A 115,343-nucleotide genomic window follows, 5' to 3' on the forward strand; every position below is an offset into this window, starting at 1 on the left:
ATGACTCCTAGGGGAATCGAACCCCTGTTACCGCCGTGAAAGGGCGGTGTCTTAACCGCTTGACCAAGGAGCCAAGAAATCAAAAGCTCCAAGGGTGGGGCTCGAACCCACAGCCTACCGGTTAACAGCCGGTTGCTCCACCATTGAGCTACCTTGGAATAACGTGGCTATGTCTTATTCTCCCAGGCAGCTTCCCACCAAGTACCTTCAGCGCTAAGCAGCTTAACTTCTGTGTTCGGAATGGGAACAGGTGTATCCTACTTGCTATAATAACCACATTATTTGCTTTCATTTTTGTTTTCTTTTGTCCCTCATCAAGGACAAGTATTATATTATCATAGTTAAATTTATTCGTCAACACTTTTTCCAATTTTTTTTGTTATTTTTTTTATTTTTTTGTTTTCTCGAACTAGAACTTACCATTTTACAATAATAATATGACTTATTAAGCGAACAATAGCATTATTATTTATCAAAAATAGTCATATAATTTATTTTATTATTTTTTCATAGCACTAAAAACTATTCAAAAAATACATATATTATTACTTATTAATATAATCCCATACCACTAATTTTACATTTCTATTTTATTTTCATAATATATCTTTCTTTTCTAAATTATATAATAGAATTGATGATATTTATATAGGGTGCGACAAAAGCTAATATTATTGATACTAAAGGTATCACTAAAGTGCATATCCTCTGTGATACCTTTATCTATAAACTAGTCTCTTAAAATATTTAAGTCCTCTCCAGACATTATTTTTTTCATAGTTCTCATTGAACACATTTTTCCACACATAGTACAAGTATCTTCATGCTCTGGTATGGATTCTTTTCTGTATCTTCTAGCTTTTTCCTCATCAATAGCTAGTGAAAACATAGTTTCCCAATCTATATCAGCCCTTGCCTTTGACATCTTGTCATCCCATTCTCTGGCACGAGGAACTTTCTTTGCAATATCAGCTGCATGAGCGGCAATTTTCGTAGCAATTATTCCTTCTTTCATATCTTCTAAATCAGGTAGCCTTAAATGTTCTGCCGGTGTCACATAACATAGAAAATCAACTCCTGCACTCGCAGCAATTGCGCCACCAATCGCAGAAGTTATATGGTCATAGCCAGGCGCAATATCAGTTACCAAAGGTCCTAACACATAAAATGGAGCCCCATGGCAAAGTCTTTTCTGTAGCTTTACATTTGCCTCAATCTCATCAATAGCCATATGACCAGGACCTTCAATCATCACTTGTACATTTCTTTCCCAAGCTCTTAGAGTCAATTCACCCAAAGTTATCAATTCTTTTATCTGTGCTGCATCAGTCGCATCCTTTGTACATCCTGGTCTCAAAGCATCACCCAAGCTTAAAGTTAAATCATATTCTTCACATATATCCAAGAGCTCATCAAATCTTTCATAGAATGGATTTTCTGCATTATTTAATTCCATCCATGCATACATTAGAGAGCCCCCTCTTGAAACAATATTTGTCAGTCTTTTATTCCTTTTGAAAACCGCCATCGCCTCCCTATTCATTCCAGCATGAATAGTTACGAAATCTACTCCATCTTTGGCGTGTTTTCTGACAACCTCTAAAAATTCATCTGAGGTGATATCTTTAAGCTCTTTATCATAAAAACCTATGGCATCATAAACAGGAACAGTTCCTATCATAGCAGTAGACATTGCTATCAGTTTCTTTCTGAATTCTTCAGTTTTGCCAAAGGAACTCAAATCCATAATCGCCTCTACCTTCATATCAACAGCTTTTTTAACTTTTTCGAGCTCTTTATCCACATCTGGACAATCTCTGGAAATCCCCAAATTTACATTAACTTTTGTTCTTAATCCATTTCCTACACCCTCTGCTATCAAGCTCTTGTGATTGATGTTTGCAGGAATTGCTATTTCACCTTTTGCAACCCTCTCCATCAATGTATCAGGATTCATAAACTCTTTTTCTGCCACCATCTTCATTTCAGGTGTCAATATTCCTTTTTTTGCCGCTTCCATCTGTGTTTTATACATTTTCTATTAGTGCAAAGAAAATTGCACGTCCTCCTTTTTATTATTTATTTTAAGCTAGCACTTAATAATTATCCTTTATAATTTTTACAACCTCTTCCGTTCTCAGCTTGCAATCGTCGTTATTCAAAATATCCGAAATTATGCAAACTCCATCAACACCTTTTTTCAAAATTTTGTCCACATTTTCAATATTTATTCCACCTATAGCCAAAATGGGAATATATATTTTTTCAATTATTTTTTCAACCTCTTCATCAGAAATAATTGAAGTGTCCGATTTTGTGCTAGTACTATAAACCGCACCCATACCAATATAATCAGCACCTTTAGCTTGAGCTGCTTTGGCTTCTTCATATGACTTCGCCGAAATACCTATTATTTTATTATGCCCAATCAGCTTTCTTGCAATTTCTATTGGCATATCACTCTGTCCAATATGTATACCATCAGCATCAACTGCCAAAGCAATATCTATTCTGTCATTAACTATAAACAACGCATCGTATCTTTCACAAAGCTTTTTTATTCTCAATGCTCTCTGATAAAATCTACCGGTATCCATTTCTTTTTCTCTTAGCTGAATGACCTTTGCACCTCCCTTAAGAGCTTCTTCCACACAGCAATAAAAAGCTTTACCTAAACACGCTTTTTCATCTGTTACGAGATACATACTATATTTTGACTCAATATGCTCAAAATTAATACGTCCATATTTCTCAACCTTTTGTGCATTCAGCTCGAAAATATTATCCATAAGCCTCTGTCTATATGTACCTATGGGAATGCCATCCTCTAATGCCATCTCACCGCATAAACTCATAGAAGCAACTCCACAAACAGCACTTACCAGAGGATTTTTTGTAGCACCCAAAAAGCTTCCACATAGAGACGCAATCATACATCCAGTACCTGTAATATACGCCAATTTATCTGATTGATTTTCTATTGTGACCACTATCCTTCCGTCAGTAATAATATCAACCTTTCCAGTAACAGCACATACACATCTATATTTATCTGCTACTTTTATGGCTGCACCTTTTGCCAACAAACTATCCAGCTCCGAGTCTACACCCTTTGTTTTAACATTTTCACCCGATAAATAGAGTATTTCTGAAGCATTGCCCTTGATTACACTCGGATGAACTTCTTTTAAAAAATCAAACACAGAATCATTTCTGTATTTTGTAGCACCAGATCCAACCGGATCAAAGACAATTCCAATATTTTTTTCATTGGCTAGCTTTCCTGCCTTTATCATAGTCGCCAAGCTTTCTTTTCCAATCCCACCAAAATTTATCACTAAAGAATCAGAGATAGATGTCATCTGAGCTGCTTCCTCAAACGAATCGCCCATCACAGGTGAAGCACCAATGGCAAGAGTAGCATTTGCACAATCGTTGATGGTCACATAGTTTGTAATCTGCTCAACTAACGGCTTTTTCGTCCTGACTGACGAAAACGCTTCTAAAATATCCTTTTCCAATCTATCAATTTTCATTTCACACCTCTAAATATCAAATATTTGATTCTGAAATCAACTCCAATTTCAGCAAATCATAAATTTCACCCATCGGATTGGTAGGTCCATTTCCGTAACCTATATTCAAAGAGTGTTTTATCGAATTTGTAACAAAAACTTTGGACACAGCAACTGCTTCTTCAAGAGAAAAGCCTTTTGCCAAATATGACGCAATTGCCGAAGACAGTGTGCAACCAGTTCCATGAGTATTCTTTGTTTCTATCCTTTGATTATCAAGCTTGATAGCACTCATGTCTTTTTTTATGAGAACATCACACGGCTCATTGTCCAAATGCCCTCCTTTTACTAAAACACTACATCCAAATCGTTTGACGATTTCTCTACCAATGTATTCCATTTCATCAACTGAATTGATATCAGATATTTTGTTTTCAGTCATCATTTCGTAAATACACTTGGCTTCAGATAAATTTGGTGTTATCAGCTCTGCCAAATCAAACAGCTTCTCTTGTAATGATTTTTTGGCTTTATCATCTATCAAATCGTGTCCAGAGGTCGAAACCATTACAGGATCCACGACAATATGCTCAACTCCCCATTTTTTTATATTTTTAAATACAGATTCGATAATTTCTGAGCTCGGCAGCATACCAATTTTAATAGCATCCACTCTAATGTCATCATAGATTGAATTCAATTGTTCGACGAGCATTCTCTGTGAAACGTTTTCTATGTAGTTCACACCCATCGTATTTTGAGCTGTCAGCGCTGTGATAACACTCATTCCGTACACCCCGCAAGAAGCAAATGTCTTTAAGTCAGCTTGAATACCGGCACCTCCACTACAATCAGAGCCGGCTATTGTAAGAACATTTTTCATCAGTTTTCTCCTCTTTTTTAATTGCATAAAAAAATGTACCCTAAATCGGATACATAATATGCGTTATATAATTCCTACGCTGGCATTATCCAGATCAGGTCAAAAGGTCAAGGCTCAACATCCTTTTCTCAGCCGATTTATCAGCTCCCTTAAAATATTCAATTTCTATCTAGGTATATATTATCACAAATACGAATCTATATCTACATAAATTTGCGAAATTCATAAATATATCCAATTTTCTTAGAAAAAAAAGAAAGTCACCTCACACTTAAAGTGAATGTAGCGACTTTCTATTTTAATGAAAAGTATCTATACTCAAATTAAAACAATTTGCTTACTGAATCACAAGTATAAATTCTATTGATTGCATCAGCAAAAATGTCTGCAACAGACATAACCTTTATTTTGTCTATTCTCTTTTCTTCAGGTAATTCAATAGTATCTAATACTATAAGCTCCTTAATATCAGAGCTTTCAATTCTCTCAATTGCAGGACCTGACAGAACGCCATGAGTACAGCATGCATATACGTCCTTTGCACCGAATTTCTTTAGTGCAGAAGCGGCATTTACTATCGTTCCCGCAGTGTCTATCATATCGTCAAGCAAGATTACATTCTTTCCTTCTACTTCACCAATGATATTCATGACTTCACTTACATTTGGCTTCGGTCTTCTCTTGTCAATTATTGCAATTGGAACCTCCTTGCTAATATTGTTTGCAAATTTTCTAGATCTAGTAACACTACCCAAATCAGGAGAAACTACCACTAAATCATTGATATCCAAATGCTTGAAATAATCAGCCAATATTTTTCCACCCAATAAGTGATCAACTGGAATATCAAAATATCCCTGAATTTGACCAGCATGTAAATCCATTGTCAAAACTCTATCTGCTCCAGCAGCCGTAATCAAGTTTGCAACCAATTTCGCAGTGATTGGATCTCTTGCCTTTGCCTTTCTATCTTGTCTTGCATAACCATAGTACGGAATAACCGCTGCTACAGAACCAACAGAAGCTCTCTTCAAAGCATCAATCAATATCAGCAATTCCATCAAATTATTGTTAACAGGGCTATTCGTAGACTGTATAACAAATACATCGCAGCCTCTTATTGTTTCATTGATAGTAACAGCTATCTCACCATCACTAAAAGTATCAACCTGACAGTCAACCAATTCTGTTCCTAAACGCTCTGCTATCTTGGTAGCCAACTCTTTTGAAGCATTTCCAGCAATAAGCTTCATCTTATGGCTATTGTAACGAGTCATAAACACAAACCTCCTAAAATATATTAAAAATACAACTGTAATAATTCGTTTTTTGCATTTTAATTATACCACAAAATTTAGAATTAATCATTATTTTTCACTATCTATTTCCCTTTTTTTCTGTACCCAGCCTTCCTTAATAACCTGTCTTTGCCTTGCAATTCCAAGAGATCCAGCTGGTATATCATCAGTTATTGTAGAGCCAGTTGCTATAAAAGCATCCTTTTTTACAACTACAGGAGCTACTAAATTTGAATTCGATCCGATAAATGCGTCATCCTCAACAACAGATTTCAATTTATTCTTTCCGTCATAATTTACGAACACTACACCACAGCCGACATTTACCCTTTCACCTACTTGTGCATCCCCTATATATGATAAATGAGACGCTTTTGATCCATCTCCAAAGCTTGCATTTTTAACCTCGACAAAATCACCAATTTTACATTCGTTACCAATCTTTGAGTTTGGTCTCAAATATGCATAAGGTCCGACATTTGTATCTTCGCCTACAATTGATTTAATCATCTCAGATTTTTTTACGGAAGTCCTATCGCCAATTATCGAATCAGATATACTAGCTTGAGGCCCGATCACACAGCTTGACCCAATCACTGTTTTCCCAGAAATCATGCATCCTGGAAGAATTACAGTATCAGCACCTATAGCTACTTCCGAGTCAATATATGTAGAATCTGTATCTATAATCGTTACACCGTTTATCATATGTTGTTCGTTTATCCTTCTTCTCATTATTTTTTCTGCATCAGAAAGCTGTACCCTCGAATTCACTCCCATCAATTCTTCAATAGGTGCTCCCAAATATGCATCTGCTTTCCCTCCCATATTCCTAATGATTTCTATAGTATCTGGTAGGTAGTATTCGCCCTGTGCATTATTATTTCCGACATATTGTAGAGAAGCCTTTAAAAATGCTCCATTAAAGCAATATATACCCGAATTTATTTCTCTAACAGATTTTTCTTGCTCTGAGGCATCCTTTTGCTCAACTATTTTTATAAATTCATTGCTTGAGCCTCTGATTACTCTTCCGTATCCAGTTGGATCATCTACCTCAGTAGTAAGAACTGTGACAGCATTGTCATTTTGATCATGGTGCTTAAAAAACTCGACCAATGTTTCTTCACTTATCAATGGTGTATCGCCACAGAGAACTACCACTGTGTCTATATCATCAATATAATCATTTGCCATCATCACTGCATGAGCCGTTCCGAGCTGCTCCTTTTGGATTGCAATCCTGACATCATCGCTTAAAACCTCTTTCACAGCATCAATTCCATGTCCCAAAACAACTATAGTTTCATCAACACCAGCAGATTTTGATGTATCTATTACGTGATTTACCATTTCTTTACCACAAACTTTGTGTACAACCTTTGGATAAGCTGATTTCATTCTAGTCCCTTTTCCAGCCGCAAGTATTATAGACTTTTTCATATTTCCTCCAAAAAAGTATTATTATTTTATATATCAATATTAAACCTTTTAATTAAAGCATTTGTATTAATCAATATAAGTTCTATATTATATTATATCATATTACGACCGCTCTTTGCCCCATTTGATAATATAATTTTGTAAATTGAAGTACATTAATCTCTCTTTTACCTTTAATCGGATCTACAACCTTAACCCTTCCCATATTGGTACCCTCTACAACGACGCAATGAAGATTTGAATACAGTTTATTTTCCTTACCGTTTTGATCGGTGTATTTACCGCTTCCATATTCTGGCTCCTTATCGTCCAGAGTATACCAAACTACTACCGGCTTTTTCCATATTACTACATTTGACAGCACTCCAAAGATTGACATTCCAGTTTTGTCTTTTGCATTTGTGGATACTCCCAGCTTTTTGAAATACTCATTTGCAGCATTTGTAATCGGTGAAGCATAGCAATAATATCCATTTTTGTATGGACTTCCGATATATGCTTTATTCGGATCTGCATTTGTGAATCCAGTTTTTTTCAAAAAACTGTCCATATTTTCTTTTGACACATTGTAGCCATTGTAATTCATCAGCATAGTAAGTGATGTTATCTCACAGCCATTTGGCATATTTGGATATTGCCCGATGTAATTTACATTTAACTGTCTATTCGGAGCTATAAAATATATCGATATTGCTATCAACAAGACCAGTCCAATTTTTATAATATTTCCTATAGCTTTCATATTTCTTATCCTCTCTAGTATTTTCCATTATAATATTTGGATTTAATTCGAGTATTTCAACAGTATAGATTATTATCATTAATTAAAGCATAACAAAATAAGGACAGATAATACCTTAATTAAGTAAAATCTGTCCAAAACAATTTACGATTATCTGTACAAAAACAATCTATATTAAAATGTAATCACAATTTAAACGAAACCACGAAATCCTGCAATATCACTATGCTCTGTATACACATGGAATCCGTATATACAGCTTCATTTGACTACATCATTCCAGGCATTCCACCAGGCATTGGCATATCATCATTTCCAGGCAAATCTGCTATAGCTGCTTCTGTAGTCAAAAATACACTTGCAATAGATGCCGCATTTTGTAAAGCACTTCTGCTTACCTTTGTAGGATCGACAATTCCAGCCTCTATCATATCCACATATTTCTCATTCAGAGCATCGAAGCCAACATTTGCTTCGGAATTGATCACATTTTGTATTATTACAGATCCCTCCAAACCAGCATTATGAGCAATCTGTCTCAAAGGCTCCTCCAATGCTCTTCTGATAATCTTGGCTCCCAATTTTTCTTCACCATCTAGTGAATCAACCAAATCATCGACAGCTGGGATAATACTTACAAACGCAGTACCTCCTCCAGAAACGATACCTTCCTGAACAGCTGCCTTTGTCGCATTTAAAGCATCTTCAATTCTCAGCTTTCTTTCCTTCATTTCCACCTCTGTAGCTGCACCAACTTTTACTACTGCAACGCCTCCAGAAAGCTTTGCCAGTCTTTCAGAAAGCTTTTCCCTATCAAAATCTGAAGTTGTATCTTCAATTTGACGTCTAATTTGACTAATTCTATTTTTAATATCTAGCTTATTTCCGAATCCACCAACTATTGTAGTAGTTTCCTTATTTACCTTTACTGTCTGTGCTCTACCCAGCATTGTTAAATCAACATCCTTTAAATCAAAGCCTAGCTCAGTTGATATAAACCTACCTCCTGTCAGAATAGAAATATCCTCTAGCATAGCCTTTCTCCTATCACCAAAGGCAGGAGCCTTAACAGCCACTACATCAAAGGTACCTCTTAGCTTATTAACTACCAAAGTAGACAATGCTTCACCTTCAAGATCTTCAGATATTATCAATAGCTTTCCACCAGACTGAACAAGCTCTTCAAGCAATGGCAAAATTTCCTGTATATTACTTATCTTTTTATCAGTTATCAAAATATATGGATTTTCAAGAACTGCTTCCATCTTTTCCACGTCAGAAACCATATACGCAGATACAAAGCCTCTATCAAACTGCATACCTTCAACTGCTTCCAATTCAGTTACCATTGATTTTGACTCTTCAATTGTAATGACACCGTCTTTTCCAACGATTTCCATAGCTTCAGCTATCAGCCTACCTACTTCTTCATCGCCAGCAGAGATAGATCCGACTTGAGAAATTTCCTCTCTTGTATTAATTTCCTTTGAATTTTTCTTCAATTCATTTACTGCAATCTCTACAGCCTTATTTATCCCTTTTCTCAGCAATATAGGATTTGATCCCGCAGTTACATTTTTTAAGCCTTCTCTAATAATAGCCTGAGCAAGAACTGTGGCAGTAGTAGTACCATCACCTGCAACATCGTTTGTCTTTGTTGCAACCTCCTTTACAAGCTGAGCACCCATATTTTCAAATTTATCCTCAAGCTCTATTTCTCTTGCAATAGTAACACCATCGTTTGTAATCAACGGAGCTCCAAATTTCTTATCTAAAATTACATTTCTTCCCTTTGGTCCAAGAGTAACTTTAACAGTATCTGCTAATTTATTCACACCATTCTCAAGTGCAAGTCTAGCATCCTTTGAAAACTTTATTTCCTTTGCCATTTATACCACTTCCTTTTTATCAAATTTATTCTTAAATATAAATTATTTTCATTATATGCTCTTAGTACATTTTTCTTAATATATTTTTCTTAATATATTTTTTAGCAGACTATTCCTACTATATCTTCTTGTTTCAAAACAATGAACTCCTCATTATCCAGCTTTACTTCTGTGCCTGCATACTTATTGTATATTACCTTGTCGCCAACAGACAATTCCATTTGAACTTCTTTTCCATCAATTATTCCTGATCCAACAGCTACTACCTCTGCAAACTGTGGCACTTCCTTTGCTGCACCAGTCAGTATTATTCCACTTGCAGTCTTTTCCTCTGCTTCGACCTTTTTCAAAACTACTCTGTCACCCAATGGCTTAATCTTCATAGCAATTTACCTCCAATTTCTAGATCGCAATACTTAAATCTCAACGACCATTTTAATGTGATGTTTATATTTTTATTATTTTCTTATTATTAGCACTCTATAATCCTAACTGCTAATAGTATATTCTTATAACCTTAACTTTTTCTTAAAATTTCAAGATACATAAACTTACTTTCTCAGGTCCAACTCTCTCATATAATAAAACAGATATTGCTGTGCAAATCCCGCATTTTCACCAAACAGATTCATACCATAGCTTCTCATTTTTGGCAAACTCATATCATCAGCACCATAAAATTCCTGCATAACCCTTTTTACCCATACATCTACTGGAAAAGAATTATATTTTTTATATCCGAACAAGGCTATACAATCGGCAACCTTTGCTCCAACGCCTTTGAATTTCATCAATTCCTTGTGACATCTATCTGATTCAAAATCATAAAATTCGTTGATATCCACACCGTTCACTACGTCATTTGTAGTAGAAAAAATATACTTATCTCTAAATCCAGTCTTACAAGCTCTCAAATCATCAATAGTAGCCTTTGACAATTCTTCCGGAGTTGGAAACGCATAATGTTTTCTTCCTCTAAATTCGCCTATTTCCTTACCATATCTCTCTGAAATATTGGCTATAGCCCTCTGAATCATCGGAATTCTATTATTTGAAGAAATAATAAATGAAATCAACATTTCCCAACAATCCTGCTGTAAAATTCTTATACCCCAGCCAAAATCAACTGCCTTATTTAAATTCTCATCAAAGCTTGATAATTCATATTTTAGCTTTGAGTAATCCCTTCCTAGATCAAAATAGTCAAACCAAATATTTTTAAAATCTTCTATATTGGTATTATCAAAGATAATATCATTATCAATATTACTCACATTGATTACCCTACTCCTTGCGACACCTGTATATGATCCATCTTCTTCTTTTATCCATCTAAAGCACTGACCACAATCGAAAATATGCTGAGGAAAAAAATCCTTTACGTCCTTTAAAATAATTTTATTTTCTTCAACCATCAGCCTATAATCGTCAAGCTTCAAATCATTTTCTCTTAAATCAGTATTAGTCTTAACCTCTGACTTATCCTTCAATTTTGACACAAAACCACCCCTATTCTCAATATATGTTTAAACAAAGCTCTACATTTAAGTATATACCAATTTTAGCATAAACAAAACAAAGCAACTATACAAATTTGCACAGCTGCTTTATTTTTTCAAAACTATTTATCAGACAATTCTTTGAACGCTTCAGAATTTACGACATCTTCAATTTTTGCATTTACCTCAATGACCTTCAAGCCTGTCATAGTGAAAACCTGATCCGTAATAAGTGCCTTTACCTCTGCATATTTTTCTCTGGCATTTTTACCAAATTCCAAAACCAATCTCAAATCTACAGCAACCTCAGTTTCACCGACTTCAACGTTAATGCCCAAACTCCCACTTGATTTTCCTACAAGGGAAAAGCCGCCACCACTTTTGACTATCGCAACACCTTCGACGTTTTTCACTGCCATATCAACTATTTTTGAAATAACTTGACCATCAAAGGTCAATTTTCCATTGTCTATTACCTCAACTACAGTGTTCTCATTATTTTCCATAAAAATCCTCCTACCTAAGCTTTCTCACCATAATTTCTATTAATCTCATCAATCTCGAATTTCCATCAAAATATTGACCGACAATATTCGAAGCTAGAATAACTACAAAAATCAACAAAGATTTCTTAAAGCCAATCAACAATATCAATATTGAAAAAATAATTCCTATAAATGTCCACTTAAAGGTGTTTGGCTTTCCCCTATATGACTTCATTACAAACTCGTCTATTACCCAATCTGAAATATCATTCTTACCATATTTCTTTCCTTTAGAATTGCATCTAAAGCTTTCTTCTTCAAAATCAGAGCTAAAGCTAGAGTCAAAATCAACATCGTCTCTGTCAATTTTCCTGTATATCTCATCAAAATATTCATCCTCTAAATCGCTTGAATTATCTTTGGAATCCTTATAATCAAAGGAAGTGTCACTGTTTTCAAAAATCACCTTACTCTTGAAGGTTGGCTTAGACGATTCATCAAAATCAACAATATGATAGCTTCCATCAAACAATATTTTCACCTCCTAATTTATATTCCTACTCCTATTTTTATTATCAATACCATTTTCAGCTTTGCTTTCAGCTTCAAAAACCCTTATACTTACCTTATCGACAGCTATTCCCAAAAAGCTTTCCAGCTCATTATTTACGTCGACCTGTAATATACTACAAAGCTCTCCAAGGTTAATATCGACAAGCAAATCTTTATCTATACCACAATTTACAGTAGCATATATATTTTGCTTTCCGTCCTTCGTTTTCACTTCTATGGTAGAATCAGCTTGAAAAACCACCTATTCTTATTCAAATACACTAATTACAGTATAACACGATATCATTTGTATCGTAAAGAATTATATATAAAAAAGCCATAGGAATTATCCTATAGCATTTTTCTTCGGTTAAATTAATATTATTTTATCTTTGTACATTTTTACATTTATTTATCATTCTTCTTGAATAGCATAAGGACTGCACCAGCTAAACCACTCAATCCCATTAATGAAGTAGCAATTGAAGATTGAACACCCATCTGAGGAAGCAGCTTCTTTTTAATATTCTTTGGAGCTTCATTCATTTTGTTTGACATCTTATTTTTATTATTTTCTTTCTTTGGAGATTCATTCATCTTGTTTGAATCGCCCTTTTTCTTCAGCTCTTTATTTTGAGGAGATTTTATTTCAGGCTTCTTTATTTCAGGCTTCTTGTTTTCAGGTGTTATTTTCTTACCTTTGTCTGCTTCATTATCAGCCTTTGGAGCATCCTTTTTATCATTTTTAGGAACTATGTTCTTTTTTTCTTCGACATTCGTTTTTTTCATTTCTGGCTTCTTGTTTTCTGTCTTTTCCTTGTTGTCAGATTTTGGTGCTGCAATTCTAGGCTTTAGACTATCTTTATTGTCCTTTGGAGATAATGCCTTTGGGATTTCATTCTTTTTTTCCTCAGGCTTTGGTTTATTTTCCTCAGACCTTTTGGACTCAGGCTTCTTTTTAAGCTCTGGTACCACTACCTTAGGATTACTCTCTTTCTTATCAGTGTTAGGACCTGTTTTTGGGTTTTCTGTCGACTCATCATTTTTCTTTTTTCTCATATCATTTATTTTTTCTACTTTATTAACTATATCTTCAACATTTTTCCTAGTATCTTCTTTAGAGCCATTCCCAACTTCACCAGTTTCACTTTCTTTAAGCAAGCGCTTAGCCTCGTCTCTTTCCCAACCTAATAAGTGCTCTAATTTATCAATCTTTTCTTTTGCCTTATTTATTAATTCTTCCTTATTAAAAGAAGAGCTCTCTTTTTTCTTTTTTTCCTTATCATTTATTTCTTTTGCTTTCTTAACTAAAGCTTCAACATTTTTCTTGAGATCTTCTTTAGAGCCATTTCCAACTTCACCCGCTCCATCCGCTTCAAACCATCGTTTAGCTTCTTTTTTCTGCTCATCCGATAAGTGCTCTAATTTGTCTATTTCTTCTTTCGCCTTATTTACTAATTCTTCCTTATTAGATACACCTCTGTCTGTTACCAAAGCATTATTTTGTCGCTTAATTAAAACTGGACCATCATTGTCACTAGTAAGTGTCTCTGCTTTAGGACTTGTGCCGGCAGAGCTACTTCCACCTCCATTTGTGGATCTATTATTCATGTTTAATGTATCTGTACTATCGCCATTTGTAATTCTAACTCTTGATGTATTTAGATTATCACTACTTGTAATTCTAACCTCTGGTTCCTGTGCTTTCACTGAGTTTGTTATCCCGATACTACCTACTACCGCTGCCGTTATAATTACAGTCGTTGCCGTTCTCTTAATATTGCTACTTAATCTACCTTCGTTGCTTTTTATTTTCTTTTTAGTCATAATCATTACCTCACTTCAAATCATACTTACATTTCAATTTAAAAAGCGTTAAATTGTTTCGTCATCATTATTATTCTACATTATAGTAATAGTAAACCAAATAAAAATCAAGCGATTTAAGATAATCTTACGCTTTATTAATAAATTCTTAAAAATTTATTAATAATTTCTTTTAATACTATAAATTTTCTTAAAAATTCACTCACATTTTACATGCTATTAAATTTTTAAATATTTGCAATATAAAAGTCCTCTAATTTCATTTTCGACAAAATTACAGAGCATAAAAGCATAAAAAAAGAACTCACAATATCCGTATTATTAGTACTCGGAATATGTGAATCCTTTTCAACAAAATCAACACAAATGTGTTCTCACTTTAACTTTTATTATTTGTCTTCAGATTTCTTTTCAGTTGCTTTGCTGTCAGTTGATTTACTGTCAGTTGATTTACTGTCAGTTGATTTAGAATCAGTTGTAGACTTGTCATCGGTAGTAGTTGATTTCTTCACTTCTACAAATTTAATATCCTTTATCTTATCTTCATATTTTTCAACTGTAGAGCTTTCCTGAATCTTCTTTATCAATTCTTGTGTCCTCGTCTGTGTCAATTCTGATTTAAGCTCATTCTTGACATCATTATATTTTGAAGTCACTTTTTTGTTCACCTTGATTATATGATATCCATACTGAGATGCTACTGGCTTTGAAATTTCTCCTTCCTTTAAAGAAAAAGCCACTTCCTCAAATTCTTTTACCATTTTGCCTTTGCCAAATTCTCCAAGACTTCCACCATTTTGAGCTGAGCCTGGATCTGCTGAATTCTCCTTTGCTAGCTTTGCAAAATCAGCACCATTTTTCAACTGGCTGTATAATTCATCTGCTTTCTTCTTAACCTCTGCCTTTTTCTCTTCCGTCATTGGTTTCCCACTAGCATCAGTAGTCGAAAGAAGTATATGAGATGCATCTACCTTTTCTTTATTCTTTTCATAGTATTCATTTAACTCAGTTTCTGTTGGCTCTGCCTTCTTGGCAACATACTTGCTAAATGCTGTCATTATTGCAGCCTGTTCTCCATATTTCTTTAGTGCCTCCTCAGTCAAGCCATCCTTGTCAAATGACGCTTTTTTTGTCTTGTCTGCCAAGGTTTTTTTTAAGTTGTCATTAAATTGCTTCAGCTGAGCTTCATCTGCCTTTATGTTATTTTTTTCAGCATAATTTAAAACAATTCTACTTTGAACCATCTGGTTAAGTACATTGGCTTTAATTGAATTTTGGAAATCTGGATTTTGCTTTTCAACCTGCTCCCATACCTTATCTCCATATTGCTGCTCCATTGCCCATTTGTTGAATTTTAGATTTTCTTCAAACTCCTGCTTAGCTATAGGCTTCCCATCTACTAATGCAACAGCATCCTTTGTGCTTGAACAAGCAACTGATACAAATCCAATTGCAACGGCTGTTACCACTGATAATAATTTTTTCACTTATTTTCCTCCTGTAATTTGTTTATTTTTTTGTTTATTATATAATCCCTCTAATATTACTTCTAACTCTGATACAATTTCATTACCCATTATTTCCTTTGTTTCGTATTTTGTTAGCGGATTTAGAAAGATAATATTCTTAACCTGTTTTACTTTTTCTATTTTCAAGCTCTTACATAAAGATTTGATATATGCGATGTTTAATAAAGCCTGTGTTTCCTTTGGAATATCGGAGAACCTATCCTCCAGCTCCTCCTGAACATCATACATATCTTCCTTTGAATCTATTGCTGCAATTTTTTTATACATTTCCAATTTTATGATTTCATCTTCAATGTACGCTGAAGGAATATAGGCGCTGACATTAAGTTCAATTTCAACATCAATGCTTTCCTCGATGTCCTCACCCTTAATTTTTGAAATCGCGTCATTTAACATTTTAACATACAATTCGTAACCAATAACAGCCATATGTCCATGCTGTTGTGAGCCCAAAACATCTCCAGCCCCTCTGATTTCCAAATCTCTCATTGCAATCTTAAATCCTGATCCAAATTCAGTAAACTCTTTGATAGCCTTTAATCTTTTTTCTGAGACCTCACTTAAAGCCTTATTCCTTTCATACATCAAATATGCATAGCCCTGTCTTGTACTTCTACCAACTCTACCTCTCAGCTGATATAATTGCGAAAGACCCATTTTATCGGCATCATAAATAATCATTGTATTGGCATTTGCTATATCCATACCAGTTTCAATTATCGTTGTACATACCAGTACATCAAACTCCTTTGACAAGAATGACAATATTGTATTTTCTAGCTGATTTGATGACATTCTTCCGTGCGCAACCCCCACCCTTGCATCAGGAACAAGTCTTCTTATTCTTGATGCCAATTCCTCAATTCCTTCAACTCTGTTATATACAAAAAATACCTGTCCGCCTCTTGCCAGCTCTCTATAAATTTCATCTTGTATAATACTGTCCTTTGCTTCCGTAACATACGTCATTACGGGATATCTTTCGAGTGGAGGCTCTTCCAAAATACTCATATCACGAATACCACTCAATGACATATGCAACGTCCTCGGTATTGGAGTTGCAGATAAGGTCAGTACATCGACATTTTCTTTTATCTTCTTCAGGGTTTCCTTGTGTCTAACCCCGAATCGCTGTTCTTCATCAATAACAACCAATCCCAGCTTTGGCATATCTAAATCCTTCGAAACTAATCTGTGTGTACCTATTAAAACATCTACAAGCCCCTTGTTGGCATCCTCGATTATATCTTTTTGTTGCTTCGGAGTTCTAAATCTGCTCAAAACCTCAACCCTTATCGGATATTCCTCAAATCTTTCTGAAAATGTGTTGAAATGTTGCTGTGCCAATATGGTAGTAGGAACCAAAATTGCAACCTGCTTTCCATCCATGACAGCTTTAAATGCAGCACGTATGGCTATTTCAGTCTTTCCATAGCCAACATCTCCACAAATCAATCTATCCATCACTCTCGATGATTCCATATCCTTCTTAGTTTCCTTGATTGCTTTTAGCTGGTCATCTGTTTCCTGAAATGGAAATTTATCTTCAAATTCCTTTTGCCAAACTGTATCCTTAGAAAATTTATATCCTTTACGATTTTCTCTTTTGGCATATAGCTCGACCAACTCCTTAGTCATATCGTCGATTTGCCTTTTGACCTTTGCCTTTGCCTTTGTCCATTCATGGCTTCCAAGCTTGTTAAGCTTAACCTTTTCGATATCACTACCAATATATTTCTGAATCTTGTCCATTTGATCGATAGGCACGTACAAATTGTCGCCTCCCTGGTAAACAACCTTCAAATAATCTTTTTTGATGTTATTTACGCTCAGCTGTTCAATTCCAGTGTACTTACCAATACCACTGCTTTCGTGAACAACATAGTCACCAATCTTTAGCTCAAGGAAAGACTCAATCTTTTTCGCATTTTCCTTTTTCTTTTTCTTCTTCGTTCCAGATTTATTCACACCGATTATTTCCTTATCAGTGATAATCTGAAATTTTATATTCGTATATTGGAAGCCTTTACGAATATTAGAGCTGATAACTATAATTTGAGATGTCTTGATTTCCATCTTCTTCATATTGGAAAAAATGGCTTCAATTCCGTTTTCATTGAGTATAGACGTGAGCTTTTTAGCTCTATCAGTACTTCCAGTGGCAATAATCATCTTGTACCCAGAATGTCTCAGCCTTTTCAATTCCTCTACAAAGTAGTCAATTCTTCCACCATAGCTGGGCAATTCTCTACTGTCTGTGTCGAATGAATACTTGATGTTTAATCCACTATTTTGCTTCGATAAAAGTGAATTAAATATCACTTTTCTTTCTCTTGCGTAATAGAAAATATCATCAAGTGAATACATCAGCTTCCCTTGAGATTTCACAGCCAAGCCTCTTTCCAGATTCATAGTATAGCTCTCTCTGAACTCAGACAATATATTTTTAGTCCTTTCTCTAAATCTATTGATATCATCTATAAAAATGATAGAATCATCAGTTAGATACTCAAAAATACTTTCATCCTGACCCTCATAAAGATAGTCGATATAATTTTCCACGCCATCAAAGTATTCTTTATTCTCAATTTTCTCAGCATTTCTATACACGTCTGAATCAGTCAAAGCAGTGAATTCCTTTCGCAGCTTAGCTACTGCTTCAGCCACGTCCTCTGGATAAATAAAATCTCTTGAAGGTGTTATTTTTAGGGATTTCATCTTTTCTATAGATTTTTGAGAAAAAACATCAAACTGTCTAATAGAATCAATTTCATCATCAAAAAACTCTATTCTAATAGGAAAATCATAATTTAATGTGAAAACATCGAAAATTCCACCCCTCATACTAAATTGTCCAAATCCCTCAACCTTTGAAACACGCTTATACCCCAAATACACCAATTTTTTCATCAATTCTTCTATATTTACAGACTGACCCTCTCTCAAATTAAATATATTGTCAGTCAGCATTTTTTTCGGTATATATTTTCTACAAACTGCTTCAGTATGGGTTACAACAATGATTTTGTCACCCTTTAGCATACTCATATATGTTTTTAATTTCCTGGCATCCGCCTTTCTATCCCTAGCATCAAGACTATAAAAAAGAATATCATTCGACGATAAAAAATCAATCTTTCCTTTTAAATAAACGCTTAGCTCATCGAAAATATTTTTTGCTTCATACTCTGTATTTGCAACGTACAAAATCGGTTTGTTTGTGTTTTTAAATATGGAATACACAAAATGAGATTTGGAGGCTGGAACTAGTCCATTAATTTGAACATTTCCCTCACCATCCAATGATTCGATAAATTCCATGTATTTTTTGCTATTTTTTAAAGGATCAACCAAAACATCTTCCACTCTCATCACACCCTAACCATTGTAAATATTCATAGCCTTGTCTATATCAGAATTAATTATTTCATCAATCGTATCCGCAGCCCTTTCAATTGCAGAATCCATATCCAGCTGTTTGTCCTTTGGTACTCTAGACAAAACAAAATCTGCTAAATCTCTTCCTTCCTCCGGCTTTGAAACACCAATTCTTATCCTAGGAAAATCCTGTCTTCCCAAGCACTTAATTATTGATTTCATACCATTATGAGATCCTGCACTACCCTTTTTTCTTATTCTTAGCTTTCCAATATCCAAATCTATATCATCATACAACACAATCACATTTCCGATATCGACCTTATAGAATTGAAATGCACTCAAAACAGCTTCACCACTCAAATTCATATATGTTTGAGGCTTTACAAGAACAACCCTTTCAGCTCCGATTCTACCTTCGCCGATCAATGATTTGTGTTTTATCTTTGTAACACTGATATTATGTCTTTTTGACAAAAAATCTATAGCATCAAATCCGGCATTATGCCTTGTATGCTCATACCTTTTACCCGGATTTCCAAGCCCTATAATTATATACATATTTTCTTAATCCTTCCTAAATCGAAATTATTACGATAGCTGCAATAGAAATAAACGGAGTAAATGAAATCATTCCATCTCCGCAATCATTTTTAACAAGCTTCGGAATACAATAAACAGCTGCAATTACAAACGACAGGAAAAACACAAGCACTGCTTCTTTTATATTCAGAAAGCTCCCGACAAGTAAAAAATACAGCACATCACCCATACCAATCGATTTTGAAGCCAAATATAGTATTGACGTAATCACAAAAAGAGTGGACATTCCACTAAAAATCGAAATAAAATACTCCACATCCGAAAATCCATTAAATATAATTATTGCTATCTCTATTATTATAGCATTAATAATGTCTTCATCGTACACATTTTTTTCGAATGCGTCAATTAATGTTATCAAGATTACAAAAGGAATAAAAAATATCAGCCTATATAATGATAATATATCATCAATGTAGACGACAGACGCAAAAACAGACATATTTAATAGAATAAACAAGCTTACCCTTTGATTCAATGTAAAGGTGTAGCCTCTAAGGTACATTTTTTTGTCGATATAAATCATAAAAAGTACTGAGGTTATAAAAAAATATTCTAGTTTTAATATAGTAGAAGCTGTAATTTCCATAGCCGTTAACACCTCTTCTACAATTGATGAATATTATATCTATTTTTAATCAGCTTATCATCAATACAATTCGACAAAACTGATTCCATTGATATTTTCTTTTCTTCATAGAGCTTGATTAAATAATTATCCATTGTTGTCATACCCTTTGAACTATTGGTCAAAATATAATTTGTCAATTGACTAAGTCTTCCCTCTCTTATCATATTAGAGGATGATTTATAGTTTAGCATTATCTCGAAAGCTCCTATTCTACCAAGCTTTAAACCTGATCTCAAATTTTTCTTTCCATCTCCTATTTTTATCAGCTGCTGCGAAACTATCCCCTTTAAAACCAAAGAAAGCTGCGTTCTCGCAATTTCTTTTTCCCTTGAATCATACAAATCCATAATTCTCTCTATGGTGGCGATAGCTCCCAATGTATGAAGTGTGCAAATACATAGATGACCTGTTTCAGCCGCTCGCATTGCGATATTTAGACTTTCCCTGTCTCTAATTTCTCCGATCACGATAACATCAGGATCCTGCCTTAAGGAAGATATAAGAGCCTGACTAAAGCATGATGAATCTTCTCCTATCTCTCTTTGACTTATGATTGATTTTTTATTAGAAAAAACAAATTCAATAGGATCCTCAATCATAATGACATGCTTTTTTAACGTAAGATTTATTTGTTCAACCATGGCTGCCAGAGTCGTGCTTTTTCCGGATCCTGTAGGTCCAGTTATCAAAACCAGCCCACTTTTAAATTTACACATTTTTTTTAATATAGGAGGAAGCTTTAGCTCGTCAATCGATTTTATCCTACCTTGAATTTTTCTTAATACTACACAGAATCGTCCACATGACAAAAACAAATTTCCCCTATACCTATATTTCCCCAGTTCAAATGCAAAATCCGTCTCATTTACCTTATCGATGCTATCAAAAACAGATTTCCTGCCAATTGTATCAAAGAAATTCTTTATATCCTCTTTATCAACAAAATACTCTGTTTTTTCAATTTCTCCATGAATTCTACAATAAATGAACTCATTTTCTTTTATGTGTATATCGGAAAAATCATAAACACTTGAGCTCGTCGATTCTCTTACCCCATATCGATTCACAGAATAATTATCAATAAATATTTCTCCCTCTGACACAGATAGTTCAAATTTTAATAAAAAATCTGCAATTTTATTCACAACATCACCGCTTTCAACAAAAATATTCGCCTGTATATTCTGATGAATCAGGCTCAAAATATTATAGACAAATTTGACGAGGTAATATCTTAATCTGAGTAATTTTGTTGAAATAGTTTCCAATAATTTCCTTATTATTTCACACGAACGAACTTACATTCTAGCTTCTACATATATCCCAAGGCTTCCTCAAAGGTCATCCAAAAATGTATTCCATAAGAAGAATCCAACCACCTATCTTCGTGATAAGAATTTGCATATACCATCTCACCGAGCCTATATATAAAGCTTTCATCTACAAAAGATACGGCTTCATCAAAGCATACTTTTCGTTCAATATCAGTGATTTCAACCACCTTCGCCTTATCACATCTACATGCTGTGGTGGTCGATGAGCATCGCTTCGCATCCTTTGGAATCAACAGCTTTACCATTCTGTCATTGAAGCATTTTTTATATCCGAAAAAATAGCCTTCCTTCGGGCAATGTATATCAAAATGTATTGTATTTTCGGTGTATTTCAATCCATTCAGCTTTGCTCCTACTAGTAATGCCTCAGTAAAATCAACACCATCGCAATATGTATTTTCCATATTGCAGCCTCTTAAATCCACACCAAAAAGGCTAGCAAAATCTAGCCTAGCCTCTTTTAAATTTGAAGCTGTGAATTTAGAATGGTTGAATACAGCTTTGGACATATTACATCTCTCAAAATTTACGTTTTTGAAATTTGACCAGGAAAAATCAATTCCGCTCAAATCCATGTCGGATAAATCTTCATCTTCAATCATAATTTTATTAAAAGAATAAATACCCTCCGCACAATTTTTCCTGTTTGCCAACATTTCAATCAGTTCGTTTTTAGATATCCTTTTCATATAATCACCTCTATAGATTCTCAAGTCACCATTCATACTTATCAATTACTCTCAATACTATTAATATTCCTTTTTGCATTATTACTCACTATTAATCACTGAGTAATAATATAGCTTTTCGTTTTTTACATTAACCTATATACCTGTAATTAAAAGTCCTTAAATATATTAATCTCTATATTCATGATTAAAAGTCTTTAAATTTGGATGAACAATAATCTTATCACCAACTGTATCCAATTCAAGAAGTGAAATATAGTTTGAAACTAATTTATTTTCTGGCTTCATTGTAGAAATAAATACTCCTGTTCCCACAACCTCTGCCTCAAATTCCTTCATCAGCTCTGTCATACCCTTTATAGTTCCGCCTCCACGCATAAAATCATCAATTATTATAACCTTACTGCCTGCTTTTAAAGCCTTACTTGGCAAGCTCATAGTCTCAATCTTAGATGATGATCCCGTTACATAGGTCATGCTTATTGTTGGACCCTCAGAAACCTTTGTATTTTTTCTTATTATAACCAATGGTAGGTTCATTGCCTTTGCAGTCATCAGTGCCATCGGTATACCTTTTGTCTCCATAGTAACCACACAATCCACCTCTGAATAATCTATATTTGATGCAAATATTTCACCAATTTTATATACTACATTTGGATCGTAAATTAAATCAATCAAATATAAGAATCCACCAGATAATATTCTTCCTTCTTCCTTTATTCTATCACACAATTGACATAGAAATTCCTCATTTTCCTCTTTTGATGTCTTAGGAATATACTTAACTCCTCCTGCTGCACCCGAAATAGTTACAACCTTTCCCAATTGCAGCTTTTCAAAAACATTTTTCACCACTATTAAGTCCTCACTGATGGTTGATTTTGCAGCATTAAACTGCGAGGTAAAAAAGCTAAGTGTGAAAATCTTATTTGGATTATCCGATAGTATTTTTACAATAGCTCCTATTCTTTCATTACGCTTAAATTTATTCATTTTTCCTCCCAATATTTCCAAATAAATACATAAATTATTAATTCTTTTTTTGATATTATTTAAATTAATTATTTTTCTTTCTATAAAAACAAACAAAGCTCTGTTCTTTATGTTATAATATATTCTGTAAACGATTTAATATTATTCTTTGTCTGATGTTTCAGAAATCTTGTTTTTATAGATGAAAATCTATTTGATATTATACACATATCTCAATTAAAACATTTCTGAACATTTATTAATTATAACATATTAAACGTTCATGTTGTATACTTTTTAGCGAATTTTTCAAATTTTATTTTACTTTTTAATTCGCATAAAATAATATGAGAGGTGGATAGTATATGAATATACATTTTATTGGAATTGGTGGAATTAATATGAGTGCATTGGCTGAAATTTGTATCAACAAAGGCTACAATGTATCTGGATCTGATATGCAGGAGTCACACCTAGTTGACAATTTAATAAGCTTGGGAGCTAAAATAACAATCGGTCAGAAAAAAGAAAATATCACAGACGATATAAATCTTGTTGTTTATACTGCCGCAATATCTAATGAAAATGAAGAATTTTTGGCTGCAAAGGAAAAAAATATTCTAATGATAAATAGGGCAGCTTTTTTGGGTCAAATAATGAGAGAGTATAAAAATTCTATTGCAGTTTCAGGTACTCACGGAAAAACCACAACTACTAGTATGCTTTCGACAATTTTTAATTATGCTGAAAAGGACCCTACTATCCTTGTTGGTGGTAATCTTAGCACAATAGGTGGAAATGTTAGAATCGGATCCTCTGAAAACTTTATAACCGAAGCCTGCGAATATGTGGATAGCTTTTTAAGCTTCAATCCATTCATTTCCATCGTATTAAACATTGAAGAGGATCATCTAGATTATTTTTCGGGAATAGAGGAGATAAAGGCTTCTTTTAATAAATTTGGAAAATTGCTTCCAGAGGATGGATATTTCATAGTCAATGGAGATAACGAAAATACAAAGGATATTATGTATGATGTAGATGCTACTATTATAAAATTTGGACAAAAAGACGATAATGACGCAATAATCTCTGAGATAAGATATGATGAGGATGGCTTTGCGATGTTCAAGCTTAACTACAAAGGAGTGAATTTAGGTACATTCGAGCTGTCAGTGTATGGTCTTCACAATGTTTACAATGCAGCTGCAGCCATTATTGCCTCTATCGTATCAAATATTGAGGCTGATGTAATAAAGAAAGCAATCAAAGAATACAAGGGCGTTGGTAGAAGATTTGAAAAAAAGGGATACTTCAAAAACACTTTGGTAGTTGACGATTATGCCCACCATCCAACAGAAGTAAAGGCTACTTTATCTGCAGCTAAGACTTTGAAGAAAAATAAGCTGTGGGTCGTGTTCCAGCCTCATACGTATTCAAGAACAAAAGCATTGCTAAAGGAATTTGCAGAGGCATTTTATTCAGCTGATAAGGTAATTATTACAGATATCTACGCAGCCAGAGAAAAAAATCCCGGAGATATTAGCTCTAAGGATTTGGTTGAAAAGCTATACCACAACAATGTGGATGTGACATATATCCCTACCTTTGAAGAGATTGAAAGCTATCTTAGGAAAAACCTAGAAGCTGATGATTTGATAATAACCTGTGGTGCAGGTCCAATTTATAAAGTTGGAGAGGCCCTTTTAAAGTAATTCAATTCAGATATAACAGGATATATTATATATACTGAGATATACGATATATACTGAGATATATTTTAAAGCTTATTAAATAGGATAAGATATAAAAAAGCCCGTAAGAAGGTCGCAAGCTTAGTCTTACGGGCTTCTATTTTTATAAATTTAATTCAGGTGAAGCATCGGCTCTTTCATATTGAAGCTATATACTATATCAGCTTTAGCTGCAAACATAAAACAAATTGCTCTTGAATTATTATCAAAACTATCGTAATATCAGAGTATATAATTATTTTTTTCTAGGAGAAAAAAGACATGGAGTATAACTTGTTCGACTATATTACAGATGAAAACGACAATTCAATAGATAATTACATAAGAAAAACAGTCATAGAAAAAGATATTTCCATAACTGTTCTTTCTTGTGCATTAAATATATCAGATAAAGAAATGCTTGATATCCTTATATCTCAAGATATTTTAGAGAAGCTAGATTGTATGCAATATGGTGAATTTCTAAGAGTTCTTGAAATATATGAGCTTTAACAAACAATCTTCAGTATGCAGCAGACAGAAAAATTCACCACATAGGTTTTAAAAAAAATTACTTTTGTGGTCTATATCTTTCAGGAAGAGCAGAAATATACTCATCTTCGGAACATCTAATTCTATCAGGGTCTTTAAAGAAATCTTGCACCATTGCTATGACAACCTTGGAAAGAAGTACCAATCCTACTAGGTTCGGAATTGCCATTAATCCATTTAGAGTATCTGATATACTCCAAATTGCCTGCAATCCACCGATTGAACCAACAAAAACCAATGGTATGTATAGTATCCTATAGAATTTTACTGCACCTTTTCCAAAGATATATTGTGTACATTTTTCACCATAATATGACCATCCTAGTATTGTTGAGAATGCAAATAATGCTAAGCCGATAGTCACAATGTATTGTCCGCCGCTAAATCCTGCTTTGAAGGCAGATGATGTAAGAGCAGCACCTTGAAGACCTGAATCCCAAACACCTGTCACTAATACTACAAGAGCTGTCATCGTACATATTACAATCGTATCCATAAAAACCTCAAATACCCCCCACATACCTTGTCTAACAGGATGGTCAGTAGTTGCAGCAGCATGAGCTATAGGAGCGCTACCAAGACCTGCTTCATTGGTAAACACACCTCTGGCAATGCCATTTCTCATCGCTATCATCAATGTTGAACCTGCAAAGCCTCCAGCTGCTGCATGACCTGTAAATGCAGAACTGAATATCAACCCAAAAGCATTTGGAATTTGTCCTATATTCATTATTATTATAGCCAATGCACCTATTATATAAAATAGTGCCATAAATGGAACCAATTTCTCAGTAACTGAACCAATTCTTTTTATTCCACCTAAAATAACTATTCCTGTTAACACCGCCAACACGATTCCAACTAATATAGGATTAACGCCAAAGCTCGCATTCGTAACCTGTGCAATAGAGTTTGACTGAGTCATATTTCCTATACCAAATGAAGCTAGTGCTCCGAACAAAGCAAATAGCTTTGCCAAAGTCCTATTTCCTATCCCCCTCTCAATGTAGTACATAGGACCACCAGAAAATGACCCCTTATCATCTTTAACTCTATAAGTAACTGACAAAATAACTTCAGAAAATTTTGTGGACATTCCCAATAATGCCGATAACCACATCCAAAATACTGCACCTGGACCTCCAACGGATATTGCCAGGGCAACACCGGCAATATTTCCAGTACCAACTGTGGCTGCCAAAGCCGTAGAAACAGCTTGAAAAGCAGTTACTTCTCCATCTCCCTCTGATCCTTTTTTAAATATGTTAAGAAAAGTGCTTTTCATAACATACCCAAATCTTGACAATACAATAAATTTTGTCTTAATACCAAGAAGTAGACCTGTGCCTAGCAATAGAATAAGCATCGGCCAACCCCAAACGATATTACCAATAAACGAATTTACCTCTAAAATTGTCTTCATACCTAAAGCCTCCTTAAAAATATTAACCATTTTTGATTTTTCTTAGCAATTTTCTGTTGAAAATTAAAAAAATACCGAAAATATGATTAAATAATAATCTACACTGATATATTATTACTTTAGTATGAATTTAATATGAAATCAAAAAAACAAATAAAGTCTTACTAATCTAAAAATTATTAAACATTTGTTATAGAGATTTTTTTCACTATTTTTATCATATAATTTTAATTAAATCATGATTAATGCTTAATTATCAAATAAAACCATATTTATTTTTTTTATATTAAATAATGTTAATAATAATTCAAAAGACGATTGTTTGAACAAATAATAAAAATAAATTATTATTTTAAATCAAAAATCGTCTTTTTTAAGCATATATTAGCTTATTTTAATATGAAGCATATTCGAAATTTTGAATCTAAGTGTTTAAATTACATTTAATATGTATTTCTTATGTATATTATATGCTGTATTTATTTCATATTATTATTTAAAGGGCTACTTTTTCAGATACATTTAGAAGCCTCTACTTCATAGGTTATCTCATTGGAGTTCCACATTCTGGACAAAATTTCGGAGCAAGCTCTGAATTTTCCGCCTTCCATCCACAGCTTTTACATTCAAAATTGCTAGCTTCTGGTTTTTTCTCTCCACATTCTGAACAGAATTTTCCTTTATTTGAAGCTCCACATTTCACACAAATCCATCCGTCTTCCTGTCTCCTTGCTCCACATTCTGTACAGAATTTACCTGTAGCATTGTTTCCACATGAACATACCCAAGAATCTGATCCCACACTATTCACATGAGCTTGGGCATTTTGTTCCATTCGTTTTTGTTGCTGAGCTTGACCCATTCCATACAAATCTTGTGCGTTGATTCCACCAGCATTTTGAGCCATACCAAGCCCCATAAAGCCTGTAATAGCACCACCCTGGTTTGATGCCGCAGCCCTCATTGCATCAGCCTGAGCAGTAGTCAATGTAGCAGCTGCCATCGTAGGGTCCTTCATTACTGCAGTTCTCTGAAGAGTCTTTATCATATCTTCATCTTCTTTACTTGCAACGACAGAGTTAACTCCAAAAGAAACTATTTTTATACCACGAAGCTCTGTCCACTTTTTGCTTAAAACTTCATTTAAAGCATCAGCCAGCTCTACTGTATGCCCTGGTAGAGAGCTATATCTAATTCCCATATCTGAAATCTTTGAAAATGCTGGCTGTAAAGCAGTCAGTAATTCACTCTTTAATTGAGCATCTATCTGCTCTCTTTCAAATACTTCACCAACATTTCCAGCTACGTTCGTATAGAAAAGTAACGGATCTACTATTTTATATGAATAAACACCATTACATCTAATTGATATATCGACGTCCAAGCCTATATTTTTATCAACGACTCTGAACGGAACAGGATTTGGAGTTCCATATTTATTATCTACTATTTCCTTCGTATTAATATAGTAAACTCTCTGATCTTTACCGGTATCTCCTCCAAAACCAAACCTTGAAATCATAGCTGAGAATGTATTTCTTACACTGTCTTCTAAATTTCCAGAAAAAATACTAGGCTCAGTCGAGCTATCAAATGTAAAATTACCTGGCTCTGCAGACATTTCTACTATTTTCCCCTGTTCAACTATAATCATACATTGACCATCTGCTACTGCTATTCCACTTCCATTGGAAATAATATTATCATTGCCACGTTTATTTGATGATCTTGAAGTTATTTGCTTTACACCCTTTACAATCAGTGTTTCTGAATCCAATGAATCACAGTAAAAAAACTCTTTCCATTGATCTGCCAAAGTTCCTGATACTGCTCCAATTCCAGCTTTAATTAATCCCATATTTTACCTCCTGCGTTTATATCTAAGCTAATCATATTTTCTAATACCTTTAAAAGCTACCCGAGCTACCTCCACTTATTCCTCCTGATGAATTTCTATGGGTACTACTGCCTCCATCCTCATCATCCATTCTTCTATTTCTAACCAAGCCTGATCTAATATAGTTTTCACTTACCACTCTGGCATCGCTTTGATCTCTTTTCAAATAGCTTGATGCTGTTGTCTGCTTTCTTACAGATTTCATCTGTTGTATTAAACAAAATGCTATGAGTGCAGTTGGAGCTATAGCTACACCAAGGGTGTATGCAATGCTCAATAGAATACTTCTCTTTTTTTTCGGCAAGGTTGACTTATCATAAGGCTTGCCTTGAGTATATTTTTCATAAAAATCAATTACATAATCACCAAATTTTGAAAATGCACCAGAAAAATTATCATCCTTTAAATAAGGTAATACATTATTCATAATATAAGCTTGACCAGCATCCGTAAATGCATTGATTGTTTTTCCATTTGTAGATATAGCCCATTTTCTATCTTTAATAGCTATCAAAAATACCAGTCCATTTCTATTATTATCCTCGCCATATCCGTTCTTGTAGAAGAAATCATCCGCATATTCTGTTGCACTTCTATCATTTAGCGTATTTACTGCAGCAAATATAACATCAGCTCCGTATTTTTTCTTCACATCATTTGATATTTTCTCCAGCTTGCTTTTGACTTCACTTCCCATAACATCGGCTTTATCAAACACTCGTGGCTTGGATGCCAGCTCTGAGCTGCCTTGTGAATAATCCTCCTCTGCAAAAACAGCCATAGGTAATAGCATTACTATCAGCATTGCCAGTGCTGCAATTTTTTTGACTAATTTTATATAAGCATTGTCATTAATAAATTCTCTCATATACATCCCCCCCTATCTCAAAAATATCAATGCACCAATTATAAAAAATATGATAAATGAAATTATTGAAATGATAGAAAGCTTCTTTTTATCTATTGGAAGATCTCCAACAAATTTTCCAGTTTGACCATTCATCGCAAAAATATATTTATTTTTATTCCAAGTGGTATTTAGTATCCACACTGGCATCATAGCATACTTTAAATTTTTATCAGTAACCTCTATATTATGATATTTTGGAGAAACTGAATCGTATCCTACAACTGAATTTCTCAATTCATTCAAAAGCGAGCTTTCAGCTCTAAGCTTGACAGTCGATTCCACTTCATCACTGCTTACATCATATTTATCTGACAAAAATCCAGAAAGATAAATCGATTGGAAATCAACCTTAGCATCGTAATTAAAGGGCTCTATTGACTCCATCAATGTATCATCTAATTTGGATGAACCATCTGCCGGTATTGAATCAAAGACGCACCTTCCCTCTGTTAAGATATCATAAAAATCTGTTTTTATATAATCATATTCAGAATCTGAATAATAGCTAACTATTTCAGCATTAAATACTGCACTCCCTTGAACACAATAATCGTAAACCCAATAAGGTACATATATTCCCTTGATTTCATCAATATGGTTTTCGTCCTTAAATACCTTTGGCAAAAGTATTTTGTTTTTGTAATGTTCAACCAAAGCCTTTTTAGCGGCCTTTTTATCTATTTTAAACGGAATGATAAAATCTGGCTTTAACTGGTTTGACACTCTTCCGGTAAATACAATTTCACTGTCACAGTATGGACATTTCGTTGCAACAGTATTTTCATCACAAAGTAACTCAGCTGCACAGGAATTACACGTATACAAATCAAATTCCTCGTCTATATATTTATCGCCATCTGCTTCAGCCGTATACTCTCCAAATGCACCCTCATCACGACTGCCATTGTCAAACATACCTTCCGCACTACCTTGAGAAATATCAGCATTCAATGATTTTCTGTTATCTTTACCATAAGCTACTGCATCATTTTTAAATTCCTCGGACTTATCAGCAAATGCCTCAACTTCAAATTCAGTACCACAATACGGACAAGAAACCTTCTGTTTTTTGGCATCAAATACAACCGATGCCCCACAAGCCGGACACTTGTGTTCCAAAACTCCACTCATAATTACACCTCCCAAATAAAATAAATAGAATAATTATTGTTTCTCAAATTCCAACGAGTGACTTATCAAAACATCGTTTTTGTAATTTAGTACAAGATTAAAGACTGGTGTTTCCTTCATTATCAGCTTCAAAAATATTTTATCACCCTCCCATAGGTTTAAATCAAATATTCTCTTCTTATCAATCCACTTCAGGTCGCCTTCATCACAAACAGTCATTTCTCCATTAAAATTGTCACAGGTGTATAAATGCATATACTCTGAAGGATTATCGTTATAATTAAATACCACTATACCCCTGAACCTACAGTAGTTTGGTGTATAACCTGTTTCTTCCTTTATCTCTCTCATTATCCCTTCAATCGGTGTTTCTCCGTCTTCCAATTTCCCACCAACACCAATCCATTTACCTTTGTTTATGTCATTTTCCTTTTTAGTTCTATGCAGCATCAAAAACCTATCATCCTTTTCCATGTAACACAAAGTCATTTCCAATATCATCACCTCACTTTATTTTACCATTAATTTAGCTACAAACACCACAAAAATTTTTATCAATACGGCTCAAAAATAGTGTATAATACACTTATTAAAGTATTTTAATACATTTTATGGAGAATAATCTATGAATTCAAAAATATCCTTACCCAAAGCTTCAGCTAAAAACAAAATGGAGGTTATGCCAATTCTTCCATTGATATTAAATATGTCAATACCTCCTCTGTGTTCGATGTTCCTTCAGTACACATACAACTTTGTAGATTGCATATTCGTATCGTGGATTAGTGAAGATGCCTTGACCGCAGTATCTCTCTCATTTCCTATAACGACACTTATGCTGGCTATGTCGATAGGCATTGGAGTTGGAATCAACGTACTGATTTCAAAGAACCTGGGAGGTAAAAATTTTGACGAGGCAAATTCAGTCGTTACACATGGATTATTAATCTCTACAGTATTGGGCATCGTATTAAATTTAATAATACTCCTAATAATAAAGCCGTATTTTAGAGCTATTATTCAAGATTATTCTATATACTCTTTGGCGATAAAATATATGACAATCTGTGCTTTTTTTCAGGTTCCAAATATGATACACATAGCAATTCAGAAAATAATTCAAGGAACTGGAAATATGATTGCACCCATGCTATTTCAAATGGCTGGAGTATTGCTGAATTTCGTCCTGGATCCAATACTAATATTTGGATTTGGTCCTTTTCCAAAAATGGGAGCTGAAGGTGCCGCAATATCAACTGTGCTTGGATACACTCTTTCGATGATGTTGGCATTTTATGTCCTTATCTTTACAAAGCAAAAGGTAAAGATTAAGATAAGGGATTTCAAAATAAATCTGGAAATATTTAAAAGCATAGTTATTCTAGGATTACCATCCTTCATTATGAACGCACTTGGTGCATTTATGGTCTCATTTGCGAATATGTTCCTGATAGTGTATTCAACGACTGCTGTTGCATTTTTTGGTGCATATTTTAAGGCTCAGCAGGTTGTAGTTATGACTGTAAACGGCCTAATTCAGGGATGCATACCAATCATGAGCTTCAACTATGGAGCAAAAAATAAAGATCGGTTACTGGACACCTTTAAAAAAGGAACAATAATTGCAGTACTTTTGATGACATTAGGTGCATTATTATTGGCAGTTTTTCCTAGACAAGTCCTTAAAATCTTTATGGCATCTGATTCCATGATGGAATTGGGCGTTCCAGCTCTTAGAATAATGGTTTGTAGCTATATTTTCAACGGAATATCCACTATGCTTGCATCTCTAATGCAATCAATAGGTCAGGTAAAATATAGTGTATATATTAACCTGTCACGACAGCTAGCTCTACTTATTCCATTTATGTGGATATTTACTAGATTTTGTGGAATTACTGGTGTGTGGATTGCGTTTCCAATTACTGAAATTCTTACATTATTATTTTGCTGGCATATATACAAAAAACAAGAGCGGTGGATGTAATATCCACCAATCTTGCTTTTAATTAAATAAATCAAAGGTAATATGAAATTTATAAAAAGTTATTGTGTGCATTATTTAAAATATTTTACTCCGGACTCAAATAGCTTCTGATCCTTTTTACCAATAATATTTTTCATCACGTATTTTCCTATTCTCTCTGAATGACCCATTTTACCAAAAATTCTTCCATCAACTGATGTAATACCCTCCACAGCAAAATAAGATCCATTTGGATTATGGTCTATATCATAAGTAGCATTGCCTTCATAGTCGACATACTGAGTAGCTATCTGTCCGTTTTCAATTAAAGACTTCATTATATCCTCACTGGCAACAAATTTTCCCTCTCCATGAGAAATGACTATTGAATGAACATCTCCGACTTCATTTGCAGCCAACCAAGGAGACTTATTTGAGGCTATTCTAGTCCTCACTACTTTTGCCTGATGTCTGCCGATATTATTATATGTCAATGTAGGCATATCGGCTGAAGGTGCTTTTATTTCACCATATGGTACTAGTCCGAGCTTTATTAATGCCTGGAATCCATTACAAATACCTATCATCAGACCATCTCTATTATTAAGTAAATTCATTATAGCTTCTTCTATTTTTGGATTTCTAAACACTGTCGCTATAAATTTTGCAGATCCATCTGGTTCATCACCGGCTGAGAATCCTCCTGGAATCATGACTATTTGACTCTTATTTATCTCATCAACCATCATATCTATAGAAGCTTCAATATCGGCATAACTCATATTTCTAAATACTCCAATATGAGCATCTCCTCCAGCTCTTCTGAATGCTCTCGCTGAATCGTATTCACAGTTAGTTCCAGGAAATGCAGGTATGAATATTCTAGGCTTTACTATACTCAAAGAAGCTTTTGATACTTCGCCAATTCTATGATAGCTTATATTTTCAATATCAGAGCTTATAGCTTTTTTTGCTTTTGTTGGGAATATTGGTTCAAGTACTTCCTCTGATATCTGATTAAGTCTTTCGATATCGACTTCTTCGCCAAATATTTCAATGATCGGTAGCTCAATTGTCTTTCCAAGAATCACATAATTTGATCCATCAAGCTGATCTAAATCGGCATCTTCTATTTCAACTATGATGCTTCCATATGATTGCTTGAATAGCTCATCCCTGTCATCAAACAAGTCTGCCACTCCATCATCAAAGCTAAAGCCTATTCTGTTACCAAAAGCCATTTTTACCAATGCCTCGCCGATTCCACCATAGCCCAAGGCATAAGCAGTCAATATTTTTTTATTTTCTATTGCCCTATGTATCACCTCAAAATTTTTCTTCAATAAATCAAAATCTGGGAAAGCATAATCTTTCTGTCCAGCTTCTATTAATACTACTGTACTTCCAGCTTTCTTGAATTCCTGAGTAACAATATTTCCTGCAGCTTGTGTAGTAACAGCAAATGAAACCAATGTAGGCGGAACATCGATGTCCTTGTATGTACCGCTCATACTATCTTTACCACCAATAGCCGGAATTTCAAAATTCGTCTGGGCATAGTATGCTCCCAGTAATGCAGAGAACGGTTTACCCCAACGAACCTTGTCCCTTCCTAGCTTTTCAAAATACTCTTGGAAGGTTAATCTGGCTTTTGAATAATCTCCACCAAGAGCAACAAGCTTTGCCACTGATTCTACAACTGCATTCATCGCACCGTGGAATGTGGACCATTTACCAAGCTTTGGATTATATCCAAATGTCATTATTGAGGATGTATTTGTTTCAGCATCCAAAACTGGAATTTTCGCAACCATACCGTTTGTAGGCGTAGATTGATATTTACCACCAAAAGGCATAACGACAGTATTACCACCTATTGAGTTGTCAAATTTTTCAACCATACCTCTTTGAGAGCATACATTTAGATCTCTCATTGCCGCTTCAAATTTACCCTGAACATCCTCGTAAGAGCTTGTGACTGATGTCAAATCAACATAAGCTGATTCTTCAGGTATTTCAGCCACTTCAATATCGGCTTCTTGCTTTGCCCCATTTGTATCCAAGAAGGATCTCTTAATATTTACAATGTCTTTTCCATTCCATGTCATCCTCAGATAGCCTGTATCAGTTACAGTTGCGACATGAGTTGCCTGCAGGTTTTCCAATCCTGCCAGCTCAATAAATCTGTCCATATTCTCTACGTCTATAGCAACTGCCATTCTTTCTTGAGATTCTGAAATAGCCATCTCTGTACCGTCCAAGCCATCATACTTCTTAGGCACCAAATCAAGATTTATATCCAAGCTTTCTGCAATTTCTCCAATAGCAACAGATACACCACCAGCACCAAAATCATTACATCTCTTAATCATTTTTACTGCCTCAGCATTTCTGAAAAATCTCTGAAGCTTTCTTTCATTTGGAGCATCTCCCTTTTGAACCTCTGCAGATGAAGTCGTAATACTTTCCTCAGAATGCTCCTTTGACGATCCAGTTGCACCACCGCAGCCATCTCTACCAGTCTTTCCGCCAAGTAATATAATAACGTCACCAGCCTCTGGTCTTTTTCTGATTACATTTTCCTTTGGAGCTGCTGCTATAACTGCACCAACCTCCATTCTCTTCGCAACAAAATTTTCATCGTAAACCTCTACAACTTGTCCAGCAGGCAATCCTATTTGATTTCCATAAGAGCTATATCCATTTGCAGCCTCTGTAGTTATTTTCTTTTGCATTAATTTTCCAGGAAGCGTATCTTCAAGCGAAGCTCTTGGATCTGCAGAGCCAGTTACTCTCATTGCTTGATATACATAGCTTCTGCCTGACAATGGATCTCTAATAGCTCCACCAAGACAAGTTGCAGCACCACCAAAAGGTTCTATTTCTGTCGGATGATTGTGTGTTTCATTCTTAAACATCAAAAGATATTCTTCATTTTTGCCATCAATTTCAACATCAATATTTATACTACAAGCATTAATTTCTTCGCTTTCGTCTAAATCTTGAAGCTTACCCTCCTTCTTTAGCTTTTTCATTGCAACAGTTGCCAAATCCATTAGGCAAATATCCTTTTCTCTGTCGCCGTACACATATTTTCTATCTTCAAGATATTTATCATATGTTTCTTTTATCACATCGGTGAATCTGCCTTCTGGTATTTCAACAGATGACAATTTAGTCATAAATGTAGTATGTCTACAGTGATCTGACCAATACGTATCCAGTACCTTTATTTCTGTTATTGTTGGATCTCTCTTTTCATCGTTTCCAAAATACGATTGAACACACTTTAAATCTTCAAGAGTCATCGCCAATCCATACTTTTCAAGAAATTTCAATAACCCATTTTCATCCAGCTTAGAGAACTCATCGATAGTTTCAACCTCTTCGGGCTTTTCGTAAGTAATTTCCAAGGTTTCAGGCTTTTCCAATAAAGCCTCTCTGCTATCTACAGCATTGATTAAATATTTTTTTATTTTAGCGAATTCATCATCAGAAATTCCCTTTTCGATAACTATCACTTTTGAAGAGTTAATATTCGGTCTCTTTCCATCATTTACGATTTCAGCACACATCGAAGCCCAGTCAGCTCTTTGATCATACTGTCCAGGAAGGTACTCAATTGCAAACATTCTTTCATCTCTAATATCCGGAATTTCTTCATAGTACACATTATCCAAATTTGGCTCTGATAGAATAGCTTCTGCAACCCTTCTATAGGCGTTTTCACCGATATTTTCTATATCATATCTATTAATAACTCTTACCTTACCAACCTTTATATGGAGATTATCAGAAATATCATTCCTCATCGCTTGAGATTCCAGATCAAATCCATCCTTCTTTTCTACAAAAACTCTCTTAACATTACTCATAATCTATTCCGATGTCCTTTCTAAAATGCATTCCTTCAAAGCTGATTTTTCCAATGTTTGCGTACACGTTTTTAGCCGCCAATTCTACACTTGCTCCCTTTGAGCAAACTCCGAGAACTCTACCACCATTCGTAACTATGCTTTCGTCAAACCTTTTAGTTCCACTGTGGAATATCACAATACTGTCATCCACATCATTTAATCCCGTTATGACCTTTCCCTTTTCGTAATCCTCAGGATAACCACCAGATGCAAGAACAACACAAGCTGCAGCCTCTTGAGAATACTTTATTTCAATTTCTGAAAGTCTATCTTCAGCTATAGCCATCATTATTTCACTTAGGTCTGTTTCCAATCTCAACAAAACTGATTGAGTCTCTGGATCTCCAAATCTACAATTGTATTCCAATACCTTTTCGCCATTTTCTGTTATCATCAAGCCTACAAAAAGTATTCCTCTAAATTCAAGACCATCTTTTTGGAAGCCTTCTAGTGACTTTATCAAAACCTCATTATACACTTTTTCAGCTAGCTCTCTGCTGTATATAGTGCTTGGAGAAAAAGTACCCATTCCACCGGTGTTCGGTCCTGTTTCCTTCTCAAATACTTTTTTGTGATCCTTTGCACTCTCCATTGGAACAATTGTATTTTTATCAACAAAGGCAAGTATAGATGTTTCAATTCCAGTCAAATACTCTTCAACCACAACAAGATTTCCTGAATCACCAAATTTCTTATCTCTCATAATCATATTTAGAGCATCTATTGCATCTTCTCTGTTTGTTGGAATCACTACACCCTTACCCGCTGCCAAGCCGTCTGCTTTTATCACCACTGGATATCCAAAGCTGTCGATTTCCTCAATTGCTTTATCAATATCTGTATATTCCTTATATTTCGCAGTAGGTATACCATGTCTAACCATAAATTCCTTTGAGAACAGCTTGCTTCCTTCCAATCTGGAGCAGCTTTTATCTGGACCAAAAACTCTCAGCCCTCTTTTTGAAAACTCATCAGATATTCCCATCACCAAAGGAACTTCCGGACCAACAACAGTCAAATCAATATTATGCTCATAGGCAAAATCTGCCAATTTTTCTATTTCCGTATCTTTAATATCAACACATTCTGCAACCGATTCAATCCCTGCATTACCAGGTGCACAGTAAATTTTTTCCACCTGTTTTTCCTGTGATAATTTCCAACAAATTGCGTGCTCTCTTCCACCGCCACCTACGACCAATATCTTCATAAGAAACCTCCGATCCATTAAATATACGATTAGTGTTATTTTCTAAAAAACCAAACCAAATTTTTGTGATTTTAGTGTTTAAAATGTCTTGTTCCTGTAAATACCATAGTGATTCCCAATTCATCACAAGCCTTGATTGAATCCTCATCTCTTATTGAACCACCAGGCTGTACAATAGCACTGATACCATATTCTGCTGCCAATTTCACACAATCATCAAATGGGAAAAATGCATCTGATGCTAGTACCGCCCCCTCAAAGCTCTTTTCGTCCTTGTTGTTGACAATCGCATTGCTCAATGCCCATATTCTTGATGTCTGTCCACACCCCATTGCAAGAGTTTGTCCATCCTTCACGATAGCGATCGCATTTGATTTTAAATTTTTCACCACTTTCATTCCAAAATCCATATCATTTATTTCGGCTTCTGTAGGTTGCTTTACAGTCACTACATCAAATTTTTCTGTTAAAACAGTATCTTTATCCTGAAGAAGTAACTTTCCATCAAGATATTTCATATCAAATGGTTGTTTACTTTCTTCAATTTTTTGAAGCCTAAGAACTCTAAGATTCTTCTTTGTTTTCAATATTTCCAATGCTTCCGGCTCAAAATCATATGCAACAATTATCTCCAGAAAGATTGACTTTAACATTTCTGCAGTTTCTTTGTCGACAGTTGAAGTTATTCCTACAATCCCTCCGAAAATTGAAACCTTATCGGATTCAAAGCACTTTGTATACGCCTCCAAAGAGTCTTTTCCTAGCCCAACACCACAGGCATTTGCGTGCTTAATAGCTACGGCACAAACCTTATCTGAATCCTTAAATTCTCTCATAAATTCAAGGCAGCCGGCTAAATCATTGATATTGTTAAATGATAGCTCTTTTCCATTCAATTGCTCATAATTTAATATTGGATTTTTAGCATTCGGTTGCTTGTACAAAAATCCTCTCTGATGCCCGTTTTCTCCGTATCTTAGTTCTGTTTCTTTCTCGAAAGTCATATTTAGTATTTCAGGATATTTATCTCCTACAACACCGGCAAAGTATGAAGATATCAATGCATCATATCTTGCCGTTGTAGAAAATGCCTTATATGCAAGTTTTCTTCTATCTTCCAGAGATAATCCACCATTTTCTAATTTTTCTACTACCATTGAATAGTCATCTATGTCCACGATTACCGTAACATCCTTGTAGTTTTTTGATGCCGATCTTATCATCGAAGGACCGCCGATATCAATATTTTCGACTATTTCTTCATGAGATTTGCCACTGTTAACTGCTCCTTCAAAGTCATAAAGGCTCACTACAACTATATCAATTGGATTGATATTCAATTCCTCAACAGTATCGACATGAGTCTGAATATCCCTTCTATAAAGGATTCCTCCATGAACATATGGGTTTAGAGTCTTTACTCTTCCATCTAAGATTTCAGGAAAATTTGTAACATCTTCTACTTGAATAACATTAACACCATTTTCATACAATTTTTTATAAGTATTTCCTGTAGATATTATTTCATATCCAAGCTCATTTAATTTTTGACCAAATTCTACTACACCTGTCTTATCTGTAACACTGATTAAAGCTCTTTTCATTGTATACAACCTTTCTTTATCTTAAAATATATCATTTTTCAAGCCTATCATATTGCCATACTAATCTTGAACAAATACCAATCTACCTACAACTTTTATTTTATCATCACATATTTTTTTAACTGATTCTTTAAGTATTTCATGTTCAACCTTCAATACTCTCTTTTGTAAATCCTCTGCTGTATCAGTAGGTAAAACCTCAACTGTTTTTTGAGTTATTATCGGTCCAGTGTCAGCATTTTCATCGACAAAATGAACTGTTGCCCCACTTACCTTTACCCCATATTTAATTGCAGCCTCATGAACTCTCAATCCATAATACCCCACTCCACAAAACGAAGGTATCAATGATGGGTGTATATTGATAATCTTGTTTTCAAATGAATTTGTAAATCTACTGCTCAATATCTTCAAAAATCCTGCCAATACAACCAAGTCTATCTCTCTTTCTCTTAATGCATTGATTATTTCTTCTTCATTATTCGAATAAATGGATTCTATATTATGTTTTTTCGCCCTTTCTAATCCAAAGGCGTCCTTTTTATTTGAAATAACTACTGCTATCTCTCCGTTTATTTCTCCTTGCTCAACTGCATCAATCAGCGATTGTAAATTAGTTCCACCACCAGAAACGAGTACTCCAATTTTCTTCATTGTAAAATCCTTTCCGACTATTTCTCTAAAAATTCCACTCCATCATGCAAATCAGTTACTTTACCGATTATATAAGCTCTATCTTGCATCAAATCCTTATATTTGTCGTCTACGTATTTTACATTTTCACTTTCTCTACTATTGATAAAGTCTACCAGTCTATCCGCATCCTTTTCGTCAACTATCATTACCAGTCCTATCCCCATGTTAAAACTCTTATGAAGCTCTCTTGTCTCAACTGCATTGAAGCTTTCAATCAACTTGAAAATTTCAGGCTTGTCCCAAGAATTAATATTGATATCAAGACCAAGCCCCTTTGGAATTACTCTGACAATATTTTCAACCAGACCTCCACCTGTAATATGAGCAATAGCTTTTACTTCACTATTTCTTATAGAGTCTAATGCTAAATTTACATAAATCTTTGTAGGAGTCAACAATGCTTCGCCAAGACTCATTCCAAGAGAATCTACATGCTCACTCAAGTCCATCTTATACTCATCTAAAAAAATCTTTCTAACAAATGAAAATCCATTACTGTGAACGCCACTTGAAGAAATGCCGACTAATACATCACCTTTTTTTACATTTTGTCCGCTTAATATTTTGTTCTTGTCTGCAATTCCTATGGAAAATCCTGCCAAATCGTAATCTTCTTCACCATACATGCCTGGCATTTCTGCAGTCTCGCCACCGATTAATGCACATCCGCTGATTTTACATCCATCAGCGATTCCACCGACTACCTTTTCTATATGCTCTGGTACTAATTTACCAAGTGCGATATAATCCAAGAAAAACAATGGCTTTGCTCCCTGACAGATCAAATCATTTACACACATAGCAACCAAATCGATACCTACAGTTTCATGTTTGTCCATCATCTGAGCTATCTTCAGCTTTGTTCCAACTCCATCAGTAGATGCCAATAACACAGGTTCTTCATATCCCATAAATTCCTTTATAGAATACAAACCACTGAAATTTCCAAGATCTCCAATTACATTTGAATCATATGTAGACTTAATCTTGCCTTTAATTAAATCTACAGCTCTATTTCCCTCATCAATATCTACACCTGAACTCTTGTAAGTCAACATAATATTCTCCTTAAAACATTAAATAAACAATTTTTATTTACATATACTAGCTATTATTCTTATACTAAATAAATGTTTATTATTCACGTATACTAAATAAATTTTTATTATTCACGCAAAATTAGTCATTGTTTATACAAAATTAACTATTCAAAGACCTATCATCATCTAATACCTTTTGTGCCATTTCAAGCCTATACCTCTTTAATTGTTCTTTTATTTCCGGATATTTTATAGAACCGATCTGAAGAGCCATCAAAGCTGCATTTAAGCCTGAATCTATAGTGACAGTTGCAACCGGAATACCTCCTGGCATCTGAACCATAGATAAAAGAGAATCCAAACCGTCCATAGTGGATGATTTGATTGGGAGTCCAACTACTGGAATTAATGTTTGTGCCGCTACAACACCCGGCAAATGAGCAGCCTTTCCTGCCGCCGCTACAATCACATCTACATTTCCCTCAATTTCTTCAAGGAATTTTGATAATTCAACTGGAGTTCTATGTGCTGAAAGAACTCTGACAGCTATATCAACTCCCATTGCTTTAATCAATTCAATACCACTTTCCAATTTGGGAAGATCTGATTTTGATCCCATAATTACCGCAATTTTCATATTATCTCTCCTTTAAAAAATACAAATAATGGTAAATAATTCATATTATATACACCATTTATATACTAAATATTCTATTATATACGAACTTTATAATAAAATAATAACTTAATATACAGTTTTTTTCAATAGTTTTTTACCAAAAATCAAAAAAGTAGACAAAATTTTTGCCTACTTTTTGAATTATACATTTTTATTTTTTAATAAATAGTTTTATATAGCAATATACTGATAAAACAAATATACTATTTTGACGGATAAAGCATTTTTTGAACAGTTTTGTCAGATACTGAATTATGACCACCTACAACTAACGCAGCACCACATTTTTCTATATACCAGGAATCTAATACTATATTCACTAGTTAAGATCCAAGCTTCTTTAATAGCCTAAGCAATTCTTCCTTTTCATAGTCTTTCAATCTCGCCAACTCTTCTACTATCAATTTTTCGTTCATTGGATACACTTTTTTAATGATATCCCTTCCTTTTTCAGTCAAACTCAAAATATTACTTCTCTTGTCGTTTGAAGCCTTTCTTTTTGTAATAAATCCATTTTTTACCAAATTTCCAACAACAACAGGAATGGTACCATCTGTACTCAATATTGAGTCCTTTACGCTACCAACAGACATATCCCCCTTGTGATACAGTGCCTCCAAAACTGCGAATTGACTTAATGTTAGTCCATTTTGCTTGCATAAAAAAGCTGTCTTTCTATTAATTTTATTTACAGTCCTATTTAGACCTATTATTAATTTCAATTCAATCATACGTAACCTCTCACTTTTTTAGACCTTTACAACATCTCTATTTATGATATCATATTAATGTAAAAAATTAAAATAAATAATCGATAAAATGTGTGATTTTATAAAAAATTAATAAAGGCTTTATAATTAATTAATAGCTATAGGTATTATATGAAAGAGAGGGACAATATGATTACAATAATTTCGCCTGCAAAGGGATTCAATAGCTTTGACTATCACGACTACAATATAATAAAAAAAGAAGACGTATCGCTTCCTCATTTTCTGGAAAACGCAAAAGAAATAGTAGGCAATTTAAAAAGCTTAGCTATTGATGATATATGCAAGCTGATGAAGACAAATGCGGAAATAGGGTCACTAAATCACGAAAGATACAAAGGCTTCAAATTTGACAAGAATGGAATACCAGCGATACTGGCATATGAGGGTATGCAGTACACAGCAATTAAGGCTTCAGATTTAAATCGAAGCGAGCTATTTTATGCTAATGACCATATCAAAATATTATCTGGTCTATACGGAATATTAAGCCCACTAGATTCAATATATCCGTATCGCTTGGAAATGTCTACAGGGCTAGCAATAAATAAAACAAAAAATCTTTATGAATATTGGAATAACCTTATTTTCGAGCGAATTAAAAATGATTTAAAATCGCATAATGACAAGATAATCCTAAATCTAGCCTCTGATGAATATTCAAAAGTAGTAAAAAAATATTTGGATAATGAAGCTACATTCGTTACTTGCTCGTTTAAAGCAATTAAAAACAATAAATTGACCACCCATTCAACAATTTCCAAACCGGCGAGAGGAAAAATGGTTAATTATACCATTAAAAACAGAGCAGATAGTATTGAAATGATTAAAAAATTTAACTATGATGGATTTTCATTCCATAGTGAAATTGTATCAAAAAATGGAAAAATCATAGAGCTAATATTTGTGAAAATGTAACTATTAAGCCATTTTCTTTAATATAACACAATAGGGATGCATGAAAATATGCTACAGTTCAAATGAACCTGAACTGTAGCATAAAGAGAGATACTATATATCCTTTAAAAAAATACTTATCACATTAATATGTTTTTTTACAGACTCTATACTAGGACCACCTATCACGTTTCTCTTACTTACACAGGTAAATACGCTTATCTCCTCATACACATCTTCTTCTATTAGATTGCAGTAAGCCTTATATTCTTCAAGTGATATGTCATCCAAGGTTTTGTCTTTGTATATGCAGTCCAAAACAATTTCTCCTGTTATCCTGTGAGCGTCTCTAAATGCAACACCCTTCTTGACTAGATAATCAGCCAAATCCGTCGCATTTGTATATCCTCCACAAGCCGCTTTATGCATATTTTCTTTTCTTATTTTCAAGGTGCTGACCATTGGAATCATAATTGATAAGCATTTTATCCATGTCTCTACACCATCAAATAAGCATTCCTTGTCCTCCTGCATATCTTTATTATACGCAAGTGGTAAGCTCTTCATTGTAGTCAATAGAGATAATAAATCACCGTAAACTCTGCCTGTTTTTCCTCTAATCAGCTCTGCTGCATCAGGATTTTTTTTCTGAGGCATCATTGAGCTACCTGTGCTATATGCGTCATCTATTTCTACAAATCCAAATTCCTGACTTGACCACAATATTAGCTCCTCGCACAATCTACTCAAATGCATCATACCTACACTTGCATTGCTCAATAAGTCAATTGCGTAATCCCTATCGCTTACTCCGTCAAGTGAATTAAATGTCGGACTAGAAAACCCTAATAGTTCTGTTGTATATTGCCTATCTATTTCAAATGTGGTCCCAGCCAAAGCACCACTTCCAAGCGGATTTGTATTATGAATTTCAAGCCATGATGACAATCTCAAATAATCCCTTTTTGCCATTTCTACATATGCCATTAAATGATGTGCCAGAGTTATGGGTTGTGCTCTTTGAAGATGAGTGTATCCCGGCATCACGGTATCGATATTATCTTCTGCCACTTTAATCAAGGTTTTAATCCATTGCTTTAACAGCTCTTGAATATTTATTACAGCATCTCTTGAGTATAGCTTTAAATCTAAGGCAACCTGATCATTTCTACTTCTAGCAGTATGAAGCTTTTTTCCAGCTTCGCCTATCTTATTAGTCAAAAGCACTTCTATATTCATGTGAATATCTTCATTTTTTGTGGAAAACTCCGCTTTTCCACTCTCAATTTCACATTCTATTTCCGTAAGTGCATCTACTATTTCCTCACATTCCTTGTCTGATATTATTCCAGATTTTGCCAGCATTGTCGCATGAGCCTTACTACCGATAATATCAAAATGATACAGCTTTTTATCAAAACCTATCGATGAGTTAAAATCCTCCATCAATGAGTCCGTATTTTTTTCAAATCTTCCTCCCCACAGCTTTTTCATAATAATCTCCTTTTATTTAGAATAAATCTATTCCATTTTTTATCTTCATCCTTGCATTCATTTTTAGTGGCAAGCCGAATAAATTGATGAACCCTTCTGCATCCATTTGGTTATATACGTTGTCCTCACCAAAGGTAACTAGCTCCTCACTATATAGAGAATACGGTGATTCAGCTCCAACAGAATAGCAGCTCCCCTTGTACAGCTTCATCCTTACATCTCCTGTGCAAGTCTGCTGAGTACTTTCTATAAATGCGTTTAATGCCTCTCTCAATGGTGTATACCACATTCCATCGTAAACTAATTCAGAATACTTGATGGCAACTTGATTTTTGTACGACATTGTCGCTCTGTCTAAAACCAAGCTTTCTAAAACAGTATGTGCCTCCATCAATAAAGCTCCACCAGGAGCTTCGTACACACCTCTCGATTTCATTCCAACCAATCTATTTTCAACTATATCAAGAATACCCACTCCGTTTTTTGCTGCAATTTCATTGGCTTTTTCTAGTAACGCCAGCGGCTCCATCTTTTCTCCATTTATGGCAACTGGATTTCCTTTTTCAAAGCTTATTGTTACGTATTCAGCTTTATCTGGTGCATTTTCTGGATTTGTACAAATCAAGCAAAGATCATCAATTGGCTGGTTTGCAGGATTTTCCAAATCTCCTCCCTCATGACTTAGATGAAACACATTTCTGTCCATGCTATATGGTCTTTTTTTAGTTACCGGAACCTCTATTCCATGAGCATTTGCATAATCTATTGCATCCTCCCTAGACTTAATATCCCAAACCCTCCAAGGAGCAATTATTTTTGTATCCGGACTAAGTGCCTTTATAGATAATTCAAATCTAACCTGATCATTTCCTTTTCCTGTTGCTCCATGACAAATATAGTCAGCATTTTCTTTCATTGCAACCTTTACCAATTCCTTTGAGATTAGAGGACGAGCTGCCGATGTTCCCAGTAGATATTTACCCTCGTATTTTGCTCCAGATTTAATCATATTCCAAACGTAGTCCTTCGCAAATTCTTCCTTTGCATCAACTATGTAACACTTACCTGCTCCACTTTTTATCGCCTTATCATAAACTATATCTAATTCATCACCCTGCCCAACATCTACACAGACTGCAATCACCTCGCAGCCCTCATAATTTTCCTTTAGCCATGGTATTATTACTGATGTATCCAAGCCACCTGAGTATGCTAAAACTATTTTTGTCATTTTATTTTTCTCCTATCTCCTTTTAATATCCTATAAAGCTTAATTATTGCTTTTGAAGCTTTATTTTATAACTCTATTTACAATTTACTTCAATTCTATTTGCTATTTATTTCAACTTTATTTACAATTTATTTCAACTTTATTTGCCTTTTGCTTCAGCTCTATTTGTTATTTTATTTTTCAATTCTATTTTTCAGCGCTCTGCTGACCTGCTATATCAATATTTTTATTCAATATCTTGTCATATTCACCACTATCATGCAGCTCTTTTATCAATGAATTTACTTCTTTCAGTAATTCCTCATTATTTCCCTTTTTTAATGCTATTGCAGCTGTTTCTCCCGCATCAGAGGATGACAAGCCTTTGATATCCAAAACCTTTATACCTTCAAATTGCTTTTCATTGATTTTTGCAACTGTAGAGCTTGCAATTACCGCCTCAATATTTCCATTTTTCAAATCTGATACTAAATCAGGAATATTTAATAACGATTTTGTACTAGGAACCTTTAGCTTTTCCACTGCTAGTATTTCTTGAGTGCTCCCTTTTTGAACACCTATCTTTAATTGCTTTAAATCATCGACAGCTTCAGCTTTCTTATTAAAATCAGCCTTTACAATAAGTGAATTTGTACCAGTAAAATACACCTCAGAAAAATCTATTGTTTTCTTTCTTTCGTCAGTTGGCGTCATACCTGTTATCGCCATATCGATTTTGTCAGATACCAAAGCAGGAATCAGTGAATCAAAATCCATTGTTTTTATTTCTAGCTTTATACCGAGCTTTTCTGCTACTTTGTTTGCCAGATCAATATCTGCACCTACAACCTCACTTTTTCCATCAGTTGATTTAATAAACTCAAAGGGTGGATATCCAGGAGCAGTACCTACTACCAAGGTACCCTTAGCCTTTATGCTTTCAAGAGTGCTTTTAGAAGTCGCCTGTGTATCTGAATTACTAGCAGCTTTTTTGCTACACCCTATTGCAGTTATTGAAACGGTAGCGACTAACAAAGCTGCTAGCATTTTTTTTGTAATTTTTTTATTAAATAATTTCATATCCTTATCCTCCATATAATTATTTTCATTTTTATCATTGTGTTCATTTTCATATCCTACTCGCATCTAATGACAAGTATAAAAAAAATCTCTTGGAAAATATCCAAGAGACGATTAATCGCGGTACCACTCCTGTTGATAGTATAACTCAAATTATAACTTGGAAAATCAATAATTTCCGGAATATTATTGACAAAAATCTTATCATTCACATCACAGCTATTGCGATTTCGATAAAAAAAGTCCCTTGGCCATATGACCAAGAGACGAAAATTCCGCGTTACCACTCTATTTGATAGAACTACTATCCACTCAAACCCTTAAGGCGGGAAACCTGCCAGAATACTAAAATTTCCTCTAGCAACCTCCAAAGCTCTCTTCACTTCAGACTTCAGTATTGGACTCACACCATACTCCAACTCGCTTAAAATCCATCTGAGCTACTCTCTTTTTCATCGGCTTCTATATCTTGTTTGATTGATGTTTTTTATTATACTTAGATAAAAAAAGAATGTCAATAGCTTTTTAGTATTTTTTTTTTGAAAAATTCAAAAAACATTAAACTAAATAATGTTATTTTTCTAATTATTTGGCTTTCCAGTCAATACCTCTTGCAAAGCACTTTCCATAATTTCTTTAGTCATCATCCCGGCAATATGACCGTAAATATTTCCAGCTTTATCCACGAAAATTGTCGTTGGTAACGAATAAATGCCATATTTACCAAATACCTTTCCATCATTATCCATTAGAACATTATATGTTATCCCGTTGTCCTTAATAAACTGCTTCACTCCGTTTACATCCATCTCTCTACCTTGACCTGGTGCTACTACTCCTAATATCACAATATCTTTTTTATTATATCCCTTTTCCTCGTAAATTTTTTGAATATCGGGAATTTCTTTTTTACAAGGTGGGCACCAAGTAGCAAAAAAGTTTATAAATACAACCCTTCCCTTAAAATCATTCTTTATGTTAATTGTATTTCCATTTTGATCCTTTAGTTCAATATCGATCGACTCCACATTTGCTTGACTGCTGTCGGATCCTTTATCACTATTGGAATTACCACTATTTGATTCTCTATTGTCTCCAGCATCAGTATTTTTATTTGAAGAGCTTGCGTTATCATCGACTGAGCTTTCCTGCTGAGCCTGATTGTTAAATAGTGCTCCAAGCTTCTCGAATTTACCTAGAATCAGCAGGGCTCCTATTATCACCAAAATAATACCGCCGACTTTGACGATTTTGTTTAAAGCTGACTGTTTTCCCTTAATAAAGCTCAATGCTTCATTTGTAAAAATTCCCAAAATCAAAAATGGTATCAAAAATCCTAGTGAATATAATAAAATATATAGGTTACCGACATTGGAGCTAGATGCATTACTTGCCATTAATAATACAGCTGCTAGAGCCGGACCGACACATGGCGTCCACGCAAAGCTAAATCCAAAGCCCATAATAAAAGCCATTATTGGATTCATTTTTTTGTCGCCTATGCCCTTACTTACACCAAAATTTCTGTCAAGCAGACTAAGCTTCAATGCACCAAGCTGTTTTAAGCCAAGGAGTATTATAATAATACCACTTACAATTGAGAAGGCTCTACCTTGCTCTCTTATAACATTACCCAAGCTTGAGAAACCAAGTCCCAGGATAAAAAATGTTGTGGATATTCCAAGAACAAAGAAAAAAGTATGAAGCATTATTTTATTTCTGCCTTTTAGTTTACTGCTACCATCCTCAGCCTCTCCGGCCAAATAGCTCATATACAGTGGAATCAATGGTATCACACAAGGAGAGAAAAAAGAAATCACTCCTTCTAAAAATACCATCAAAAAATTAATGCTATTACCCAAATTAAATGTTCCTATAAAATCACATCCTTTTTCTCTATTTTTTACAATTGCTTCATGCAAGCAATTGTAACCTCGTCTAACGGATCTATTTCATATGCCCTTTCAATATAGTATTTCGCATCGTCATAATCTCCTATCTGAAGGTATGCCATTCCAAGATTACAAAGAATTTCAGGATTATCTTTTTTGAGCTTTGAAGCCTTAGTCAAATACTCAATCGTTCCATTTAAATTTCCTTCCTCTGCCAAGCACAAAGCCATCTCAACCAAAGTATCAACCTGAGTAGGTCTGATTATCAATATTTTTTCCAGATATCGCTTTGCATTTCTCATTTCTCCAATAGATTTATAAGCCAAGCTGATTATAAACAATAAATTCCACCAGTCCGGATTTTCTTCTTCAAGTGGCAATAGCAATTCCAAGCCTTCCTCTGCCCTCCCCTGAAAAACTAAATTATACCCTCTTTCGTAATTTACTTTATAATCTATTTTTTCTAGATTGTCCCTAATTTCAAGCACTAGACCTTCTTCCAAGCCAAGCTCCAATGCCTTCTCCCAAACCAATTTCGACTTAATAAATTGCTTTTGATTTAGATAATGAAAGCCTAGCTGATAATAGGCTAGAGCAAATGAATCGTCGATATCAATTATTTTTTCAAGACTGTTCAATGCTTCCATCAAAAAGTCATTCATTGCTATCAAATCTTCAGCTTTTTGATACCTGGCTGACATTTCCTGACATATTATCGAATATTGATACAATGCCATAACGTCATCTTGAGATCTTCTCAAATACGATTTTATATATGCCAGTGCATCTGTAATTTCTCCATTGTTAAACGATATATTAGAAATATACCCCAAATATGAAAGAATATCAAAATTTGTTTTTATAGAAAACGCATTAATAAATTTATCATATTCTTCATTATACACAAATTCACTGTCAATACCTTCCAAAAACAGCATGGCATCGACGATTGACATCATATTCAGCTCCTCTTGAGCCTTGTTTTCTTGTATTGATTTTACCAATACACTACTTTTCATGGGAACCTTCAAGCCATCTAATGGTACATCATAGCCATCCAGCCCCAATTCACTATTATTATTTATCGTTATAAAGACCAATTCCTCAGATTTGTCCAATATATATTTTTCAATTCTATCTCTCATATTCTTCCTCTCATACTTTATGCCAAGTCTAAATCTTTACTCTATATGTTTCCGATTTTTCAAATATTTTATCTATATCGTAAAAGAACAGCACAGATGTTTGAATTTCGCAAATTTCATCAAAGTAGACTTTTTCAAGCTTCCTATTGAGCTTTAATTTGTTTAATTTTTCCTTTATGCCTATAACATCATATTTAAATTCCTCGAAATGGACATGCTTGACAATGTTTTTAGCTGGTGTTCCAAAATACTTCGGCACGTATTTTCTTTGATTTTCCTCGTTTTGCAAAAATTTATGTCCCTTGTCTTTGTAATCCGGAACATCAATCCTATCAAAAAATGATGGTATTGTCGATTGTTTTCCCAGAGAAAGGTAATCAAATTTTACTAACTCCTTAAAAACAATAAATTCCTCACGATTTGAAATTATTTTTTTTGTAAAGTCTAATAATACCTCATAAAGCTTATTTTTGCCCAAAGAAATATCAAAATATCCATTTTCGTCAAAAAATCCTGAGAACTGTTCATAAAAAACGAACGGTCTATCATAATATCTAGCTATGATATAATCAATAGATACATTGAAATTTCCCGAGTTATAATATATTTCCAGAATCTCTTCTATATCTTTTAGCTTCAATATCTCATCATACGTTATAAATTTATTGGATAATATTTCATATGGTGGATAATCCTTATATTCATAATCAAATGTATCGGATCTATTTCTCAAACCAGTACCTTTTATCATCTTTAAAAATCCAAGCTGAAGGCATTCTGGATACAAGCCATACACATCATCAAATGACAATCCGAATCTATCGTAATCTTCAAATGGAAGCCCTGCAATCAAATCCAAGTGCTGATGAATATTTTTATATGATGATATTCTTCTTACGACCTTTGTCAATTTATCGAAATCATCAGTTCTTCCCACCGCCACAAGGGATTGCTCATTCGTAGACTGAACGCCGATTTCAAATTGAAAAAGTCCTGGCTTACAATCCTTCAAAAACATTAGCATTTCGTCATCCAGCAGATGAGCTGTTACTTCAAAATGATACGAGGTTTTTCCGTTATCGTTCTCCATCAAAAATTTCATTATATCTATCGCTATCTTCTTATTTGCATTAAAAGTTCTATCTATAAACTTGATCTGTGACACTCTAGCATCAATCAAGCTTTTCAGATCTGACTTTATTCTTTCGATACTGAAATATCTCAATCCCTTCAGGGTCGATGACAGGCAAAACTGACAGTTGAAGGGACAACCTCTCGATGACTCAAAATACACGATTTTATTTTCATATTCACTAACATCAATATTTCTATATGGACTAGGAATATCATCCAAATTTTCAATTAGTGGCATGGGGTCATTTGCAATCACATCACCATTTTTTTTGTAACAAATTCCTCTTACACTTTTTATATCCTTATTTTCGATGAAGTGTAGAATCAAATCTCTATAGATAACCTCACCCTCGCCAAACAAAATAAAATCTGCAAAGTTGTACTCTTCAATCAAATTTAGGTAATCATAACTCACTTCTGGACCACCAAGACATATAACTATTTCAGGTTTCACTTTTTTTATGTTGTTGCAAATTTTCTTTATATCGTCAATATTCCAAATATACGTTGAGAAAACTATCATATCAACATTCATCTTCACTATGTCTTTCATAATATAGTCTATTGAATTGTTTATAGTGTACTCTCTCAGCACCACCGAATAATCATCGCCCTCAAGATATCTGGAATATTCCCTAATATATCTAATCGCCAAATTTGTATGAATAAATTTGGAATTTAATGCTGTCAACAATACCTTCATTTTACCTCACCTCAAACGAGAATGTATATTTACCGGATTTTGAATCAACGATAATACTACACATATTTCCTTCAATTTTTTTTGAAATGACCCTTATAGAGCTTAGCACCGGATCATTTACTATATCTCCTACATTTTTTTCTAACAGATATTTAGGATTTGACCTCACAGAATATTGCTTCGATTGTATCGCAAAATTTCTAAGCCTTAATATATATTCAGCCATTTTTTCTATAAAGGAATCTTCATTCACGACCTCACTGTGCTTTAAAAATATCTTTTTCATATCAATATTATCGCCGTTAAATAATTCGGATATTAACCTCAAAAAAATATTTTTTCCCATTTGCTCGCTACAAAGGATATCCTTTATCTCAAAAAATACACCTTCCTTGTCAACCTCTGCTAAGCCCATTTTTCCCTTCAAGATATTTGTTAGCCTGTAAAAATTATTGATATATTTTATTTTTTCTCTTTGGAAAGAAATAAACTCTTTCTTATTCAGGCTAATAGGGTTTAACTCAAGTAAGCCATCCTTTAATCTATCCAATAACTCAATAATATCCTCGATCGAATTGATATTGATGGTCTTTCTTTTTAGGGATTCACGAAACACAAAATCGTAAATAAAAACGTCCATCATATATCCGTATTTCTTTTCATTACACCTATAGAATTTCGTGATTTTATCCGACAAATCCTCTAGCACTTCAAAATATGCTCCAAAGCTCTTTGATACAAGCACCAAGGGTATAAAAAAATCCAGTAGATAATCCTTTTTTTGAGAGCTATAGTATCTCATATACACGAGCTCATCAAATAATCTTTCATTATCAATCAGTATTCTCTTATTTTTTGCATCACAAAATAACACCTTTGAACAAATAAGTGCCAAATACCATTCTTCACTGCCCGTTTTCTGAAGCAAGGCTCTGTAGGTCCTTTTTATAAACTCGTCGTTGTTTTTTTCCATGACTTAATCTTACCCTTCCTAAAATTCTGATATTAAATATTTTACCACAAATTGCATAAAAAGAGGGAAGCCCAAAAACTATTATTTAATAATTTTTGAGCTTCCCCGTAAATATCTACAGAACCTCTGTTTATATATTTATTTATATTTATTTATATTTATATATTTTTATTTATCCAATAAAAAAACTTATCTCAGCTTCAACACAAAGCTCTCCATCAGAAAGTATTTTTCCTTTTCCTATCCCATAATTTTTTCTCAGCTTCACTATTTCCACAAAAATATCCAATCTATCTCCTGGATATACCGATTTTCTAAATTTTGCCTCTTTTATACCTGAGAAAAAAGCTATTTTACCTCTGTGCTCCTCCATTGATAGTATTGAAACTGCGCCTGCCTGTGCCATTGCCTCTATTTGTAATACACCAGGCATTACATTGTAGTCAGGAAAATGTCCCTGAAACCATGGCTCTGCTGCTGTCACGCTCTTAATCGCATGAACACTTTTTCCAGCCTCCATTTCAACAACTCTATCTATCAGTAAAAATGGATGTCTATGTGGAATTATTGCCTTTATTTCCTCAATATTCAGCATGCTTGTCCTCTTTTCCTATTACTTTTTCTTACTTTTTATGCTCGTAATTAATTTTCATATTCTTGATATTAATAAAAGCTTACCTTGCTATTAATAAAAGCTTACCTAGTATATTTTTTGAAAAGTAAGGATGAATTATGCCCACCAAATCCTAGCGAATTTGATAATGCATATTCTATTGCCTCAAGCCTCGTACCCTCAGTCACATAGTCCAAATCACATTCTTCATCCTTTACCATATAGTTAATAGTAGAAGGTATGAAGCCCTTATTTAACGCAAGGGCACAAATACTTGCTTCAATAGCACCTGCTGCTCCCAGCATATGTCCGGTCATGCTTTTTGTCGATGAAACTGCAATATTTTTTGAATGGTCTCCAAATAACCTTTTTATTGCAAGTGTTTCGGAAGCATCATTAAGAGGAGTGCTTGTACCATGTGCATTTACATAATCAATATCATCAATTGACGCTCCTGATTCTTCAATCGCAAGCCTCATCGAATGCATGGCACCCTCTCCATCTGGATTTGGTGCAGTAATATGATATGCATCACTAGCTTGACCAAAGCCAACGACCTCACATATGATATTTGCACCTCTTTTTAATGCACTATCAAGTGATTCCAGCAACATAATTGCAGAGCCTTCTCCCATAACGAAGCCATTTCTTTCCTTGTCAAAAGGTATCGATGCCCTATTTTTATCTGTTGAAAAGCAAGTCGCACTCATCGCTTCAAACCCAAGTATTCCCAAATCACAAATTGACGCCTCACATCCACCAGCAAAAACAGCATCCTGATATCCATTTTTTACCAATCTGAATGCGTAGCCTATTGAGTCAGTGCCTGTTGCACAAGCCGTTACACTAGATGTACACACTCCCCTAGAGCCAAGCTCAATAGAAACATGTCCGGCTGCCATATTTACAATTGCCTTTGGAATAAAGTGCGAAGAAATTTTTCGAGGTCCCTTTTCAAGGAGCTTTTTATGCTCAGCTTGAATAGTCGAAAGTCCCCCTATTCCACTTCCAACAACAACCCCAGTCCTATATCTATTCTCATCGTCGACAATATATCCACTGTTTTGTTGAGCTTGCTTCGCCGCAGCAATTGCGAATTGAACAAATCTATCCTTTTTTTTATGCCCTTCAATTCCAAATTCCTTTGGATCAAAATCCTTAACCTCTGCAGCAAGCTTCGTTTTGTAGGATGATGTATCAATCAAGGTTATCTCATCAATCCCGTTTCTACAGTCGATTATATTATTAAGAAAATCTTCAATGTTGCTACCAATTGGACTAATCACACCAATACCAGTAATTACAACTCTTCTATCCATATATACCCCTCATAATATCAAAAATTTATATTGAGGACAATCCACCGTCGACACTTATAACCTGACCAGTAATGTATCGCCCTGTGTCCTCAGCCAAAAAGTGAACCAAATTCGCAATATCCTCTGGCTTTCCAGCCTCCTTTAATGGAACGAGTCCTATTATTCTTTCTCTAATATCGTCCGGTATTACGTCGGTCATATCAGTTTTGATGATGCCGGGAGCTATAGCATTTACAGTAACTCCATACCCTCCAAGCTCAACTGCCAAGGATCTTGTAAAACCAATTACCCCTGCTTTTGAAGCGGAGTAGTTTACCTGACCCATATTTCCGACTAACCCAGCAAGCGATGATAAATTGATTATCCTGCCAGATTTTTGCTTCATCATTTTATTTGCAACCTGCTTAGTGCAGTTAAAAATACCCTTTAAATTTGTATCGATAACAGCGTCAAAATCATCCTCCTTCATTCTGATAAATAATTTATCTCTTGTGATACCTGCATTATTTACCAAAACATCTATATTACCATATTCATTTTGAATTTTTGAAATTGCATCCTTCGTTTGAGCATAATCCTTTACATCAAACTTTATGCAGAATGCTTCAATTCCTTTATCCTTCAATTCTTTAACAAATTCATTTGCTTTGTCATCAGAGCTAACATAGCTAAAGCCTACTGTATAGCCTTCAATTCCCAGCTTTTCAGCTATGGCTCTTCCGATTCCCCTAGAGCCGCCGGTTACTAAAGCAATCCTTTTATTATTTTTATCCATACGACCTCCCTGCTAGAAAATATTAATATTCTCCCTCAAATTATTTATATCATCTAAGGTTTGTACATTGAAAACCCTACAAGATTTGTCTATTTTTTTAATAAATCCACTCAAGCCTTTACCAGGTCCAACCTCTACAAAGGTATCTATTCCCCTCATAATCAATTTTTTTGCACAAGACTCAAAAAGAACTGGCGAATACATCTGTTTTTTCAGCGTATCGACTATCTCCTCATCACTATTCATATCCATATACGAATTTGTATTGAAATTAGAATAAACGTCATATTGTATTTTACCAAAGCTGATATTTTTTAAATAATCCTCGAATTTTTTTGCAGCTTCAAGCAATATTTCTGTATGAAATGGACCCTCAACAGCAAGTCTCACAGCTCTTTTTATCCCTTTTTCACTACACCTTGCTTCAAAGCTCTCAATCGCCTCAAAATCACCACCTACAACTATTTGGCTAGGAGAGTTCAGATTGCATATAGAAAGAACACCATCGCCCTTAGCATCGTCAATTATCGACTGTATAGTCTCTATATCAGACCTCATAACAGCAACCATTGCTCCCTTTCCGGCTGCACCTTCACTCATTATCTGACCTCTAATATCTACCAGCCTTATACCGTCCTCCAGATTAAACAAGCCTGCACAGCACAATGCACTGTATTCACCCAGGCTTAATCCAAGGGATGCTTCAATGTCGAAAATATCCATCGATTTCAACTGATTATACAGCAAAACGCTATTTAAAAATATTGCCGGCTGTGCGTATCTAGTCTTAGATAAGTCATCCAAGCCTCCTTCAATAATTTTTCTCGCAGCTTCTTCGCCGACCAATGACCCCAAGCCTAAAACAGTATCACTACCCTCAATGCTTGAATCAAATATATCCTTTCCCATGCCCTCGTACTGTGACCCTTGTCCTGGAAAAAGAATGGCAACCCTTTTTTTCATATTCTACCTCTTTTTAGCAAATTACAATGATTCGACTACAGCTCTATAATGCTCCACCAAATCCTGAATAATCTCTTTACTAGTCTCTCTCTTTTTTACCAATCCAGCTATCTGTCCTGCCATGACGGATCCATTGTCCACATCTCCATCTACTACAGCCAACCTAAGACTTCCAGCTCCAAGCTTTTCAAGCTCTTCAACCGATGCATTGTTGTTTTCTAGAGATTTGAACTTTTTCGCAAATTTGTTTTTTATTACTCTGACAGGATGACCTGTCGTTGTACCTGTTACCGTTGTTGAAGTATCCTTTGCATCCAATACCTTTTTTTTGTACCCTTCAGATACATTACACTCATCTGCAACTAAAAATCTCGTTCCCAGCTGAACACCAGAAGCCCCAAGACAAAATGCTGCTGCAGCTCCTCTACCATCGGCTATTCCTCCGGCAGCAATTACCGGAATATCAACTGCATCGACTATTTGAGGAATTAAAGACATGGTATTGGTTACTCCTATATGTCCACCTGCCTCTGCACCCTCTGCAATCAGAGCTATAACCCCATCATTTCTGACCATTCTTATTGCTTGAGATACAGATGGAACAACCGGAATTATCTTAACACCATTTTCATTTAGCTTTTTAAAATACTTGCCCGGATTACCGGCTCCTGTTATTACAACCTTGACACCCTCTTCAATTACAGCATCTACGACAGCCTCTACAAAGGGGCTCAACAGCATTATGTTTACCGCAAAGGGCTTGTCTGTCAAAGCTTTGGTTTTTCTAATTTGATCGACCACCCACTCCTTTGGAGCATTTCCTGCCGCTATCACTCCTAGTCCACCAGCATTTGACACCGAAGAAGCCAAATCACAGTCTGCAATCCAAGCCATACCACCTTGAATAATTGGATATTCTATTTCAAGTAAATCACAAATTACTCTTCCAAGCTCATTTGTTTTCATAGCCTTAGCCCTTTATCTTTTCAATGTACGCTGCTATCAATGCTGGTGTTCTAAGAGATTCAATAGCATCATCCTCAACCTCTATATCAAACTCGTCCTCAATCTCTGTCATAATATCCATAACATCTAGAGAATCAGCCTCCAAATCCTTCTGTATATCGCTATCTGCCTTTATTTCATCTAACTCCAAATCCAATTGCTCTGCCAATATTTCTCTTATCTTTTCTACCATTTTTCTAAATTCCTTTCAAGCTCAATTTATTATGTTTAATTTTATTATTCAGTATATCTAACAAATCTTAAATATGATTAATTTTATTATTCAGTATATCTAGTAAAGCTTAAATACATTTAATTTTATTATTCAATATCTCTAGCAAAGCTTAAATAGGATACCACCAAAGGTTAGCCCACCACCGAATGCTAGTGATATTATATATTTTCCCTTGTTTGACTCAAGGTCAAATTCTCTTACAAATTCATCCAATGCTATCGGAACGCTGGCAGCGGATGTATTTCCATACTTATCCAGATTCATAAACCACTTATCTATTCCAATCTCGCTTTTCTCAGAAAGTGTCTCCACAATTCTTCTATTAGCCTGATGTGGTATTATTCCGACCACATCCTCTTTACTTATATTGGAATGCATTAGTAATCTATCTATAACTCTTATACCTACAGCTGTTGCAAATTTATAAATCTGTCTACCATTCATCCTTATATAGTCAGAAAAGGTATCTTTTTCCAAAGCATATGAATCTCTAGACCTGACAGATAGATATTTTTTTTCATCATATCTACCTGAAACAAATGAATCTACTATTTCCAAACCAAAGCATTTGTTTTTTACCGTTTGTTTTACCAAATCAGTACAGCATCCACTATCTACAGCTGCTGCGACATGATTTTTTTCGCAATATTCTGATATCGCTTCAGGCTTCTCCAAGCTGATTTCTTTGTTCTCTAACAAAGCACAGCCTGCTCCGTCGCCAAATAAAATACATGTCGATCTATCCTCCCAATCTACATACTTTGACAACCTTTCGGCACCAATTACCAAGCCATACCGTATGCTCATTGTTTTCATCAAGCTTTCTACAACGGCAATCGAGTAAATAAAGCCACTACAGGCAGCATTTAAATCAAAGCAGAAGCATTCCTCAATGCCAAGTCGCCCAGCTATTGTATGTGCTGATGATGGAACAAGTGAATCTGAGGAAATACTTGCAAAAACAATTATTCCAATCTCATTTTTATCAATACCGGACTGCTCTAATACCTTCTTCGCCGCATTAAATGCAATTTCCTCAGTCGTTTCATTACGTGATATATGTCTAGTGCGTATTCCAGTTCTCTCAACTATCCATTCATTATTGGTATCCACCATTTCCGACAACATAAGGTTATCTAATATTTCATCAGAGGTATGACTTCCCGTAGAAATAATATTTATGCCCATTACTCCCTCCCATACTCTTTTATGAAAAAGCTGTTGATGTTTTGTAAAGCTCTGACCAGTGCCTTGTCCTCGTCAATTTTCAAATCCGCCATAGCATGATCGATCATCTCCTCATGGAAATTTTTATGGATTTTCTCAACAAGCTCACCCTTTCTGGTCAAGCTAGCCACGACAACTCGTCTATCCTTAGGATCCTTTGTCCTTTGAGCGTAGCCCTTTTTTTCAAGCTTAGACATGGTAGTAGTCAAAGTACCCATAGTAATATCCAGAGCCTCCGCAACCTCGGACATCGTCTTATTACCATCTAGTCCAATCGCCTCTATAGCATGAATTTCTGTCATTGTAAGATCCTTTATTCCCCTTTTTTTCAAGGATCTCTCCTCAATAGTGAGAATATTATTAAACAGCTCAACAATTATCTCATTCAACAGCCTTCTACTTTCATGATATGAAAAACTAAAGTCCTCATTATCTATATTTTTATTGTCAACATTATCTACATTTTTATTGTCAACATTCGTCATATCTATCTTATCCTCCAAGTATTTTTCTATACTTATCATATCTTTTTTTCAGGATTTTTTCCATAGAAATCGATGTAGTTTTTTGAAGGTATTGCAATATTTCATTCTTTAAATGATATTTCTGCCCACCGTCTTCTTTGATTATTTTTTCAATAAATCCATCCTCCATCAGATCACTACTAGTCAATCGCATAAGATCTGCTGCCTCATCTCTTCTGTTAGGATCTTTCCATAGAATACTAGAAAAGCCTTCAGGAGATAAAATAGAATATACACTGTTTTCAAGCATCCATATTTCATCAGTAACACTCAACGCCAGAGCTCCACCGCTTCCACCTTCTCCGATTATTATCGACAAAGTCGGTATATTCAGCTTTGAAAACTCATAAATGCAATTTGCAATGGCACTTGATTGACCTCTTTCTTCAGCCTCGATACCACAACCTGCTCCAGGTGTATCGATCAAAGTTATTAAAGGCAAATCGAATTTTTCGGCGTACTTAGCCAGCCTTATCACCTTTCGATATCCCTCAGGGTTAGGCATACCAAAATTTCTGTCCTTTTGCTGAGAAATTACCATCACAGAAAAATCATCAATTTTCCCAATTCCCCCAACGATCGTTGAGTCATCCGAAAAAAGTCTGTCACCATGAAACTCAATAAATGGATTAAATATATATCTAATGTAATCCAAAGATTTTAATCTGTCTGGACTCCTTGAAGTCCTGACAATGTCCATAGCCTTCAATCTATCACCTCTTTTTCCTAACATTTAAATGAATTGATAAAATATCCGAAAGTGTTTCCCTCAAAACATTTCTTTCGACAACCATATCTATCAACCCGTGCTTCAACAGAAATTCTGCTCTTTGAAATCCTTCAGGTAACTTTGTCCTAGTAACCTGTTCAATTACTCTTTGTCCTGCAAATCCAATCAATGCATTTTTTTCTGCTATGATGATGTCGCCCAAGCTTGCAAAGCTAGCACTAACGCCACCAGTCGTCGGATCAGTCATAACCGATATATACAAAAGACCTTTTTCACTGTGTTTTGCAATTGCCTGAGAAGTTTTCGCCATCTGCATCAGAGAAAACATTCCCTCTTGCATTCTGGCTCCACCGGAAGCAGTGAAAATTATAAGAGGTATTTTCTTCTTTATCGATAGCTCAACGGCTTTCGTTATTTTTTCACCGACTGTGCTCCCCATGCTTCCCATCATAAACTGGGTATCCATCACTGCAATAACAACCCTATTTCCATCTATTTTTCCAACACCGCAAACGACAGCCTCATCTTGATTTAACACTTTTCTCAGCACGAGCTGCTTCTCTTTGTATTTTGGAAATTTCAATGGATCTCTGATATTTTTATCCCTAAAATACTCTACAAAAGAGCCTTTATCTAATATCTGTTTCAGCCTCTCTCTGGCATTCATTTTCAAGTATTTGCCACAAGTTGGGCATATCTTCAAATTTTCAGACAGGTCATTTTTGAAAATCATATTAGAACATTCTGGACATTTTATCAGGACATCAGGCTGAATATTTATATTTGATGCTGGTTTATATTTTTTCTTTTTGAAATGCTCCAAAATCATCAGTCAACACCCCCACCGATAATACTTTCAATCCTGTCATCACTTAAAAAATTCGTCGAAAAATCATTTGACAAGAAATTCTTATCAGTCAATATCTTCTTATTGAAATTTATATTTGTTTTTACACCCTCGATTACAAATTCGTCCAATGCCCTAAGCATGATATTTATAGAGTCCTCTCTATCCTTTCCAAAAGATATTATCTTTGCAAGCATAGAATCATAAAATGGAAGAACATTGTATCCTTGATATATTGAACTATCTATTCTCACACCATATCCTCCTGGCAAATTTAAAGCCTCTATAACACCAGAGCTCGGCAGGAATCCATTTTCTGAATCATAAGCATTTATTCTACACTCCAAAGAATGACCTTTTATCTCGATATCTTCTTGCGTGAACTCAAGCTTGTTTCCCGATGCTATATTAATCTGCTCTTTGACAATATCAATACCAGTGATCATTTCAGTTACCGGATGCTCGACCTGAATTCTTGTATTCATTTCCATAAAGTATATTTTGTCATCACTTGATACCAAGTATTCAATCGTACCTGCATTGGTGTATCCAACAGCTTTTGCCGCCTTTATAGAAATATCATAGAGCTCTTCTAATAAATCTTGACTAATTGCTGTCGGAGGAGCTTCCTCGATTACTTTTTGATGATTCATCTGAATCGTACAATCTCTACCAGATAGATGAACTACATTTCCAAGCTCGTCTGCCAAGATTTGCACCTCGATATGTCTTGGAGATTCGATATACTTTTCAATATACAGTCCACCATCTCCAAAGGCATTCTCTGCCTCTTTTTTTGCCGACTGAAAAGACAGATTAAAATCTTCTTCGTCTTTTACAACTCTCATGCCCTTACCGCCGCCGCCTGATCTTGCCTTTATTATAACTGGATAGCCAATATTTCTCGCCTCTGCCTTTGCAGCTTCCAAGCTATCAACTACTCCATCAGAGCCAGGAACAACTGGAATACCAGCTTCTTTCATGATTTTCTTGGAAATATCTTTATTTCCCATCTTTTCCATAACTTTACTGGTTGGTCCAATAAATTTTATATTATATATTTCACACATTTTTGCGAAACTGCTATTTTCTGATAGAAAACCAAAGCCTGGATGAATGGCATCTGCACCAGTCACTATTGCTGCATTTAGTATTTGAACCTTGTTTAAATAGCTTTCCTTTGCATTTCTGGGACCGATGCATATGGATTCGTCTGCTATTCTCGTATGAAGAGATTCTCTGTCCACATCAGAAAAAATTGCAACGCTTTTTATTCCCATATCCTTTAGCGTTCTAATTATCCTCACAGCGATTTCGCCTCTATTTGCTACTAGGACTTTATTAAACTTTCTCATTTTATCACCTTAACATCAAATAAATCCTGTCCAAATTCAACTATTTCTTCATTTTCAACATTTATCGATAATATTTCACAGTCGAAAGGTGCCTTTATTTCATTCATTAGCTTCATAGATTCAATGATGCAAACGACATCACCTTTCTTCACAGTCTTACCAACGTGTACAAAAGCATCTTCATCTGGTGAAGGCTTATCATAAAATGTACCGATAATATTTGCCTTAATATTTTCGCAATCACAATTTATTTCATCATCACTTTCAAATGACTCATTGCTTTCCACAGGCAAATTATTATTTTCAACGGATTTATTTTTATTATCAAAATTTTTATTATCAAAATCTAGCTTGTCATCGTACTGTTCATAATTCTTTACTAGAAGTATTCTCTCATCCTTGCTTGAATACTCCAGTTCTCTCAAGCCTTTTGTATTTATTATATCTGCAAGCTCAGAAATAAATTTAGTATCCATTTTATATCCTCTCCATAATTTATTTTGATATTCAAAATATCACAGATTTATTATAAGACTTATTTTTGTACTTGTCAATATTTATTTTGATACTCAAAATAAGTATTTCTTCATTGATATTCAGAATAATGATTTCTTCCACTCAAAAAATCCCCCATGGTATTTGTACTATTTTACCATAGAGGATTTATTTCTTTGCCTGGCTTCCTTGCGCATATTCATAAAAAGCATCAATCAAGAAAACAATTATGCATAGCGTCTATTTCCACGCTTAATATTAATTTTTAGATTTTCTTCTTAGCTTCATCGACATGACTGCTGTTCCCATCAACAAAATACCAGTCGACAAATAAAGTAATGTACCGATTCCTCCAGTATATGGAAAAACACCCTTTTTGTTTTCAACAGAAATCTCAACAATATCAGTATCAGCCGATTGGATTACCTTCAAATGATTTTTGTAAGCAAACTGTTCATCAACTTCATACTCGCTATTGCTTCCATCTTTGAGCTTTGCCGGAATTATTACGTCACCTGAATCCTTTATATAGAATGGTATTTCCGTATTTATTAGTAGATAACCCTTTGGTGCCCTTTCTTCCTTTAAATGATAAAGTCCAGTCCTGAATTTATTTCCTTTATTGTCAAAGGTAACTTCACCCTTCAAAAGATTAGCCATCTGATCGTTGTATACATTTTTATCACTATCAAGTATCAAAAACCTTGACGCATCATTACGATTTGTAGCTGTTATCAGAGCTCCCTCATCATCAACCTTTCTGATTTTAAGCCTTATTGGTTTATCCTGTCTATCATTTTTTACCTTTAGGGTAATTTTATTTCCGGATAGCTTTGTGTAGTCTACTATTATTTTTTCATTTTTCGCCACACCAGTGAAGGTTGTATAGCCTCCACTCTCGCCAATAGTTGCACCCGTTGTGCCTTCAACAGGCTTCCATGCTGTTGTATTTTTCATTTGAGCCATGGAATGAACCTGCTGTGTTTCTATCAGGTCAAGTAAAATAGGATCAACCTTTTTGTAGCCAGCAGGACTCTCTACCTCGACAAGTGCATAGCGTCCTAGCTTATCCGCCAGCTGAGTCAGGCTCACTCTACCGGCATTCAACGTAAGCTCTTGTACAGGAGAAAGTGACTTCAGCTCATTTTCTGATACAGAGGTTACATTATCTCCAACCTTATAAAGCCTAAATTTTGCATTGTAGCCTAATCCGGCATTGTTTTCAGAAATAACAGTCGATGTATTGGCATCAATTTTTTCCAGGACTAGCGACGGATTCTGTATATTTCCGATTAAAGCAAGGCTGTCATCAGTATCCTGATTTTGCATTTGAGGTGTCATTTCCTTAATTAGCTTATACTCCAAGCCCTCAACCCTTATTTCCTTAACTCCAAACCATACGTTATGCATAACCTCATTATTTTTGAAGCGTATATATCTTTCAAAAATACCTGGGTTAGCTTCATTTATATTATTTACAGGCTTGGTCACATGCTTTGTAGTATCTGTCTCTGTATACCTCTTATATTCCATCCAATTGTCACCATCTGCTGAATATTCAAGAGAAAAATTATTAAATCTATCGGCAGCATTGCTAGGTGCCCCCTGCAAAAAGCTGATATTTTTTATCTCATACAATTTTCTCAAATCCACACCTATATATGCTCCTACAGGAATATTATTTCCCTGATTATTAAATTCATGAAATACTACTGCTGTAGTATCGCTTCCGTCGATAGCATTTGCGATTGTTCCCTGTCTAATATTGCTCAGATCCTCAGATTTAATCACATCCTTGCTTGTAATAGGCTTACTAGCTTCACTATTGGATTTTGAGCAAAGATATACATTACCTACACCGTCGACTACAACCCTATAGCTGACTGTGTCTACCACATATCCATTTGGAGCCTTTGTTTCCTCTAGTGTATATACACCCTCAGTCAGATTTTCAAATACGAATTTTTCGTTAAAGCGTTTTTCAATTTCAACAGCAGAAAAATCTGTATCGCTGTCCTTTGTCAGCTTGAAGCGAACCTTTTCAGTAATGCCATGAGCTCCGGTTTCTTCAATTCCCTTGATACGCTTTGCGAACACTAGCTTCGACTTTATTTTTTCATTTTTAAGCTTTATTTCAACAGTGCTTGTACCCGTAACATTCGTACCGTAGGCATCGACAACACCATCATCTGAGGTATTTATATACACTCTACCATCATTGCTGATTGTAATTGGAATCAATCTATTTATCTGCTTATAGCCCTTTGGAGCTGCTACCTCTTTGATATAGTACGTTCCAGCCTCAAAGCCGTTGCCTCCGTTATCAAAGGTAAATTCTCCGTTGCTTAAAGCTGCGACCTGCTCATTAATCGTATTTCCGTTTGAATCGACAATCGCAAACCTTGATGCTGTGGTTATTTTACGTCCGGTTTTGCTGTCAGCCTTGACAAGCTTAATATTAAATTTAGGCTTTGAGTTTTTGATAACGTGCTTATCAGAAAGCAGCTCTACTTTTTGATTCCCCTTAAAAATCTCAAAGTCTACTTTTTGGGTAGCTTGATTCAATGTCCCGACAGCTCTATATTCCTCTGCAGCCTTTTCATAGGACTCCGGTGCAGCATCCTCTCTTAGATAGTAGGTTCCCGCCGGCAAATTATTAAAGCCTGCTATTCCATCACTGTCGGTTTCAGTGGAGGACTGTATTACTGTGTCCTTTGCTTCATTCAAAAGTGAAAATTTGGCACCACTAAGTGATACGCTTTTATTTTCATTCATTTTTTTTATGTAAAACCCACCCTTAGCCAATGTATTGGTAATGCTATAATCAGTTGTCGTCGAAATATAGCCGGCTGGCGTATTGATTTCTTTTACAGAATACTCTATTTTTTTATTGCTCGAATCATATTTTGGCAGCTGACTAAACTGATACTTCCAGCCGTTGGCCTCATTCAGGGTAAGCTTGCTCGAATTTCCATTTTGATAGACATATGGGCTGCCATCTGCATAAAGCTGTACCTCTATGGATTTTGGTCTAGTACCTTCATTATCGCCCATCCATGTTTTCGCACCTCTAACGATTACCTCTGACAAACAAATTTCTCTATTTCCACCGGTCATATCTGCAAATGTAGATGTCGGCAGCGCTTGTATCTTAGCTGCGTGCTCTCCTCCAAGTGTTTCAGCTTCAAATACAGTATTCTCCGTATATCTATTCGGTAATTTACCTCTATTAGGCTGTGAGCCAGTTATTCTTGCAAGTCTTTTGGTAACTTTTTTATTCTCTACAACTACAGAGGTAAACCAGATTTGATCAAATGCATACGTCATCCCTTCGATTGATGTATCCCAGTTATTCGCATCCCAAGAGCTATTAAATACTCCGGGTGTTCTTAATCGTCCCACATTTATAGGCTCAGAATAGCTTCCCTCTCCTGAATCTATTACGTTTCCATTTGAATCTACAGGTCCATTATACTTGAGTAAATAGAAATTATAATCCCCACGCTGCGGAGAAGTAAGTTCGCCACGAAAAAAATACATACCATGACCAGAATATAATATATCTCCATTTGGGTACTGAATAATATCCCCGTCAGATACAGGAGTGTTTATAGACGAAGTTTGAGCAACATTATGCTTTGCATGTATTACCTTATAATACGGAACCTCACCGCCATAGGCTACGTTATTTGACAGGATATCACTTATACGGTACATATATATATTGGGGTCGGCAAGCACCTTTGCAAATAAATATTTACCATCGACACTTGTTTCCAAGCAATTTAATTTTCTAAAATCCCTATGTACAAATATCTCTTGTCCATTATCGTGCAAGAATTTGCCACTCTCGTCTGTTCCATCTCCGGTCCTTTCTCTTATTCCGCCCAGCTTAACCACGTTTACAGTATAGCCATTTTCTCCTCTAGTGGGATCCATAATGGCAAGATCACCTCTTCTATTCGCACCATATAGATATCCGTTTGTTCTATCATAAGCGATACCATAGCCAAAGGTAGGATCAGAATGTGTCGGAAAATTTATTGTCTTCTTTATATCAACACCATTTTCCATCATAAATGCCGAATTCTCACCGGAAAACCAAATCAAGCCCTTATTTGGATCGATTAAGCATTGTCCCGTCATACTGCCCTCATAATTGGAAATTTTCCAATTGTTTTTTGCGACCTCCTCATATTGGGCATACCAGCCATCAACCGGATCCTCCTTTACAGAATAATTAAACGCAATATGCTCTGAATCATATTTCGGCAAATTTGTAAAGTTCTTAGTTTGAGGTCCATTATTTGAATCAAGAGTGAAGTGCTGTGAATTACCATATACACTTCCATTTTGCATCAGGCGTACGACTACCCTCTGATTTGAGCTTGGCTTGTCTACCCACTCCTTTGTAAACGAAAACGAAACCTTTTCTTCATTTGGATTGATCAAATTATTTGGCACATATACAGTCGCCGGTCTACCAACCGAAAAGCTTAGCTTCTTTGATATTATGTGACGACCGTCAGTCGTCAGCTGCTCAAGAATATAATCTCTATCAGTCGATGAAGGTAATTGTATTTGAAGCTCTCCATTTGTGTTAGATATTTGAAGCTCTCTTTGTGAGCCGTCCGGATGAATTAGCCTAAACCTAGAGCCGGATATCCTCACACTCAAATCTCCCATTTCATGGTTTACAATCGTCACCAAATTTGCTTGCTTTTTAGGCAAATACATAGAAATGGTATTGCTATTAGTTTCCTGATTGAGCTTGATATTTCCCTCCACGCTTGCACCGGAGTATTCATATTCGTAGGGTGATTCTATTATTTTGGCTGAATAAGTCCTGTCCTTTGAAAAATTTTTAAATGTAATAGAGCCATTTGAATCAGTGCTACTTACAAACGAATTGCCCAGGTCATCAGTAATCAATAATTTGACATTTGGAATAGGCTTATTATGATCAGCTGAATCCGCAACATTTATATACAGCTTTCCATAGGAGTCTACATTATAAGGCTCATTAAAAAAATGCACATTCGCAAATTCGTCATACCCCTGATTGCTCGGTCTTTGAATTTCGAAGTTTGCCTCGTTCGGAGATGCCAGAAACCCTTCTGGACTACTGATTTGAGTAACAGTATAATGTCCATAGGTCAGTCCAGGCAATGTAGCGATTCCATCAGGATTTGTAGTTATCGTTGTTCGTACACCATTTTCACTGCTTGTAACTAAAAACGATGCACCTACTATAGGAATTGACTCATCAGAATTTGAACAGGCCTTTAATTTCAAGGTTGTGCTTGTTCTTCCACCATCAACTATTTTGATCATATCCATACTATTACGCTTTACATTTGATACTACTACAGTCGCATGACTATTGTCCTTTTCAAGCTTGACCGTAGTATTCGTGCTCGGCAGCTTATATGTATCCGGAGTAGTTCTCTGAATAACCTCGTATTCTCCAGCCTCCAAGCCTGAGAAGGTGCAGTTACCGGTCGTATCTGTTGATTTTTCTAGGGAAAATGAGGGATCGTCCAATTTTCTAAGCTCAAAGCTGGCATTAGGTATTGAAATGTCCGTAACCACTCCATTCTTATATTCCCTTAATTGCACTACAACCGTTCCACTTCCCAACGCAAAAATACCTACAAGATATGTGTTCAGTATAGAAAAAGCAAGCAACAAGGAAATAAACGTATTCAATAATTTATTTTGTTTTCTGTATTTAAACAAAGCTTCAACCTCACTCTCTTTTACTTCATTTTATATTTACATTTAGTTTACGCTACATATTTTTATGATACTTTTAATGATATTTCTAATAATACTTTTAATGACATTTCTAATAATACTTTTAATAATATTTTTATGATATTTTTAGTAATATTTTTCTAATAATATTTTTAGTAATATTTCTAACGATATTTTTAGTAATATTTTTCTAATAATATTTTTAGTAATATTTCTAACGATATTTTTAATGATATTTTTTTTATAAAATTGTAACGTTTTTAATAGTATATCATTTGCTTTTATATTAATTTCATTATAACTATATCATATTAAAAAACAAAAATCAATATCCTGCACCACGATTTTATTAAAAAAGGTAATATTCTTTGCCTATAATATATGGTATAATATAAATATATTAGGTAAAGGGGATGTGATGAAATTGAATTTAATCAAAGAAAAGGGGCTTTTTAAAAGCCCAATTTTGTATGTGATGCTAATCCTGATAGCATCGCATTTAGCAACTATATTTTCAGGAGTGTTCAGCGTATTTTACGAGCGTATGTTTTTTTCTGTATTTCCATCTAATAGCTACATGTCAACCCTGGCAGAGCTTTCAGGCTTTATAGCTTTAACCCTTTCTGTCATTTTTCTTTCAAGGGTAATTTATAAGCAGCCCTTGCATGGTCTTGGATTTACAAAAAAATCATCGTTAAGGGATTATCTCAAGGGATGGTTGTATGGAGCGTCTATTTTGACTATTTGCGTGATAATAATGATGATATTCGGAGCTGTCAAAATCAACAGGGTTGAATTTAATGCTAGACTTGCTTTACAGTTTATTCCATTAATTATCGCTTGGTCGATACAGGGTAATGCTGAGGAGGTCCTTACGAGAGGCTTTATACTGGCAGGTGTTTCACAAAGGATAAATATATTGACGGGTATAGTTATTTCCTCTGCCTTCTTTTCTGTAATGCATTTGGGAAATAACGGCTTGGATATGCTACCCTTGATAGATTTGTTTATGTTTGGAATATTTGCTTCATTGGTAATGATAAAAAGTAAGAATATATGGGTCGTAAGTGGCTTTCACGCTGCATGGAATTGTTTCCAGGGAAATGTATTCGCTTTCCCTGTAAGCGGTACAAGTGTTGGAAATGCCTTTTTCCATGTTACTACTCATGGTCCAAATTGGTTATCAGGTGGTAAATTTGGAGTTGAGGGCAGTATGGTAAGTATACTAGTTCAGCTAATCCTTATAGCCTGGTTATATTATGATATATTTATTAAGGGAAAAAGAAAGCTTACCGATAAATTTGATTTTTAATATTACAAAATAATAAAAAAATACAAGCTACAGCATCAGATATTTTGAAATAACTGAATACGTAGCTTGTATTTTTTATGGCTTTGTCAGAGCCATATCCTTGTTTATAGCTTTGTCAGAGCTATATCCTTGCTTATGCTTTGTCAGAGCTATATCCTTGCTTATGGCTTATCAGAGCTATACCCTTGATAATAAACTAATATGTTCCATTTGGGATTATTATTTGGGATTATTATTTCGGCTAGAATTTTTTCTTCCTCTTTAATCCTTCTATACAGTACAATTGCATATAATGGCAGTATGACAATTGCAGTGTACCTTGCGTGACAAAGCAACGCCAATCCAACCAATTCCGGAATAATATTCAAAAAATAATTTGGATGCTTCACAGTTCTAAACAGCCAGTGGTTATTAAACCTATGATTTTTTACCAGCATCAGCTTTACTGTCCAAATGCCCTCCAAAAGCTGAACAACAGTGTTTAGCATGAAAATAGAAAATCCTAGCAGCACTAATCCAGCAATTCCGATTGTGTCTAGCTTCGTACCATTGATGAGATATTCAGCTACACATGATGCATAAAACAAAATATGCAAAATAGTAATATATTTTGTATTCCTAACACCGAACTCTTTTCCTCCCTCTTGGAGTATTCTCTTTTCATTTGCTCTTGAAATCCTCAGGAAGTACAGTCTAATAATAAAAATTACTGCTACTATTATACCTATCATTGATTACCAGCTCCTCTCGAAGATAATTATAATATAAATGATAGGCTGTGTCCTGCAAATTAATACAATATTAATATTTCTTTAATATACCTTTAGTATTTTTAGAAAATCTTTATATTTGTGATGGATATTATCTATTTATTTTGTAATACATATTATCCATTTATTTTTTAATGCGTATTAGCTATTTATTTCGTATGTGCTCTGCGTTTATAATCAAGTAACAGCAATAACACTCCCGATACAAGCATTATCCATGCATATATAGACAAATTCGCTTCAGCTCCTGTTTTTGGTAGGGTCTTACTTATGCTTGTATTTGAAGCACTCGGTTTTTCAGTATTCTGCGTATCTGTAGGCTTATCCGGTGTAGTCGATGTACTTTGTGGTGGTGTTGATGTACTTGGTGTACTTGGTGTTGGAGGAGCTTCTTTTTGATTGGTAATAGTAAGTCCATCCTTCATACTTCCTTTATAAATTACCTTATACTGCTTGCCATCAAATTTGATGGTGTTGCCATTTTCCCCAGCTTCCTTCACAGTATATTTGTAGTATTCTGTACTTCCCAAGCCATTTGCTACCTCAAGGTCTTTGAATACTCCACTCCAGTTATTAGCTTTTGTCAGCTCAAGCTTCTTTCCTGTAGGATTGCCATCCTTATATAGCTCTACGGTAATTTTATCTGTTGGAGCTGAAATAGCACCTCCGTTATGGTCCTTCCATAGCTTTGTTACCTTGACAGCTCTTGTCGGTGGTGTCATCGGTGTAATCGGCGGTAGCTTTTTATTTTTTATTACAAAGCCTTTTTGTGCATCTCCTTCATAGGTTACCTTATACCAAGCATTCCCTATTTTGATATTTCCGTTTTCTTCATAAACCTCCTTTACTGTATATACATATTCATTTCCGTCATCGTCTGTTTTATCCAAATTCTTCCAGGTATGCTCCATTTTATCAGCATTTAATTCTACAGGGCTTCCTTCGGCTTTTTCGTTTTTATATAGCTGAAGCTTAGCTGTCGGTTTCCCTTCTTCGTTTTCCCAAAGCTTCTTCCCTGTTATTTCAATTTTAGGCGAATAATATTTATTTGTTACTGTTAAGCCGTTTTCTGTTTTTATATAATTATCCGGAGCTTTTTCTATAAATTCTCCTTCTTTTAATTCCCCTTCCTTTACACTGTAAATATATTCTTTTCCGTTATCGTCTGTTTTAGGTAAGCTTTTCCAGGTAACACTTGCTTTTCCATCGAGCAAGGCTTCCTCCGCTATTTTCTCTACAGGCTTTACCTCTGTTTCTCCTTCGACCTTCCTGTATAATTTAAACCAAATAGTAGGCTTCTCACTCGGTCCGCCCTCCCACCTTTTGATTGCTGTTATGTCTGTACTCTCTTTTGTATTTATTATTACAAAGCCTTCCTCCATATTTCCTGAATAATTAACCTTGTAGCCTTTAGGCACAGCTTCTTTTACGGAATATTCTATTTCAGATCCATCTGCATCGAATTTACGCAGATTATCAAATGTATATTTCCAACCGCTTAGTGCATTGAGTGTTGCACTTTTTCCGGTATCCCTGTTATCTGCATACAAATGAACTGTAGCTGCGTCCTCCGTAGAGCCAATCCACTTCTTATTTACTGATACTGATGTTTTGACTGGTTTATTCTTGATGGTTTTAATTACTGCATTGCCATCAGAAACAGTAACGGTAAGCTCCTCATCATTTAATTCAAATCCAGCTGGTGGTGTCAATTCTTTGATTTTATAATCTCCTGCAATCAATTTTTCTGTTATAGCTTCGCCGTCTACATTTGTTGTGATTTCAAACTCTTTACCATCTGCTACTCTGGTAATTTTAAACACTGCATCGGAAAGCTTAGTTTGCTCATTTTCAGAATCCACCTTGATAATCTTGATTTTATTCGCTAAATCACCCGCTCCACTTCCTCCTGATGCTGCAGACCGATAAGTTGCAATATAAGATAGTGTTTTTTCAGAGGAGGTAAGCTTCAGTTTATTTTTTAATATAGTTCCCGGTGTATAAGTAGACTTGTACCTAATACGATACTGATCTCCGTTCACATTACCCAAATTAATAGTAAATGCCTGGTTATCCTCGGACATTGTTAGCTTGTCAGAAAGGTCGATTTTTTCTATTACACTTTTAATAAACCCCTTCGAATCCATGACTACTTTTTCCAAAGCAATTGATTCAGGTATGAATTTTTCGCCTGTTCCCAGCAAGCTATCGGAAATAACAGCATTACTTAAGGTAGCTTTCATATGGTTAATTCGTCCTATCCAGTTTGCATGATAATTGCTATCGGAATCTTTCTCGCCCCACTTTGTAATAGCCTCATTATTCAGGTCTTTATCAGCAGTAATTACTATACCAATTTCAGCTTCCGAGCTTTGTTCTGATACCTCGGCATTTACAGTAGCTTTGAATGTGTTAGTATCGTCTTTTGTAATCTTACTTATAACGAAATTCGCAGCCAGCATCATATTGCCTTTAACGTTGTACTTATTTTCCACCCAATCTGTAAAGGTAACCTTAACACTACCTCCACCAGAAGGCTTCGGTGTTACATGAGCTGTAGCCATTACACTGCTTTCATCCGGTGCATAAAGGTTGAAATCTAGCGCTGATGAATCTGATGGAAGCTTCATTTGCTCCGGAAGTGAAACAGTAAAGTAATCTCCTTCCTTTAAATCGGAGCCATTAGCACTGGCGTCCCAATCCATACTCAAGTAAAAAGAAGCCGTATAAAAAATTTTATTTGTTTCCTCCTTTGCCAAATTTAATATTTTTAAATTGGTAATTGTCGTCGTTACCTGCTTTGCAGCTCCCTCAGCAAAAAAGGTAGTGCTCATTCCTTGAAGCACTAAAACAAGCGTCATTATCACAGCTATAAATTTACGTATTAATCTTGCCTTCAACTTTATATTCCTCCCTTTTTCTTTAGATTTTTGATGTCGATATATTTCCGGCTTTGAAATCTATCCTAACAAAACCAACAGCTATCACTCTTAAATTTTGTGACTATTTGAAAATGAAGGTCAGATTTTAAATATCAATAACATTAGACTTTACATGTCAATAACATTAGACTTTGCATGTCAATAATATTAGACTTTGCATGCCACTTCATGGTATAATATTACAGTAGAATTTTTATTATTATATATGGATTTACAGCTTGTAGGAACTGGATTTTAGTTTATCAGTTCTCAATATTTCCGGTGTAAATTAAAGTCTACTTTTTTTGACAGCTGTAAAGCTTTTTGTTTTGACTCTTACTTATGAAGCTTGTGTTTTACAGGATTTTTTTATTTAGAATTTTCATAATCCCCTACCAGCATAAGGTGCTGTTCCATAAAAAATAACATTGATAAGATAAATTATTTTTCTCTCGTCAACGTTATTTTTTATAACTGAAATATTTAGTTCTTAAAAGGATAATCTCACCAAATTCATTGGAAGTACCTCTATAACAAAATGCTCTTCACTGATTCCGGTGCTTGGATGGGAATGTGCAGCCCTAATGTCAAAATTTCCAGCCTTAAATGATATGTCCTTTGAACAAGTCCCATAAACAATATATTGCATTCCAATATATTCGATTATTCCATTCTCAGCTGGATCAATACTCATCACTTCAAATGGTTTTTCAATATCAACACCATATTTTTCCAGCCATGCTGCTAATTCAGGAAACTCCTTTCTCGCCTTTAAATAGTACAGCTTGCAGTAATCACAGTCACATAATCTATCTGAGCATAATAAATTATAGTACTCTCTTGTTTTAACTAAATCTATTTTCACAATAAATCCCTCACAAATTCTGATTTATCAATCACAGCTCTCAAAAGCCTTCCAACAAAATTATGAAAGGCTTTTAAACAGCTTTAATCCATATAATTTTTGTTTTATAGCAGGATATCCTTCCAATTTTCTACATTTTTCTTAGCTATTAATTCTCCTTGATTGTACATCTGAATCAGCTTTATTTTATCTTTTTCTCTACTGTTGATTCTCATATCGTCAGGATACACTACAATAGCCTTACCAGCATCCTCTAGCCTTTCTATCATATCGCATACTTCATTATATACAAATGGTCTTTGTATCATTCGAGTAGCTACCATCGGTGTATTTTTAAAATATCCCCTCAAGGCTCTCTGGTGCTTCATAGGCTCCTTTCTGTAGTCTTTTTCTCTTGTTCTTACTATAAAAAACTTTTTGTAGCCATCTTTTATAGCAGCATCGAGAGCCACTCCACCACCAAGACCTCCATCATAATAAACTCCCGTCTTATAAATTGTCGGAGGCATTAATATTGGTAACGATGATGATGCCCTTGCAATTTTTAACACATCTTCAAATTTGTTAATATCTTCTTTTCCAAAGTATCTTACCTTATCTGCCAAAACATCATAGCTGCCAATTCTAAAGGTAGCCGGATTTTTCATCAACGAATCATAGTCAAAGCTCAATAGCTGTCCTGGGTATGACATATTTTCGTAGATGTATTCGGCATTAAAGAAGCCCTTGCCTTTCACAAAGGTCGACCATCCTCCAAAATTCGGATCATCTACTATATCGATAAAGCTTTTCTTTCCTCTTTCTATATCACGTGTAAGATAATTCAACAGCACACTTGTACCAGCCGATATACCTGCAGCATAATTAAAAAACAATCCATTTTCTATAAGAACATTGGCAACTCCTGAAGAAAATGCTGCTCTCATTCCGCCCCCCTCAAAAATCAAGGCTACATCTTTAATATTATTTTCTAGCTCCATAATAATCACTCCTTAAATCACATTTGAAAAAATACGCTAAAAATCGACAACCTCCATAAAAATATAATCTTCATAGCAATATAATCTCAATAGAAATATAATCCTCATAGAAATATGCTAAAATTCAATAATTTCCATAGCTGAATTTTCTATAGCCGATTTTACCAATGCTTCTACCTCTAATTTCGACTCTGATTTTTCAAGTCGTTCCAATCTCGGCTTTGTTACCGGTTTTTTTGGAGAAAAGAGTGCACAGCAATCTGCTTCAGGAATTATCGAGGTTTCATAGGTTCCTATTTCTTCGGCTGCTTTGATAATATCGACCTTGTCCATAGCTATTAATGGTCTAAATACAGGAATATCTACTACGGCATTTGTACAGTTAATCCCCTGCATTGTCTGTGATGCAACCTGACCAATACTCTCTCCGGTAATCAATGCGTCACAGTATCTCTTCTTTCCTAGCTCTTGAGCTATTCTCATCATAAATCGTCTTGACAGTATCGTCGATTCTTCTTCGTTGCATTTCTCTGCAATAGCTTTTTGAATATCAAGAATATTTACCATATGAAGCTTTATCGGTCCACAATATTTTGATAGAATCCTTGCCAGCTCCCTAACCTTTTCTTGAGATCTCTCATTTGTAAAAGGATATGAGTGAAAATGAACTGCTTCTATATCTACACCTCTTTTTGCTACCAACCAAGATGCCACCGGACTGTCAATACCACCGGACAACAATGTCATCGCTTTTCCGTTAGTTCCCAAGGGCAAGCCTCCAAAGCCGGAAGCTGAAGCTGCATATACCAAAATGTGTTCATTTCTGTATTCGCAGGTTATGACAACATCCGGATTTTTTACGTCGACCCTCGCACTTCTATACATTTCATCCTCCATTGCATTAATACCAGTTAAAGCATATCCACCAATATCAATACTCATCTCCTGAGATGTAAGATAAAATGATTTATCTCCTCTTTTTGATGCAATTTTGAAGGTTTTGCTTCCAGCTTCTATTTTGTTTTTCAGCAATAATAATGCAGTTTCCTTCAATAATTCATAATCCTTCTCTCTTTTGATTGCCGGACAAACTCCAACAACACCAAAAACCTTTCTTACCTCTTCAATTGCAATCTCATAGTTTGAAGCATCTACATCTATATATATTCTACCGTACTCTTTATATACATTAAATTCGCCAACTGATTTCAGCATGTTTTTTATATTTCTTATCAGCTTGTTTTCAAAAATATATCTATTTTTTCCCTTTACTCCAATTTCACCATACTTGGCTATCAAAATATTATACATCTACAACCTATCTCCTCTTTTTATTTTTGGACAATAATCTAATTATCTCTACATAATTCTTTATTTTTTCTACAGTATAATCAATTTCTTCAGCTGTTGTAAATTCTGAAACACTAAATCTTATGGCACCATCAATCAGCTCTGAGGATAATCCTATTGCATTTAAAACATGGCTACCTTTCTTTTTTGAAGAACAAGCAGAGCCCGTAGAAATACAGATACCATCCCCCTCCAGATAATGCAGCAATACCTCGCCTCTAATAGCTTCAATGGATACATTCAAAATATGACATACAGAATTACTCAAATCAGTATTTAGGTGTATTCCATCAATATTCTCCTTCAGCTGATTATATAGATAATCTCTGACGCTTTTCATTTTATCTATATTTTTATCTAAATCAGCAAATAAAATTTCTACTGCCTTGCCTATTCCAAAAATTCCAGGTACATTCTCTGTTCCCGGTCTTATATTGAACTCTTGTCCACCTCCAGTTATCAAAGGATTAAACTTATTTTCGTCTCTTATATACATAAATCCAATCCCCTTTGGACCATGAATCTTATGCCCACTCACACTCAAAAAATCCACCTTAAGCTTATCTACATCTATTTTTAGCTTTCCATATCCTTGAACAGCGTCTACATGAAAAAATATTTCCTTATCATATTCTTTTATTATTTTACCTATTTCCTCAATCGGCTCTACAATTCCAATTTCGTTGTTGACAAGCATTATACTAACCAAGCAGGTTTTTTCGTTTAACGAGCTTTTTAACTGTTCAATATCTACTCTTCCATTTTTGTCTACACTCAAAGCCGTTATTTCAAATCCCTCTGATTCCAAGCTTTTTACAGTATTTAACACTGCTGGATGCTCAATCGCAGAGGTTATTATATGCTTTTTTCTTTTTTTGTTCAGACTAGCGACACTCCTGATTATCGCATTATTACTTTCAGTACCACCGGACGTAAAAATTATCGACTTCTCTTTTGCACCAATAGTCTTAGCAATGCTTTTTCTTATATTTTTTATCTTTAATTCTACCTCAAGCCCACGTCTATATGCAGAGGATGGGTTTTCAAAGTCCTTAGTTAGGGCAAGGACCATCTCAGCTACTACTTCTTTATATGGCTTGGTAGTAGCACTATTGTCTAAATATGCATTCATTTCTATCAACTCCTCTTAAGCTTTAATTATATCATATTTATTCATAGTTATGTGATTTGTTATGCGATAATATGATATAATTAATATAAAAAAAGAGGGGGTAAGCTACAATGTACAACGATTTTAAAAGATTAGATCCAAAGGCAAGATATAGCATGACTATCTCAGCTATTATTTTTTTGATAGTAATTTCAGCTATATTATTTGCAATAAGGTTTGTTTTATCACACTACAGGATACCAAAGCCAATTATATTCTGGTATGATACAATAGCAATAATAGTAGTACTTTTTCAAGCTTTATTTGTGTTTTTAAAGCCTACAATCGGATATAAGAGACACAGATACAGAATAAATGACGAAAGTATTGAAAAAGTGACAGGCATATTCAATATATGCCACGAAATAATACCGATTAGAAGAATGCAGCAAATAAATGTCAATCAAGGACCGATAAATAGACTTTTCAGCCTGGCTACAATAGAAATTATAACAGCTGGCTCAGCTCAGACTATCGACTTTATTCAAATACATTTGGCAAATGAAATAGCGACAAAATTAAAATCCGAGATAAATGATTTTGCGACAAAACAAAAAAAGGATGGAGACTCCAATGAATAAAAGTAATAAATCATCATATGTTTATAGAAATAGCCCAGTTATAATTTTGAAGGCATTTAATATTATTGCTTTGATAATGACTAGCACCATATTTTTTATTATTAAATACGTTGAAAAGGCAGCATCCAAAAACCAATCCAATTCATCAATAATTAAAAGCATAGATTATTGGATAAAACAAATATTAGCAAATAAATATGCGACTATTATGTTAATATTACTGATGCTTGTAACTGTAGTTTTACTATTTAGATACTTTTTTTACTGGAAGAGCTCCAATATTATAGTCGATAAAGAAACAGTATATTCCAATAAAATTGGGCTTTTTTTCAAAAATAGAAAGCAGGTTAACATAAAAAATATAGCAAATGTAAATTTAAAAGGTGGTATTTTTTATCGCTTTTTGGGTGTATATAATGTTACTATCGATATAAACTCCTCCGAAACTGCTAATGAATTTGACTACTCCATAGTACTGGCTAAACGTAAGGCTCACGAGCTGTCTGATATAATAGCAAAATCGATTCAATTGAATGTAAAGCCTGAAAATATTAGCTTTAACAAAAATGACACATTCTCTTGCGATACTGAAAATTTTCCAAAGGAATATGCATTTACGAGCAAAGAATTTGTAATCCATTTGATTATGAATATCTCTTTGATAAATGTCGCTCTTTTCATATTTGGGATTATATCGTCCTTTGGAAGCAGCTATATTTTGCTAATAATTGCATTTGCATACACTATTAAGCATATTATTACTGAAATGAATAAATCGTACAATCTACACGTAAAAAGATTTGATGAAAAAATTACGATTTCTTATGGATTTCTAAGTACAAATAAGTTTGATATTCCAATCGATAAAATTATATATGCATATACAGAGCAGTCATTTATGGCAAAAATATTTGGATACAAATGCATACGCATCGATACTATCGGACTTTCAAATAACGAAAATGAAACAGGCTTAATATCGTTATATTTAAACAACGATAAATTAAAATATATTTCAAGTATTATTTTACCTGAGCTTTATGACGATCTAATATTATCCTCAGCTGTTCATAAAAGCAGCAAATCGAAAGAAATAAGCAATACCTCAAATGAAGCTTCGAAAAGGCTTTTGAGTAGAGCAGCTTCTGCACTTTACTATTACTTAATATATCTATCCATAGTGCTTATACCAATCGGAATTCTAATATACATTCCGTTTAAGTCACCATGGATTTTGCTAGCCATAGCACCAATTATAATCATACTATCAGTATTCTTCTATTTAAACGAAAAGCTGTGCATAGACAAGCATAGTATAACGTCCGTTAAGGGAATCTTCACTTCGAAAAAAAGCGTAATACCTGTTGACCAAATTGAAGCACTTGCACTTGAGCAAAATTTGCTTCAGAAAATTTTCAAGCTAAAATCGCTTGTCATCTATTTTAGAGGTGGAGCATTTGGAAAAACCTTGGAGGTAATCCGTCATTTTGATGAAGATACCTTTAACGATATAGTCGAATACTATATAAACGGAGAAAAAGGCTAGCTTTAAGCTATCGATATTCCATTTAATACTTGATTTTTTAAGACCGAGGATTTATAATAATGTTATAAGTAGTTTTTAAAACTACTTATTGGTATCATGATATTAATCAATATTACTATACAAGGGAGGTATAAAATGAATAGAGTATTAAGAGATCCAATCAGCTCGATCACTCATCTGATCGGAGGAGGGTTATCTATAATAGCACTTATAATGTTGATTTCAAAGCAACTGATGTCAGGAAATATCAATGCTTCACTTTTTGTTTCAAGCATAATTTTTGGAGCTTCGATGATTCTACTGTATTTTACCAGCGGAATCTATCATGCCATCAGTGCAACAAAAGAAAAAGCGGTCTTAATAATGAAAAAAGTCGATCACTCGATGATTTACATACTAATAGCCGGATCGTATTCTCCATTTTGCTTATATGTACTACCTAGAAGGATTGGAGCTCCAGTTTTTATCATCCTTTGGATAATAGCGATTTTAGGTATAATAATGAAAATTTTTTGGATAAATATGCCTAGAAAGCTATCCTCAGCACTTTATATAGGAATGGGCTGGGTTGCTATGTTTGTAATTAAAGATTTGTATATTCATCTTGAGGCAGGAGCATTTAACCTGCTGGTATTGGGTGGCATACTCTACACCATTGGTGGTGTTATTTATGCAATAAAAAAACCAAGCTTTAAGGTGTGGAGCTTCCATGATATCTTCCATATATTTATCATGCTGGGCTCACTATCACACTTCCTACTGGTATTCCTATACCTGATTTAGCCTGTATTAATGTGAATATCCATATATAATTATTATTGATAAATAGCTTATATTGTAAATACATTTTTAAAATAACAAAGCTCGCAGCATCTAATTTTTACAGCAAATCGAATGTGCGAGCTCTTTTATTTTTATTTCATTATTTTATTCTAGATTTAGCTTCATTCTCTAGATTTAGTTTTATTCTAGGTTTAGCTTTATTCTAGATTTAGCTTTATTCTAGATTTAGCTTTCTACTAATTATAAACTGTGTAGCTGCAAAACAAACAGCTATTAATACAACTGATTGTATAATTGTTTCAATTGATAGCTTATTGAAGAAGGCAACCATTAGCTCTATACTGTTCTCAGCTGAAGGATTTACATATTTTGTAGTTGAATTCATTCCAATAAAAATCTGTTCAAATTTAGTGCTTCTTAAAACACTAATACTAATACTTATTATTACATATGACAATATTCCAACCAAATACTTATGACTTACAAACGCCTTTAAATGACCTATTGAAACGCAAAGGAATATTAATAAAGGAGACGATATCATACTTATTATCATAGAAAGCATAAAAAATACTATGGCTAATATTAAATCAGAAGTAATATATGAATATGTCTGCTCCAAATTATTCCAAAATTCTTTAAGCACTTCCGGTGTAAGAGATGAATATATTGCTACCCATATCATTCCAATCGAAACTATCATCACAATAAATGAAAATATTTGAAATAAAAACATAACTATTGTCTTTGAAATTATTATTTCATGAGCCTTTACTGGTAAGGTATTTGTCAAATAGCCTTCATCGCCAAATACACCTTGAGCAAATCGCTTTGCCGAAACATATATTCCAATAATCGATAGTGCGATAATCACTCCAAAGGTAATAGCAACCATTATTCCAACTACAATATCATTTACCTTTACATAATTCAAGTTCGCATATACTAATAATGAATTGATAAAAAACACTAATATCATGGCAATAAATATTGGCACGAAATATCTAGCAGTGGCTCTAAATTCGTATTTTATTAATTTTCCTAGCATTTAAATACCTCCCTAAATAAAGCATCTACAGATACACCCTTTTCATTTCTAATTGTATCTGTATCTTCATGTAAAACTATCTTTCCTTCATTAATAAAGGCAACCTCATCACAAATACCTTCTATATCGCTAATCAAATGCGTTACAATCACAAGCGTTGCACCCTCAGGAAAGCTATTCAAAATAGTCTTTATTATGTAGCTTCTGGCTGCTGGATCCACCCCTGCGATAGGCTCATCTAAAATATAAAGCTTTGCATGTCTTGACATCACTAAAACTAGCTGAACCTTTTCCTTTGATCCCTTTGATAGTGTCTTGATTTTACTATCAAGAGATATATCTAGGTCATCAAACAATTTTTGTGCCTTTTCAGCATCAAAATCATCATAAAAATCTGAAAACATATCGATCATGTCTTTTACTTTCATCCAGTCATTTATATATGTTCTTTCAGGAAGATATGAGACCACCTTTTTTGATTCTACGCTCGGTGCAACACCTGCTATTTCAATTGCTCCATCATCTGGCTTCAACAATCCATTTATCAATTTTATCAAAGTGGATTTACCACTTGCATTTGGACCCAACAGACCTACAATTTTCCCTTCGTCCAGCTCCAAATCAAGTCCTTTTAAAACTTCGTTGGATCCATATGACTTGTATATATTTTTTACCTTCAATAAGCTTGCCATCGTCTTAAACCTCCAATAATTTTTTTATAGAATTATATATTTCTTCCTTTGTGTATCCCTCTGAGTATAGCCTTTTCAAAATTTCTTTGATTTCACTATCTATGTGTTCATCACGCACAGATTTTATCAAGTTTTCATCCTCTGTTACAAATTTTCCAATAGCTCTCTTTGAAATAATCAAGCCAGTTCCTTCTAGATCCGCTAATGCTCGTTGTACCGTATTTGGATTAACTTGGTATGTATCTGCCAACGCTCTAACAGAATCCAGCTTTTCTCCCGGCTTCAGATTACCGGACAGTATTCTACTATTAATCCTATCTATCAACTGAATATAGATGGGAATATTATTGTCAAAAGCTTGCATAAAACCACTCCTTAAAAAATAATTTATTTTTACTTACATCTAAATCAACTTTAATCATATCATTGTATTAATTGATTAATACAATGATACAATAGTTCTAAAAAAACGTCAATACTTTTTTTAAAAAAATTTTTATCGAACTTACGATGATTGCATATCTCAATATAAAAGTGATGATTTTCATTATATCTTTCGGATTTCCTGCCCCATTATGTATGTAGTCATTGATCATTAAGCCTTCTCCAAAATCGGTCTCAAGTGCAAATGCTCGCACCTTATTTTTCCTCAACTAACAGCTTCAACACATCCAGCTTCATATTTTGAAGCTCCGCATTTCCATGTGTAGCCTCTCCCAATGCAAAGCTGCTGCTGGTTTGCTACTTATTACCAGCATAATGATTTGCTAGTATATTGTTTTATTGGCACACTGCTTTACTAACTCACTATTTTTACTGACTTACTATCTTATAGTACACATTTGAGGTTATCTTATAGATAACGAAATACACCACTGCAAATACTAATATTACTATTCCGATCTTCACTCCAAAATTATAGTAATTTCTAACACCAAACAAGCCTAATAACTGATAAACAATTTTCGAAGCAACTAATGAGTGAACACATGAAGCTATCAATGGTAAAAAGAACATCCATACAATCTGTGAGGAAGATGTCTGATGTATCAAAGCATCCGGCAAGCCTACTTTTTTCATAATTTGATAGTTGTGTCTATCTTCAAAGCCCTCAGAGATTTGCTTATAGTATGTAATCAAAATTGTACCTATCAAGAAAATTGCTGCGATAACAATACCCAAAAACAGGAAACCACCGTTTAAATCATATATATTTTTCTTGAACGCTTTTCTTGTGCTTAAATCCATGTCATTTGAAATCAGCTTTTTCAATCTGCTCTCATAATCCTTTTTTTCGTTTGATATATTCCATCCCGAGCTCACATATATAGTAGCAGGTCTATGCTTTGACAAATCTTTATTGCTTCTCTCATGGTAATATTGGGAGAATTTTACTAAATCATCCAATTTTGGCACTATGACCATATATGCTTCAATTGCCAAATTCTTAGGAACAATGTCATCAATAATATTTATCTTAAGCCTTTTACCCAAAAATTTTATATTTGTGTCCTTAAGCATCACCTTTGAGTTCGATGTAAGTAATATTTCTCCCTCCTTTAATTTAAGGCTTTTGCCATAAATACTATTGTAGGAATCCAAAGTCATTACAAGCAAATAACATCTCAAAATAGATTTGTCTGAATTATTATCGCCTTTTCCCATCACAGCTGGAAAAATAACCTCATCATCGTGCTTTTCAACATACGTAAACATAGAATACTTGGAATAATAATTATTTATATTCTCATCGCCTTTTAGAGAGCTATTAACAGCCTTTTCAAGCCTTATGCTTTCCTGTTCAATTTTCTTTATGTCTGAGCCCAAATATTCTTGACTAGTTATTTCATAAGCTCTGCTCATACTGCTTTCTATTGTATTTTCCAAGCTACCATATATCGCCATAGTTGCTGAGGTCGTGATAATGACTCCCGCACATAAAACTGATATACTTGACAAGCCAACAGCATTTGCTTTCATTCTATAAAGCATTCCTGATATAGATATAAAATTCTTATCCTTGTAGTAGCTGTCTTTATTCTTCTTTAGCAGCTTCAATACAATAATAGAGAAAGACATAAATAGAAAATAAGTACCGAATATTACCAAAATAGCTGCCACAAAAAATAATCCTAAGCTTTTTAGCATCCCATCAGCTACAAATGCTATAATATAGCCTGCTCCCAATAAGATAAAGCCGGCAATAGCAATAATGATTTTTGACTTCGGCTCACCCTCCCCCTTATACTGCTTGGAAATCAATTCCATCGGCGAAGTACCTTTTATATTTATCACACTGACAAAAAACACAGTCATAAATATAAACACAATAAATATACCGGTAATACCACACGCAGCAACAGAAAATGGATAATCCGATATTTTTGCACTCACATCTCCTATGATATTATTCAAAAACAAAAAAATCAGTTTTCCAAATATATATCCACCTGTGATACTCAAAGCACTTATTATAACAAAGCTTATCAGCTGCTCTAAAAATATAATTCGTCTAATATGTCTTTTTTCTAATCCCAATATTCCATACAGTGCAAACTCTTTGTTTCTCCTTTTTATTAGGAATCTATTTGCATATACCACAAATATATATGTAAACAATCCTACTATCACAGCGCCGATGGTTATGATAATTGGAAGAGATGTATGCCTAGCCTGAACAAATTTATTTTGCAGGAGAGAGCTCATTATATAGAATAAGGACAACATAGCACCACTCGAAAGTATAAATGGAACTAGAATAATCCTATTCGCTTTTATGTTTTTTAATGCAAATTTTATCGCTACCTTTGTATTCATGCTACACACCTCTCTTGCTCAAAACGGATTGTGCGTTATTTATTTTTTCCATAAAAGACTGGCTTGTTTCATCGCCTCTATATATTTCATGATAAACCAACCCATCTTTAATAAATAAAACTCTGCTTGCAAACGATGCTGCTCTTAATGAATGAGTAACCATCAATATCGTCTGACCGGATTTATTTATTTTTGAAAATAAATTTAATATCATTTCTGAAGCCGAGGAATCCAGCGCACCTGTAGGCTCATCTGCCAAAATCAAGCTTGGATTAGTAATAATTGCTCTCGCTATTGCAATTCTTTGCTTCTGTCCACCAGAAACCTCATAGGGATATTTATCTAATATTGCTTCTATACCCAATAGAGGTGCTATTTTTTCCAATCTTTTATTCATTTCCTTGTATCTAAAATCTGATAGCACTAACGGTAAAAAAATATTATCTCTGTTATTAAAGGTATCCAACAAATTAAAATCCTGAAAAACAAACCCCAGCTCGTTTCTTCTAAAGGCTGCTATTTCTTTTTCTTTTAATGAACTAACATTTCGCTTTCCTATAATAACATCTCCCTCAGATGCATTGTCAAGTGTAGCTAAAATATTCAAAAGAGTTGTTTTTCCACTGCCGGATTCACCCATTATGGCAATAAACTCTCCCTTTTCAACTGAAAAATTCACATCACTCAGGACCTCTGTTTTCAATCCCTTTGTAGAATATACTTTTTTGATATTTTTAACATCCAAAATCATCATACTGTAAAATTCCCTCCTAGTATTATTTTTAATTTACTTTGATTTATATTCTACTTGATATCTAATATTTTAGCATTTATCTAAAATTACAAAAAGCACCACATAGCTTACATTTTTGTAAGCTATGTGATGCTTTAGACTCAAAGCATTTAAAAATATGCTTTAATAGACTTTTTATTGTATTTTTTGTTTTTGTCTGTTATGTTGTCCTTATATTCTCTTTCTATCGTTTTTTTATTGCCGCTTGCTCTTCCCCTTAATAAAAAAGCTGCTCCCTTTTCCAACAGCTGATTCAACTTCAATCGCAAGCTCTAGCTTGTCAGCAATTTGTTTCGCTAAAAATAGACCTATACCACTAGATTTTTGATTTGTTCTACCATTAAACCCAGAATATCCGCTATCGAATATCTTAGGCAAATCTTCCCTACTTATACCAATACCGGTGTCATATATTTCAAGAACAAAGCCTTCATCGTCATGCTGTAGCTTTAGCCCAGCCTTTCCATTTCTAGTATACTTGACAGCATTGGAAACTATCTGCTCAACCAATATTCCAAACCACTTTGCATCCGTCGTTATCATAAAATCAATAGGCTCGTATTCCAAGCTGATTTTATTACTTATAAAGAGTATTGAATATTTTCTTAGTATAGACTTTATTATACTATCAATTGGTACTCCACAAATATCCATATCACGCTCGAACTCAGAAATTTTCAGATAATTCAGCGCCATATTGGTATAATCGTCAATATAAAACAATTGCTTCAACAGCTCTCTATTATCGATTTTATCACTATCAAGTATCAGCTTAGTCGCAGTTATCGGAGTTTTTATTTGATGTATCCACATCATAAAATACTCTCTCATCTCTCTTCTGCTTACATTGTATTCATATTTCAAAGACCTATTTTCACTTTTCAAGGCTTCAACAATTGCCTCTATACGCTTGGTGTTATTGTATTTAAAAAATACAATGAAAAGATAAATACAGTAAACAAAAACAGAAAGCTGCACTGCCAATATGTATATAGACATATCCAGTCTGTTTAGGTAGAAAACTATCCAAAATACTAATAGTATCATGACAAATAACAGTATACTATCTATTTTTTCTCTAAAAAATCCATTGATATTTTTCATCATTGCTACCATAAATTACCACCATAAAATTATTTGTACCACTCGCTATTTTTTTCAAGATAGTAGCCATACCCTTTTTTCGTCATCACCAATCCATCTAATCCAATACCGGATAATTTTTTTCTCAATCTCGTCACATTTACAGCCAGAGTATTGTCGTCTATAAAGCTATCACCTTGCCAGCATCTATCCATTATTTTTTCTCTTGATACAACCCCTCCCTGCTCTTTAAAAAGTGATTCCAAAATCATCATCTCAGTTTTTGTAAGGTCTACATTCATGCCCGAAAAATCGACCCTTGTTTCAGATAAAATGAGCTGAATTTTTCCAAATGACAGGTAGTCGATATCGTTGACAAAGCTATAGCTTCTTCTCAGCATTGCTTGAATTTTGGCAACGGCTACGTCCAAATTTATCGGTTTTGTTATATAATCGTCTCCACCAAATTGTATCGCCATAACAATATCCATATTTTCATTTTTAGATGATATAAATATGATGGGAGCCTTTGATATTTTTCTTATTTCTTGGCACCAATAATATCCATTAAAAAATGGTAAAACAATATCAAGTAAAACTAATTGTGGCTTTTCTGACTGAAATTCAGCGATGACGTTATCCAAATTTTCTAAGCAATATACTTCATATCCCCATTTTTCAAGCTCAGCTTTCAGCGACGATTTTATTATTTCATCATCCTCAACAATCATTATCTTCATATAAATATCACCTCCGTTTCATCATATTAAAAAGCTATACTCCTCGCCATGTCCTTATCAAATTAAGATTTTAATTTAATCGTTCAGCTTATATTTTCTCGTTAAATTCTTGTATAAAGACTCGGTTTCCTTCAAGGTCTTTTTGTTAAAATATATGTTTTTTCCTTTTTTCTGCTTTATTTCAATTAACTTATTTGTATCATTATACAAATAAAGCCTGACCTTTCCAACATTTCTTATATTGAAAGTTCCATAGCTTTGATAATCCAATGATACACCATTTGTTCTAATTATTCTGCCACCAGGTAATTCCTCTATCAGCCTCAGAGATTCAATATCTGAGAACTCAACCTCATCCTTGTATAAACCGGCACTTATCACGATATTATTCGTGTTAATCGTATATTTATAGTCAGTAGCTCCAAAGCTAAATAAAATAAATGGTATTGCCAATATAATAATATACGTCAATGACAATATTGCTCTTCCTTTTGGATTAGCCCTATTTATTATCAAATTTCCAGAAAAAACAGGATCTGATACAAATATCCTCTTATCATTCGGATTATTATATCCCAGTATATCATAATACTCGTCATCATCGACAAAATAATCATCCTCGTCTACAAGCTGCTGCTCAAAATCGTCCATTTTTTTGAATGAATAAACCATGTAGAGAACAAATATTATTGATGGAGCAATTATAGCAATAAATGGAATGTAGCTAAATTCATCCTTTGATGCAACAAATACTGCAAATGCCAATAAAATCGAATACATACAAGAAAAATAAAATATCTTTTCTTGAACATTTACAACTCTTTTCTGGTTAAAATATATATTCTTAGCTGAATCAGAGCTAATTATTTTTATTGGCAATCTATCAATAACAAATGACATCGCTATCGTTGAAATCAGTACCAAAAAGCATATACTAACAATTAAACCGTCCACCTTTTCATAAACCATTCCAGCAATAAAAGAGCCTAGGGTCAGCACCAACAATGGTATCAACCACTGCTTTTTCCCAAATTTCATCTTATTAATGTCATTGGATACCGTTACATCAATATATTTTTTAGCACTCGTCCTCAGCTTCTTTTCATTCTTTAGCTTTCTCATCTTTTTCATATAGCTATTTAAAAGAAATGCTGTAAAGATGTAGTAAAAATAAAGTAATAAAATAAATGAATTAAGTACCCATATATCTCCCAATAAAAAGAATATCAATGCAGCTATCGAAATTCCGTATGTAAATATACTGTAGCTATGTCTACCCTTTTTTATCAAACGTTGAATTTCATCATCGTCGATATTTCCTGAGGGTATCGTAGTCAACATTATCTTGCCTGATTTATATACGAAAAATTTCCTATATACAAAATACGATACCAGCACACAGAATATATAAGTTAGATATAAAATTATTTTAATTGACATTTTAGATCCCCCTCTCAATCAAACCCAAAATACTCTCTTTGTCCAATCCCCTAGCCTTTGCTTCTGTTATTACACTTTTTAAATCCTTAAAAATATTTCCAACTATCTCCTCATCACATTTTACTGATACTATGGCGCCTACACGTCTGTCAATCTCTATGAACTTTTCCTGCTTAAGAATCGTATATGCTTTATTTACAGTCATTGGATTCACCTCAAAATCCTTTGCAAATTGTCTTATTGACGGCAGCTCATCACCATTTTTCAAGCTCCCAGAAGCGATTTCTCCAACTATTCCATTCCTTATCTGAGAATAGATAGGAACGTCCGACAGACTGTCAATATAGAACATCTAGATCACCTCCATTTTTTGTAAAATACTACATAAATATTAATATATTTTTATCGTACAAACCGTTTGTATTATAAAAATTATCTGTATTAATAATTATAATACAGATAATCCAGTATTACAATATATTTTTTTAAATTTTACGAAAACATTATTCTATATGAGATTCAAAAATAAATTTCTTCAATTAAAAACAAATATATGTTAAATCTTGGAATGATAATGCAAGCAGCGAATATATAAGGGCTACTATGGAATAGGATATCAATTGACCTTGGTATTTTTGAACATTATTATAAATACCACAAACATCAAGGTAGCATCTATCCATATAGATTTAATCCCTATAATATTTGACACCAAGGCTCCAAGTGCTGCTCCTACACAAAATGTAAAAATCACGAAAAAATAATAGATACTCTTATTTCTATCCTTTAAATTATGTATCCCTAGCTTTCTATCGTTGTAGTATTTGGCTAGACATTCGGTTGCACTTCTCATATTACCAGTGCACATTGTCGTTGCAATAGGAATATTCATAAATTTTCTAAAGCTCTCTACCTGCATTGCACAGGCTAAAGATATTGTTATATTTGCCCAATGATCCATACCCTTCGGCATCAATCCCACTAAAAATAACATAGCTATCTCAACCAATATTATTATTTGTCTCCAATGAATATATACATTTCTCCTATGCTTGTTTTTAATAATATCTGTAACGAAAATACCAATCATAAAAGCGATAATTGGAAGTAAATATTTGAAGGCTGCGTGAAAATTCAAATTTGCCAAGCTTTGACTAAGCAGCACAAGATTCCCTGTCTGAGCATTAGCAAATACATTTCCTCTAATATTATATGAGTATGCATCTCTAAAGCCTCCACCTAAAGCCAGCAATACTGCCACAATTGTCGATTCTGACATCTGCTCATGGAATATTAATTTTTTTATATCAAGACTTTTTATTTTTTCACTAATCAAAACGACCACCTCAAAAATATTATATACCTCTATTCATCTTTTATCAAATAAATCGTGTCAAAACCATAAATCCTTCAACTCCTTAATACTATATAAAAAATCTTTAAAGCTACAAAAAACTCTTCAAGCGATATAAAAAGCTTAACACTATAAAAAAGCTCTTTAAACAATATATAAAAAAGGCTTGCAACACTGATTATAAATTGCAATTCAGTGTGCCTGCCTTTCTTATATCTTATTAAATTTGCCAAAAATTTTCCGACGTTCAATTATTTTCCTCAAAAATGTTAGTCAATTGAATTTATTAAATTATTCTCTATTCTATCGTCATCGATTTCAAGCTTACATCCTTATGATTATTTGCCCTGGGCATAGATATTTTCAAAAGAATTGGTGTAAGTATTGTGGTTATTACTACCATCAACACTATTGGAGAAAACATATTGTTATCAATAAAGCCCAGCTTATGCCCCTTTTGAGCAACAATCAATGCCACTTCTCCCCTCGACACCATTCCTATTCCAATATTTAACGAATCCTTTAGCGAGTACCTACAAAGCTTTGCACCTATTCCTGCACCTACAATTTTGGTAAAAATTGCCACCAAAAGAATTATTACCGAAAAAACAATCATCGAAGCTGAAAACGAATCAAGCTTTGTCTTTAAACCAACGCTCGCAAAAAATATTGGTGAGAAAAATAGATAAGACAAAACGTTCATCTTTTTTACAATTTCATTTCTTATACTGAACTTACTAAATATCATACCAATAAGATACGCTCCAGTAATATCAGCTATACCAACATATTTTTCCGAAATATAGGCAACTACCAGCACAAGTGCAAATACGTACACTGTTATCTGTCTTCTATCTGTCTTTAAATCAAGCATTCTGGCTCCAGCGGTAATGATCAATCCAAATACCAGCATTATCACAAAGTACGACACTATCTTTATAAGAACGAAGCTAATACTTATACTAGAATCTCTAAAGCTTGTTATAACCGTCAAAATAATTATCCCTATTACATCATCGACAATTGCTGCACCAAGTATCGCATTGCCAACCTTTCCGGTTAAATGCCCAAGCTCTCTCAGAGCTTCTACTGTAATACTTACAGATGTAGCTGTCAATATTACACCAATAAATATAGCCTTAAGGACACTTTGACTATCACCAGTATTAATATTAAAATACCAAAAATAAGACAAAAATCCTCCTACTAAAGGAATCACTACACCAAATATGGCAATTACCAAATAGGATACACCCTTTTTTTTCAATTGGTTTAGATCAGTGTCAAGCCCTGCCATAAACATTAGAATGATTACACCCAGCTCAGCAACCTCATCTAAAAATACCGTATCCTGAACAATGCCAAAAACTGCCGGTCCAATAACCACTCCAGCTATCAAAGCCCCTACTACCTGAGGTAGTTTTATTTTCTCAGTTAGACCTCCAAATATTTTCGTCGATAGCAAAATGATTGCTATACTAACTAAATATTTATAATCCAACATAGCTACACCTCCCCTGTATTATATTAAACCAAGAAACAGTAATATATTATATTTCTCCCCTTTAAATTATAACACAAAGAAATTTTTTTGTCTTTTTGATTTTATAACTCTATAGTTTACAATTTATTAAAATCAAGTAATATTGATATCAAAATTTATTATCAATAATCATATAACAAATAGCCTTGTCATCAAAACCAAATGCTATAGGACCTGAAAACTTAATCAGCTACTGTAAAATATACAATTGCATCACTGGCTCCATCGAAATGGAAAACAGCGGTGTAATCCCCAGGCTCTTTGATCATTCCTTGATTTATAGATAGCATTCCCAAGGCTTTATAATATTTGTATCCGCTTTTATCAACTGATAAAGCATACTTATCGTCCTTGATTATATCAACACTAATGACTTCTGGCGAGTTAAAGGTAAGTATGTCAAATTTAGCTTCTTCATTCACATTCATCAGCATATCAGAATACCCTTCCGATCTAAATCTTACATCTATCCTTTTATTTCTTAAAGGTATAGGCTTAGAATTCTCCTCGCTTGAATTTTTGAAAATTTTCATACCATATATAGGAGCTCCAAATTTTCCGTCAAAAACATACTTTACAACATTATATCCATTTTGTGTAAGCTCAACACTAGAATCATTATAATAGTCTAAAAAAGATTTGTAAATATTGTTATTAACCTTGTTATTTTGAACATATGTCAAATATCTATCCCAGACTACTCTCTTTCGTGTATTATCATTCATAAGTGCAATTTCCTTTGAAGTTCCTTCCCATGCATCAAGCAGCTTCTTCGCACCTTCAACATCATATCCCAGCTTTTCAAGAATTGCTGCATTTGCAACGGCATCAAACTTAAATGCAAGCTTAGAGCCTATGCTTACACTACCGCCACCTGACGAATCAGATCCTACTGATGGCACAGAAGATCCACCACTAGTTGCTGCCGATACCGTATCTACTTTCTTTATGAATCTATTTGCTTTTACACCATTAGCCCCAAATATATTTTTAGCTATAAAATCTGATGCTTTATTTATTTTTACAATATTGGATAGTCTCATCTTTCTGCTATTTAACGCTCTTATCCTTGGCGTATCAGATGTAGATGGCACTTTTCTATAATTTTTTAAGCTTGGTCTCACATTATTTGAATTTAATTTAAATTTTAAATTGCTATCATGAAAGCCATCATATTGTACTGTTATGTAGTTAATTCCTTTTTTAAGGTATTTTATTCCATCATTTTTAACTCTTAGCGTTTCTCCTACTACATGCCATGGATTTTCTGATTCATTTTCTGCCACAGCTTCATGCTTTACAGCTTCACTATAGTTTTCATCTGGATTTACAACCCTTTTTCTTGTAAGTCTATGACCATTCAAATATACAGCCTGTACTCCAGTATCTTGCTGAAATAGATACGAAAATCCCTTTAGGTTAAATATTATACTCTTTCCTGTAACATATTCACCTGAATCAGCAGTTAACACTATTTCCGGAGATTTATCTTTATAAAAAATAGTATTAATTTCTGCGTCTATTCCATTATAATAATGCTTGATGATATGCTTTCCATTTTTTTGTATTGGTCTTGATGCATTGTACAATATTTTTACCAAGCCCTTATTTCCATTTCTTACCTTTGTTATTTTTAAATTTGCCTCTTGCTTGTTAGTGTAAACCTTTACTAGCTTCTTTAGCTTATCAAACTTATTTTTCTGAATATCGTTTTTTAAATCGTATTCAAAAACTGCATTTTTTCCGTAATCAAATACATTTGATGATGGCATCTCCGTAGGATTTGGATTTTCTAATATTTCTTCCTCCAAATTCGAATCCTGCGAAATAGCTTCTTGTTTTTTGCTGTAGTTTACATCAAAGGTAGTTTTATCAGGATATACCAATTCATTTCCATTTTCATCCTTTGCAACACTATGGTAATCCCAAACAGCCATTATCGCATGACCAATCACTACATCTGGAGAAGCAGCCTTCATATTAGATATTCTATAAGGAAAGGCTTTATATACACCACTCACATCGCTTTCGATTGTTCTTCCATTTTGTAATATAATTTTCAATGAAGAATGAGCACCATCATATTCTTTTTTTGCAATTCTTCCTGACGAATCTACAAATGTATAGTCAACCCTCCTTCCATCAAGAAACATATCTTTAATTTTTGAATTATACTTTGAAGCATCTACGACTAAATACGATACTGTATCTGCAACTGTAATTATTTTTGTATCTAGCATGCTTCTATCATAGGCTGACAAATCAGCTGAGAATACAGAAGCGATCACAATTGCCATTGTAACTAAAATAGATATAGCCCTTTTCATATGTTAACCTCTCTATTCTACTGAGAAAATAGGCTGACCAAACATTTTTTTTATTATTTTAAATGTTACCGGCTTCCAGCCATCTATCTTTACTGTTACCTTGTCTCCAACCTCATTTAAATCTGTCGGAGAATACATATATAGCTCTTCAGAATATTGACTGTTATTTCCAATACTGTAACTATTTAAAGAAGGATTTGCAAGCTTATTTACTTGCAATTCTGTCCCCTTGGCAGTGACTATACTGACATTTTTTTCATAAGAGCCTTTATTTAATGCCTTTTTATTGTAGTATTTTTCAATATCACCAAACCATTCCTTTGCAACCGGATTTGATGAATTAACTATTATCTTATTATTGGTACCATCATTTCTAAATACACTATTATCAGGTGCATCTTTCTCAGCTTCAGCAACTTCAATAATTGTTTCTACAAGTATCTTACCACAGCTCGCATCAATATATATCCGTTTACCAGCTGTTGCTGTATCCTTTACCTTAAAAATGATTTCATCCTTATTTTTTGATTTTATTTCAATAAGTCCGCTACTTTCATCATTTACAGACCATTCCAAAGCTTTTCCAAGATTTTCAATATTTACACCAGTTACCTTTGCGCTAAGCTTAATTTCTGTTCCTGGCTTTACACTATCTTCTGGATCTCCAGTTATTTCTATATCATCCACTACTGGATTTAGTATTTCTATCACTGAATATACACCTTTGTCTTTTTCAGATATAGCTTTAACAGTTATCGGCGACTTTTCCTCAGCTTCATCTATAGTCAGTACACCATCTGAAATACTAGTTTTGTCACCATAAGCTCCTACCAGCTCCCAGCTTACCTTCTTATCAGAGTCTTTCAAATTACTTCCAACGACATCAGCCATCAATTTTACCTTGTCAGACATCTTTCCTGTTACCACATACTTGTCATCGCTTTTATTGACAACAAATCCATCTGATTTGATATCTACACCTTTTATTTTAGATAGTGGTGATGACGGTGTGCTACTAGAGCTAGCAATGCTATTGCTTGAAGAGCTTATTTTTTTATCATATCCTTTTATCGTGTTTATTACACCTTCAGATATACTAGCTTCTCCGCCTATTACAATAACCTTTTTAGCTTTTTTAATTATTTTTTCACAGTCCTGACTCAATTTATTTTCTTCAATCAAGATTATAGGAGCATTCATTTTTTTTGCCAAAGGTGCAGCAGCAAGAGCATCAGCAAAATTTTTTCCCGATGTCAATATCACTACATCACTATCACCAAATTCTGTTGCTATTTTCAGTGAGGTTTCATATCTATCCTTCCCAGCTATTCTCTTACCAAAAGCATTGACAACACTAGCCTTTCCACCAAAAGTATAGACACCCTTTAAGCCACTTGGCAAGGCTGCTTCTCTCTTTCCATCAACCAACAGCAGTGGTATTTGCTTTTTCGCAAGAAGAGCTCCCGCAGATAATGCATCCGGAAAATCAGCCCCAGTGGCAACTCCAATATCGTTCTTACCTGTTGATTGTACCACACTCTGAGATGTTTTGTATCTATCTTTACCTGATATTCTGTTTACCTTAAATTCCTTTGATACACTAGTGTAGGTATTGTTGGAAATCGATTGCTCTCCACCTATAAAGGTTATATCCTTTACCCCCTGCTTTTTAAAAGCCTTTTCCACATCTGACAGCTTGCTTTCATCTAACAAAACTATCCCTTCGCCATTTATCGCCGCAATAGGTGCTATGGATAACGCATCTGCAAATTGATTTCCATTTACTAAGTTTACCTTTTTTGAGCCAACTCTTTCTAATATTTTTAAAGATGTCTCCAGCCTATCCTTTCCACCGATTCTCTCAACATCAATTTTTGTCTTTGATACATCAGTAGCAAAAACAGGGCTAATAGCTGTCATAGAAATAATTACAGCCATAGCCATACTAAGGTTCTTCTTTTTATTCACCATTATCAAATACCTCCTTTTCATTAAATATTTTAAAAATAAATTCAATAATGATATTAATATTCATTCGTTGATATTATATCATTTTTGATATGTGTTTTCAACTAAAATTGTATAATCATATAATATATTTTTTCATTTATTAATTTATAAATCAGATTCTAGTAAACTAATGAAAATAAAAATACTTTATGACAAAGTACCCTATAGGATATTTGAATTAGCCTAAGACAAAAAAATTACTTCCCTATTAGGAATAAAAAATTCCTCGTAGGAAAGTAATCCGAAGTCCTATGCTGCTCAAAAGCATGGATAAAATTAATATTTTTTTATAAATAAAACAAAATGCTTATAATGCTCCAGTCATAGGCAAATTATTGTATCTATTTATTCGACATTCTCACAGACTTATCTATACATGACAAAACTCCTTTGATAACTGAATTTCTCATTCCGAACTCCTCCAATGTAGCGACAGCTTCTATTGTCGTTCCGCCAGGCGAACAAACCATATCCTTTAATTCTCCTGGATGCTTGCCTGTATCCATTACCATTTTTGCAGCTCCTAGAACAGTTTGTGCCGCAAACTTATATGCCTGTGCTCTCGGCATTCCCGAAAGAACTGCTGCATCAGCCATTGCCTCTATAAACATAAAAACATATGCCGGTCCAGACCCACTTACTCCTACAACTGCATCCATCAACGATTCAGCTATTACCTCTGCCCTTCCAAAGGAATTGAAAATATTTAATACTTGTCTCAAGCCTTCATCATCCACATTTGAATTTTTACACAATGCAGACATCGCTTCTCCAACAAGAGCAGGCGTATTAGGCATAACTCTAATTATTTTTTTGTCATTACCTATTATCGATTCTATAACATCAATTGAAACTGCCGCAGCAATGGATACAACAATTTTTTCACCAGTTATTACTTCTTTAACACTCTGCATCACATCTCCAATAATGTTTGGCTTGACAGCAAAAATAACTACATCTCCAAACCCAACAGCCTCTTTTGAATCAGCTGTAGCATTTACACCAAGCTCTGCCTTGACTGCCTCCAGGCTAGGCTCATAAAGATCAGATATCATAATGTCGCCCGGAGAAACAACTCCAGACTTTATTACTCCACCTAACATTGCCTTTCCCATATTTCCTGCACCTATAAAGCTCAATTTCATAATAATTCTCCCCTCCTATTAATATCTATAGCTTAACTTTATCACATAGTCAGTTTTTACTAATATCTATGATTCAATTTTACCACATAGTCAGTTTTTACTAATATCTATGATTCAATTTTACCACATAGTCAATTTTTATCAATATAATCATTTAAAATAAATAAGTCGGAATCTAAATATTAAATTCCGACTCATAAGATTCTTCAATCATTAAAATGTTTGCTCAGTTCTATTTATTATTTCGTCCTGAAGTGCTCTACTCAAATTGTTGAAGTGATCACTATACCCTGCAACTCTAACTATCAAATCCTTGTAAGCATCTGGATTTTTCTGTGCTTCCAGCAATACATTTCTATCAAACACATTAAATTGAATATGATGTCCATCCATATTGAAATAAGCTCTTATTAGGCTTGCCATGTTGTCCAAGCCTTCCTCTCCAACTACAACTGATGGCGCAAATCTTTGATTCAACAATGTTCCACCAGTCTTTAGATGATCCATCTTGGCACAAGACTTGATAACAGCAGTTGGACCATTTGTATCTCCACCCTTTTCTGGTGAAATACCCTCAGAAACCGGCACGTGAGCCAATCTTCCGTTTGGAGATGCATTCATTACTTCACCAAAGTATACATGACAAGTTGTTGGAAGCATATTTATTCTATACCTGCCACCAGTAGCTGTTGGTCTATCTGTAATCGCATCATAATATAATTTAAACACTGATTTCATTATATCATCAGCATAATCGTCATCATTTCCGTACTTAGGTGTTTTGTTCTTTACCATATTCAGTATATTCTCATAGCCTTCAAAGTTGGCATCTATTGCATCTAATAATGTTCCCATATCAAATTTTTTCTTGTCAAACACGTTGTACTTGATTGCAGATAAGCTATCAGTAATAGTCCCAGTACCAACTCCTTGAATATATCTAGTGTTGTATCTAGCACCACCTCTTTGATAATCCATCGCCTTTTCAATACAATCATCAACTATTACTGAAATAAGCGGAGCTGGAGCGTGCTTTGCATATATATTTTCAATTATAGAGTTACCCTTCATCTTTATATCGATAAAGTGATTTAACTGCTTTGAGAATGCCTCGAATAACTCATCATAGCTCATAAAGCTTCTAGGATCGCCGGTTTCAAGACCTATCTTCTTTCCAGTTTGAGGATCTATTCCATTGTATAGAGTTATTTCAAGTATCTTTGGAATATTCATATAGCCAGTCAAAACATACGCTTCCTTTCCAAAGCATCCTGTTTCAACACAACCACTGCTTCCTCCACATCTTGCATCTTCAAGTGTTTTACCAGCCTCCAATAATTCCTGAACGATTGCGTCAGTATTGTAAAACGCAGGCTGACCCCATCCCTTTCTAGAAATTTCACATGCTCTTTTTAGAAATTTTTGAGGAGTCTTTCTACTTATTTGAACATTTGAGCTAGGCTGAAGCAGCTTCATTTCATCCATAGTGTCCAAAATTATGTAGCTTACCTCATTAACACCATTTTGACCATCTGGAGTTATACCACCAGTGTTGATATTTGCAAAATCAGTATAGGTTGCACTTTCCTTTAATGTTATACCAACCTTTGGAGGTGCTGGCTGATTATTGAATTTTACCCAAAAGCACTCCATCAGCTCCTGAGCCCTTTCTCTATCTAACACACCTTCTTCAACATCCTTTTCATAGAAAGGATTTAAATGCTGATCCAATCTACCAGGGCTGTAAGCATCCCATATATTTAACTCTGTAGTAACACCAACGTGAACAAACCAATACATCTGTAGAGCCTGGTGGAAGGTTTGAGGCTTGTGTGCCGGCACTACATCACAGTTTTCAGCTATCAGCAATAAATCTGCCTTTCTCTGAGGATCGCCGGTTTGCGCCGCCATTTCTCTGGCTTTTTCAGCATATCTCTTTCCATATATTATCATTGCATCACAGGCTATTGCCATTGCATCCAAGTCAGTCTTTTTATTGTATGCATCCACATCATTTACAAAATCAATTCTTGCTATTCTATCTTCTATTTTCTTTTTGAAATCCAAAAATCCCAAATTATAGAAGCTATTACCACCAACAGTATGCCCTGGTGCTCTCTGTTCCATAAATTCAGTAAACATACCAGCTTCATAGCAATCCAACCATTCCTGGCCAACTGAGCTTATTATCCTATTTCTTATTTGTCTACCCTTCCAGAAAGGTATGATCAATTCCTCTTGAATTTTCATATCCTCCTCTGAAACCTTGAAGCTTACTAGCTCTCTATCGTTCATTACCCTCATATCCTCCAATGAGTGGCAGCATTGATCTGGATAAGTAGGAGCCCCCTGAGGTCCATCACCTTTTTCTCCAACTATCAATTCGTTTTCGTTTATGCATAGAGATCTGTTTTCCATATAGTACTTAAAGGCTTTCGCTCTTAGTATTGGAGTTTCAACACTTCCTTCAAATTTTTTGTAGGCCTCAGTCATCAAAACCGCTCTTTCAATGCTGATATATGGCTGTGCCTCTGTACTTTGCTTTCTCAGCTTTCTAGTTCTCTCAAAACTTCCTCTTTCCATATTCCTAACCTCCAATCTTAATCTTAAAGCTTGCTTTTTCAAATAAGCCTTTTATTTCTTCTAGTTTTTGCTCACTCGGCTTTGAAAATTGACTTCCACAATACTCTACACCAAGCTTGTTATATTTATTCATCATAATATCATGATATGGCAAAAGATTAACATATTTCACTCTAATCCCGTTTAATATATTTATAATTTTCAACATTTCCTCGTTATTTTCAGATACATTTACCCCTTCAATTAACGGAATCCTTATGTTGATATTAGCTCCAACAGAGCTCAAATATTTCAAATTATCCAAAATCATCTCGTTTGATTTTCCGGTAAATTTTCTATGCTTTACATCATCTGCCAGCTTTATATCATATAAGAAAAGATCCACCTTGTTATAAATTCTTTCATAGCTGGACCTTGGCGCATAGCCACAGGTATCAATCGCCACACTAATCCCCTTGCTATTACATTTTTTGATTAGCTTTTCGATATAATCGATATCTTGGCACATTACTTCGCCACCTGATAGTGTTACACCACCACCAGATTCATCATAAAACATCGAATCCTTCTCTATCTCCTTTAACAGCTCTTCGACAGTATACGATTTTCCCACAAGCTCTCTGGCATTGTTGAGGCACCAATCTATGCACTCACCACATAACTCGCATTTCTCTGCCATTCTGCCAATAGAATCGTTTTCAAAATATACAGCATTACTCTTACATTTTTCAATACACATACCACAGATTGAGCATTTTTCCCTATCGTACATGAAATCCATACAGTAGCTCTGGCTTTCCGGATTATGGCACCATAGACATTCCAGTGGACATCCTTTGAAAAACACTGTTGTCCTTATTCCCGGTCCATCATGTATACTGCATTTTTGAATATTTATAATTAATGGTTCCTTCAAATCACCACCCACCTTCAATTAAACAAAGCATTAAACAAAGTATCAAACAACTTTATGTTACTATATTAACATAATTAATTATATTTGTCTATATTTAAAAATATAGATTTAATTTTTTACAATATTAATACAAAGACTGCCACATTCCATAAATAATAAATAATTTATAATGGATGTGACAGTCTGTCAAAATTAGTAACCGTCGATATTTTGTTTTCTTTTTTTCTTCTTTTTTTTGTATCTCAATAAACATATAATAAGCATAAACAGAAAAATCGCCACAACTATAGCCATTTTCAGAAGTCCATCCATACCATTTTTCTCAGCCTCTTTTTTCTTTTCAGCTTCACTATACGGTATTCTATGACCTCTTACTAAAAGTCTATGAGTATTAATCATATATGGAGTACATGTCAGAAGCGTTACATAATCCCTTCCCTCTGTAATCGCCAGCTCCGAAAAGCTTGAAGGCTCAACCACGCTAATATTGTCTACCCTATATGCAAGTGTTTGCTTAATATTGGTAATAAAAAACTTATCTCCTTTTTTCATTTTATTTAGGTCAGTAAAAAGTCTGTTATTTGGAATACCCGAATGTGCTGTAAGGACAGCGTGAGTTCCATTTCCACCAATTGGAAGAGAAGTACCCTCCATATGCCCCACACCTTTTTGCAAAACCGACTCCGATGTGCCTGCATAAATTGGTAAATCTTCGTTTATCTTGGGAATTGATATATGCCCTATTTTTTCGTGAACCTCCAGCATTCTAGCATACTCCATTCTCCCCTTATCTAAAGCTTCTTTTTTGTATGGATCTGAAAAATTATTTGAATGCAGAGAATCATTATATCCACTTGCAAGGGCAATCCTCTTTTTTACTTCCTCCGGTTCAATATTTTTCACATCTGAATCGAAATTATGAATATTTTGGCTCGAAACATATCTGTAGTACATTTGGCTGACAAACGGATATATAACTACCAACACCCCAATGAGAATAATGATATTAACTACTCTATTTATAAGACTGCTCTTCTTTGCCTTTGCCTTCATAGCACCGCTCTTTTTGTCACTATTTTCATTATTATTTTTACTTTTCTTTTCATTATTAATATATTTTTCGTTATTAATATATTTTTTATTATTAGTATATTTTCTATTACTAATTTTTTCATATGTATTTACATTTTCGTCTCCCATTTCCATATTTATTTCCTTTATCAGTATTAAATGAATTCACTTCAGATGTTATTTTTTATAAATCCTATATCCAAATGCCATAAGAATTATACCCGAGCCCAAAATCGGATAAATCATCCAATCCCCAGTTTTTATTATATACTTACCACCATTATTATGATTTTCTTTCACATTTTTATCCTTGAAAGCTTTATTAGCTTCTTCCTTGTCATCTCTACGATCGTCTTTTTTTTCCGGAAAATACGATTTCGAATTTACATTGAGACTCGTATTAGAAGCTGCTGTTATTACCAAAGGAACACCTGTTTTATCAGCAATCCATTTTCCACTAGCCTTTTTTATCTCAGTAACATAATATGTTCCTGGCTCCAAATTCTTTATAACTGTTTTGCCATTTGTATCAGTTGGAATACTAATTCTTAATGCTCCATATTTATCGTATTTCTTGATTAAATCATCCAAGGATTTTGCCGACAATTCATTTACTAATTCTTTTTTCTTTTCATCTGACAATTTTGTTTCATGTCCTATTTTCAATAGTCCGTAAATAATTCCATCAAGTTTTTTGCTATCCCTTCCATTTATCCTATTAATCGTTTTTGTAATAGTCACTGCAGTCAAATCAGAAGCACTTGAATTATTTATCGTAAATGCTGTAAATATTGAAGCTACAATCAACAAACCAAAAATATATTTTATTTTCTTCATATTTAATCCCCTCACAATTCAAATTTTAAGCTGTATTAGCTTAAACGCTCTATTTACTTAAACACTATTTCAATTCTTCAATAAAATACTGAAAAAATTTCAGTATTTTATTGAAGGGATGACTTTGTCATCCACTTCTATATATAAAAGCTATTATTATGCAATAGAATTTCTATAATACAAAATTCCTAGATTATAAAGCCTTTATAACATAATGCTTTAATATAATACTTTAATATAATACTTTAATATAAAATTTTGTATATAGCTTTTGTATTATAAAATCACTATGCATTAGAATTTCTTTTCTTTATATACAAGCCTATTCCTACTATTACAGCACCTGCAATAACAACTATTGCAGAACCTATTCCACCAGTCTGTGGTATAGTTACCTTATTATTGTTGATAACATCCGGATTTACTGGCTTTGGTTCTATTTCGTCCGGTGTCTGATTATAGCTAGTTTTATTTACTGTAAATTTCTTCGGTGTAGCATCCAAAGCATATCCTTCTGGAGCTTTCTTTTCTATTATTTCATAGTCAGAGGATGCTATCTCATTCGTATCCCCCTTCTTACCATATGGTAATCCCTTGATGTCTATTATTCCATCAGCTCCTGATTTAAATATAGTTGCTTGATCCTCTGTATCGACAAATGAAGCTTCACCTTGTTCGTTGATTTTTACATACTTATTTTCTCCAAATTTCTTGACGATAAACTCTGCATCCTTGAGAACTTTATTCTCGTTTACAGACCTCTTAACAAATCTTTTACCACCTGTGTGCAGCTCTGGATTTTCCGGTTTCTTTTTCTTAGTATTATCTGATGAGTGTCCATATTCTAATTCTACCTCGTTTGGATTTATTGCTCCGAGTATCGCATCCGCATTAATAGTCGAATCAAAGGTTATTTTTATTTTGTCTCCAGCCTTAAGAGTCTTAATATATTCAGGAACAAATGAAACCTCAATCTTGGCTCCCTTATCACCAGCTATAGCTTCTGTATAAGTATTTGCAGACTTTGCAATCAGCTCATTATTCTTAAATACCTTCAGATTACCCTTATATGTTAAGCCTTTTGTCAATTGATCGGTATACTTAAGTACATGGTATTTATCTATTCCCTCTGGCATATTAGATTCAATAATAAATGGTTTTATTTCTCCTATACCAACAGTATCATGCATATTACCTGATTCTGTTACAGATTTATTGATTGTAGGCTCATCTATAGTATTTTTGGGATAAACATGTAATGCATCCTGTCCCTTTGTGAATTTTCCACCATCAGCCTTATAAACAGGTAGTGTTACAGTAACAGCCACAGACTTTGCCGGCAATTTATCACCGTATTTATTTTTCAGCTTTGTTTTAGCCTTATTTTCTTCAATAACATAGGTACCTGCTGGAAGCTCAAATTTCACAGTGCCGTCTGGACCAGTAGCACCCTCAGCCTTTACTACTCCATTTAATTTTGCCTCATACCAAACACCTTCTACAGGCTCTGTCTCAACATTTGCACCAAAATACTTTTTAAATTCCTCAGAAGAAAATCCTTTACCGGTATACTTAGTCGCACCATCGGCACCTACAGCTCCACCTTCTCTTATTACAATATTTTGGTCTTTAAACAATACCTTGTGTACAACCACATCATACGTTTCTTCTGCACTAGCTGCAGCAAAGACTCTGCCAAATGGCAAAACAATTGACAGCACCATCGCCAAAGCCATAATCAAACTTAATAACTTGAATTTTTTCATAATATCCTCCCCTTTTTTTAAGTTATTTATATATAATTTATATATTTAGTTAATTTATATATATTTAATTAGTCTAAAAATTAATAAATATCATATATTAATGGCTAATACCCTTTTGATTTTTAATAGTAAGTCCTCAATTTGATATACATTCCCATCAATGCAATTAACATACCTATAGCTATAACAGACATAGCTCCTATACCACCTGTATTTGGATATACTGGTTTACGAGCCTTATTTACAAGAGTAAAAGCAAATGCATCCTCATATTCATTGGCTACCCATTCCTTATTGCTATTTGAGCTATCCTCTGTAAACCCGAGTGGAATATCGTACTCCTCGATATAGTAGGTATACGCACTACCACTTTCGTTGTATATTTCCAGCTCTGAAATTTCAATTTTCCAATTATTGTCGTATTTTAAATGTATGCTTTCATATTTATTAAATCCATAATCCACAATGTTTCCAATTTTCCTTTTAAGTCTTACTTTTATGGACAGGTTTTTTAATTTCTCCTTATCAATCGGATTTCCATCTGAATCAACCCACCTTTTATGTATTTCCACTTTCGTTTTTGGTATAACGGGTATTTCAATATTTGTTATCGTGTTATCATTTTTGTTAAACAAATTATTGAGAACAGTTATTTCCTTTATTTTCCTATTAGTGTCTACTCTAAGCTTTATTATTCTACCATCAATCCTCTGATATCCATCAGGAGCCCTTTTCTCATACAAATAGTATACTCCCGTAGTCAGCTTATAAAAACTAAGCTTTCCCATACTATCCGACCTTACTTCATTTCCAATAATATTGCCATCTGAATCTTTTAAATTAATAACTCTGTCATACTCATCTCTTAGCTCGAATACTGCATTAGGCAATCCATGTTTTTTCTCGTCAGCTTTGGTAAAATGAAAATCTGCCGGATAATCTATAGATTTACCTGTAAAATCCGTTCTATGTGATTCCGCTGTAACAATAATATCATTGGCAACCACTGTTCCGTTAAAATTAGCAGTCAAATCAACTGTTGCACCAGGTGCCATGATTATACCTATCGCTGCTCTAGAATTATTTATTTTTCCTCTAAAAATTCTGTCCGGCTTACTTGAATCATAGAAATTCCAAATTGTATTTCCATCCTCCCATTCTGTAACCTCTGCTATATTTGCCTGGCTTCCGTCACTATAATAATAAGTCGATCCAGGCATGACAAATGACTGAAGCCCTTTCATATCCACGTTGATAATCAATGATCCATTTTTTCCTCTTTCAAATCCGTGAATATTGACGTTATATCCATCCGTCTTAAATTCCCCATGCTTCCAATTATATACACTGACATCATCGGGATTCTGTATAGTTATTTTTTGCTGATTCCAATCATGATAGTCCGGCACCGAATATATATCTTTGTATCCACTAAGCTGTCTGTTGATATTTTCCGAATCACTTTTGACTTTAAGCAGATCAATGAATTTCGTATTGCTATCCTTCCATAGCTCGTTTCCACTATAGTATCCTGGCGAGTCCACATTTTTATTTTCAAAGGTCCACGCTTCTATAACGCTCGGATTATTTGGATTGGTTTTGACACCTACATTTACGCCATCTCCAACAACCAGTCTTGAACCATGAGGTACACTCGTCGATTTAAAGCCATCACTATTAATATTTAAATGTCTAAAATAACTCACCTCCGGCAAATTACTTGTTCCAAAATTAGAAATATATTTCAACGTATCCGTCAATATGTTTCCGTTTGTATGCGCTTTCGTTTCGACACTATTAAATCCAACCAAATGAAACCCGCCAATTATCCCCAATGGATTTTGCGTATAATAATGTGTCTTTTCATACACGGTATCTGGTGTTACATATTTAAGCTTAGATAAATTACCTCTAGCTGCTCGTGGCGTGAATCCTCTTAGCGTATATTCATCTAGTGGATTTAACTCTAATTCAGAATACTTCCTCTCGAGCTTAAAATTTTCATCTCCTTGAATATAATATTCGTACATATTTCCAGCTGCATCAAATTCATCCATGCCACCAAAAATATAATTCCAGCTTTTAGCTTCATCCTCACTGTACTTTATAATAACTGGCTTAGATTTGCTGTTAAACTCGACATCATCTTCTCCATTGACTTTTCTATGGAGTATTATCTCCAAGTCTGAAAAATATCTTGTATCTTCATTTGACAAAATATCGTCATCATCCTTCCAAATTTTTGTTACCGATAGAAACACAGGCTGACTATTATCCTTTGCTTTGGTAATATCCATATCAGACACCCTTTTCTCGTCTGACATATCATTCGTTTTAGATTCTTTTTTCGATGCTGTATCGCCTTTCGAATCAACCTCTGGCTGCTCTTTCAATGCATCAATCGTACCATTACCTTTTTTTGCCAACTCATCTGAAGCCTCTGCCTGAAAATCGGGTAGGTTTAGATTTTGAGTATTCAACATGCTTTTTAATATTTGATTTTTCAGCTCACCTGTAAATTCTTGAGATATCGATTTTGAAATTGCCTGATTATTGCTCGAATACTCCTGATTATTATATAAAGCATTTGATGATGAATCTATCCTATATACAGAAAACACGTTTATTAACATTGTAAGAAGTAAGATCAAAATTAGTTTCGTTCTCACATTTTGCATAATAAACCTCCTCACTACTTATCGCTTTGATTTTATTCACAGCATGGCTTATTGTAACCAAGCTGTATAGTATAATTACATCTTAATCCGAATTATATCAAAGCGAGCATAGAAGCGTCATTGCCACTAGTTATATATTTTTTCCCTATTTTTATTGTTTGTAAAAAAAGCAATAAAAAAATTCCCGTTAATAATACAGGAATTTTTTATAAATGATAAATTTCTCTCTCAAATATTGATAATGACAAAGGCTTGCTCAAGTGTCAAAAATATCAAATATTTATTTTTTTTATTTCCAAATACATTATTTCAAACAAATCCAAGGAAAATGTTTTGTCAAATACGCCAAATAAATTGATATTTTCTACACGTATTTCAGGAATAACTCTATTTTTAAGATATTCCTTTTCTTCCATTGTTAGAAATTTCTGAGCACCAAGCTTTTTAAATTCGCAGTAAAAATTTCCTTCGCTCGACTTTAATGTTTTTGTAATTATCTTAAATCTGCCAGCCATACCGGAAATCCTCACTCTGAAATTTTTCACTGGAAATTCATTATTTCCATTGTCTGATGAAATATACTTTATACAATTTGCCATATCTTGATAAAGAATACAGGAATAATCATCCTTGTTTCTTGTAACAATTAATCCAGGCTCATTATAAATACACAAACCACTCATCTGCTCCAAATACATTCTAATATAATAGTTTAGTGATTTAATATCCCATATATTATTCATAGTATACTTGGAATCAAAATTGCCAATAGCTTTAATAAACTCCTTTCTAGAGTCAAAAAATTTATTAAAGCTAAAGGATGCACATACGATGACCTTATTCATTTGGAATAGTAAATAAGAGCTAACCAAGCTCAAAGCTTGTATAGACTCCCAATATTGTTTAGGTATACCATTCCAATCGTAATACATTATCATCCTTGCCAAATATACCTCTGCATCAAGAAAATACTTTTTATTTAGAGCATTGATATACTTTGTCATTCTATCCATCTGGCTAATAATTCTAAGTAAGATACATTCTGAATCATCTCTCGTTATATACAAGGTTTCATCTATCACATCATAGGAAAAGAATTTCGGACTATTTCCATTCATCACTATCTCTTCCATTCTCTCCATGAGTACCTGATCCTCTATTATCGATACCTCACCTATATTTACACCAACACTAGCTATGCTGCTTTTGCTAATTATTAAATCTCTCACTAGCATGTATAATTTCTTATTTAATATATGCCTGTCATGCTCATATCTCTTAGACCATAATGCTGGCATCTTTATTTCTACCATCCAATTTTTCAAATTTCTCATAGGTACATTGCTTGCGATAAAATCAAAGAAATCTACAATCTCTCCAATACATTTTAAGTCAAATGAATTTTCAATTATCATCTCTATAGCGTTTTCCGGAAATTCCAATACTAGCATGGGATTTAGCCCAATTCTATGAAACTCCTGTATATAATGGTTTATATCGTATAGGTTCAGTATTTCTTTTTCGGCGATGTTTTTAATCAAGTATATTTTTCCAGCTTCAAAGCAAAGATTGATACGCATATACTCATGCTTTAGATTTGATGAATTATCTCTATAAAAATCAAACCACTCACCCTCATATATATCAATATCTACTACCTTACTAAATCCAGAACGAAAAGCAACTGCTTTCGATTCATCATTTGAATTTACATCAAATATCTTTTCCTTCATAAAATCAATATCAGCTTTAGAAAATAATTTCACATCACTGTATTCTACAAATAGCTCTTCTAAAGCCTTGAGACTTAGTATACTATTTAGCGACATATATTTGTATTTATTAATGTTATTCGTAATATGTTTTCTAACAGCTAAGGGTGTCATTCCCACATACTTTTTAAAGCTTTCACTCAAAGCCTTCGAGCTTGAAAAGCCAGAAAGCTCCGCAATCTCAGATATAGAGTACTCATTATTGGACAACAGAGCTATTGATTTTTCGAGTCTCGAATAGTGATGGAAATCGACAAACCCACAGCCCGACACCCTTTTAAAAAAATTAGAGAAATTTGATGGCTTCATACCAACTTCATCTGCCAACTCATTTAATACATATTTTCCTGGCTTTTTATACATACGCTCCATTATTTCCATTAATTTCAGCTCTAGCCAAGGCCTTGCTGAGCCTATACCATCATCATTATTCTGAATAAAGCTGCTATTCAAGATGGTTGAAATCTCATTTAGTACCACAACCAGCATATTTGATGATACAACATTATCTTTGACATATAAATAAAAAAGATTTTTAAACAGCTCTACTAATGCTTTTATATTGTCACCGAATTCATTTTCGGATATACAAAAATTTGTTATTTCATTGCTATCACTAGCTCTAGAAAAAATAATCTTATCGACATTTAATTCTATTACTAAGTTTTTTTCATGAGGATTTATTACATACGTTTTGCTGGGATTTATCATTTCAATCTGATTTCTTCTTAATTTAATAAGACGTCCCTGAGTCTCTAGCTCTATCTCTCCCTCCAAAACTAGAACCATTTTGTATACATCACGTGAATTCATATTAAAATTAATCACATTGTAGCTAGAAATATTGAATCCAAAAGGAATATATTCCATCCTCTCTATGTTTGAATTAACCTTTAATACCATATTCCCCTTATTAGTCCTCATAATATTACCTCCAAATAGTTGCAGCCTACACACAGCCCTCATGCAATTCTAGTATATATATATATATATATATTGTCAACATAAATTCTTTTTGATTTTAACGATACCATTTTACTTTTTTATAATATAATATCATACTTATTTGATACTTAATAAATATTTATAAATATTTTTATATTTATATTATACTACGTTATTAATAATGGCGAATATTCTACTGAGGTATGTTTTACACTGACCTCTGTAAAATATTCGCCATTACTTAGCTGGATATTTTAGATTTTAAAACGACAATCCTGTCATCACTTCAATCAAAGGTACTATTTACTTTTAATAATTCTGTATAATTTTAACAATATAATTATTATCAAAATTATGTTGAATACACTGATTATATAGGGAAATATCTTTCTTATTTTTATTGATGGCTCCACATTTTTGTCATTGATATATTCAACAATGCTACCATTTCCGATTATATTATTGTTATTCTTTTTTTGAATATTGTAATCTACCCTTCTTGCGTTTACCAATAAACGCATATCATATCTAGGAGCCTGAGTACATGTCAACAATGTCAATGTATCCTGTGACTCAATTGGTTTTAGCTTATCACCTTGCTCAGGATATATCTTTTCCATACCATAAACCTTATATTCCATTTTTTTCCCTAGAAAATTAACGATGATTGAATCACCACTCTGGAGCTTATGTATGTTCAAAAACATAACCCTATTGTAATATCCACTATGACCTGCTATTACAGTTCGCTTTCCACTTCCACCAACAGGCAAATCACTTTCAGATAATACTGCGACTCCCTTTGCTATCTTTTCATAATTTGCATCTAAATACAAATCGAATGACTGACCTAATTTAGGAATTGAAACAAAGCCTACTTTTTTATTTAAATTGATGCCCAAAGCCTTTAAGTCACTTTTTTCAATATTTACATTGTCTTCACTTGTAAAAACGTCCCTTATATTCTCATTTGATGAAGCGTTCTTCGTATTTGATGCTTTCGTTCGATTCCTACTATCATATAATTTTTTAAGCTTATCATTGATATGCCTATCCTTACTTATTTCTTCCTCGAACTCTCTATTTCTTTCATATTGTGTAAAATCATCTATCGACATACTCAGAAAAGGATATGTAACGAGCGAAATTCCAAATAAAAAAATCAGTAGTCCTATTATTTTTCTTATTTTCAACAGCTTCCTCCTAACACTCAAATAAACAGTCTCGCCCCTTAGCTCTGCTTGTCATTACTGCATACACGTTTCTTTCCATTTTTCTTTTTATAAAGTATAATTGATATAATCATTAAAAGCAACAGCATAGAAGCGTATTTAATCATTTTCTTAAAGATATTGTCCCTTTCATTTTTTTCTGCCACTGTCTTACTCATATTAATAGGTATCCTTTCACCCTTAACCAACAGTCTATGCGAATTTATCATATATGGAGTACATGTCATCAGCGTAGCATAATCTTTATCCTTTTCAACACGTATCGGCTCGAAATCAGTTGGCTCGACTGTTTTGATGCTCACAACCTTGTATGCTAGCTTTTCTTTGATATTTGTGATAAAGAAAACATCTCCTTTTTGCATTTCATTTAAATTTGTAAACAGCTTTGCAGATGGCAATCCTCTATGCGCCGTAATGACAGTATGAGTATTTTTGCCACCAGTCGGTAAGCTCGTACCCTCGAGATGCCCGGCACATTGCTGTAAAACTGATTCACTCGTTCCAGCCTTAATGATTATATTTTGACCTATCTTCGGAATATCAATATATCCTATTTTTTCATGAATTTCCAACATTCTAGCATACTCAGCTCTACCTGCCTTCAGCATCTCATTAAATGGATCAAAAAACATACCAGGCTTTAATGATTGATTATATGCCATTGCCAAATCCATCTTTTTATTGATTTCATAGCTACCGATTGTATTTACGGCTTCCTTGAAAGCTTGTACATCTTGTCTTGATAAGTAGCTATAGTACTGCTGACTAATAAATGGATATACCATAATCAATATTCCTACTGAAACTATTATAACCCATAATCGATTTACTATTCTACCCCAAAAAGTACTCTTATTTATCTTCTTGCTCCTACTCATATTTTTTCGTTAGAAATATTTTCACTAACGCCTCCTCAATTAAATATCATTTTTGTCAGTTTTTTATTCTTTTTTAGTCTTTTTCTTCTTTTTTGAAAATAGTACAAAAAATGCTAGTAGTATCAAAGCGATACTTATTATACCAATTTTCTTCATTCCATCAAACTCAGAGTTATTTTCTTCCTCTAACCTTTTTCCCTTGTCATAAGGAATTCTATGTCCTCTTACTATCAATCTGTGCGAGTTCACCATATATGGCGTACACGTCAATAGAGTTGCATAGTCCTTTCCTGGCATGATTTGCAAATCATCAAATTTCGATGGCTCAATAACCTTTATTTGATCGACTTCATATGCCAGGGTCTCGCCTATATTTGTTACATAAAAATGATCCCCCTTCTCTAATTTGTTTAAATCAGTAAATAATCTGTTTTTTGGAATACCAGAATGTGCTGTCAAAACAGAGTGTGTGCTTTTACCTCCAATCGGAAGAGAAGTCCCCTCCATATGACCAACGCCTTTTTGTAGTACCGACTCACTTGTACCTGCATATATTGCTAATTCTTCGTTCATTTTTGGTATTGAAATATGCCCTATCTTTTCATGTATCTCCAGCATTTTTGCATATGCTTTCTTACCTTCCTCAAGTTTTTTCTTCACATATGGATCGTCTATAACTACATTCCTCAAAGAATCATTATATGCTTTTGCCAAATCCATTCTCTGTTTTACTTCGTGTGTTTGTATAGCTTTCGCCTGCTCATTAAAGTCTTTGATATCATTTTTCGACAAAAAACTATAGTACATTTGACTTATAAATGGATATAAAATTACTAAAACACCTACAATTATTACTGCGTTGATAATATTGTTTATCGTTCTATTTTTCTTAGATTTTCCACTTGCTTTACTTTCTTTATTCCTATTTTCTTTATTTGTTTCTTCCTGCTGCTTTTCCATATAACACCTACCATATTATAAATTATTTTTTATTTTATCTCGTTAAAATAAAAACACCTCAGCTGAGGTGATTTTACTTTTCTATTTTTTATCCGTTTTTTTTCTATATACCTTGTATCCTAGTGCCATCAATACTATACCTACGCCAATAATAAGATATACCTTCCAATCTCCGGTTTTTATTATTGACCCGATTTTTCCACCAGCATCAGAAGATGATCTATTGCTCTTTTCTGTGTTTGTAATAACAAATTCATTAGTACTATTTTCTTTTATTTCTGATATATATCCACTTGGAACTTCTTCCTTAACTGAATAAATGATATCCTTACCATTTATTTCTTTCTCTTTTAATGCTTTGAATGTGTACATCCATCCATTACTCTCGCTAAGCTCAGCCTCATCTACTTTTTGTTCATTTGCATACAAGTAGACTTGTATCCTCTTTAATTTGTTTCCAACCCATACTTTTTTTACCAATAATTCCTTACCTTTGGATGGAACTGTTGATTTTGTATAAACCTTTACCAATTTACTCGTTTTCTCAGAGTTGACAACAAGAGGAGATGTTTGATTACTTTTTTTCCATAAATTTCCTATTTTTGTAATTTCGACAATATAGTATGAACCAACACTCAAATTAGATACCACTGTTTCCCCCTTACTATCAGTTGCATTACTAATTATCATTTTCCCCTTTGATTCATATTCTTTTTGAATCTGCTCTAAAGACATTGATTCCAATTGTTTTGCCAAGACTTCCTTTTCTTTATTACCAATTTCCTCATCACCAATTTTGATTAATCCAAATACACTTCCGGATACCGGTATGACACTTTTTCCATTTTCCTTATTAAGTAATTTCACAATGCTAATAGATCCCGTATCCTGAGAAGATTTTGCTTCTTTTGCATACACACTATTTATTGTAAAGGAAAAAATCATCATAAAAATTAGCAATATCAGTGAGCTGTTCTTAATTGACCTCATAATATATCATATTCTCCCTTCATCTGAATTTGCCTCAATCAATCACTGAAAATATTTTCAGTGATTGATTGAGGGGGCAATTATTAATATAATAATTCCCCCTAATATTTAATGTATGAGTTGTTTTTTATTTATTGATTATATCCTAGAGTTTCTTTTCTTCATATAGATACCAAGAGCAGTAATTAGTATACCGCCTACTATAACTACCACTGAGCCTATACCACCTGTCTGTGGAATAGTTACCTTGTGATTGTTTATGATTTGTGGA

General features: G+C 34.2%; 92 protein-coding genes, 2 tRNA genes, 1 rRNA gene, 1 riboswitch and 1 other annotated feature (1 of these 97 running past the window's edge). Of the genes, 8 read left to right on the forward strand and 87 right to left on the reverse strand.

Annotated features, from left to right (window positions below):
* Nucleotide 1: 1 nt before the first annotated feature.
* The 23 genes from BM120_RS05090 to purR form a co-directional block, all read right to left on the reverse strand.
* A tRNA-Glu gene (locus BM120_RS05090) sits at nucleotides 2-73 on the reverse strand.
* A gap of 13 nt (nucleotides 74-86) precedes the next feature.
* Nucleotides 87-158 (reverse strand) — tRNA-Asn (locus tag BM120_RS05095).
* 3 nt (nucleotides 159-161) lie between these two features.
* Nucleotides 162-278 (reverse strand): 5S ribosomal RNA (gene rrf / locus BM120_RS05100).
* 452 nt (nucleotides 279-730) lie between these two features.
* Nucleotides 731-2,035, reverse strand: coding sequence for a phosphomethylpyrimidine synthase ThiC (thiC, locus tag BM120_RS05105; RefSeq protein WP_091993818.1), 1,305 nt, complete (start codon nucleotides 2,033-2,035; stop codon nucleotides 731-733).
* Between the two features lie 61 nt (nucleotides 2,036-2,096).
* Entirely contained in the window at nucleotides 2,097-3,536 is a 1,440-nt protein-coding gene (thiM, locus tag BM120_RS05110) for a hydroxyethylthiazole kinase (RefSeq protein ID WP_091993820.1), read from the reverse strand.
* A 16-nt stretch (nucleotides 3,537-3,552) separates the two neighbouring features.
* Nucleotides 3,553-4,398, reverse strand: a complete 846-nt coding sequence (gene thiD, locus BM120_RS05115) for a bifunctional hydroxymethylpyrimidine kinase/phosphomethylpyrimidine kinase (protein ID WP_091993822.1) — start codon at nucleotides 4,396-4,398, stop codon at nucleotides 3,553-3,555.
* A 53-nt stretch (nucleotides 4,399-4,451) separates the two neighbouring features.
* A riboswitch (TPP riboswitch) is annotated at nucleotides 4,452-4,559 on the reverse strand.
* Between the two features lie 162 nt (nucleotides 4,560-4,721).
* Nucleotides 4,722-5,675 carry a ribose-phosphate diphosphokinase gene (locus BM120_RS05120; protein WP_091993824.1) on the reverse strand — a complete coding sequence of 318 codons (954 nt, stop codon included), beginning with the start codon at nucleotides 5,673-5,675 and terminating at the stop codon, nucleotides 4,722-4,724.
* A gap of 90 nt (nucleotides 5,676-5,765) precedes the next feature.
* Nucleotides 5,766-7,139 carry a bifunctional UDP-N-acetylglucosamine diphosphorylase/glucosamine-1-phosphate N-acetyltransferase GlmU gene (glmU, locus tag BM120_RS05125; RefSeq protein WP_091993825.1) on the reverse strand — a complete coding sequence of 458 codons (1,374 nt, stop codon included), beginning with the start codon at nucleotides 7,137-7,139 and terminating at the stop codon, nucleotides 5,766-5,768.
* Nucleotides 7,140-7,236: 97 nt separating this feature from the next.
* Nucleotides 7,237-7,881, reverse strand: a complete 645-nt coding sequence (locus BM120_RS05130) for a C39 family peptidase (RefSeq protein WP_091993827.1) — start codon at nucleotides 7,879-7,881, stop codon at nucleotides 7,237-7,239.
* Between the two features lie 269 nt (nucleotides 7,882-8,150).
* The gene (gene groL, locus BM120_RS05135) at nucleotides 8,151-9,770 is read right to left on the reverse strand and encodes a chaperonin GroEL (protein WP_091993829.1); all 1,620 of its coding nucleotides are present in this window, start codon (nucleotides 9,768-9,770) and stop codon (nucleotides 8,151-8,153) included.
* A 101-nt stretch (nucleotides 9,771-9,871) separates the two neighbouring features.
* Nucleotides 9,872-10,153, reverse strand: coding sequence for a co-chaperone GroES (locus BM120_RS05140; protein ID WP_091993831.1), 282 nt, complete (start codon nucleotides 10,151-10,153; stop codon nucleotides 9,872-9,874).
* Nucleotides 10,154-10,321: 168 nt separating this feature from the next.
* Complete coding sequence (locus BM120_RS05145; RefSeq protein ID WP_091993975.1) at nucleotides 10,322-11,185, reverse strand: DNA-3-methyladenine glycosylase family protein; 864 nt, start codon at nucleotides 11,183-11,185, stop codon at nucleotides 10,322-10,324.
* Nucleotides 11,186-11,391: 206 nt separating this feature from the next.
* Complete coding sequence (locus BM120_RS05150) at nucleotides 11,392-11,775, reverse strand: Asp23/Gls24 family envelope stress response protein (RefSeq protein WP_091993832.1); 384 nt, start codon at nucleotides 11,773-11,775, stop codon at nucleotides 11,392-11,394.
* 10 nt (nucleotides 11,776-11,785) lie between these two features.
* Nucleotides 11,786-12,286, reverse strand: a complete 501-nt coding sequence (locus BM120_RS05155) for a DUF2273 domain-containing protein (protein WP_091993834.1) — start codon at nucleotides 12,284-12,286, stop codon at nucleotides 11,786-11,788.
* A 12-nt stretch (nucleotides 12,287-12,298) separates the two neighbouring features.
* Nucleotides 12,299-12,568 (reverse strand): Asp23/Gls24 family envelope stress response protein, encoded by a 270-nt coding sequence (locus tag BM120_RS05160; RefSeq protein WP_177187373.1) that lies wholly within the window; start codon nucleotides 12,566-12,568, stop codon nucleotides 12,299-12,301.
* A 146-nt stretch (nucleotides 12,569-12,714) separates the two neighbouring features.
* On the reverse strand, nucleotides 12,715-14,133 hold the full coding sequence (locus BM120_RS05165; protein WP_091993838.1) for a hypothetical protein: 1,419 nt from the start codon (nucleotides 14,131-14,133) through the stop codon (nucleotides 12,715-12,717).
* Nucleotides 14,134-14,522: 389 nt separating this feature from the next.
* Nucleotides 14,523-15,620, reverse strand: coding sequence for a peptidylprolyl isomerase (locus tag BM120_RS05170; protein WP_091993840.1), 1,098 nt, complete (start codon nucleotides 15,618-15,620; stop codon nucleotides 14,523-14,525).
* Nucleotides 15,621-19,028 (reverse strand): transcription-repair coupling factor, encoded by a 3,408-nt coding sequence (gene mfd / locus BM120_RS05175; protein WP_091993842.1) that lies wholly within the window; start codon nucleotides 19,026-19,028, stop codon nucleotides 15,621-15,623. It abuts the gene before it with no gap.
* A 12-nt stretch (nucleotides 19,029-19,040) separates the two neighbouring features.
* Nucleotides 19,041-19,601, reverse strand: a complete 561-nt coding sequence (gene pth / locus BM120_RS05180; protein ID WP_091993843.1) for an aminoacyl-tRNA hydrolase — start codon at nucleotides 19,599-19,601, stop codon at nucleotides 19,041-19,043.
* A gap of 16 nt (nucleotides 19,602-19,617) precedes the next feature.
* Nucleotides 19,618-20,232 carry a prepilin peptidase gene (locus tag BM120_RS05185; RefSeq protein ID WP_091993845.1) on the reverse strand — a complete coding sequence of 205 codons (615 nt, stop codon included), beginning with the start codon at nucleotides 20,230-20,232 and terminating at the stop codon, nucleotides 19,618-19,620.
* Between the two features lie 17 nt (nucleotides 20,233-20,249).
* Complete coding sequence (locus BM120_RS05190) at nucleotides 20,250-21,476, reverse strand: type IV pilus twitching motility protein PilT (RefSeq protein ID WP_177187374.1); 1,227 nt, start codon at nucleotides 21,474-21,476, stop codon at nucleotides 20,250-20,252.
* A gap of 110 nt (nucleotides 21,477-21,586) precedes the next feature.
* Nucleotides 21,587-22,297: a pentapeptide repeat-containing protein gene (locus BM120_RS05195; protein WP_242941565.1), complete on the reverse strand. Its 711-nt coding sequence runs from the start codon at nucleotides 22,295-22,297 to the stop codon at nucleotides 21,587-21,589.
* A 168-nt stretch (nucleotides 22,298-22,465) separates the two neighbouring features.
* Nucleotides 22,466-23,293: a pur operon repressor gene (purR, locus tag BM120_RS05200; RefSeq protein ID WP_091993848.1), complete on the reverse strand. Its 828-nt coding sequence runs from the start codon at nucleotides 23,291-23,293 to the stop codon at nucleotides 22,466-22,468.
* 344 nt (nucleotides 23,294-23,637) lie between these two features.
* Here purR and murC point away from each other — a divergent pair, with 344 nt between their 5' ends.
* A complete protein-coding gene (gene murC / locus BM120_RS05205) occupies nucleotides 23,638-24,987 on the forward strand; it encodes a UDP-N-acetylmuramate--L-alanine ligase (RefSeq protein ID WP_091993849.1) in 1,350 nt (449 codons plus the stop codon).
* 300 nt (nucleotides 24,988-25,287) lie between these two features.
* Nucleotides 25,288-25,518: a hypothetical protein gene (locus BM120_RS05210; RefSeq protein WP_091993851.1), complete on the forward strand. Its 231-nt coding sequence runs from the start codon at nucleotides 25,288-25,290 to the stop codon at nucleotides 25,516-25,518.
* 58 nt (nucleotides 25,519-25,576) lie between these two features.
* On the opposite strand, the gene BM120_RS05215 is transcribed toward BM120_RS05210, so the two are convergent.
* The 5 genes from BM120_RS05215 to BM120_RS05235 form a co-directional block, all read right to left on the reverse strand.
* Complete coding sequence (locus BM120_RS05215) at nucleotides 25,577-26,980, reverse strand: alanine/glycine:cation symporter family protein (RefSeq protein WP_091993853.1); 1,404 nt, start codon at nucleotides 26,978-26,980, stop codon at nucleotides 25,577-25,579.
* A 544-nt stretch (nucleotides 26,981-27,524) separates the two neighbouring features.
* Nucleotides 27,525-28,838, reverse strand: a complete 1,314-nt coding sequence (locus BM120_RS05220) for an SPFH domain-containing protein (RefSeq protein ID WP_091993854.1) — start codon at nucleotides 28,836-28,838, stop codon at nucleotides 27,525-27,527.
* Nucleotides 28,839-28,887: 49 nt separating this feature from the next.
* Entirely contained in the window at nucleotides 28,888-29,745 is an 858-nt protein-coding gene (locus BM120_RS05225; RefSeq protein WP_177187375.1) for a TPM domain-containing protein, read from the reverse strand.
* A 12-nt stretch (nucleotides 29,746-29,757) separates the two neighbouring features.
* The gene (locus BM120_RS05230) at nucleotides 29,758-30,918 is read right to left on the reverse strand and encodes a TFIIB-type zinc ribbon-containing protein (RefSeq protein ID WP_091993857.1); all 1,161 of its coding nucleotides are present in this window, start codon (nucleotides 30,916-30,918) and stop codon (nucleotides 29,758-29,760) included.
* A gap of 33 nt (nucleotides 30,919-30,951) precedes the next feature.
* Entirely contained in the window at nucleotides 30,952-31,392 is a 441-nt protein-coding gene (locus tag BM120_RS05235; RefSeq protein WP_242941566.1) for an NUDIX hydrolase, read from the reverse strand.
* Between the two features lie 151 nt (nucleotides 31,393-31,543).
* On the opposite strand from BM120_RS05235, the gene BM120_RS05240 reads away from it, so the two are divergent.
* Nucleotides 31,544-32,905: an MATE family efflux transporter gene (locus BM120_RS05240; RefSeq protein WP_091993861.1), complete on the forward strand. Its 1,362-nt coding sequence runs from the start codon at nucleotides 31,544-31,546 to the stop codon at nucleotides 32,903-32,905.
* Nucleotides 32,906-32,976: 71 nt separating this feature from the next.
* Here BM120_RS05240 and BM120_RS05245 read toward each other — a convergent pair whose 3' ends face one another.
* The 7 genes from BM120_RS05245 to BM120_RS05275 form a co-directional block, all read right to left on the reverse strand.
* Complete coding sequence (locus tag BM120_RS05245; RefSeq protein ID WP_091993862.1) at nucleotides 32,977-36,759, reverse strand: phosphoribosylformylglycinamidine synthase; 3,783 nt, start codon at nucleotides 36,757-36,759, stop codon at nucleotides 32,977-32,979.
* A complete protein-coding gene (gene purD, locus BM120_RS05250) occupies nucleotides 36,752-38,011 on the reverse strand; it encodes a phosphoribosylamine--glycine ligase (RefSeq protein WP_091993864.1) in 1,260 nt (419 codons plus the stop codon). Before purD ends, BM120_RS05245 begins: the two co-directional genes overlap by 8 nt.
* 71 nt (nucleotides 38,012-38,082) lie before the next feature.
* Complete coding sequence (gene purH / locus BM120_RS05255) at nucleotides 38,083-39,615, reverse strand: bifunctional phosphoribosylaminoimidazolecarboxamide formyltransferase/IMP cyclohydrolase (protein ID WP_091993865.1); 1,533 nt, start codon at nucleotides 39,613-39,615, stop codon at nucleotides 38,083-38,085.
* A 60-nt stretch (nucleotides 39,616-39,675) separates the two neighbouring features.
* Nucleotides 39,676-40,269, reverse strand: coding sequence for a phosphoribosylglycinamide formyltransferase (gene purN / locus BM120_RS05260; RefSeq protein WP_091993867.1), 594 nt, complete (start codon nucleotides 40,267-40,269; stop codon nucleotides 39,676-39,678).
* A gap of 17 nt (nucleotides 40,270-40,286) precedes the next feature.
* Entirely contained in the window at nucleotides 40,287-41,369 is a 1,083-nt protein-coding gene (gene purM / locus BM120_RS05265; RefSeq protein WP_091993868.1) for a phosphoribosylformylglycinamidine cyclo-ligase, read from the reverse strand.
* A 142-nt stretch (nucleotides 41,370-41,511) separates the two neighbouring features.
* The gene (purE, locus tag BM120_RS05270; RefSeq protein WP_091993869.1) at nucleotides 41,512-41,988 is read right to left on the reverse strand and encodes a 5-(carboxyamino)imidazole ribonucleotide mutase; all 477 of its coding nucleotides are present in this window, start codon (nucleotides 41,986-41,988) and stop codon (nucleotides 41,512-41,514) included.
* A 365-nt stretch (nucleotides 41,989-42,353) separates the two neighbouring features.
* On the reverse strand, nucleotides 42,354-42,761 hold the full coding sequence (locus tag BM120_RS05275; protein ID WP_091993871.1) for a MarR family winged helix-turn-helix transcriptional regulator: 408 nt from the start codon (nucleotides 42,759-42,761) through the stop codon (nucleotides 42,354-42,356).
* Between the two features lie 168 nt (nucleotides 42,762-42,929).
* On the opposite strand from BM120_RS05275, the gene BM120_RS05280 reads away from it, so the two are divergent.
* Complete coding sequence (locus BM120_RS05280) at nucleotides 42,930-43,718, forward strand: YaaA family protein (RefSeq protein ID WP_177187376.1); 789 nt, start codon at nucleotides 42,930-42,932, stop codon at nucleotides 43,716-43,718.
* Nucleotides 43,719-43,811: 93 nt separating this feature from the next.
* On the opposite strand, the gene argH is transcribed toward BM120_RS05280, so the two are convergent.
* The 20 genes from argH to BM120_RS05380 form a co-directional block, all read right to left on the reverse strand.
* Nucleotides 43,812-45,191, reverse strand: a complete 1,380-nt coding sequence (gene argH, locus BM120_RS05285; RefSeq protein ID WP_091993875.1) for an argininosuccinate lyase — start codon at nucleotides 45,189-45,191, stop codon at nucleotides 43,812-43,814.
* 16 nt (nucleotides 45,192-45,207) lie between these two features.
* Nucleotides 45,208-46,422: an argininosuccinate synthase gene (locus tag BM120_RS05290; RefSeq protein WP_091993876.1), complete on the reverse strand. Its 1,215-nt coding sequence runs from the start codon at nucleotides 46,420-46,422 to the stop codon at nucleotides 45,208-45,210.
* Between the two features lie 186 nt (nucleotides 46,423-46,608).
* Nucleotides 46,609-47,481, reverse strand: a complete 873-nt coding sequence (locus BM120_RS05295; RefSeq protein WP_091993978.1) for a transporter substrate-binding domain-containing protein — start codon at nucleotides 47,479-47,481, stop codon at nucleotides 46,609-46,611.
* A gap of 259 nt (nucleotides 47,482-47,740) precedes the next feature.
* Nucleotides 47,741-47,946: a binding site (T-box leader), on the reverse strand.
* A 116-nt stretch (nucleotides 47,947-48,062) separates the two neighbouring features.
* Nucleotides 48,063-49,403, reverse strand: coding sequence for a redoxin domain-containing protein (locus BM120_RS05300; protein WP_242941567.1), 1,341 nt, complete (start codon nucleotides 49,401-49,403; stop codon nucleotides 48,063-48,065).
* The gene (locus BM120_RS05305) at nucleotides 49,385-50,518 is read right to left on the reverse strand and encodes a tetratricopeptide repeat protein (protein ID WP_091993878.1); all 1,134 of its coding nucleotides are present in this window, start codon (nucleotides 50,516-50,518) and stop codon (nucleotides 49,385-49,387) included. Before BM120_RS05305 ends, BM120_RS05300 begins: the two co-directional genes overlap by 19 nt.
* A gap of 28 nt (nucleotides 50,519-50,546) precedes the next feature.
* A complete protein-coding gene (locus tag BM120_RS05310; RefSeq protein WP_091993879.1) occupies nucleotides 50,547-52,355 on the reverse strand; it encodes a B12-binding domain-containing radical SAM protein in 1,809 nt (602 codons plus the stop codon).
* A 1-nt stretch (nucleotide 52,356) separates the two neighbouring features.
* The gene (locus BM120_RS05315; protein WP_091993880.1) at nucleotides 52,357-53,328 is read right to left on the reverse strand and encodes a hypothetical protein; all 972 of its coding nucleotides are present in this window, start codon (nucleotides 53,326-53,328) and stop codon (nucleotides 52,357-52,359) included.
* A 172-nt stretch (nucleotides 53,329-53,500) separates the two neighbouring features.
* Nucleotides 53,501-53,923 (reverse strand): 3-hydroxyacyl-ACP dehydratase FabZ, encoded by a 423-nt coding sequence (gene fabZ / locus BM120_RS05320; protein ID WP_091993882.1) that lies wholly within the window; start codon nucleotides 53,921-53,923, stop codon nucleotides 53,501-53,503.
* A 101-nt stretch (nucleotides 53,924-54,024) separates the two neighbouring features.
* Nucleotides 54,025-55,260: a beta-ketoacyl-ACP synthase II gene (gene fabF / locus BM120_RS05325; protein ID WP_091993883.1), complete on the reverse strand. Its 1,236-nt coding sequence runs from the start codon at nucleotides 55,258-55,260 to the stop codon at nucleotides 54,025-54,027.
* Nucleotides 55,261-55,285: 25 nt separating this feature from the next.
* Entirely contained in the window at nucleotides 55,286-56,035 is a 750-nt protein-coding gene (gene fabG, locus BM120_RS05330) for a 3-oxoacyl-[acyl-carrier-protein] reductase (protein ID WP_091993885.1), read from the reverse strand.
* Nucleotides 56,036-56,047: 12 nt separating this feature from the next.
* A complete protein-coding gene (locus tag BM120_RS05335; RefSeq protein WP_091993886.1) occupies nucleotides 56,048-56,998 on the reverse strand; it encodes an ACP S-malonyltransferase in 951 nt (316 codons plus the stop codon).
* Between the two features lie 21 nt (nucleotides 56,999-57,019).
* The gene (fabK, locus tag BM120_RS05340) at nucleotides 57,020-57,964 is read right to left on the reverse strand and encodes an enoyl-[acyl-carrier-protein] reductase FabK (protein WP_091993888.1); all 945 of its coding nucleotides are present in this window, start codon (nucleotides 57,962-57,964) and stop codon (nucleotides 57,020-57,022) included.
* A 4-nt stretch (nucleotides 57,965-57,968) separates the two neighbouring features.
* Nucleotides 57,969-58,196: an acyl carrier protein gene (locus tag BM120_RS05345; RefSeq protein ID WP_091993889.1), complete on the reverse strand. Its 228-nt coding sequence runs from the start codon at nucleotides 58,194-58,196 to the stop codon at nucleotides 57,969-57,971.
* 141 nt (nucleotides 58,197-58,337) lie between these two features.
* Nucleotides 58,338-59,426: a beta-ketoacyl-ACP synthase 3 gene (locus BM120_RS05350; protein ID WP_091993890.1), complete on the reverse strand. Its 1,089-nt coding sequence runs from the start codon at nucleotides 59,424-59,426 to the stop codon at nucleotides 58,338-58,340.
* Nucleotides 59,426-59,989 (reverse strand): MarR family winged helix-turn-helix transcriptional regulator, encoded by a 564-nt coding sequence (locus BM120_RS05355; RefSeq protein ID WP_091993892.1) that lies wholly within the window; start codon nucleotides 59,987-59,989, stop codon nucleotides 59,426-59,428. Before BM120_RS05355 ends, BM120_RS05350 begins: the two co-directional genes overlap by 1 nt.
* Nucleotides 59,958-60,722, reverse strand: a complete 765-nt coding sequence (locus BM120_RS05360; protein WP_330389372.1) for a carboxyl transferase domain-containing protein — start codon at nucleotides 60,720-60,722, stop codon at nucleotides 59,958-59,960. The genes BM120_RS05355 and BM120_RS05360 overlap by 32 nt, the downstream gene beginning before the upstream one ends.
* Nucleotides 60,703-61,548: an acetyl-CoA carboxylase, carboxyltransferase subunit beta gene (gene accD, locus BM120_RS05365; RefSeq protein WP_091993893.1), complete on the reverse strand. Its 846-nt coding sequence runs from the start codon at nucleotides 61,546-61,548 to the stop codon at nucleotides 60,703-60,705. The genes BM120_RS05360 and accD overlap by 20 nt, the downstream gene beginning before the upstream one ends.
* Nucleotides 61,548-62,921 (reverse strand): acetyl-CoA carboxylase biotin carboxylase subunit, encoded by a 1,374-nt coding sequence (gene accC / locus BM120_RS05370; protein ID WP_091993895.1) that lies wholly within the window; start codon nucleotides 62,919-62,921, stop codon nucleotides 61,548-61,550. The genes accD and accC overlap by 1 nt, the downstream gene beginning before the upstream one ends.
* Nucleotides 62,918-63,397: an acetyl-CoA carboxylase biotin carboxyl carrier protein gene (locus tag BM120_RS05375; protein WP_091993897.1), complete on the reverse strand. Its 480-nt coding sequence runs from the start codon at nucleotides 63,395-63,397 to the stop codon at nucleotides 62,918-62,920. The genes accC and BM120_RS05375 overlap by 4 nt, the downstream gene beginning before the upstream one ends.
* A gap of 277 nt (nucleotides 63,398-63,674) precedes the next feature.
* On the reverse strand, nucleotides 63,675-69,155 hold the full coding sequence (locus tag BM120_RS05380) for a SpaA isopeptide-forming pilin-related protein (protein ID WP_091993898.1): 5,481 nt from the start codon (nucleotides 69,153-69,155) through the stop codon (nucleotides 63,675-63,677).
* A 436-nt stretch (nucleotides 69,156-69,591) separates the two neighbouring features.
* Here BM120_RS05380 and BM120_RS05385 point away from each other — a divergent pair, with 436 nt between their 5' ends.
* On the forward strand, nucleotides 69,592-70,485 hold the full coding sequence (locus BM120_RS05385; RefSeq protein ID WP_091993900.1) for a CPBP family intramembrane glutamic endopeptidase: 894 nt from the start codon (nucleotides 69,592-69,594) through the stop codon (nucleotides 70,483-70,485).
* Between the two features lie 161 nt (nucleotides 70,486-70,646).
* Here BM120_RS05385 and BM120_RS05390 read toward each other — a convergent pair whose 3' ends face one another.
* The 6 genes from BM120_RS05390 to BM120_RS05415 form a co-directional block, all read right to left on the reverse strand.
* Nucleotides 70,647-71,216 (reverse strand): isoprenylcysteine carboxyl methyltransferase family protein, encoded by a 570-nt coding sequence (locus BM120_RS05390; RefSeq protein WP_091993901.1) that lies wholly within the window; start codon nucleotides 71,214-71,216, stop codon nucleotides 70,647-70,649.
* Nucleotides 71,217-71,404: 188 nt separating this feature from the next.
* A complete protein-coding gene (locus tag BM120_RS05395) occupies nucleotides 71,405-74,155 on the reverse strand; it encodes a Cna B-type domain-containing protein (protein WP_091993903.1) in 2,751 nt (916 codons plus the stop codon).
* Nucleotides 74,156-74,666: 511 nt separating this feature from the next.
* Nucleotides 74,667-75,041, reverse strand: coding sequence for a hypothetical protein (locus tag BM120_RS05400; protein WP_091993905.1), 375 nt, complete (start codon nucleotides 75,039-75,041; stop codon nucleotides 74,667-74,669).
* A gap of 104 nt (nucleotides 75,042-75,145) precedes the next feature.
* Nucleotides 75,146-76,021 carry a patatin-like phospholipase family protein gene (locus BM120_RS05405; RefSeq protein ID WP_091993906.1) on the reverse strand — a complete coding sequence of 292 codons (876 nt, stop codon included), beginning with the start codon at nucleotides 76,019-76,021 and terminating at the stop codon, nucleotides 75,146-75,148.
* A 117-nt stretch (nucleotides 76,022-76,138) separates the two neighbouring features.
* Entirely contained in the window at nucleotides 76,139-77,332 is a 1,194-nt protein-coding gene (thiI, locus tag BM120_RS05410) for a tRNA uracil 4-sulfurtransferase ThiI (protein WP_091993908.1), read from the reverse strand.
* Nucleotides 77,333-77,339: 7 nt separating this feature from the next.
* Nucleotides 77,340-78,503: a cysteine desulfurase family protein gene (locus BM120_RS05415; RefSeq protein ID WP_091993909.1), complete on the reverse strand. Its 1,164-nt coding sequence runs from the start codon at nucleotides 78,501-78,503 to the stop codon at nucleotides 77,340-77,342.
* A gap of 110 nt (nucleotides 78,504-78,613) precedes the next feature.
* On the opposite strand from BM120_RS05415, the gene BM120_RS05420 reads away from it, so the two are divergent.
* The 3 genes from BM120_RS05420 (at nucleotide 78,614) to trhA (ending at nucleotide 81,452) form a co-directional block, all read left to right on the forward strand.
* Nucleotides 78,614-79,123, forward strand: a complete 510-nt coding sequence (locus BM120_RS05420) for a PH domain-containing protein (protein WP_091993911.1) — start codon at nucleotides 78,614-78,616, stop codon at nucleotides 79,121-79,123.
* Nucleotides 79,116-80,669 carry a PH domain-containing protein gene (locus BM120_RS05425; protein WP_177187378.1) on the forward strand — a complete coding sequence of 518 codons (1,554 nt, stop codon included), beginning with the start codon at nucleotides 79,116-79,118 and terminating at the stop codon, nucleotides 80,667-80,669. Before BM120_RS05420 ends, BM120_RS05425 begins: the two co-directional genes overlap by 8 nt.
* A gap of 135 nt (nucleotides 80,670-80,804) precedes the next feature.
* Complete coding sequence (trhA, locus tag BM120_RS05430; RefSeq protein ID WP_091993914.1) at nucleotides 80,805-81,452, forward strand: PAQR family membrane homeostasis protein TrhA; 648 nt, start codon at nucleotides 80,805-80,807, stop codon at nucleotides 81,450-81,452.
* Between the two features lie 214 nt (nucleotides 81,453-81,666).
* Here trhA and BM120_RS05435 read toward each other — a convergent pair whose 3' ends face one another.
* From BM120_RS05435 to BM120_RS05565, 26 genes are all read right to left on the reverse strand, one after another.
* The gene (locus BM120_RS05435; RefSeq protein ID WP_091993915.1) at nucleotides 81,667-82,500 is read right to left on the reverse strand and encodes a hypothetical protein; all 834 of its coding nucleotides are present in this window, start codon (nucleotides 82,498-82,500) and stop codon (nucleotides 81,667-81,669) included.
* A complete protein-coding gene (locus BM120_RS05440) occupies nucleotides 82,494-83,192 on the reverse strand; it encodes an ABC transporter ATP-binding protein (protein ID WP_091993917.1) in 699 nt (232 codons plus the stop codon). The genes BM120_RS05435 and BM120_RS05440 overlap by 7 nt, the downstream gene beginning before the upstream one ends.
* 4 nt (nucleotides 83,193-83,196) lie before the next feature.
* Nucleotides 83,197-83,556, reverse strand: coding sequence for a GntR family transcriptional regulator (locus BM120_RS05445; RefSeq protein ID WP_091993919.1), 360 nt, complete (start codon nucleotides 83,554-83,556; stop codon nucleotides 83,197-83,199).
* 449 nt (nucleotides 83,557-84,005) lie between these two features.
* Nucleotides 84,006-86,009 carry an FtsX-like permease family protein gene (locus tag BM120_RS05450; RefSeq protein ID WP_091993920.1) on the reverse strand — a complete coding sequence of 668 codons (2,004 nt, stop codon included), beginning with the start codon at nucleotides 86,007-86,009 and terminating at the stop codon, nucleotides 84,006-84,008.
* A 1-nt stretch (nucleotide 86,010) separates the two neighbouring features.
* Entirely contained in the window at nucleotides 86,011-86,763 is a 753-nt protein-coding gene (locus BM120_RS05455) for an ABC transporter ATP-binding protein (protein WP_091993922.1), read from the reverse strand.
* A 234-nt stretch (nucleotides 86,764-86,997) separates the two neighbouring features.
* Complete coding sequence (locus tag BM120_RS05460; protein ID WP_091993923.1) at nucleotides 86,998-87,918, reverse strand: sensor histidine kinase; 921 nt, start codon at nucleotides 87,916-87,918, stop codon at nucleotides 86,998-87,000.
* Nucleotides 87,919-87,935: 17 nt separating this feature from the next.
* The gene (locus BM120_RS05465; RefSeq protein WP_091993925.1) at nucleotides 87,936-88,625 is read right to left on the reverse strand and encodes a response regulator transcription factor; all 690 of its coding nucleotides are present in this window, start codon (nucleotides 88,623-88,625) and stop codon (nucleotides 87,936-87,938) included.
* 75 nt (nucleotides 88,626-88,700) lie between these two features.
* Nucleotides 88,701-90,065 (reverse strand): PH domain-containing protein, encoded by a 1,365-nt coding sequence (locus BM120_RS05470; RefSeq protein ID WP_091993927.1) that lies wholly within the window; start codon nucleotides 90,063-90,065, stop codon nucleotides 88,701-88,703.
* 1 nt (nucleotide 90,066) lies between these two features.
* Nucleotides 90,067-90,417, reverse strand: a complete 351-nt coding sequence (locus BM120_RS05475; RefSeq protein ID WP_091993928.1) for a GntR family transcriptional regulator — start codon at nucleotides 90,415-90,417, stop codon at nucleotides 90,067-90,069.
* Between the two features lie 264 nt (nucleotides 90,418-90,681).
* Nucleotides 90,682-91,401: a YoaK family protein gene (locus BM120_RS05480; protein WP_242941568.1), complete on the reverse strand. Its 720-nt coding sequence runs from the start codon at nucleotides 91,399-91,401 to the stop codon at nucleotides 90,682-90,684.
* A gap of 316 nt (nucleotides 91,402-91,717) precedes the next feature.
* Nucleotides 91,718-92,923: a cation:proton antiporter gene (locus BM120_RS05490; RefSeq protein WP_091993932.1), complete on the reverse strand. Its 1,206-nt coding sequence runs from the start codon at nucleotides 92,921-92,923 to the stop codon at nucleotides 91,718-91,720.
* Between the two features lie 221 nt (nucleotides 92,924-93,144).
* Entirely contained in the window at nucleotides 93,145-95,289 is a 2,145-nt protein-coding gene (locus BM120_RS05495; RefSeq protein ID WP_091993933.1) for a hypothetical protein, read from the reverse strand.
* Between the two features lie 12 nt (nucleotides 95,290-95,301).
* On the reverse strand, nucleotides 95,302-97,260 hold the full coding sequence (locus BM120_RS05500; RefSeq protein ID WP_177187379.1) for a cell wall-binding repeat-containing protein: 1,959 nt from the start codon (nucleotides 97,258-97,260) through the stop codon (nucleotides 95,302-95,304).
* A 380-nt stretch (nucleotides 97,261-97,640) separates the two neighbouring features.
* A complete protein-coding gene (proC, locus tag BM120_RS05505; protein ID WP_091993936.1) occupies nucleotides 97,641-98,447 on the reverse strand; it encodes a pyrroline-5-carboxylate reductase in 807 nt (268 codons plus the stop codon).
* 210 nt (nucleotides 98,448-98,657) lie between these two features.
* Nucleotides 98,658-101,027, reverse strand: coding sequence for a trans-4-hydroxy-L-proline dehydratase (hypD, locus tag BM120_RS05510; protein ID WP_091993938.1), 2,370 nt, complete (start codon nucleotides 101,025-101,027; stop codon nucleotides 98,658-98,660).
* Nucleotides 101,028-101,031: 4 nt separating this feature from the next.
* Nucleotides 101,032-101,943 carry a trans-4-hydroxy-L-proline dehydratase activase gene (locus BM120_RS05515; RefSeq protein ID WP_091993939.1) on the reverse strand — a complete coding sequence of 304 codons (912 nt, stop codon included), beginning with the start codon at nucleotides 101,941-101,943 and terminating at the stop codon, nucleotides 101,032-101,034.
* Nucleotides 101,944-102,135: 192 nt separating this feature from the next.
* Entirely contained in the window at nucleotides 102,136-103,149 is a 1,014-nt protein-coding gene (locus BM120_RS05520; RefSeq protein WP_278335331.1) for a class C sortase, read from the reverse strand.
* Between the two features lie 42 nt (nucleotides 103,150-103,191).
* A complete protein-coding gene (locus BM120_RS05525) occupies nucleotides 103,192-103,851 on the reverse strand; it encodes a SpaA isopeptide-forming pilin-related protein (protein WP_091993941.1) in 660 nt (219 codons plus the stop codon).
* 287 nt (nucleotides 103,852-104,138) lie between these two features.
* The gene (locus BM120_RS05530) at nucleotides 104,139-105,617 is read right to left on the reverse strand and encodes a SpaH/EbpB family LPXTG-anchored major pilin (RefSeq protein WP_091993986.1); all 1,479 of its coding nucleotides are present in this window, start codon (nucleotides 105,615-105,617) and stop codon (nucleotides 104,139-104,141) included.
* 122 nt (nucleotides 105,618-105,739) lie between these two features.
* Nucleotides 105,740-108,295 (reverse strand): SpaA isopeptide-forming pilin-related protein, encoded by a 2,556-nt coding sequence (locus BM120_RS05535; RefSeq protein WP_091993942.1) that lies wholly within the window; start codon nucleotides 108,293-108,295, stop codon nucleotides 105,740-105,742.
* Between the two features lie 272 nt (nucleotides 108,296-108,567).
* Nucleotides 108,568-110,991 carry an AraC family transcriptional regulator gene (locus BM120_RS05540; RefSeq protein WP_177187380.1) on the reverse strand — a complete coding sequence of 808 codons (2,424 nt, stop codon included), beginning with the start codon at nucleotides 110,989-110,991 and terminating at the stop codon, nucleotides 108,568-108,570.
* Between the two features lie 320 nt (nucleotides 110,992-111,311).
* On the reverse strand, nucleotides 111,312-112,205 hold the full coding sequence (locus tag BM120_RS05545) for a class C sortase (RefSeq protein WP_091993945.1): 894 nt from the start codon (nucleotides 112,203-112,205) through the stop codon (nucleotides 111,312-111,314).
* Nucleotides 112,206-112,243: 38 nt separating this feature from the next.
* Nucleotides 112,244-113,122 carry a class C sortase gene (locus BM120_RS05550; RefSeq protein WP_091993947.1) on the reverse strand — a complete coding sequence of 293 codons (879 nt, stop codon included), beginning with the start codon at nucleotides 113,120-113,122 and terminating at the stop codon, nucleotides 112,244-112,246.
* Between the two features lie 63 nt (nucleotides 113,123-113,185).
* Nucleotides 113,186-114,082 (reverse strand): class C sortase, encoded by an 897-nt coding sequence (locus tag BM120_RS05555; RefSeq protein ID WP_091993948.1) that lies wholly within the window; start codon nucleotides 114,080-114,082, stop codon nucleotides 113,186-113,188.
* 81 nt (nucleotides 114,083-114,163) lie between these two features.
* Entirely contained in the window at nucleotides 114,164-115,072 is a 909-nt protein-coding gene (locus BM120_RS05560; RefSeq protein WP_091993950.1) for a Cna B-type domain-containing protein, read from the reverse strand.
* Nucleotides 115,073-115,210: 138 nt separating this feature from the next.
* On the reverse strand, nucleotides 115,211-115,343 hold the final stretch of the coding sequence (locus BM120_RS05565; protein ID WP_091993952.1) for a SpaH/EbpB family LPXTG-anchored major pilin. The gene runs 1,451 nt beyond the window's last position; 133 of the gene's 1,584 nt are visible here — the last part of the coding sequence; its start codon lies off the right edge, out of view — the gene reads right to left on this strand; the stop codon is at nucleotides 115,211-115,213.

Origin of the sequence: Peptostreptococcus sp. D1 (assembly GCF_900112955.1) — a bacterium.
Taxonomy (GTDB): Bacteria; Bacillota; Clostridia; order Peptostreptococcales; family Peptostreptococcaceae; genus Peptostreptococcus.

Bases quoted from the DNA above. Each gene is read 5' to 3' on its own strand.
- BM120_RS05305 (WP_091993878.1), bottom strand. From the start codon at position 50,518: ATGAGAGATAGAATTGAAAAATATATATTGGACAAATCTGAGGAATTG.
- BM120_RS05450 (WP_091993920.1), bottom strand. From the start codon at position 86,009: ATGAATACAAAGGTAGCGATAAAATTTGCATTAAAAAACATAAAAGCG.
- purR (WP_091993848.1), bottom strand. From the start codon at position 23,293: ATGAATAAATTTAAGCGTAATGAAAGAATAGGAGCTATTGTAAAAATA.
- thiM (WP_091993820.1), bottom strand. From the start codon at position 3,536: ATGAAAATTGATAGATTGGAAAAGGATATTTTAGAAGCGTTTTCGTCA.
- BM120_RS05555 (WP_091993948.1), bottom strand. From the start codon at position 114,082: ATGGAAAAGCAGCAGGAAGAAACAAATAAAGAAAATAGGAATAAAGAA.
- BM120_RS05455 (WP_091993922.1), bottom strand. From the start codon at position 86,763: ATGATGATTTTGGATGTTAAAAATATCAAAAAAGTATATTCTACAAAG.
- fabG (WP_091993885.1), bottom strand. From the start codon at position 56,035: ATGGATAAAAATAATAAAAGGATTGCTTTAGTAACCGGCGGCTCTAGG.
- BM120_RS05390 (WP_091993901.1), bottom strand. From the start codon at position 71,216: ATGATAGGTATAATAGTAGCAGTAATTTTTATTATTAGACTGTACTTC.
- BM120_RS05460 (WP_091993923.1), bottom strand. From the start codon at position 87,918: ATGGTAGCAATGATGAAAAATATCAATGGATTTTTTAGAGAAAAAATA.
- accC (WP_091993895.1), bottom strand. From the start codon at position 62,921: ATGAGAAAGTTTAATAAAGTCCTAGTAGCAAATAGAGGCGAAATCGCT.
- BM120_RS05240 (WP_091993861.1), top strand. From the start codon at position 31,544: ATGAATTCAAAAATATCCTTACCCAAAGCTTCAGCTAAAAACAAAATG.
- BM120_RS05280 (WP_177187376.1), top strand. From the start codon at position 42,930: ATGATTACAATAATTTCGCCTGCAAAGGGATTCAATAGCTTTGACTAT.
- BM120_RS05385 (WP_091993900.1), top strand. From the start codon at position 69,592: ATGAAATTGAATTTAATCAAAGAAAAGGGGCTTTTTAAAAGCCCAATT.
- BM120_RS05215 (WP_091993853.1), bottom strand. From the start codon at position 26,980: ATGAAGACAATTTTAGAGGTAAATTCGTTTATTGGTAATATCGTTTGG.
- BM120_RS05550 (WP_091993947.1), bottom strand. From the start codon at position 113,122: ATGAGTAGGAGCAAGAAGATAAATAAGAGTACTTTTTGGGGTAGAATA.
- purM (WP_091993868.1), bottom strand. From the start codon at position 41,369: ATGTTGACTTACAAGAGTTCAGGTGTAGATATTGATGAGGGAAATAGA.
- BM120_RS05150 (WP_091993832.1), bottom strand. From the start codon at position 11,775: ATGGAAAATAATGAGAACACTGTAGTTGAGGTAATAGACAATGGAAAA.
- BM120_RS05220 (WP_091993854.1), bottom strand. From the start codon at position 28,838: ATGGGATTAATTAAAGCTGGAATTGGAGCAGTATCAGGAACTTTGGCA.
- fabK (WP_091993888.1), bottom strand. From the start codon at position 57,964: ATGAAAACAAATGAGCTTGGAAGAGTAATTTGTGATTTACTTGAAATA.
- BM120_RS05520 (WP_278335331.1), bottom strand. From the start codon at position 103,149: ATGGAAATGGGAGACGAAAATGTAAATACATATGAAAAAATTAGTAAT.
- fabF (WP_091993883.1), bottom strand. From the start codon at position 55,260: ATGGATAGAAGAGTTGTAATTACTGGTATTGGTGTGATTAGTCCAATT.
- BM120_RS05360 (WP_330389372.1), bottom strand. From the start codon at position 60,722: ATGTTAGGAAAAAGAGGTGATAGATTGAAGGCTATGGACATTGTCAGG.
- BM120_RS05420 (WP_091993911.1), top strand. From the start codon at position 78,614: ATGTACAACGATTTTAAAAGATTAGATCCAAAGGCAAGATATAGCATG.
- BM120_RS05475 (WP_091993928.1), bottom strand. From the start codon at position 90,417: ATGTTCTATATTGACAGTCTGTCGGACGTTCCTATCTATTCTCAGATA.
- BM120_RS05230 (WP_091993857.1), bottom strand. From the start codon at position 30,918: ATGAGTGGAGTTTTGGAACACAAGTGTCCGGCTTGTGGGGCATCGGTT.
- BM120_RS05465 (WP_091993925.1), bottom strand. From the start codon at position 88,625: ATGAAGATAATGATTGTTGAGGATGATGAAATAATAAAATCGTCGCTG.
- BM120_RS05315 (WP_091993880.1), bottom strand. From the start codon at position 53,328: ATGGAAAAAAACAACGACGAGTTTATAAAAAGGACCTACAGAGCCTTG.
- BM120_RS05335 (WP_091993886.1), bottom strand. From the start codon at position 56,998: ATGAAAAAAAGGGTTGCCATTCTTTTTCCAGGACAAGGGTCACAGTAC.
- BM120_RS05245 (WP_091993862.1), bottom strand. From the start codon at position 36,759: ATGAGTAATGTTAAGAGAGTTTTTGTAGAAAAGAAGGATGGATTTGAT.
- thiD (WP_091993822.1), bottom strand. From the start codon at position 4,398: ATGAAAAATGTTCTTACAATAGCCGGCTCTGATTGTAGTGGAGGTGCC.
- BM120_RS05290 (WP_091993876.1), bottom strand. From the start codon at position 46,422: ATGACAAAAATAGTTTTAGCATACTCAGGTGGCTTGGATACATCAGTA.
- BM120_RS05375 (WP_091993897.1), bottom strand. From the start codon at position 63,397: ATGGATACTAAATTTATTTCTGAGCTTGCAGATATAATAAATACAAAA.
- BM120_RS05310 (WP_091993879.1), bottom strand. From the start codon at position 52,355: ATGAAGGTATTGTTGACAGCATTAAATTCCAAATTTATTCATACAAAT.
- BM120_RS05560 (WP_091993950.1), bottom strand. From the start codon at position 115,072: ATGAGGTCAATTAAGAACAGCTCACTGATATTGCTAATTTTTATGATG.
- BM120_RS05535 (WP_091993942.1), bottom strand. From the start codon at position 108,295: ATGCAAAATGTGAGAACGAAACTAATTTTGATCTTACTTCTTACAATG.
- BM120_RS05295 (WP_091993978.1), bottom strand. From the start codon at position 47,481: ATGAAATTATTTAATAAAAAAATTACAAAAAAAATGCTAGCAGCTTTG.
- BM120_RS05145 (WP_091993975.1), bottom strand. From the start codon at position 11,185: ATGGTTGAAGAAAATAAAATTATTTTAAAGGACGTAAAGGATTTTTTT.
- BM120_RS05225 (WP_177187375.1), bottom strand. From the start codon at position 29,745: ATGAGAGAATTTATTAATGACAATGCTTATATAAAATTAGTCAAAAAA.
- BM120_RS05235 (WP_242941566.1), bottom strand. From the start codon at position 31,392: ATGGAAAAGGATGATAGGTTTTTGATGCTGCATAGAACTAAAAAGGAA.
- thiI (WP_091993908.1), bottom strand. From the start codon at position 77,332: ATGTATAATATTTTGATAGCCAAGTATGGTGAAATTGGAGTAAAGGGA.
- BM120_RS05425 (WP_177187378.1), top strand. From the start codon at position 79,116: ATGAATAAAAGTAATAAATCATCATATGTTTATAGAAATAGCCCAGTT.
- BM120_RS05185 (WP_091993845.1), bottom strand. From the start codon at position 20,232: ATGGAAATTACAGCTTCTACTATATTAAAACTAGAATATTTTTTTATA.
- BM120_RS05440 (WP_091993917.1), bottom strand. From the start codon at position 83,192: ATGGCAAGCTTATTGAAGGTAAAAAATATATACAAGTCATATGGATCC.
- murC (WP_091993849.1), top strand. From the start codon at position 23,638: ATGAATATACATTTTATTGGAATTGGTGGAATTAATATGAGTGCATTG.
- BM120_RS05350 (WP_091993890.1), bottom strand. From the start codon at position 59,426: ATGGGCATAAATATTATTTCTACGGGAAGTCATACCTCTGATGAAATA.
- BM120_RS05530 (WP_091993986.1), bottom strand. From the start codon at position 105,617: ATGAAAAAATTCAAGTTATTAAGTTTGATTATGGCTTTGGCGATGGTG.
- thiC (WP_091993818.1), bottom strand. From the start codon at position 2,035: ATGTATAAAACACAGATGGAAGCGGCAAAAAAAGGAATATTGACACCT.
- BM120_RS05500 (WP_177187379.1), bottom strand. From the start codon at position 97,260: ATGGTGAATAAAAAGAAGAACCTTAGTATGGCTATGGCTGTAATTATT.
- BM120_RS05130 (WP_091993827.1), bottom strand. From the start codon at position 7,881: ATGAAAGCTATAGGAAATATTATAAAAATTGGACTGGTCTTGTTGATA.
- BM120_RS05525 (WP_091993941.1), bottom strand. From the start codon at position 103,851: ATGAAGAAAATAAAATATATTTTTGGTTTGTTGATTGTAGCTTCAATA.
- purH (WP_091993865.1), bottom strand. From the start codon at position 39,615: ATGAAAAGAGCTTTAATCAGTGTTACAGATAAGACAGGTGTAGTAGAA.
- BM120_RS05345 (WP_091993889.1), bottom strand. From the start codon at position 58,196: ATGGTAGAAAAGATAAGAGAAATATTGGCAGAGCAATTGGATTTGGAG.
- BM120_RS05210 (WP_091993851.1), top strand. From the start codon at position 25,288: ATGGAGTATAACTTGTTCGACTATATTACAGATGAAAACGACAATTCA.
- BM120_RS05495 (WP_091993933.1), bottom strand. From the start codon at position 95,289: ATGAAAAGGGCTATATCTATTTTAGTTACAATGGCAATTGTGATCGCT.
- BM120_RS05415 (WP_091993909.1), bottom strand. From the start codon at position 78,503: ATGAATGCATATTTAGACAATAGTGCTACTACCAAGCCATATAAAGAA.
- BM120_RS05405 (WP_091993906.1), bottom strand. From the start codon at position 76,021: ATGGAGCTAGAAAATAATATTAAAGATGTAGCCTTGATTTTTGAGGGG.
- glmU (WP_091993825.1), bottom strand. From the start codon at position 7,139: ATGAAAAAGTCTATAATACTTGCGGCTGGAAAAGGGACTAGAATGAAA.
- BM120_RS05275 (WP_091993871.1), bottom strand. From the start codon at position 42,761: ATGATTGAATTGAAATTAATAATAGGTCTAAATAGGACTGTAAATAAA.
- BM120_RS05165 (WP_091993838.1), bottom strand. From the start codon at position 14,133: ATGACTAAAAAGAAAATAAAAAGCAACGAAGGTAGATTAAGTAGCAAT.
- BM120_RS05120 (WP_091993824.1), bottom strand. From the start codon at position 5,675: ATGACTCGTTACAATAGCCATAAGATGAAGCTTATTGCTGGAAATGCT.
- BM120_RS05195 (WP_242941565.1), bottom strand. From the start codon at position 22,297: ATGAAAAGGATATCTAAAAACGAACTGATTGAAATGTTGGCAAACAGG.
- purN (WP_091993867.1), bottom strand. From the start codon at position 40,269: ATGAAGAAAATTGGAGTACTCGTTTCTGGTGGTGGAACTAATTTACAA.
- BM120_RS05540 (WP_177187380.1), bottom strand. From the start codon at position 110,991: ATGAGGACTAATAAGGGGAATATGGTATTAAAGGTTAATTCAAACATA.
- argH (WP_091993875.1), bottom strand. From the start codon at position 45,191: ATGAAAAAGCTGTGGGGAGGAAGATTTGAAAAAAATACGGACTCATTG.
- purE (WP_091993869.1), bottom strand. From the start codon at position 41,988: ATGAAAATTGCGGTAATTATGGGATCAAAATCAGATCTTCCCAAATTG.
- accD (WP_091993893.1), bottom strand. From the start codon at position 61,548: ATGATTTTGGAGCATTTCAAAAAGAAAAAATATAAACCAGCATCAAAT.
- BM120_RS05490 (WP_091993932.1), bottom strand. From the start codon at position 92,923: ATGTTGGATTATAAATATTTAGTTAGTATAGCAATCATTTTGCTATCG.
- BM120_RS05435 (WP_091993915.1), bottom strand. From the start codon at position 82,500: ATGCTAGGAAAATTAATAAAATACGAATTTAGAGCCACTGCTAGATAT.
- BM120_RS05445 (WP_091993919.1), bottom strand. From the start codon at position 83,556: ATGCAAGCTTTTGACAATAATATTCCCATCTATATTCAGTTGATAGAT.
- pth (WP_091993843.1), bottom strand. From the start codon at position 19,601: ATGTATATAATTATAGGGCTTGGAAATCCGGGTAAAAGGTATGAGCAT.
- trhA (WP_091993914.1), top strand. From the start codon at position 80,805: ATGAATAGAGTATTAAGAGATCCAATCAGCTCGATCACTCATCTGATC.
- fabZ (WP_091993882.1), bottom strand. From the start codon at position 53,923: ATGCTGAATATTGAGGAAATAAAGGCAATAATTCCACATAGACATCCA.
- BM120_RS05355 (WP_091993892.1), bottom strand. From the start codon at position 59,989: ATGATAAGTATAGAAAAATACTTGGAGGATAAGATAGATATGACGAAT.
- hypD (WP_091993938.1), bottom strand. From the start codon at position 101,027: ATGGAAAGAGGAAGTTTTGAGAGAACTAGAAAGCTGAGAAAGCAAAGT.
- BM120_RS05140 (WP_091993831.1), bottom strand. From the start codon at position 10,153: ATGAAGATTAAGCCATTGGGTGACAGAGTAGTTTTGAAAAAGGTCGAA.
- groL (WP_091993829.1), bottom strand. From the start codon at position 9,770: ATGGCAAAGGAAATAAAGTTTTCAAAGGATGCTAGACTTGCACTTGAG.
- purD (WP_091993864.1), bottom strand. From the start codon at position 38,011: ATGAAGATATTGGTCGTAGGTGGCGGTGGAAGAGAGCACGCAATTTGT.
- BM120_RS05470 (WP_091993927.1), bottom strand. From the start codon at position 90,065: ATGTCAATTAAAATAATTTTATATCTAACTTATATATTCTGTGTGCTG.